General features: G+C 64.7%; 90 protein-coding genes and 1 pseudogene. 49 read left to right on the top strand and 42 right to left on the bottom strand.

The window, feature by feature from the left end:
- Positions 1-198: 198 nt before the first annotated feature.
- Positions 199-765, top strand: a complete 567-nt coding sequence (gene gmhB, locus FHR96_RS13080) for a D-glycero-beta-D-manno-heptose 1,7-bisphosphate 7-phosphatase (RefSeq protein WP_183388129.1) — start codon at positions 199-201, stop codon at positions 763-765.
- Positions 766-968: 203 nt separating this feature from the next.
- Here the strand turns inward: gmhB and gyrB are convergent, their stop codons facing one another.
- The 4 genes and pseudogenes from gyrB to dnaA form a co-directional block, all read right to left on the bottom strand.
- Entirely contained in the window at positions 969-3389 is a 2421-nt protein-coding gene (gene gyrB / locus FHR96_RS13075; RefSeq protein WP_183388128.1) for a DNA topoisomerase (ATP-hydrolyzing) subunit B, read from the bottom strand.
- Between the two features lie 11 nt (positions 3390-3400).
- Positions 3401-4465: pseudogene (recF, locus tag FHR96_RS13070) on the bottom strand (DNA replication/repair protein RecF); the annotation flags it as partial.
- A 69-nt stretch (positions 4466-4534) separates the two neighbouring features.
- Positions 4535-5638 (bottom strand): DNA polymerase III subunit beta, encoded by a 1104-nt coding sequence (gene dnaN, locus FHR96_RS13065; protein WP_183388126.1) that lies wholly within the window; start codon positions 5636-5638, stop codon positions 4535-4537.
- Positions 5639-5709: 71 nt separating this feature from the next.
- Positions 5710-7179 carry a chromosomal replication initiator protein DnaA gene (dnaA, locus tag FHR96_RS13060; protein WP_183388125.1) on the bottom strand — a complete coding sequence of 490 codons (1470 nt, stop codon included), beginning with the start codon at positions 7177-7179 and terminating at the stop codon, positions 5710-5712.
- Positions 7180-7695: 516 nt separating this feature from the next.
- Between dnaA and rpmH the strand changes: the two genes are divergently transcribed.
- The 4 genes from rpmH (at position 7696) to mnmE (ending at position 11605) form a co-directional block, all read left to right on the top strand.
- Positions 7696-7830, top strand: coding sequence for a 50S ribosomal protein L34 (gene rpmH / locus FHR96_RS13055; RefSeq protein WP_008959105.1), 135 nt, complete (start codon positions 7696-7698; stop codon positions 7828-7830).
- 11 nt (positions 7831-7841) lie between these two features.
- Positions 7842-8234, top strand: coding sequence for a ribonuclease P protein component (gene rnpA, locus FHR96_RS13050; RefSeq protein WP_183388124.1), 393 nt, complete (start codon positions 7842-7844; stop codon positions 8232-8234).
- 206 nt (positions 8235-8440) lie between these two features.
- Entirely contained in the window at positions 8441-10120 is a 1680-nt protein-coding gene (gene yidC, locus FHR96_RS13045) for a membrane protein insertase YidC (RefSeq protein ID WP_183388123.1), read from the top strand.
- A 114-nt stretch (positions 10121-10234) separates the two neighbouring features.
- Positions 10235-11605: a tRNA uridine-5-carboxymethylaminomethyl(34) synthesis GTPase MnmE gene (gene mnmE / locus FHR96_RS13040; RefSeq protein WP_183388121.1), complete on the top strand. Its 1371-nt coding sequence runs from the start codon at positions 10235-10237 to the stop codon at positions 11603-11605.
- A 136-nt stretch (positions 11606-11741) separates the two neighbouring features.
- On the opposite strand, the gene FHR96_RS13035 is transcribed toward mnmE, so the two are convergent.
- From FHR96_RS13035 to rdgB, 4 genes are all read right to left on the bottom strand, one after another.
- Positions 11742-12584 (bottom strand): 23S rRNA (adenine(2030)-N(6))-methyltransferase RlmJ, encoded by an 843-nt coding sequence (locus FHR96_RS13035; RefSeq protein WP_183388120.1) that lies wholly within the window; start codon positions 12582-12584, stop codon positions 11742-11744.
- A gap of 82 nt (positions 12585-12666) precedes the next feature.
- Positions 12667-13338 (bottom strand): YiaD family glycine zipper/OmpA-like lipoprotein, encoded by a 672-nt coding sequence (locus tag FHR96_RS13030; protein WP_183388119.1) that lies wholly within the window; start codon positions 13336-13338, stop codon positions 12667-12669.
- A 37-nt stretch (positions 13339-13375) separates the two neighbouring features.
- The gene (gene hemW / locus FHR96_RS13025; RefSeq protein ID WP_183388118.1) at positions 13376-14548 is read right to left on the bottom strand and encodes a radical SAM family heme chaperone HemW; all 1173 of its coding nucleotides are present in this window, start codon (positions 14546-14548) and stop codon (positions 13376-13378) included.
- A complete protein-coding gene (gene rdgB, locus FHR96_RS13020) occupies positions 14545-15153 on the bottom strand; it encodes an RdgB/HAM1 family non-canonical purine NTP pyrophosphatase (RefSeq protein WP_183388117.1) in 609 nt (202 codons plus the stop codon). Before rdgB ends, hemW begins: the two co-directional genes overlap by 4 nt.
- A 380-nt stretch (positions 15154-15533) precedes the next feature.
- Here rdgB and FHR96_RS13015 point away from each other — a divergent pair, with 380 nt between their 5' ends.
- The 3 genes from FHR96_RS13015 (at position 15534) to FHR96_RS13005 (ending at position 19135) form a co-directional block, all read left to right on the top strand.
- Positions 15534-16208 (top strand): LuxR C-terminal-related transcriptional regulator, encoded by a 675-nt coding sequence (locus tag FHR96_RS13015; RefSeq protein WP_183388116.1) that lies wholly within the window; start codon positions 15534-15536, stop codon positions 16206-16208.
- Between the two features lie 128 nt (positions 16209-16336).
- Positions 16337-17779 carry a sigma-54 dependent transcriptional regulator gene (locus FHR96_RS13010; RefSeq protein WP_221195812.1) on the top strand — a complete coding sequence of 481 codons (1443 nt, stop codon included), beginning with the start codon at positions 16337-16339 and terminating at the stop codon, positions 17777-17779.
- A gap of 279 nt (positions 17780-18058) precedes the next feature.
- A complete protein-coding gene (locus tag FHR96_RS13005; protein ID WP_183388115.1) occupies positions 18059-19135 on the top strand; it encodes a transporter in 1077 nt (358 codons plus the stop codon).
- 97 nt (positions 19136-19232) lie between these two features.
- Here FHR96_RS13005 and FHR96_RS13000 read toward each other — a convergent pair whose 3' ends face one another.
- From FHR96_RS13000 to FHR96_RS12960, 9 genes are all read right to left on the bottom strand, one after another.
- A complete protein-coding gene (locus FHR96_RS13000; RefSeq protein ID WP_183388114.1) occupies positions 19233-19979 on the bottom strand; it encodes a hypothetical protein in 747 nt (248 codons plus the stop codon).
- 23 nt (positions 19980-20002) lie between these two features.
- Positions 20003-20716, bottom strand: a complete 714-nt coding sequence (locus tag FHR96_RS12995; RefSeq protein WP_246392933.1) for a C39 family peptidase — start codon at positions 20714-20716, stop codon at positions 20003-20005.
- Positions 20717-20810: 94 nt separating this feature from the next.
- The gene (locus tag FHR96_RS12990) at positions 20811-21203 is read right to left on the bottom strand and encodes a hypothetical protein (RefSeq protein WP_183388112.1); all 393 of its coding nucleotides are present in this window, start codon (positions 21201-21203) and stop codon (positions 20811-20813) included.
- Between the two features lie 107 nt (positions 21204-21310).
- A complete protein-coding gene (locus FHR96_RS22605; RefSeq protein WP_183388111.1) occupies positions 21311-22528 on the bottom strand; it encodes a hypothetical protein in 1218 nt (405 codons plus the stop codon).
- Positions 22529-23067: 539 nt separating this feature from the next.
- On the bottom strand, positions 23068-24309 hold the full coding sequence (locus tag FHR96_RS12980) for a P-loop nucleotide/nucleoside kinase family protein (protein ID WP_183388110.1): 1242 nt from the start codon (positions 24307-24309) through the stop codon (positions 23068-23070).
- A gap of 36 nt (positions 24310-24345) precedes the next feature.
- Positions 24346-25635 (bottom strand): glutamate-1-semialdehyde 2,1-aminomutase, encoded by a 1290-nt coding sequence (hemL, locus tag FHR96_RS12975; RefSeq protein WP_183388109.1) that lies wholly within the window; start codon positions 25633-25635, stop codon positions 24346-24348.
- Positions 25636-25834: 199 nt separating this feature from the next.
- Positions 25835-26662, bottom strand: coding sequence for a bifunctional hydroxymethylpyrimidine kinase/phosphomethylpyrimidine kinase (gene thiD, locus FHR96_RS12970; protein ID WP_379685329.1), 828 nt, complete (start codon positions 26660-26662; stop codon positions 25835-25837).
- A gap of 11 nt (positions 26663-26673) precedes the next feature.
- The gene (gene hemJ / locus FHR96_RS12965) at positions 26674-27105 is read right to left on the bottom strand and encodes a protoporphyrinogen oxidase HemJ (RefSeq protein ID WP_183388107.1); all 432 of its coding nucleotides are present in this window, start codon (positions 27103-27105) and stop codon (positions 26674-26676) included.
- A 9-nt stretch (positions 27106-27114) separates the two neighbouring features.
- Positions 27115-28890: a chloride channel protein gene (locus tag FHR96_RS12960; protein WP_183388106.1), complete on the bottom strand. Its 1776-nt coding sequence runs from the start codon at positions 28888-28890 to the stop codon at positions 27115-27117.
- Positions 28891-28996: 106 nt separating this feature from the next.
- On the opposite strand from FHR96_RS12960, the gene argC reads away from it, so the two are divergent.
- From argC to FHR96_RS12835, 25 genes are all read left to right on the top strand, one after another.
- A complete protein-coding gene (argC, locus tag FHR96_RS12955) occupies positions 28997-30031 on the top strand; it encodes an N-acetyl-gamma-glutamyl-phosphate reductase (protein WP_183388105.1) in 1035 nt (344 codons plus the stop codon).
- Between the two features lie 147 nt (positions 30032-30178).
- Positions 30179-30532 carry an iron-sulfur cluster insertion protein ErpA gene (erpA, locus tag FHR96_RS12950; RefSeq protein ID WP_183388104.1) on the top strand — a complete coding sequence of 118 codons (354 nt, stop codon included), beginning with the start codon at positions 30179-30181 and terminating at the stop codon, positions 30530-30532.
- A 114-nt stretch (positions 30533-30646) separates the two neighbouring features.
- A complete protein-coding gene (locus FHR96_RS12945) occupies positions 30647-31408 on the top strand; it encodes a transporter substrate-binding domain-containing protein (RefSeq protein ID WP_183388103.1) in 762 nt (253 codons plus the stop codon).
- A gap of 144 nt (positions 31409-31552) precedes the next feature.
- The gene (locus FHR96_RS12940; RefSeq protein WP_183388102.1) at positions 31553-32224 is read left to right on the top strand and encodes an ABC transporter permease subunit; all 672 of its coding nucleotides are present in this window, start codon (positions 31553-31555) and stop codon (positions 32222-32224) included.
- Between the two features lie 12 nt (positions 32225-32236).
- A complete protein-coding gene (locus FHR96_RS12935) occupies positions 32237-33010 on the top strand; it encodes an amino acid ABC transporter ATP-binding protein (RefSeq protein WP_221195811.1) in 774 nt (257 codons plus the stop codon).
- A gap of 529 nt (positions 33011-33539) precedes the next feature.
- On the top strand, positions 33540-35435 hold the full coding sequence (mnmG, locus tag FHR96_RS12930; RefSeq protein WP_183388100.1) for a tRNA uridine-5-carboxymethylaminomethyl(34) synthesis enzyme MnmG: 1896 nt from the start codon (positions 33540-33542) through the stop codon (positions 35433-35435).
- Positions 35432-36076 carry a 16S rRNA (guanine(527)-N(7))-methyltransferase RsmG gene (gene rsmG / locus FHR96_RS12925; protein WP_183388099.1) on the top strand — a complete coding sequence of 215 codons (645 nt, stop codon included), beginning with the start codon at positions 35432-35434 and terminating at the stop codon, positions 36074-36076. Before mnmG ends, rsmG begins: the two co-directional genes overlap by 4 nt.
- A 56-nt stretch (positions 36077-36132) precedes the next feature.
- Positions 36133-36903, top strand: coding sequence for an AAA family ATPase (locus FHR96_RS12920; RefSeq protein ID WP_183388098.1), 771 nt, complete (start codon positions 36133-36135; stop codon positions 36901-36903).
- 37 nt (positions 36904-36940) lie between these two features.
- Positions 36941-37864: a ParB/RepB/Spo0J family partition protein gene (locus FHR96_RS12915; protein ID WP_183388097.1), complete on the top strand. Its 924-nt coding sequence runs from the start codon at positions 36941-36943 to the stop codon at positions 37862-37864.
- Between the two features lie 222 nt (positions 37865-38086).
- Positions 38087-38473 carry a F0F1 ATP synthase subunit I gene (locus FHR96_RS12910; protein ID WP_183388096.1) on the top strand — a complete coding sequence of 129 codons (387 nt, stop codon included), beginning with the start codon at positions 38087-38089 and terminating at the stop codon, positions 38471-38473.
- 14 nt (positions 38474-38487) lie between these two features.
- Positions 38488-39351, top strand: coding sequence for a F0F1 ATP synthase subunit A (atpB, locus tag FHR96_RS12905; protein ID WP_183388095.1), 864 nt, complete (start codon positions 38488-38490; stop codon positions 39349-39351).
- Positions 39352-39421: 70 nt separating this feature from the next.
- Positions 39422-39670 carry a F0F1 ATP synthase subunit C gene (gene atpE / locus FHR96_RS12900; protein WP_071943354.1) on the top strand — a complete coding sequence of 83 codons (249 nt, stop codon included), beginning with the start codon at positions 39422-39424 and terminating at the stop codon, positions 39668-39670.
- A 64-nt stretch (positions 39671-39734) separates the two neighbouring features.
- Positions 39735-40205, top strand: a complete 471-nt coding sequence (locus FHR96_RS12895) for a F0F1 ATP synthase subunit B (protein ID WP_183388094.1) — start codon at positions 39735-39737, stop codon at positions 40203-40205.
- 11 nt (positions 40206-40216) lie between these two features.
- Positions 40217-40756 (top strand): F0F1 ATP synthase subunit delta, encoded by a 540-nt coding sequence (locus tag FHR96_RS12890; RefSeq protein WP_183388093.1) that lies wholly within the window; start codon positions 40217-40219, stop codon positions 40754-40756.
- Between the two features lie 16 nt (positions 40757-40772).
- A complete protein-coding gene (atpA, locus tag FHR96_RS12885; RefSeq protein WP_183388092.1) occupies positions 40773-42317 on the top strand; it encodes a F0F1 ATP synthase subunit alpha in 1545 nt (514 codons plus the stop codon).
- Between the two features lie 71 nt (positions 42318-42388).
- Positions 42389-43270, top strand: coding sequence for a F0F1 ATP synthase subunit gamma (gene atpG / locus FHR96_RS12880; protein ID WP_183388091.1), 882 nt, complete (start codon positions 42389-42391; stop codon positions 43268-43270).
- A gap of 66 nt (positions 43271-43336) precedes the next feature.
- Entirely contained in the window at positions 43337-44713 is a 1377-nt protein-coding gene (gene atpD, locus FHR96_RS12875) for a F0F1 ATP synthase subunit beta (protein WP_183388090.1), read from the top strand.
- A gap of 24 nt (positions 44714-44737) precedes the next feature.
- The gene (locus tag FHR96_RS12870; RefSeq protein WP_183388089.1) at positions 44738-45166 is read left to right on the top strand and encodes a F0F1 ATP synthase subunit epsilon; all 429 of its coding nucleotides are present in this window, start codon (positions 44738-44740) and stop codon (positions 45164-45166) included.
- An 87-nt stretch (positions 45167-45253) separates the two neighbouring features.
- Complete coding sequence (mgtE, locus tag FHR96_RS12865) at positions 45254-46624, top strand: magnesium transporter (RefSeq protein WP_183388088.1); 1371 nt, start codon at positions 45254-45256, stop codon at positions 46622-46624.
- An 80-nt stretch (positions 46625-46704) separates the two neighbouring features.
- Positions 46705-47502 carry an undecaprenyl-diphosphate phosphatase gene (locus FHR96_RS12860; RefSeq protein WP_183388087.1) on the top strand — a complete coding sequence of 266 codons (798 nt, stop codon included), beginning with the start codon at positions 46705-46707 and terminating at the stop codon, positions 47500-47502.
- 110 nt (positions 47503-47612) lie between these two features.
- The gene (locus FHR96_RS12855; RefSeq protein ID WP_183388086.1) at positions 47613-48737 is read left to right on the top strand and encodes an FAD:protein FMN transferase; all 1125 of its coding nucleotides are present in this window, start codon (positions 47613-47615) and stop codon (positions 48735-48737) included.
- Between the two features lie 32 nt (positions 48738-48769).
- Complete coding sequence (gene glmU, locus FHR96_RS12850; RefSeq protein ID WP_183388085.1) at positions 48770-50137, top strand: bifunctional UDP-N-acetylglucosamine diphosphorylase/glucosamine-1-phosphate N-acetyltransferase GlmU; 1368 nt, start codon at positions 48770-48772, stop codon at positions 50135-50137.
- A gap of 10 nt (positions 50138-50147) precedes the next feature.
- The gene (glmS, locus tag FHR96_RS12845; protein WP_183388084.1) at positions 50148-51983 is read left to right on the top strand and encodes a glutamine--fructose-6-phosphate transaminase (isomerizing); all 1836 of its coding nucleotides are present in this window, start codon (positions 50148-50150) and stop codon (positions 51981-51983) included.
- A complete protein-coding gene (locus FHR96_RS12840; protein WP_183388083.1) occupies positions 51983-52870 on the top strand; it encodes a DUF72 domain-containing protein in 888 nt (295 codons plus the stop codon). Before glmS ends, FHR96_RS12840 begins: the two co-directional genes overlap by 1 nt.
- A gap of 323 nt (positions 52871-53193) precedes the next feature.
- On the top strand, positions 53194-54540 hold the full coding sequence (locus FHR96_RS12835) for a sodium-dependent transporter (RefSeq protein ID WP_183388082.1): 1347 nt from the start codon (positions 53194-53196) through the stop codon (positions 54538-54540).
- Between the two features lie 73 nt (positions 54541-54613).
- On the opposite strand, the gene FHR96_RS12830 is transcribed toward FHR96_RS12835, so the two are convergent.
- Positions 54614-54826 carry a PA3496 family putative envelope integrity protein gene (locus FHR96_RS12830; RefSeq protein ID WP_183388081.1) on the bottom strand — a complete coding sequence of 71 codons (213 nt, stop codon included), beginning with the start codon at positions 54824-54826 and terminating at the stop codon, positions 54614-54616.
- A 194-nt stretch (positions 54827-55020) separates the two neighbouring features.
- Here FHR96_RS12830 and hexR point away from each other — a divergent pair, with 194 nt between their 5' ends.
- The 3 genes from hexR (at position 55021) to FHR96_RS12815 (ending at position 59683) form a co-directional block, all read left to right on the top strand.
- The gene (hexR, locus tag FHR96_RS12825; protein WP_183388080.1) at positions 55021-55878 is read left to right on the top strand and encodes a transcriptional regulator HexR; all 858 of its coding nucleotides are present in this window, start codon (positions 55021-55023) and stop codon (positions 55876-55878) included.
- A 230-nt stretch (positions 55879-56108) separates the two neighbouring features.
- Positions 56109-58313: a DNA helicase II gene (uvrD, locus tag FHR96_RS12820; RefSeq protein WP_183388132.1), complete on the top strand. Its 2205-nt coding sequence runs from the start codon at positions 56109-56111 to the stop codon at positions 58311-58313.
- 272 nt (positions 58314-58585) lie between these two features.
- Complete coding sequence (locus FHR96_RS12815) at positions 58586-59683, top strand: TRAP transporter substrate-binding protein (protein ID WP_183388079.1); 1098 nt, start codon at positions 58586-58588, stop codon at positions 59681-59683.
- A gap of 46 nt (positions 59684-59729) precedes the next feature.
- On the opposite strand, the gene FHR96_RS12810 is transcribed toward FHR96_RS12815, so the two are convergent.
- Entirely contained in the window at positions 59730-60137 is a 408-nt protein-coding gene (locus FHR96_RS12810; protein ID WP_183388078.1) for an acyl-CoA thioesterase, read from the bottom strand.
- 152 nt (positions 60138-60289) lie between these two features.
- Here FHR96_RS12810 and FHR96_RS12805 point away from each other — a divergent pair, with 152 nt between their 5' ends.
- From FHR96_RS12805 to cysZ, 6 genes are all read left to right on the top strand, one after another.
- Positions 60290-61240 carry a phosphate ABC transporter substrate-binding protein gene (locus tag FHR96_RS12805; RefSeq protein ID WP_183388077.1) on the top strand — a complete coding sequence of 317 codons (951 nt, stop codon included), beginning with the start codon at positions 60290-60292 and terminating at the stop codon, positions 61238-61240.
- A 67-nt stretch (positions 61241-61307) separates the two neighbouring features.
- The gene (locus FHR96_RS12800) at positions 61308-62534 is read left to right on the top strand and encodes an ABC transporter permease subunit (protein ID WP_183388076.1); all 1227 of its coding nucleotides are present in this window, start codon (positions 61308-61310) and stop codon (positions 62532-62534) included.
- Positions 62531-64096 (top strand): phosphate ABC transporter permease PstA, encoded by a 1566-nt coding sequence (pstA, locus tag FHR96_RS12795; RefSeq protein WP_183388075.1) that lies wholly within the window; start codon positions 62531-62533, stop codon positions 64094-64096. The genes FHR96_RS12800 and pstA overlap by 4 nt, the downstream gene beginning before the upstream one ends.
- 29 nt (positions 64097-64125) lie before the next feature.
- Positions 64126-64938 carry a phosphate ABC transporter ATP-binding protein PstB gene (pstB, locus tag FHR96_RS12790; RefSeq protein ID WP_183388074.1) on the top strand — a complete coding sequence of 271 codons (813 nt, stop codon included), beginning with the start codon at positions 64126-64128 and terminating at the stop codon, positions 64936-64938.
- 24 nt (positions 64939-64962) lie between these two features.
- The gene (gene phoU / locus FHR96_RS12785) at positions 64963-65688 is read left to right on the top strand and encodes a phosphate signaling complex protein PhoU (protein ID WP_183388073.1); all 726 of its coding nucleotides are present in this window, start codon (positions 64963-64965) and stop codon (positions 65686-65688) included.
- Between the two features lie 84 nt (positions 65689-65772).
- Positions 65773-66522, top strand: a complete 750-nt coding sequence (gene cysZ, locus FHR96_RS12780) for a sulfate transporter CysZ (protein ID WP_183388072.1) — start codon at positions 65773-65775, stop codon at positions 66520-66522.
- 99 nt (positions 66523-66621) lie between these two features.
- Here cysZ and phoR read toward each other — a convergent pair whose 3' ends face one another.
- The 4 genes from phoR to FHR96_RS12760 form a co-directional block, all read right to left on the bottom strand.
- The gene (phoR, locus tag FHR96_RS12775) at positions 66622-67965 is read right to left on the bottom strand and encodes a phosphate regulon sensor histidine kinase PhoR (protein ID WP_183388071.1); all 1344 of its coding nucleotides are present in this window, start codon (positions 67963-67965) and stop codon (positions 66622-66624) included.
- Between the two features lies 1 nt (position 67966).
- Positions 67967-68656 (bottom strand): phosphate regulon transcriptional regulator PhoB, encoded by a 690-nt coding sequence (gene phoB, locus FHR96_RS12770; protein ID WP_183388070.1) that lies wholly within the window; start codon positions 68654-68656, stop codon positions 67967-67969.
- Positions 68657-68741: 85 nt separating this feature from the next.
- Positions 68742-69635, bottom strand: a complete 894-nt coding sequence (ubiA, locus tag FHR96_RS12765; RefSeq protein ID WP_183388069.1) for a 4-hydroxybenzoate octaprenyltransferase — start codon at positions 69633-69635, stop codon at positions 68742-68744.
- 218 nt (positions 69636-69853) lie between these two features.
- Entirely contained in the window at positions 69854-70330 is a 477-nt protein-coding gene (locus FHR96_RS12760; RefSeq protein WP_183388068.1) for a chorismate lyase, read from the bottom strand.
- A 147-nt stretch (positions 70331-70477) separates the two neighbouring features.
- Here FHR96_RS12760 and FHR96_RS12755 point away from each other — a divergent pair, with 147 nt between their 5' ends.
- The 3 genes from FHR96_RS12755 (at position 70478) to FHR96_RS12745 (ending at position 72536) form a co-directional block, all read left to right on the top strand.
- A complete protein-coding gene (locus FHR96_RS12755) occupies positions 70478-71638 on the top strand; it encodes an NAD(P)/FAD-dependent oxidoreductase (RefSeq protein WP_183388067.1) in 1161 nt (386 codons plus the stop codon).
- 197 nt (positions 71639-71835) lie between these two features.
- Positions 71836-72111, top strand: coding sequence for an HU family DNA-binding protein (locus FHR96_RS12750; protein ID WP_183388066.1), 276 nt, complete (start codon positions 71836-71838; stop codon positions 72109-72111).
- Between the two features lie 68 nt (positions 72112-72179).
- Positions 72180-72536 carry a hypothetical protein gene (locus FHR96_RS12745; RefSeq protein ID WP_183388065.1) on the top strand — a complete coding sequence of 119 codons (357 nt, stop codon included), beginning with the start codon at positions 72180-72182 and terminating at the stop codon, positions 72534-72536.
- Positions 72537-72752: 216 nt separating this feature from the next.
- Here the strand turns inward: FHR96_RS12745 and recG are convergent, their stop codons facing one another.
- Entirely contained in the window at positions 72753-74834 is a 2082-nt protein-coding gene (gene recG, locus FHR96_RS12740; RefSeq protein WP_183388064.1) for an ATP-dependent DNA helicase RecG, read from the bottom strand.
- On the bottom strand, positions 74831-75751 hold the full coding sequence (locus tag FHR96_RS12735) for a hydrogen peroxide-inducible genes activator (protein ID WP_183388063.1): 921 nt from the start codon (positions 75749-75751) through the stop codon (positions 74831-74833). Before FHR96_RS12735 ends, recG begins: the two co-directional genes overlap by 4 nt.
- A 100-nt stretch (positions 75752-75851) precedes the next feature.
- Here FHR96_RS12735 and FHR96_RS12730 point away from each other — a divergent pair, with 100 nt between their 5' ends.
- A complete protein-coding gene (locus tag FHR96_RS12730) occupies positions 75852-76724 on the top strand; it encodes an NAD-dependent epimerase/dehydratase family protein (RefSeq protein WP_183388062.1) in 873 nt (290 codons plus the stop codon).
- A gap of 19 nt (positions 76725-76743) precedes the next feature.
- On the opposite strand, the gene FHR96_RS12725 is transcribed toward FHR96_RS12730, so the two are convergent.
- From FHR96_RS12725 to FHR96_RS12675, 11 genes are all read right to left on the bottom strand, one after another.
- Entirely contained in the window at positions 76744-77244 is a 501-nt protein-coding gene (locus tag FHR96_RS12725) for an acyloxyacyl hydrolase (protein WP_183388061.1), read from the bottom strand.
- Positions 77211-77768, bottom strand: coding sequence for an RNA 2',3'-cyclic phosphodiesterase (gene thpR / locus FHR96_RS12720; protein WP_183388060.1), 558 nt, complete (start codon positions 77766-77768; stop codon positions 77211-77213). Before thpR ends, FHR96_RS12725 begins: the two co-directional genes overlap by 34 nt.
- A gap of 224 nt (positions 77769-77992) precedes the next feature.
- Entirely contained in the window at positions 77993-78382 is a 390-nt protein-coding gene (locus tag FHR96_RS12715) for a RidA family protein (protein ID WP_183388059.1), read from the bottom strand.
- 85 nt (positions 78383-78467) lie between these two features.
- The gene (locus FHR96_RS12710; RefSeq protein ID WP_183388058.1) at positions 78468-80600 is read right to left on the bottom strand and encodes a RelA/SpoT family protein; all 2133 of its coding nucleotides are present in this window, start codon (positions 80598-80600) and stop codon (positions 78468-78470) included.
- Positions 80601-80654: 54 nt separating this feature from the next.
- A complete protein-coding gene (gene rpoZ / locus FHR96_RS12705; protein WP_183388057.1) occupies positions 80655-80915 on the bottom strand; it encodes a DNA-directed RNA polymerase subunit omega in 261 nt (86 codons plus the stop codon).
- Between the two features lie 177 nt (positions 80916-81092).
- Positions 81093-81707, bottom strand: a complete 615-nt coding sequence (gene gmk, locus FHR96_RS12700; RefSeq protein WP_183388056.1) for a guanylate kinase — start codon at positions 81705-81707, stop codon at positions 81093-81095.
- A gap of 93 nt (positions 81708-81800) precedes the next feature.
- A complete protein-coding gene (locus FHR96_RS12695) occupies positions 81801-82997 on the bottom strand; it encodes an MFS transporter (RefSeq protein ID WP_183388055.1) in 1197 nt (398 codons plus the stop codon).
- A 126-nt stretch (positions 82998-83123) separates the two neighbouring features.
- Entirely contained in the window at positions 83124-84089 is a 966-nt protein-coding gene (glsB, locus tag FHR96_RS12690; RefSeq protein WP_343066368.1) for a glutaminase B, read from the bottom strand.
- Positions 84090-84183: 94 nt separating this feature from the next.
- Positions 84184-85650, bottom strand: coding sequence for an alanine/glycine:cation symporter family protein (locus tag FHR96_RS12685; protein ID WP_183388054.1), 1467 nt, complete (start codon positions 85648-85650; stop codon positions 84184-84186).
- 334 nt (positions 85651-85984) lie between these two features.
- The gene (locus tag FHR96_RS12680; protein WP_183388053.1) at positions 85985-87415 is read right to left on the bottom strand and encodes a sigma-54-dependent transcriptional regulator; all 1431 of its coding nucleotides are present in this window, start codon (positions 87413-87415) and stop codon (positions 85985-85987) included.
- A complete protein-coding gene (locus tag FHR96_RS12675) occupies positions 87412-89166 on the bottom strand; it encodes a transporter substrate-binding domain-containing protein (protein ID WP_183388052.1) in 1755 nt (584 codons plus the stop codon). Before FHR96_RS12675 ends, FHR96_RS12680 begins: the two co-directional genes overlap by 4 nt.
- A gap of 130 nt (positions 89167-89296) precedes the next feature.
- Here FHR96_RS12675 and FHR96_RS12670 point away from each other — a divergent pair, with 130 nt between their 5' ends.
- The 3 genes from FHR96_RS12670 (at position 89297) to FHR96_RS12660 (ending at position 92190) form a co-directional block, all read left to right on the top strand.
- Positions 89297-89533 (top strand): transposase domain-containing protein, encoded by a 237-nt coding sequence (locus tag FHR96_RS12670; RefSeq protein WP_183388051.1) that lies wholly within the window; start codon positions 89297-89299, stop codon positions 89531-89533.
- A gap of 523 nt (positions 89534-90056) precedes the next feature.
- On the top strand, positions 90057-90830 hold the full coding sequence (locus FHR96_RS12665) for a glutaredoxin (RefSeq protein WP_221195810.1): 774 nt from the start codon (positions 90057-90059) through the stop codon (positions 90828-90830).
- A 16-nt stretch (positions 90831-90846) separates the two neighbouring features.
- Positions 90847-92190, top strand: coding sequence for an APC family permease (locus FHR96_RS12660; RefSeq protein WP_183388050.1), 1344 nt, complete (start codon positions 90847-90849; stop codon positions 92188-92190).
- A gap of 160 nt (positions 92191-92350) precedes the next feature.
- Here the strand turns inward: FHR96_RS12660 and FHR96_RS12655 are convergent, their stop codons facing one another.
- The 6 genes from FHR96_RS12655 to FHR96_RS12630 form a co-directional block, all read right to left on the bottom strand.
- Positions 92351-92941, bottom strand: a complete 591-nt coding sequence (locus FHR96_RS12655) for a Spy/CpxP family protein refolding chaperone (RefSeq protein ID WP_035594407.1) — start codon at positions 92939-92941, stop codon at positions 92351-92353.
- A 56-nt stretch (positions 92942-92997) separates the two neighbouring features.
- Positions 92998-93456, bottom strand: coding sequence for a hypothetical protein (locus FHR96_RS12650; protein WP_035594404.1), 459 nt, complete (start codon positions 93454-93456; stop codon positions 92998-93000).
- 151 nt (positions 93457-93607) lie between these two features.
- On the bottom strand, positions 93608-93844 hold the full coding sequence (locus FHR96_RS12645; protein WP_052052406.1) for a DUF2933 domain-containing protein: 237 nt from the start codon (positions 93842-93844) through the stop codon (positions 93608-93610).
- A gap of 2 nt (positions 93845-93846) precedes the next feature.
- Positions 93847-96144 (bottom strand): copper-transporting P-type ATPase, encoded by a 2298-nt coding sequence (locus FHR96_RS12640; protein WP_081945799.1) that lies wholly within the window; start codon positions 96142-96144, stop codon positions 93847-93849.
- Positions 96145-96175: 31 nt separating this feature from the next.
- Entirely contained in the window at positions 96176-96430 is a 255-nt protein-coding gene (locus FHR96_RS12635) for an SHOCT domain-containing protein (RefSeq protein ID WP_200880071.1), read from the bottom strand.
- Positions 96431-96591: 161 nt separating this feature from the next.
- Positions 96592-97263 (bottom strand): methyltransferase family protein, encoded by a 672-nt coding sequence (locus FHR96_RS12630; RefSeq protein WP_035594402.1) that lies wholly within the window; start codon positions 97261-97263, stop codon positions 96592-96594.
- Between the last annotated feature and the right edge of the window lie 230 nt (positions 97264-97493).

The following is a 97493-nucleotide window of genomic DNA, read 5'->3' as shown; positions in this document are numbered from 1 at the left end:
TGCGGGCTGCGGGCTGCGGGCTGCGGGCTGCGGGCTGCGGGCTGCGGGCTGCGGGCTGCGGGCTGCGGGCTGCGGGCTGCGGGCTGCGGGCTGCGAAGATCTTCCAGCGACGGACGCAGTCCAGGCAAGCTTGGCATTGCCTGTTCCACGTGAAACACTTCCGACTCAGACTACCTAGCATCTTGCCTGGAGCGCGATATGCCGCTTGCCGAGAAACTCGTCATCCTCGATCGCGATGGCGTGATCAATCAGGATTCCGACGACTATGTGAAGTCCCTCGACGAGTTCCTGCCCTACCCACAGGCCATCACGGCCATTGCTCGGCTCTCCCAGGCGGGATGGACGGTGGTGGTGGCCACCAACCAGTCCGGGATCGCCCGCGGGTACTACGACGAAGCCACGCTGGCGGCAATGCACGAACGGCTGAACACCCTCGTCGCGGATGCCGGCGGCCAGATCGCCGCCATTGCCCACTGCCCACATGGCCCCAGCGATGGCTGCGAGTGCCGTAAGCCGCTGCCAGGTCTACTCAAGCGACTGGGCGCGGAGCTCGGTATCGAGGACCTGACGGGAGGCTGGATGGTCGGTGACAGCCTGCGCGACCTTGAGGCCGGCGAAGCGGTCGGCTGCCATCCGGTGCTGGTGCGCACCGGCAAGGGAGAGCGTACCCTTGCCAAGTATCCCGAGCTGACCAGCGATGGCCGGACATCGCTGTTCGACGACCTGGCCGCCTTCGTCGACTGGCTGCTCGAAAAGCAGCTGTAGGCTGCGGGCTGCGGGCTGCGGGCTGCGGGCTGCGGGCTGCGGGCTGCGGGCTGCGGGCTGCGGGCTGCGGGCTGCGAATCAGCAGCATGGATTCGACCTCCATAACAGAAAACCCCGAAGGCTGAACCTTCGGGGTTTTCTTGTCGCTCGACGCCTGCAGCCCTGTGCTAGTCGCGTTTCACGTGAAACATCGCCTCGCCCGGTTAGACGTCGAGGTTGGCGACCAGGGCGTTACGTTCGATGAAGTCGCGGCGCGGCTCAACCTCGTCGCCCATCAATGTGTTGAACATCATGTCGGCGGCCACGGCATCCTCGATGGACACTCGCAGCATGCGGCGCGTTTCCGGATCCATGGTCGTTTCCCAGAGCTGATCGGGGTTCATCTCACCCAGCCCCTTGTAGCGCTGAATCGAGAGGCCGCGTTGCGCCTCGCTCATCAGCCACTCCAGGGCATCGTAGAAACTGCCAATGGGGTGCTGACGCTCGCTACGGGCCACGAAGGCGCCCTCCTCGACCAGCCCGTCGAGGGTCTCCCCCAGACTGGCGATGGCACGATAATCGGCGCTGGTGAAGAAATCGACGCCCCAGACATAGTCGGTAGTCACGCCATGGGCGGTCAGGCTCACCGCAGGCAGATGGAAGCCACGCTCGCTGTCTTCCTCCAGACGGAAGGTATAGCGAGGGCCACCCTCGTAGGCCACCAGGGCATCCATTTCAGCCTGGAGATGTTCGATCCAGTTCTGCATGGTGACGCGATCGCGCAGGCTCTCCTCGCCGTCGAGGTGCGCCGCGTGAACGATCTTGCGCAGCACCACATCGGGGTAGACACGCGACAAGCGATCGATCCGGCGCATCACGTCACGATATTGGTCCACCAGCGCCTGTAGCTGCTCGCCGGCAATTCCCGGGGCATCGGCATTCACATGGAGGCGCGCGCCATCCATGGCGGTAGTGGTCAGATAGTCGGTAAGTGCTTGTTCGTCCTTGAGATAGCTCTCCTGCTTGCCACGCTTGATCTTGTAGAGCGGCGGCTGTGCGATGAACACATGACCGCGCTCGATCAGCTGGGACATCTGCCGGAAGAAGAAGGTCAGCAGCAGGGTGCGGATGTGCGAGCCGTCGACGTCCGCATCGGTCATGATGATGATGGAGTGATAGCGCAGCTTGTCGGGATTGAATTCCTCACGACCGATGCCGCAGCCGAGCGCGGTGATCAGCGTTCCCACCTCGGCCGACGACAGCATCTTGTCGAAGCGCGCCTTTTCGACATTGAGGATCTTGCCCTTGAGGGGAAGGATCGCCTGGGTCCGCCGATCGCGTCCCTGCTTGGCACTGCCGCCTGCCGAGTCACCCTCCACCAGGAACAGTTCCGACAGGCTAGGATCCTTCTCCTGACAGTCCGCCAGTTTGCCGGGCAGCCCGGCAATGTCCAGGGCTCCCTTGCGCCGGGTCATGTCACGCGCCTTGCGTGCCGCCTCACGGGCCCGAGCCGCATCCAGCATCTTGTTGACGATGGCCTTGGCTTCATTGGGCCGCTCGACCAGGTATTCCGAGAGCTGACGGCCCATCTCCTGCTCGACGGCGGTCTTCACCTCTGAGGAGACCAGCTTGTCCTTCGTCTGGGAGGAGAACTTGGGATCCGGCACCTTGACCGAGATGATCGCGGTCAGGCCTTCCCGGGCATCGTCGCCGGAAGTATTGACCTTGGCCTTCTTGAGCAGCCCCTCGGCATCGATGTAGTGATTCAGGCTTCGCGTCAGCGCGGCGCGGAAGCCGGCCAGGTGCGTACCACCGTCCCGTTGAGGGATGTTGTTGGTATAGCAGAAAATATTCTCTGCAAAGGTGTCGTTCCACTGCATCGCCACCTCGACGCCGACCCCGTCCTCGCGCTCCACATTGAAGTGAAACACGGGATTGAGCACCGTCTTGTTGGTGTTCAGGTGATCGACGAATGCCTTGAGACCGCCCTCATAGTGGAACAGCTCTTCCTTGCCGCTGCGCTCGTCCATCAGTCGGATGGCCACGCCGGAGTTGAGGAAGGAGAGTTCGCGCAGTCGCTTGGCCAGCACATCGTAGTGGAACTCGATGTTATGGAAAGTTTCGGGGGAAGGCTTGAAGTGCACCCGGCTGCCGGTTTGCTCGGTCTTGCCGACCACACCGAGAGGCGCCTGCGGCACGCCATGGCGATACACCTGCTCGTGCACCTGCCCGTTACGCCAGATGGTCAACTTGAGCTCTTCGGACAGGGCGTTGACCACCGAGACGCCGACGCCGTGCAGACCACCGGATACCTTGTAGGAGTTGTCATCGAACTTGCCGCCAGCATGCAGCACCGTCATGATCACCTCGGCCGCCGACACGCCCTCTTCCTCGTGCACGTCGGTAGGAATACCGCGACCGTTGTCGCTGACGGTGATCGACTCGTCGGGATGGATAACCACCCGGATCTCGCTACAGAATCCTGCCAGGGCCTCATCGATGGAGTTGTCCACCAGCTCGAACACCATGTGGTGCAGGCCTGTCCCATCGTCGGTATCGCCGATGTACATGCCGGGCCGCTTGCGTACCGCATCCAGCCCCTTGAGGACCTTGATGCTCGATGAGTCGTAAGCCTGTTCGCTCATTGACTACTCCGTCATGAAGTCTGTCTGTCCGTTGGCAGCAGCTGCCCCTGCCCCGAATCGGTGCGTTTCACGTGAAACATCGCCACCGGCGTCTGCGTGCTCCACGAGCCGGCCAGAGCCTCCGGGTCGACACTAGTGATGAATGCCTGACAGCGCATTTTCTCCAACCAGGCGCAGAAAACCCGGCGGTGCGCCTGGTCCAGTTCAGCGGGAAGATCATCGATCAGATAAATGCAGGACTGGCCAGTGGCCTGTTCCAGCAGCCGCCCCTGGGCCAGCTTGAGAGCACTCACCACCAGCTTCTGCTGGCCTCGCGACAGCACCTCGACGGCCGGCCGCTTTTCGAGGCGAATACCCAAGTCGGCCCGTTGGGGCCCCTGCTGAGTGAACCCCATTTGACGATCGGTCTCTCTTCCCTGATGCAGCACCTCCGCCAGGGGGCGCTTGCGGTCCCATCCTCGTGAGTAACGCAGGCTCAGGCCAGGAAGCTCGATCAGCCCGGCAAGGGTCTCGCTGAATACCGGTTGGAAATCCGCCATCCATTCACGTCGCAAGGCATCCATCCGTTCGCCCCACAGCACCAGCTCCTGCTCCCAGGCATCCAGTGAAGCATCGTGCATTCTACCATGCCTGAGCAGGGCATTCCGATGCTTGAGGGCTCGTCGATAGCGCCGCCATGCATCGAGAAAGTCGTGTTTCACGTGAAACACTCCCCAGTCGAGAAACTCGCGGCGGCCAGACGGAGATCCCTCGAGCAAGCGAAATGCATCCGGATTGATCAGCTGCAATGGCAATACCTCGACCAGCCCGGAAAGGCGTTCCAGCCGCTCACCGCCAAGGCGCAGCTCGAGTTCGTCGGCGTCTCGATGGCGGCGCACACCGATCGGCAAGGGAGGAGTGCCCATCAGGCGCCCATGGAGGGTCAGGCTCTCGGCTTCATGGGAGATGGCATGGCGCAGCCGCCTCGTGCGGAAGGAGCGCCCCATGCCCAACACGTGAATGCCTTCCAGCAGGCTGGTCTTGCCGCTGCCGTTGGCACCCACGAAGATATTGATCCCAGGCCCTGGGCTGAACTCCAGGGCCTGGAGGTTACGCAAACCCTGGAAGACGAGACGATCTAGGGGCATGCAGAATCGACGGTAGCGTCAGAGGCGCATCGGCATGACGACATAGAGCGCATCGCCACCACCCGGCTCTTCCATCACCGCACTGCTATTGGGGTCGGCCAAGGTCATCTGCACCCGATCCTCGTCAAGCACGTTGAGAACGTCCACCAGGTAGCCGACGTTGAAGCCGATCTCCATGGCCGGGCCAGCATACTCGATGCCCACGTTTTCCTCGGCCTCCTCCTGCTCGGGGTTATTGGCCATCACCCGCAGGTTGCCTTCCTCGAGATTGAGACGCACCCCACGATATTTCTCGTTGGAAAGGATGGCGGTACGCGACAGCACCTGGCGCAATTCGGCACGCTCGGCGATAAATACCTTGTCGCCGCCACGGGGCACCACCCGTTCGTAGTCGGGGAACTTGCCGTCGACCAGCTTGGACGTGAAGGTAAAGTCGCCGGTGTGGGCACGAATGTGGGTGGCACCGAGGGTCAGGCTGACCGGCTCTTCTCCGTCGTCCAGCAGTCGCACCAGCTCGAGCACCCCTTTACGCGGCACGATCAATTTCTGGGACGGCTCCACCTGAATATCGGCCGGCCGGGAACAGACGGCCAGGCGGTGGCCATCGGTCGCCACGGTACGCACCAGGTTACTGGCGAATTCCAGCAGCATGCCATTGAGATAGTAGCGTACATCCTGCTGCGCCATGGCGAAGGAGGTCGCGTCGATGAGATGCTTGAGAGTGCCACGTGGCAGGCTCAACTCGACGCTACTCTGGCCGTCTTCGATGCTGGGGAATTCAGCGACCGGCAGAGTCGACAGGGTGAAACGCGAGCGGCCGCTGCGCAGAACCGCCCTGCCCTCTTCCACGGACAGCTGAATCTCGGCCTGATCGGGCAATGACTTGCAGATGTCCATCAGCTTGCGGGCCGGCACGGTGATGCCGCCGGGCTGCTCCACTTGACTCGCCACGGTGCGCCCGATCAGCTCGACCTCGAGGTCGGTACCGGTCAACGAGACTTGATCCTGCTCGACCTGGATCAGCACGTTCGACAGCACCGGCAGGGTCTGGCGGCGCTCCACCACGCCGGCGACCAGCGCCAGGGGGCGCAGCAGCGCTTCACGGGAGATGGAAAATTTCATGTCGACTCCACTTCTCTTGTCCTGGAGGAATTGAGGCCGGCGACCCGACCGGTCGATCGCATATGAGAGAATCAGCTGGTCAATAGACGCAGTAGATTCTTGTAATCCTCGCGGATATCCGCGTTCTCTTCCTGAAGCGCCTGCACCTTGCGGCAGGCATGCAGCACGGTGGTGTGATCCCGACCGCCGAAGGCGTCACCGATTTCCGGCAGGCTATGATTGGTCAGTTCCTTGGCCAACGCCATGGCGACCTGCCGAGGCCGAGCCACAGAGCGCGAGCGGCGCTTGGAGAGCAGATCGGCAAGCTTGATCTTGTAGTACTCGGCCACGGTGCGCTGGATATTGTCGACGCCAACCTGCTTGTCCTGGAGGGCCAGCAGGTCCTTGAGCGATTCGCGGATGAAGTCCTGGGTGATCGGCTTGCCCATGAAGTGGGAGTCGGCGATGACCTTCTTGAGTGCGCCTTCCAGCTCGCGGACGTTGGAGCGGATCTTCTGGGCGATGAAGAAGGCCGCATCATGAGGCAGGTCGACCTTGGCCTGATCGGCCTTCTTCATCAGGATCGCCACCCGGGTCTCCAGCTCCGGCGGCTCGATGGCGACCGTGAGCCCCCAACCGAAGCGGGACTTGAGCCGCTCCTCGACCCCGCTGATCTCCTTGGGATAGCGGTCCGAGGTCAGGATCATCTGCTGCCCCCCCTCGAGCAAGGCGTTGAAGGTGTGGAAGAACTCCTCCTGCGAACGCTCCTTGCCGGCGAAGAACTGGATATCATCGATCAGCAGCGCATCGACACTGCGATAGAAGCGCTTGAAATCGTTGATGGCATTAAGCTGCAGCGCCTTGACCATGTCGGCGACGAATCGCTCCGAGTGCAGGTAGACGACCCGGGCATTCTCCCGCCGCCCTGCCAGGGCATTGCCAACCGCATGCATCAAGTGGGTCTTGCCGAGACCGACACCGCCATAGAGGAACAGCGGGTTGTAGGCGCCGCCGGGATTCTCCGACACCTGGCGCGAGGCGGCCCGAGCCAGCTGGTTGGACTTGCCCTCGACGAAGGTCTCGAAAGTGAAGTTGGGATTGAGGCCGCTATTGTGCTTGAGACTACCCTCGACCTGCACCTGGCGCTCACCACCAGGCCGTCGAGCGGGCTCCGCCCCTTCGTCACGAAGCCGTTCGATCTCACTCTCGTCGGCGACATCCCCGCGCGGAGGCGTACGCACCGCCGGAGCACGCGGCGCGGCGGACACCGGATCGCCCAGCTCGCGGGGCTGCGGGGCAGGCGCCGCAGCGGCTCGGCGACTCCCCACGGTCAACACCACCTTGGGGGGCTTGGCAGGGGCGAGCTCGCGCATGAGCTCGCTGATCCGCTTGGCATACTTGTCACTCACCCAATCGCGCACGAAACGGTTGGGAGCCAGCAGCCGCAGCTGGTTGGCTTCCCCTTCCTCCGCCTGCAGCGGACGGATCCAGGTATTGAACTGCTGGGAACTCAGTTCGTCCTGCAGGGTATCGAGACACTGTTGCCAGAGAGCGAGCGACACGCGACCTCACCATTGGGTTGAAGAACGACCGGGCATTGTATCGTGCGATTGCCAGGTTATCCACATGAACCCAAGATTCCACCACGCCTGTGGATAATATGGCCTGGAAGCGCGGGAGAGAATGCGTGACACCTGGGAACAACCTCCGGCCTGTGGATAATGTCCGCAGACGTACACCGCTCCTCCACGGGGCCTCCACCTTTTTCCAATAGCCTATCCACACCAGATTGAATCGCTTAATTATTTGTATTTTAATTGAAAATCATGCTTATCCACAAAATCCTTCCCCATTAATAATAACAGGGTTTAATAAAAAGACTTATTTAGTAACTGTAGTAGCCATATGGGCCGATCATGGCCGGTGCCGCCGCTGGCGTCGCCAAGGAAAAATTGCGCCGCGGGCACAAAATCACTACAATTTCCGGTCCTGAGCCGAATCTACCCGGATTCCCCACCGGAACCCGGGCGCCTCTGAATCGCCGATTTGTTCCAAAAACCACGTGGGAATAACGAGTTATGAAACGCACCTTTCAACCCAGCGTTCTCAAGCGCAAGCGCGCGCACGGCTTCCGTGCTCGTATGGCCACCAAGAACGGTCGTGCCGTCCTGGCACGTCGTCGTGCCAAGGGCCGCAAGCGCCTGAGCGCCTGAGCGCGGACCTCGTGTCCTGTCAGGGCTTTCCCCGGCGGCTGCGATTGCTGACCGCCGGGGACTATCGACGTGTCTTCGAGACGGCGGCCTTCAAGGTCCATGGCAAGGGATTAATGGCCCTGGCCTCGCCCAACCCCATGGGACATCCTCGCCTCGGGCTGATCTTCAGCAAGAAGAACGTGCGTCGAGCCGTCGACCGCAACCGTCTCAAGCGCCTGGCGCGCGAGTCCATCCGCCTGAGCCAGCATCGACTCCCTCCTGTGGATATCGTGCTGCTTGCCAGACGCGGCGTTCATGAACTCGATAACGCCACCGTCCATCGCCAGCTTCATGGCATGTGGCGACGGCTGGAACGCGAGGCTGCCAAGGCGGCGAAACATGATGCCCCTACGGCAAGTCAGTGATAATGCGCCTGCACACTGCTGTCGGCACCGCCAGGAGCCAACATGCGCATGATCATGCCAGACGCCCCCCTGCTTGACGCCGCCGCGCTTCCAAGGGACGCTCGGCGAGCCGACGATAGCCTGCCCTCGGCAGGCTTTTGCGTATGTCGGACCGTCGAGTGGCATCGTGCCATCGGATTGTTCACCACCCATCGAGCAGACCCCTCATGGATGTAAAACGACTCTTACTGCTGATTCCCCTGGCGGTCCTCGCCTACCTGATCGTCGTGCAGTGGAATCAGGATTACGGTCAGGTGGCTACCGCCCCCGAGGCCCCGGCCATTTCAAGCGCGGGCCAGGCGCCCTCGGCGTCTTCCGGCGATGATCTTTCGGTGCCTGCCAACCAGCAGGCGACGGCAGACATGGCCGGCAGCATTCCCGGCCAGGCCCCGGCCAGCAACAGTCGCGACCTGGTGGCCGTCGCCACCGACGTCCTGGACGTGCGCATCGATCCCCAGGGCGGCGACATCGTTTACGCCGCCCTCCCCCAGCATCAGTACGCCCTCGATTCCGGCCAGCCCTTCGTACTGCTCTCCGACAACCAGTCGCGCAGCTACGTGGCCCGCTCCGGCCTGCAGCTGGAAGGCCATCAGGGCCGCCTGACCTTTACCCCCGAACAGACCGAATACCGACTTGGAGATGGCGCGAACCAGTTGCAGGTTGACCTTACTGCCCAAGTCAACGGCGTCGACGTCATCAAGCGCTTCACCTTCGATCGCGACAGCTACGCGGTGAAGGTCGACTACCTCGTGGACAACCAGGGCGAGACCCCGGTCACGGCACGCTTCATCGGCCAACTGGTTCGCGACGACAGCAGCGACCCCTCGACCGGCCCGAAGATGGGCATGCGCTCCTATCTGGGCGCCGCCTACTCCACGCCCGAGGACAGCTACCTGAAGGTCGACTTCGAAGACATCAAGAACGGCAACTTCGAAAACCGCGACGTCGAAGGCGGCTGGGTCGCCATGATCCAGCACTACTTCACTTCGGCCTGGGCGCCGCCCCAGGACCAGAAGAACCTCTACTATGCGACCACCGACTCACAGGGACGCAACGTGGCGGCGTTCGCCGGAGCCTCGCAGAGCGTGGCCCCGGGCAGCGCCGCCGACCTGAGCGCCACCCTCTACATGGGTCCCAAGGTCCAGGATCGTCTCGAGGCGGTCGCTCCCCATCTGGAACTGACCGTCGACTTCGGCTGGCTGTGGTTCATCGCCAACCCGCTGTTCTGGCTGCTGGACCACATCCAGGACCTGATCGGCAACTGGGGCTGGTCGATCGTCATCCTGACCCTGCTGGTCAAGACCGCCCTGCTGCCGTTGTCCGCCAAGGCCTACAAGTCCATGGCACGGATGCGCAAGCTGGGTCCGGAGATGCAGCGCCTGAAGGAGCAGTACGGCGACGACCGCCAGAAGATGTCCCAGGAGATGATGAAGTTCTACCAGAAGGAGAAGATCAATCCTCTGGGCGGCTGTCTGCCGATCGTGGTGCAGATGCCGGTGTTCATCGCCCTGTACTGGATGCTGCTCGAGTCCGTGGAGCTGCGCCACGCACCCTTCATGTTCTGGATTCAGGACCTCTCGGTGAAGGATCCCTACTTCGTGCTGCCGATCCTGATGGGCGCCTCGATGTTCGTACAGCAGCTGCTGAACCCGACGCCGCCGGATCCGACCCAGGCGAAGATCATGAAGCTGCTGCCGGTGGTCTTCACATTCTTCTTCCTGTGGTTCCCGGCCGGTCTGGTGATCTACTGGGTGGTGAACAACATCACCTCCATTGCCCAGCAGTACTTCATCACGCGTCGGATCGAGGCCGATCCCAACGTCGGCAAGGGCATGAAGACGAAGTAACGGCAAGCCCCGTAGCGGCGTCTTCGCTCCTGCTCCAGACCCCCGCCTCGGCGGGGGTCTGGCGTTTGAGGGGCCGGATACGGACAATAGCGACGTCTCACCGAGGAGTCACCGATGGCCGAAAGCCTCTATCCACAGGACACCATTGCCGCCCTGGCTACGCCTCCCGGTCGTGGCGGCATAGGCATCATTCGCGTCTCAGGGCCCGCCTGCCGAGCGATCGCCGAGAGCCTGCTGGGACATTGCCCTGCACCGCGCTACGCCCTCTATGGCCCCTTCCGGGGCGAGCACGGCATGATCGACGAGGGGATCGCGCTGCTGTTCGAAGGGCCGAACTCATTCACCGGCGAGGACGTACTGGAGCTGCAAGGGCATGGCGGCCCGGTGCTCATGGATCTGCTGCTGGAGCACTGCGTGCGGCTGGGCGCTCGCCTCGCTCGTCCCGGCGAGTTCTCCGAGCGCGCCTTCCTCAACGACAAGCTGGACCTGGCCCAGGCCGAGGCGATCGCCGACCTGATCGAGGCCAGTTCGCGGGGCGCCGCCGAGAACGCCCTGCGCTCGCTGCAGGGTGAGTTCTCGCGGCGAGTCGAGACACTGGTCCAGCGTCTGATCGAGCTGCGCATGTACGTCGAGGCGGCCATCGACTTCCCCGAGGAGGAGATCGACTTCCTGGCCGATGGCCATGTGGCGGGCAAGCTGGCCGAGGTGCAGAACGAACTGGGCGAAGTGCGCGCTGCGGCAGCACAGGGGGCGCTGATGCGCGAGGGCATGAGCGTAGTGATTGCCGGTCGCCCCAACGCCGGCAAGTCCAGCCTGCTCAATGCACTCACCGCCCAGGAAACCGCCATCGTCACCGAGATCGAAGGCACCACCCGGGACGTGCTCCGCGAGCACATTCACCTGGACGGCATGCCGTTGCACGTCATCGACACCGCCGGCTTGCGCGATACCCCGGACGCCGTGGAACGCATCGGAGTCGCCCGAGCCTGGGAAGAAATCGCCAAGGCCGATCGAGTACTGCTGATGGTCGATGCCGCCACCACCGAGGCGCTCGATCCCATGGCCATCTGGCCAGAATTCGTCGAGCGCCTGGCGGACCCTTCTCGCCTGACCCTGGTTCGCAACAAGGTGGATACCAGCCACGAAACGCCCGGTCTCGACTTGTCCACAGCCACCCCGGTGGTGCGGCTGTCGGCGAAGACCGGCGAGGGTGTGGATAACCTGAAGGAGCATCTCAAGGCGATAATGGGATACTCGACGACCACCGAGGGACGCTTCTCGGCCCGGCGGCGTCATTTGGATGCCCTGGACCGCGCCGGACAGTCACTTTGTAACGGTGAGGCGCAGCTATCGGGTTACGGGGCCGGGGAGCTGCTCGCCGAAGACCTGCGCGACGCCCAGCAGGCGCTTGGGGAGATCACCGGCGAGTTCAGCGCCGACGACCTGCTGGGGGAGATCTTCGGCAGCTTCTGCATCGGCAAATAGGGCGCAGAAGTCGGGGCCTGACACCGGCTTTCCGCCCCCCCCGCCGGGCGAGATCCGCGGCAGCTCCTGCCTCGGCAAGCAAGCGAGTCGCTAGCGCCCGGCACACGCTCCGGCGTCGGGCATGCTCGCCACAATACTATTCTTCCACCCACCAGTCGCCGCGATGCCGGGCGGAGGGTCCCCACAGCGGCAGCAGCGCACCCATGGCCTCATTGATCCGCTCGCCGAGTCCCCAGGGCGGATTCACCACCAGCATGCCGCTGCCGTACATGCCGTGCCGCTCACCGGGATCGTCCAGCGTCAGTTCGCTGCGCCAGATCTTGCGCAGCCCGCCGTCGCGCAGGCTTTCCAACAGCACCTGATGGCGTCCGGCGGGCAACAGCGGGTACCAGATCATGACCACGGCATGGCGCACCTTGCGCATGGCCAAGAGCACGGTCTCGGCCACCTCTTCATACTCCGCCTTGCGCTCATAGCTGGGATCGATCAGCACGCAAAGCCGCGGCGTCTTGACGGGCAGTGCTGACAGCAGACCCGCCAGGCCATCCCCATGGACATACCTCACCCTGCTGGCAAAGGCCTGACCGGAAAGATGCTCGTGCTCTCCGGGATGCAGTTCGAACAAGCGCAGCTGGTCCTGTTCCCGAAGCCGATGCGATAACCACCAGGGAGAGCCAGGGTAGTGATCGAGCGAAGCACCGGATTGGGCTTCGGCCAGTGCGGCCAACCAAACATCCAGCAGAGGGGTGCCGGCAAGCCTCGAGCGGGCCTCCCATAGACGCGCGACACCGTCCTGGTACTCCTGTAGCCGTGCCGTCTCAGCTGCCGCCAGCGGATAGAGCCCGCGACCCGCATGAGTATCCATATACGTAATGGGTGTTTTTTTACGTAAAAGGTAATCGCCGACGGCATAAAGCGTCAGATGCTTGTGAACGTCGGCGAAGTTGCCGGCATGGTAGGCGTGCTGGTAGGAAAGCATGGCGGATATCGGGTATTCAGCAAGGAAAAGGCCCGCCCCCACGAGGGAGACGGGCCGGCGACGGGCGGCATGTGAGGCCTGATCAGCCCTGGTTGATGGGCGTCAGGGTGATCTCCACACGACGGTTCTGGGCCCGCCCGGATTCGGTCTCGTTGCTCGCTACCGGCTGGTTCTCGCCATAGCCGTTCATGTAGAGACGGTTGGATGCGACACCGGATTGCGAGAGGTAGCCGCCGACAGCCTGGGCACGGCGCTCAGAGAGACGCTGATTGTAGGCTGCATCGCCGGTGCTGTCGGTATGGCCGGCGATATTGACGCGCGTCTCCGGATATTGCGTCAGCACCGAGGACACGTCATTCAGGGCATTGCGCGCCTGCATGGTCAGCTCGCTGGAATCAAAGCCAAAGGTCACGCTGCTCGGCATGTTGAGGATGATGTCGTTGCCCTGTCGTTCGACACCGATACCGGTCCCTTCCATGCTTTGCCGCAGCTGCTCTTCCTGCTTGTCCATGTAGGCGCCGATACCGCCACCGGCGGCGGCCCCAACGGCGGCGCCGATCAGCGCGCGATCGCGTCGACTGGTGCTGCCGTCGCCACTGAGGGCCCCGGCGGCGGCACCGACCACGGCGCCGATGGCCGCTCCGGTACCGGTCTTGCTGCGCTGGGTCTGCCCGGAATAGGGGTCGGTGGTGGTACAGCCGACCAGCAGGACGGCGGCCGCCAGCGGCGCGATCATGCGAACGGTCTTGGTCATAATGTCGTCGACTCCATGTTGACGTATGGCAATGCGTCTAGCCCGTCTCATCGATCAGGGCCAGCAATTCATTCAAGAATAATAGACCCTGGGGTGAGGCTCGAAGCCTTTCCTCGTCTTCCACCAGAAGTCCTTTTTTGCTCGCCGCCTGGAGACAGGTCAGCAACCGATCGTCGGGGAGCCCCGTATGGGCCTTCCAGGTCGACAGAGGAACGCCCTCGACGAGTCTCAGCGCGTTCATCGCGAACTCCAGCGGCAGCTCTCGCGGCGCAATGGCTTCACGGCCAGCCAGGAAGCCGCGGGGATCATGCTGTCGGCGCAGATAGGAATTCGGCTGGCGGGTTTTCCAGCGCCGCTCTATGTCCAGGCCGGAATCGCTCCGACGGCTGAGCTTGCCATGAGCGCCGGCACCTATCCCGAGGTAGTCACCGAAGCACCAGTAGTTGAGATTATGCCGCGCCTGGCGGCCAGGCCGGGCGTAGGCGGAAATCTCATAGCGCTCGAGCCCTGCCGATTCCAATCTCTCGTGGCCAAGATCCTGGATGTCCCAGAGGATCTCTTCCTCGGGCAGCCGAGGTGGATGCGAATGAAATTCGGTATTCGGCTCCAGGGTCAGCTGATACCAGGACAGATGCTCGGGGGCCAGCGACAAGGCCGTCTCCAGGTCTGCGATGGCCAGCGCAGGCGTCTGACCCGGTAGGCCATGCATCAGGTCCAGGTTGAGGTTGTCGAACCCCGCCGCGCGCGCCTCACCAACCGCCGCAAGAGCGTCATCACCGCTATGGATGCGTCCAAGAGCGGTCAGTTGGGCGTGCTGAAAGCTCTGTACCCCGATCGAGAGGCGATTGATGCCTGCCTCGCGGTAGCCGGCAAAGCGACCGCGCTCCAGCGTCCCGGGATTGGCCTCCAGGGTGATCTCGATGTCCGCTGCCCAGGGCAGTCGCGCCGACACGGCTTCCAGCAATCGTCGATAGAAACCGTCCGACATCAGGCTGGGCGTACCGCCTCCGATGAAGATGCTGACCAGCTCTCGCCCCTCGGCCAGGGCGAGATCGGCCTCAAGATCGGCGATCAGCGCCGACAGATAGGCTTCTTCCGGCAGGCTCGCCGACGCACCCACGCCATGTGAATTGAAATCGCAGTAGGGGCATTTGCGCACGCACCAGGGAACGTGGACGTAGAGGGCGACAGGTGGCAACGGCATGCTCATGCTGACAGCGATCGAGCATCGAGCTGAGCGACCAGGGCACGCAAGGCTCGACCGCGATGGCTCAAACGATTCTTCTCTTCGGCAGAAAGCTCGGCGGCCGTCATGCCACGCTCAGGTATCCAGAACAGCGGATCGTAACCAAACCCACCATCACCACGCGCTTCAGTCAGAATGCTGCCATCCCAGCTCCGTTGAACGATCAGCGGGACGGGATCCTCCGCATGACGCAGCAGGACGAGGACACACCAATAGCGAGCGGTGCGCCTGTCGGCGGAGACTTCGCTCAGGGCCTCGAGCAGATGCGCGTTATTGCGCTCGTCATTTTTCGGCTCACCGGCGAAGCGTGCGGAATAGATTCCAGGACGCCCCTGCAGGGCATCCACGGCCAGCCCCGAATCGTCGGCCAGCGCCGGCAATCCACTGACACGGCTGGCTTCTCGAGCCTTGAGCAAGGCGTTCTCGACGAAGGTCAGCCCGGTTTCCTCGACGTCGGATACCGCGTAATCGGACTGGGGCCGGACCTCGAAGCCCAACGGTTCGAGCAAGCGCCCGAATTCGCGCAACTTGCCGACATTACCACTGGCTAGCACCAGGGGAGTATTCATTCGTGCACCTCGCCCATCATGTTCATGGGGACACATTCTAGGGGGAGGGGAGGAGGTAGAGGAAGGGAGTCAAGCCGGCACCGCTCGGATGTCTGGTGGATACAAAGGCAAGCGAGTCCAGACGGTGTGCAATTCGTCATATCCCCAGGATGAATAACTTCATACGCCACTAGGACAAATCGACTATAACACACTGATAATGCTGCGCTAGCTTATCAAAACTATCTCATGTAATAAAAAAAGATCTCTATATAGCTAAAAGTTAGTAACAAAAACTTACATTACGTCCGACACTTGAGATCGGAAGAAAATGAGCCATGACCGGGAATGCTCGTGAAAGAGCATGAGCTACCTCAAACTCAGCCCCTTGAGGTTACAAAATGGTACAAGATAAGCGCCTGATCTTGCTGGTGACAGAGTCCAATCCACAGTCACAGCTATTCGCCGACTATCTACGCCAGCAGCTCGGATGCTCGGTCAGCATCACTGCGCCGGGAACCGCCTGGAAACCACGGGATACCAACGATGTGCTGGTGCTCCTCGACGTTGACCACATGGCGGATACGACCATGCAGGCATGGCAGTCCCGTGCCGCAGAGCGGCCTCATACCTCACTTGCCGCGTTCAATCTTCGTGATGAAGACCATGGCGTTGAAACGCTCTCCTGCATGCATCTACAGGGCATTTTCTACCGTGACGACCCTCTGCCATTGATCTGCAAGGGGCTAAGCACCTTACTGGAAGGCCATCTGTGGATGTCACGCTCGCTCATGGGCCGCATGCTGGAATTCTATCGCCAGCACCAGATCAATGCCTACCGCCCGGCATGCGGACTCACCCAGCGAGAGCTGGAGATCATAGGACTACTCGGCTCAGGGGCCTCGAACATGGAGATTGCCGATCGTCTTTTCGTCAGCGAACATACGGTCAAATCCCATCTCTACAATATCTTCAAGAAAATCGATGTTCACAATCGATTACAAGCTGTCAATTGGGCCCGTCAGAACCTGGGTGCGCCGCCTCCGCTAACCACCAGGAGAGCCAACGGAGAATGAGAGAGCCCAATGAGAAAAACCATCTGATGACATTTCTCCAGCCATGCTAGGTTTTCAGGCTGGATGAAGAGCATTGTTAAATTTTCATCTTTTCTAATAAATCAAAAACCTCATTCCAAGGTCCTGCTATGAAAGCGACAAACGATTTGATCGTTGTTGGAAAAATGGATGGCCACCTTGATGAGATAATGTCCGGTCTCGAGGAAAGGGACTGGAATATCACTCACGTCGAAAGCCTGCAGAAAATCCAGCGCATTCTGCACAGCAGCAATGATTTTCTTGTTGGCATCATTTATTTGGATGCCTCATGTCTCGAGACATTATCCAGCATTGAGGGGGTTCTGAATGAGCTCTCTACTCGCTGGATTGCCGTCATTCCAGAAACGTTGATCAAGGATGCATCGTCCTGCAGAATGATAAGCCGACTATTCAGTGGCTATCACACCATCTCGACCGACCTGGAAAAGCTACATCAATCGCTATCCCATCAGCATTCGTTTGCCAGCCTGGTACTGTCACACCACGACGACGATCGACTCGAGGAATGCCAGGATTGCCATATGGTGGGTGCTAGTCCTTCCATGAAGGCACTGTATCGAACCATCCATAAGGTATCCACGGTCGATGCACCCGTTTTCATTCGGGGGGAATCTGGCACCGGCAAGGAGTTAACGGCACGCGCAATTCATGAAGAGTCCCTCAGAGCCAATGCTCCTTTCAATGCCATCAACTGCGGGGCCCTGCCGGCCAACCTGATACAGTCTGAGCTATTTGGCCATGAAAAGGGGGCCTTTACCGGTGCCAGCCAGCGCAAGATCGGGATCATAGAAGGGGCGGAAGGCGGCACCCTTTTTCTCGATGAGATCGGCGATCTTCCCTTGGATATGCAGGTCAATCTACTACGTTTCCTGGAGAACCGGACGATCCAGCGCGTCGGAGGATTAAAGGAAATTACCGTGGATGTTCGCGTGCTTGCTGCCACTCATGTGAACCTGGAAGAAGCGGTCGAGAAAGGCACCTTTCGCGAAGACCTTTTCCACAGGCTGAATGTGCTTCAGATCAAGGTTCCACCACTTCGCGAACGCGGGGACGACATCGAGATACTGGCGAGACATTTCTTCAACAAATTCGCCAGCGAAAAATCCATACAGGTACGGGGATTCACCAAGGAAAGCCTGGCTATCATGCGTCTTTATGAATGGCCGGGTAACATTCGTGAGCTCATCAACCGGATCCGACGGGCCATGGTGATGTGCGAGCACTCCCTGATCAGGCCGACCGACCTTGGACTCGAGCGCCGACAGTCAGCCTCACGGTATGCCGAAAGCCTCGAGGAAGCACGGGACATTGCCGAACGCAGCGTCGTGATGGCTGCATTGGCACGCAACTCGTTCAATATTCAGCATACCGCTCGTGAGCTTGGCATCTCTCGGGTTACCCTATATCGCCTGATGGATAAGCATGGTGTCAACCGAGGTAACGAGGCCGCTGGCGACAAGAGAGACTCTAGGGGAGGGGATAGCGCTTCTCCGAAAGTCTTGCACCTGTCCACCGTCAGCAAAGGGCGATAACGCCCCTTTCATCACAGCTTATATTTTTAAAATCAAGTACTTACTCTATAAACGGTATTCCTTCACCACGTCAACGGTACCATATGCCAGACTTCGTTCGAGGGGGTGCTCCAGGCTGTCACAGGGCATCGTATTCATGATCATACGATATAAATAAACTGCTAATAAGCAAGATTAATTTTTTGTTCTAATCTCTTACTGAGGGGGGATGGCTCCATGATCCAGTCGGAGCCATGAGCGCCACTCGGTCTCATACCAAAGGGATAGAGGGACAGCATAATGAAGGTTATCCACAGGGGTTTCGCTCTAGCATTCGGCCTGGTGCCATTCTCACTGGCGGGCCAAGCCTGGGCACAGACCAATGCCGACAATGACATCCAACCCGTAGGGCAGCGTCCACCGCCCACGGAAGAGGCACCGGAGATCCAGGCCATTCCGGACATCGGCGGTGTCCTGACCCCCAAGGGGCGCCTGGTCATAGAGCCAGAGTTTCAGTATTCCCATGCCAGCGTCAATCGACTGACGTTTCGCGGGGTTGAGATCCTGAGCACCCTGCAGATCGGTGTGCTGGCTGCCGAGGATATCGATCGCGACACCTTCACCGCCGCCGTCACAGGACGTCTGGGGGTGACGGATCGCCTGGAAATGGAGCTGCGACTGCCCTATCTGTACCGCGACGACACGGCCAACTTCAGTGTCAACGAAGCCAACGAACCTTTCGATCTCGAGAGGAGCCAGTCCGGCGATGGACTGGGGGATATCGAGCTGGCTGCGCATTATCAGATGAACAGCGGCCGTAACGGCGGCCCCTTCTTCGTGGGTAACCTGCGCTACAAGTCCACTACCGGTGAAGGCCCCTTCGACGTCGATCGAGATAGCAATGGCATAGAAAAGGAGTTGCCGACGGGTTCCGGCTTCCACTCCATCGAGCCTAGTGTGACCATGCTGCTGCCATCGGCCCCCGCGGTCTATTTCGCCAACCTGGGCTATCTCTTTAACCTCAAGGACGACATCAACGAGAACGTTGGTGATGTCCGGGTCAAGGAAGTCGATCCTGGCGATGCCGTACGCCTCAGCCTTGGTATGTCCTACTCGATCAATCCGAAGTCGTCATTCACCCTGGGCTACAAGAACGACTTCATTCAGGAAACGGACACCACCTTCGTCAATCCTGATACGGGGAATTCCATTACCCAGAGTAGCCGAAGCCTGAACGTCGGCTCCATGCTACTGGGGTGGTCCTATCAGATGTCCAATGATTCCGTGTTCAACCTGGGGCTCGAATTCGGGGTCACCGAGGATGCGCCGGATACGACTCTGACCCTGCGTACTCCCATCGGTCTCAATGTCTTCTAGGTCTAGGCATAGTACCTGAAAGACCGGATGTGTTGTAAAAGCGTATTGAAAAAGGCTGCCATTGGCAGCCTTTTTCATGTCTCCAGAAGTATTTCTTTCAGCGAGGTAATCCCTGAAGCGAGTTGAGAATCATGGCACGCTGTCGGGAAGCCTTGACTTCGCCAATGTTCATGACATGCACGCTCACGTCAACATCGTTGCTGATGGTCAGCCCGCTGGCAGTCGTCGATAGGCTGCTGACGATGGCGTTGCGGGTGATACGATGAAGCGCTGCCGTCATACCGCCATTGGAATCACTGAACAGCACGCCGGAAAAATCCGATAACCCCGCCAGGTTAAGCTGACCGCGAATATCGGCAGCGTTGACGCTATTGCCGACACCTGAACTGCTTCCCGCATTCCCTATGCCACCGACTCCTCCCCCAGTACCTTGTCCAGGAGCCCCACTTCCACCACTCGGTCCAATTTGTGTTACGGTTCCGGAACCTATCCCGGATTTCTCCAGCGTGCTGGACAGCACTCTTGTTCCGGCGTTATCGAAGGCCACCTGAGTGATGTAACGCACCTTGTCGTTGATCATGGTGGATAGCGTAGCGCCGAAGCTCATGTCCATCCCTGCCAGCTTGAACCCGCCACGCAGATCCGCCATGCCATCATTGGAAAGGACTTCTCCTCGATAATAAATATCGTGGGTCCCTGCCGACAGAATTCCCTGAGTATCCCCGGATGCGTTAGCCGCACCCGCTACGGACAACAAGGAACCTGACAGCAGAAATGCCATCCACCAGCGGCTTCTACCCCTTGCTTTCTCCGCTGATGAACCACCGTTCATGTACATGCTCATGGTCGGTAACTCCTGTGAGAATATTACCTACCCAACTCGTTGGCGCCTGGCAATGTCAGCAAGTATGACCCCACGCTGCTGCGCTGTAGCCCTGACTCGATGGGAGAAGGAGGGCGCACACGCCAGTCCTGCTCATTATTGAAATTCGCTCGAGCCAGTTCCACGTCATTGCGGACTCCGAGCACCTTGTTGCTCCACAGCCCCTCGAAGATACTCTTGGGCACCACGACCGTACCGGCTGCCGGGTCGCCCACCAGTACGTTATTGGCATCCATCCCCTTGACGACGACGAAATGCTTATAGCCACCTGTATTTATCAGCGTGATGGCGGGAACCCCGATATGGATGAAGTCATCCAGGGATATTTCGAATCCATCGGCGTTGAGCCCATGATTATCCAGGTAACGTTTCATGTCGAGCATGGAGAAACCAAACGTTTCGATCTGATCACGATCCCCGTTATGAATCATCGACTCGAAAACCTCGGTTTCGGTGGTAGGTCGATCATAGTGATAGGTCAGCAGGGTAGCGATGGCAGCTGACCCGCAGCTGAAATCGTACTGTTGACGAACCACTCGTTCCCAGCTGATTTCCGAGAGACTCTTGGCTTCTACTTCGAAGCTTCCGAAAGGATTGAAGATTCGAACCGTTCCCGCCTCAGCGGACATGACAAAGCCCTTTCCGCTCGCCAGAATCAAAGCGAACAACAGGAAAGAGCTTTTCAACATCTTGCGCATGATCACGGCCTCTGGGAAACGAGACATGCGGATGCCGACATCCGCTTCCCGTATTTAAGACTAGAGCATGATTATCGCTATCGGCGCTCCCATCTCATGGATTGGAAATGTAGACGCTGATGCCGATCGCGTTATTGATGGCGTTGGCATTACCCGTCACGCTATTGAAGATGCCGGTACCGTTATAATGCCCCATGGAGCCTCTCTCGAAGGTGATATTCCCGGTCGCCATGTCGCCATTGAGCACCTGGAAACTCGAACCGGCGGTAATGGCATCCATGTCCTGAACACTCTGTACGTTGACGCGCTCCAGGTGCAGATTGACACCATCACGTCCGCGGGTCTGTTCCATGGATTCCGTCGGCATGGCCTCCAGTGCGCCAAAGCCCTCGCCCGATGTTTCCTCGGCTTGCGCGGTCGACACCAGACTGGCGGAAAACACCATGATGCCGATGACGAGCCACTTGGTATGTTCTGAACGCTTCATCTCCCTGCCTCCACTGACTGAAACCTGGCAGTGAAGGAACCGGCGGAGGTCCTCTCCGCCAGTTCCCGGTTGGGACAAGCGGGCCTCTCGCGAGGCCCGAGCCATCATCAGTTGCCGATGCTCACGCCACTGTGGGCCGAGATGCTGGTACCGGACAGCTGGGAGTTGTAGAAGCCGGTGGAGTTGTTCATGTTGGCTACGCCACCATAGACGCCTCCGGCCGCCACGGAGATGCTGGCCGCACCGGTACGCAGCACCGCTGCAGCACCGTTGCCTCCGTTGCCACCGGCGCCACCATTGGCCCCCACTGCGTTGGCCGCACCGGCGACGCCTTGGCCGCCACCGCCGCCACCGCCATAGCCGGCAGCGCCGTTGCCTGCCACGGCACCGGCCCAACCGCTGCCGTTGCCTTCGGCCCCAGTGCCGGTGCCGCTGCCGTTGCCAGTTCCGGTGCCTGCGCCTCCGTTACCCGCAGCCGCCGCTGAGGTAGAGTCGGATTCAGACCCGGCATCCTGGGTGCCATCCACTCCGGCACCGATACCGGCCCCACTGCCTTCGCCAAGGCCTAGCAGGCCTCCAAGGCCAACCCCGGTGCCGGTGCCATCGCCGTCACCCGAGTTCTCCCCATGGTCAAGATTGCCGGCCTGGGAGCCTGAGGCACTGAGTGACGCGGCAGCGGAGCTGCCCCCTTTGCCTGCACCGAGACCGATACCGGCACCGGTGCCATCTCCGCCCTTGCCTGCGCCAAGGCCGAGTGCGCCGGCATCTCCACCGTCGCCGCCATCACCGAAGCCGCCATGGCCGCCGACACCGACGCCGACGCTGACTGCGACGTTGGTGCCGCCGTCACCGCCCCTGGCGCCATTGCCGCCATCGCCGCCGATGACCTTGATGCCCCCGCCGATGACGACGGAGCTCATCTTCTGCATCGACATGACCCGCACGTCGGTGTTGGTGGTGGTGTTGTAGGAGTTGCTCATGGCCCAGGCGTCACCGCCGCGGCCAGTAGCACCGCCATTCCCCCCGGCACCGAGCCCCAGACCGAGGCCGTCGCCACCGGTGGCATCGCCGCCGTCGCCGTCACCGGAACCACCGCCAAAGCCCCGGCGACCGTGGTCCTTGCTGCCGCTTCCGGCGTTGCCACCGTCGGCGTCACCGCCGATGCCGAAGCCGCTACCATAGCCATTGCCACCATCGGCACTGCCGCTGGAGCCGCCAATCGCCAGAACATTGTCATCGATACCGCCGCCGCCATAGGCCTGGGCGGTAGAAATCGCCATGACCAGCGCCAGCAGGGACGTACCCGCAATTGCATAAGCTTTCATGATCACACTCCCGTTCAGTTCGGCTGAATCCCTTTCGTCCTGCCGGACGATCCACAGATCGACACCGGCGTCGGTTCTCTCTGCCTGCTCAGCCGAAGATCTGTTACGAGCCCTCGAAGATCCCGCTGCAGGCATGTAACACAGAGCACGTGCCGTGCCAGTTTTTGTTAATCATCTGATAGCAGTGGGGAAATTATCGAAGGGAGTGGGAAAACGAGGAGTATGCGGCGGGGATAACGGCGATATGACCCAGGCGAGTGTTAGCCTGGTGAAACAGTCCGCGACCTTGCGGGGACAAATTCCGGATAAAATATCATTAAAAACAACACATTAACTTATTGATACAAACAGGACACAAAGTTGTTTCAGTCTTGACACTCTCGATGGCGTCTGCATTAATTTCTTTTTAATCAATAGGTTATTTCTAACCACTCGAAGCTGAAGTCAGGTCGGAAATGACAAGTGGATGGAACACCGAGGCCTACACGAATCGTCAGTCAAGGAGCGCGCGGCCGGTACGAAAGACCGGCCACGCGGCATCAGCTCCAGTGCATATGTTCCTGGATCAGCCCGGCCAACGTCTCGGCGGCATTGTCGGCGGTGGTGTCCAGACGGACGAGATGGAAGCGCTCCTCGTCCGAGAACGGCTCGAAGGCCGTCCGCTGGCGTGCCAGCACGGCCAAGCCGTCCTCGGCAACGGTTCCCTGTCGTCCGGCACGCTTGATGATGCGTCGTTCGAGAGTCGCCTCATCGGCCTCGAAGCTTACCAGCAGTACCGGCAATCCTCGGCTCTCGGCCTGGTGCCTCAACCAGTCACGCTGCGAGCGGGTCAGGCAGGTCGCATCCACACAGGCCGGCAGGCCGGCATCCAGCAGGCTCCCCGCACACTGCGCGAGTCGATGGTAAGTGCGTTCGGTCGCCACCTCCGTAAAGATATCCACAGCCACATCGCCGACTCGGGTCTGTGGATGAAGCCCGTGCTGGCGACGCCGTTCGACATCCGAGCCGACTCGCACGGCCCCCAGCCGGGTCACCAGATTACGGGTGAAACGGCTCTTTCCGCTACCGGAGACGCCGACCCCGATCACCAGCGGAGGAAAACGAAACTCGGCATGTCGTTCGGCCAGCTCCAGGTAGCGTCGACAGGCACTCATGGTTTCCGCCAGCAGGGCAGGCCGCTCATCGTCCCCGGCCGCCGCCTCGAGGCGACGCAGGGCACGACGCGCGCCGGCCAGGCACTCCACTACCCGGAAGGCAGACAGCAGCCGAGCGGCCTCATAGTCACCGCTGAAACGTAGATAGAGATCCAGGGCCTGCCGGGCAAGTCGCACTTCGTCACGCACTTCCAGTCCTATCAGCAACGAAGCGAGGTCCGCGGCGGGATCCTGAACGACCTCGGCACCGAATCCCTCGAGATCGCGGTCGATGGCATTGACCATCAGCACCCGCCCCTCGTCCAGCAGGCGGCTGTCACGATGATCACAGGCCCAGCTGTGCGACAGCCGCCGTTCCTCGCGCCCCTCCAGCACGGGCGCCAGCCGCTCGAGGTTCTCTTCCAGCCAGCGGGCCAGGACCCGCAGGCGATGACGATCCTCGTCACCGCCCATCAGCGACGCCAGGGCCTGCACCTCGTTGGTCACTCTGCGCTGCAGCGCTTCCCGAAGGGCGCCCGGTTCCGTCCGATCCGTTGCATGCTCGGTCTGCCAGGCACCTAACGCCTCGACCAGCGTCTCCAGGCCGAAATCGCGGCCCGCGCTTCCAGGGACGTGTCGCTGATTCATCGTTGGTCTCCTTTACGCAGCCATTGCGCCAGGCCCTCAGGCCTGTCGCATCGCGGCGAAGGCGGCCTCGGCCGCGTCCAGGGTCAGTTGAATGTCCTCGGGGGCGTGAGCGCTGGACATGAAGCCCGCCTCGAAGGCGGAGGGTGCCATGTAGACGCCATGCTCGAGCATCGTAGCGAAGAAGCGGCGGAAGGCGTCCCCATCGCAGGCGGTGGCCTGAGCGAAGTTGTCGACCCGACTCTGGCCGGTGAAGAAGATGCCGAACATGCCACCCGCCCGCTGGGTGATCATGTCGATTCCGGCGGCATCGGCCCGCTCCTGGAGACCGTGACACAGGGTCTCGACGCGCTGCGCGAGGGCGTCATGAAAGCCGGGCTCCTGCAGCTTGGTCAGCAGGGCGATGCCCGCTGCCATGGCCAGCGGATTCCCCGCCAGGGTACCGGCCTGATAGACGGGTCCCAGCGGCGAGATGTTCTCCATGATGCCACGGCGGCCGCCGAAGGCCCCTACCGGCATGCCACCGCCGACGATCTTGCCCAGGCAGGTGAGGTCCGGCTCGATGCCGTAATAGGCCTGGGCACCGCCCATGGCCACCCGGAAGCCGGTCATCACTTCGTCGAAGATCAGCACGCTTTCATGACGATCGCAGACGCGGCGCAGGGTCTCGAGGAAACCGGGCTGCGGGGGAATGCAGTTCATGTTGCCGGCCACCGGCTCGACGATGATGCAAGCCACCTGATCGCCGATCTCCTCGAAGCACTGCTCCACTGCGTCTGCATCGTTGTACGGCAGGGTCACGGTGTGCTCGGCCAGCGCGGCGGGAACGCCGGGAGAGCTGGGCTCGCCATGGGTCAAGGCACCGGAGCCGGCCTTGACCAGCAGCGAGTCGGAGTGGCCGTGATAGTTGCCCTCGAACTTGACGATCTTGTCGCGACCGGTATAGCCACGAGCCAGGCGGATTGCCGACATGGTGGCCTCGGTGCCGGAGTTGACCATGCGCACCATCTCGATGCTGGGGATCATCTCGCAGATCAGGTCGGCCATGGTGGTCTCGATGGCCGTGGGGGTGCCGAACGACAGCCCGTTATCGAGTCGTTCGCGGACCGCTGCCAGCACCTCGGGATCGGCATGGCCAGTGATCATCGGCCCCCAGGAACCGACATAATCCACATAGCGCTTGCCCTCCACATCGAACAGGTAAGCGCCCTGCGCCCGTTCCATGAAGACCGGCGGACGCTCCAGGCCCTTGAAGGCACGCACCGGCGAATTGACCCCGCCGGGAATATGTCGGCAGGCCCGTTCGAAGAGCTGAGCGGATGTGGTCATGTCAACCTCATTTGCTGTTGAAAGTAAGCGTCGTATCGTGCCGAAGTCCCGCCATGAGGGCATTCGGCCTGTGGATAAATCTTTGGATAATCTCTTGGCGAGCGGTGATTCCCCGGTGAATGTCGCCAAACGCCGCCGAAGGGCCGCCACTGATATTCCTCATTCTCGATGCTGAGCCCGAGGATGACCAGTCCATGGGCTAGGGCCGAACGGAACCACATGCGGTCGGCAACCGCCAAAGCCGTCGAGGCAACCGCTGCCCGGCACCGGGATGCCAGCCATGCGCCAGCGAATCCCAGGTGAAGGCCTGGGCCTGCTCGCAGGCCGCCACCAGGCTCTCGCCCAGGGCCAGACGTGCCGCCAGCGCCGACGCCAGGGTGCACCCTGAGCCATGGAAATCCCCGGACAGGCGCGTCCAGCTCCACTGGCGATCGCCATCCGGCACGTGCAGGGTATGCCTGACCCTGTCTTCCGGCACCGCCGTCTCCGGGTCATCCGTGGCGGTCACCAGCACCGCCTGGCACCCCAGGTGCATCAATTCGACGGCACGTTGGGTATCGTCCCGGCATGCCGGACCGGCCAGCCGGGCGAGCTCCCGGCGATTGGGCGTCAGGATATCCACAAGGGGAAGCAGCCGCTGGCGGAACGCGGATTCCAGAGCGGGTGTGGACAACTCCTTGCCGCCTCCCGCCTTGAGAACGGGATCGACCACCACCGGCACCCCAGGACGCCGTCGCAGGATCTCCTCGACCGCCTCCAGCGCCGCCTCGGACGCGATCAGGCCGATCTTGATGGCACCGATCTCGATCTCCTCCAGTGCCATGGCGGCTGACCGGATCAGCTCGGCATCCACCGGCTGCACCTCGCGGACGTCACGACAGTTCTGCACCGTCAGCGCCGTGGGAATCGTCAGTGCCCAGCCGCCGCAGGCGGCCACCGCCTCGCTGTCCGCTATCAGGCCGGCACCGCCGGTGGGATCGTGACCTGCCAGCACCAGCACCGCCGGCAGATGGGGTTGCGTCTCCACATCGGCCCCCATCAGAACGGCTTCAGCACGGCGAGGATGACGATCGCCAGCAGGGCGATCACGGGCAGTTCATTGAAGATCCGGAAGAAGCGGTGAGTGCGGGTGCAGCAACCGGCGGCGAACTGCTTCAGATAAATGAGGCAAACGTGGTGATAGGCCACCAGCGCCGCCACCAGTACCAGCTTGACGTGCATCCAGCCCTGGCCGAGCCAACCGGGATTCAATGCCAGCAGGCCACCTCCGAGAACCAGCACGGCGATCATCGAGGGCGTCATGATGCCGCGATACAGCTTGCGCTCCATGACGATGAAATAGTCGATCGCCTGGCGCTCGCCCCGATCCCGGGCCATTGCGTGATAGACGTAGAGCCTGGGCAAGTAGAAAAGAGCGGCAAACCAGGTCACCACGGCCACCAGGTGCAGGGCCTTGATCCAGAGGTACATATCGACTCCTCAGCCGGGGGGAACATCGCTATAGCGGTAATAACGCTCGATGGCGTCACGAGTGATGATACCGGAAATCCGCCGCTGCTTCGGGCGATGGCCGTGCTCCACGTACAAGGCATCGGCATGTTTGGTATTGAGCCGCTCGAAGGCCTCGGAGAGCGTCGCCTGCAAGTGGATCGGGGCCAGGTCGAGGCGTTGACCGGGGATCTCGAGCAGATCCAGTCGGCCTTCCTTGTCGATCAGTTTGTCGTTCTCGTCATGCTCGAGCAGCCAGCGGGCCAGATCCGCGGCCTTGAGGGCCAGGGTCGGCTTGGCGTCGCTGGAACGTTCGATCATGATCCACTCCGGCTTGGCCTCCAGCAGCGCCCCAGCCTGTTCGAGGGTCACCCGGCGGCGGGTACGCACCAGGGCACGCTCCATCACCGCCGGGACCGACACCCGGTTGAGCGCCTGCATCAGCGGCTGCTGCAGCGGATGCAGGCCATGGCGAGTCACGCTGATGAAAAAGCCGTCGCAGCCGCACAACTGGCGAGAGGTCAGCCCGGCCACGACCACCGCCAGCATGCCGGGCAGGATCAGGTTGGGATTGTGGGTCAGCTCCAGCAGGGCCATCAGCGCCGCCAGCGGCGCCTGCAGCACGGCCCCCATCATGGCCGCCATGCCCAGCATGGCGTAGACGGCAGGTCCCGCGGCAAGCTCGGGCATCAGCTGGGCCCCGAGCAGGCCGCATAGCGCCCCGGCTGCCCCACCGGCCACCAGTACCGGACCGATGATGCTCACCGGAATGCCGCACGCCACGGCAAAGGCGGTGATCAGCAGCTTGCCGATGCCCACTGCCAGCAGCACGTCGAGGCTCAACGAACCGCCGATGGTCAGTCCCAGGGTGTCATAGCCCATGCCCTGCACCTGGGGATACCACCAGGCCAGGGCACCCACCAGGCCGCCGGCCAGGGCGAAACGCGCCACGAAGGGGATCCGCTTGAGGTGCCCGCCAGCGCGCGCCACCCGCACGAAGCCGCCGGCCAGCAGGCCGATTCCCAGGGCACTGATGACGATCCAGGGCAGGTTGAGCAGCGATCCCAGGGCGATGCCCGTCTCTTCGAAGGGGCGCTCGAAGCCGAATACCGCTTGGGACACCACGGCCGCGACGGTCGAGGCCAGGATCACCGGCATGAAGCCGGTGATGGTGTACTCCATCATCACCACTTCCATGGCGAAGATGACGCCGGCGATAGGCGTATTGAAGGAAGCCGAGATTCCCGCCGCGGTGCCGCAAGCCACCAGCACGCGCAGGCTGTTGTGGGGCAGGCGCAGGCGCTGGCCAAGACCGCTGCAGGCGGCGGCGCCAAGGTGAATGGCCGGCCCTTCCCGGCCCGCGGAGAGGCCGCCAAGCACCGACACCAGGCCGACCCACCATTGGGTGAACCAGTTTCGCACGGGAAAGCGGCCCTGATGATAGGTCAACCGCTCGATGACGTGGGCGATGCCGATCTGGCGACCGGCGGGAGGCAGCCGCCATAGCCAGACACCGATCAACGCCACGGCCAGCAGCGGCAACAGCGCCCGCGTCACCGGCGCCAGGGCCTCGAAGGCCTCAGGGTTGTCACCCGGCATGAAGACCGAGGCACCGAGGATCAGCAGCGATCGGAATAGCACCATCAGCCCGCCGGTGATCAGCCCCGATACCACGCCCAGCACGCACAGCTGGGGCAGGGCATCCACGCTGGCCAGGCGGTGGCGGAAACGTTCCAGAGTGAAGCGGGATAGCGAGAGACGCGACAAGATGACCTTCCTGTTCGATCCGGCCCCCCTCCTAGGTGGGGACCCTCTCCCTTGTGTATCATATCCGTACACATAGGTCCCAGCGTCCACCAGTGAGGAGTCCATCGTGATCAAGGTCGGAATCGTCGGCGGCACCGGCTATACCGGGGTCGAACTGCTCAGGTTGCTGGCCCGTCACCCGGGGGTGAGCGTCGAGGTCATCACCTCGCGCAGCGAGGCCGGGCTAGGGGTCAGCGAACTCTACCCCAACCTGCGCGGCCACTACGACGAGCTGCGCTTCAGCGATCCTGACCCGGCGCGGCTAGCGGCCTGCGATGCGGTGTTCTTCGCCACGCCCCATGGCGTGGCCCACGCCCTGGCTGGCGAACTGCTCGAACGCGGCACTCGGGTGATCGACCTCTCGGCAGACTTCCGACTGCGCGACGCCGACGAGTGGGAACGCTGGTATGGTCAGCCGCACGGCGCCCCCGAACTGCTCGACGAAGCCGTCTACGGCCTGCCCGAGGTCAATCGCCAGCAGATTCGCCAGGCACGCCTGATCGCCGTGCCCGGCTGCTACCCGACCGCCGTCCAGCTCGGGCTGCTGCCGCTGCTGGAGGCCGGCCTGATCGATGCCGAGCACGTGATCGCCGACTGCAAGTCCGGCGTCACCGGGGCCGGCCGCGGCGCCAAGGTACCGTCGCTGCTGGCCGAGGCCAGCGAATCGATGAAGGCCTACGGTGCCTCCGGCCACCGCCATCTGCCCGAGATCCGCCAGGGCCTGGGCGACGCTGCGAACGGCCCGGTGGGACTGACCTTCGTGCCTCACCTGACGCCGATGATCCGCGGCATCCACGCCACCCTCTACGGCCGCCTGCAAGGTGAGCCGGGCGACCTGCAGGCGCTGTACGAGCAGCGCTTCGCCGACGAACCCTTCGTCGACGTCATGCCCGCGGGCAGCCATCCCGAGACGCGCAGCGTCAAGGGCGCCAACGTCTGCCGGATGGCCGTGCATCGCCCCGGCGACGGCGACACCGTGGTGGTGCTCTCGGTGATCGACAACCTGGTCAAGGGGGCCTCCGGCCAGGCCGTGCACAACCTCAACCTGATGTTCGGCCTCGACGAGTTCGCCGGCCTCGATGCCCCGGCGATGATGCCCTGACCTCCTCCTCACCCAGGGCAATCGCTGCCGGGCATGGCGAGGGGCGCCAGGGACAGGTCGCCCCCACACAATAGTTGACCCTTTTGCTAGGGGTTATGGATAATCGTCGTCCTGCACGACATTCACCGAATTCCGGGGAGGTCACCCATGAGCGGTGCCGCAACCTTCGTTCCCACTCCACTGCTGCTCTCCGACAGCGCCAAGGCTCGACTCCAGGCGCTGATCGAGGAAGAAGGCAAACCCGAGCTCAAGCTGCGCGTCTACGTGACCGGCGGCGGCTGCTCCGGCTTCCAGTATGGCTTCGACTTCGCCGAGGCAGCGGCCGAGGACGACACCCTGGTCGAGTTCGGCGAGGTCGCGCTGGTGGTCGACCCGCTGTCCTACCAGTACCTGGTGGGGTCCACCGTGGATTACGAGGAGGGGCTGGCCGGCGCCCGCTTCCTGATCCAGAACCCCAATGCCACCACCACCTGCGGCTGCGGCGCCTCCTTCATGGTCTGACGCCAAGCGTTGAGACACCCCGAAATAGCGTCATTTACCGAGACTTGACGCTCTCACGACAACTCGCCATGGTTGATTAGGTACTCCAAAACAAATCATGCCATGGAGAGTCACATGAAGCGTCAATTTCAGGCGGCATCGCTGGCGTCCTGCCTGGCCCTCGGCCTGAGCGCCACGGCCCAGGCCCAGGACACCACCCTGGACGTCGTCACCGACCCGAGTTTCGTTCCATTCGAGATGATGGATCAGGACTCCGGCGAGATGGTCGGCTTCGACATGGACATCATCGCCGAAGTCGCCGAGCGTGCCGGGTTCGACTACAACCTGCGCACCATGGACTTCAACGGCATCATCCCTGCCATCCAGACCGGCAACGTCGACATCGCCATTGCCGGCGTCACCATCACCGACGAACGTGCCGAAATCGTCGACTTCTCCGATCCCTACTACGACAGCGGCCTGCGTCTGCTGGTCAATGCCAACGACGACAGCATCCAGAGCGTCGAGGACCTGGAAGGCAAGAAGGTCGGCACCAAGATCGGTTCCACCAGCTACGACTTCCTCCAGGAAAACCTGGGCGACTCCGCCGACATCACCCCCTATCCGGGCTCCAGCGACATGTACATGGCGCTTCTCGGCGGCAGCGTGGATGCGGTCTTCTACGATGCGCCCAACGTCGGCTATTTCTCCCAGACCCAGGGCGAGGGTCGCACCAAGGTCGTCGGCCCGCTCTACGAAGGCCAGCAGTACGGCATCGTGCTGGTCAAGGGCAGCGATTGGGTCGAACCCGTCAACGAGGCCCTGGTTTCCATGAAAGAAGACGGCACCTACGACGAGATCCACAGCAAGTGGTTCGGCAGCCCCAGCGGCGAGTGAACCTCACGCGAGGCTGAACGGGGTCGGGTCACTGGACCCGGCCCCGTTGCATTAGGCAACGTCCGAAAAGCGCCTGCGCTCGTCTACTTTTCAGACCTTGCCTGGGCCCAGCGTCTCCCCTTTGTATCCTGACGGAGATCTTTCGTGGACGTCACCTTTCAATTCGACTGGCAGGCTGCCTTCGCCTCCATCCCCCACCTGCTGACGGGGATCCCCTATACCCTGCTGATCTCCTTCTCGGGCCTTGCCCTCGGTTTCATCATCGGCATCGTCTTCGGCCTGCTGCGCATCAGCCCAGCGAAATGGCTGAGATGGCCCGCCGTGGCCTACATCGAGATCTTTCGCGGCACCCCTGTGCTGGTGCAGGTGCTGTTCATCTTCTATGGCCTGCCGCAGCTGCTCGGCGGCCCCATCAACGCCCTGGTGGCCGGCATCGCGGCGATCGCCGTCAATTCCGGTGCCTACATCTCGGAGATCGTGCGCGGCGGCGTACAGTCCATCGAGCGCGGCCAGCGCGAAGCCGGACTATCCCTGGGCCTGTCCCGACGCCAGACCTTTCGTTACATCATCTGGCCCCAGGCCTTGCGGCGCATGATCCCGCCGCTGGGCAACCAGGGCATCATCAGCATCAAGGACACCTCGCTGTTCTCGGTGATCGGCGTAGGTGAGCTGGTGCGTCAGGGCCAGGTCTACATTGCCACCACCTTCAATGCCCTCGAGGTCTACCTGATGGTCGCCATGCTCTACCTGGTGGTCACCCTGACCCTGTCAGTGGCATTGCGCCTGCTGGAGCGCAAGGGCCTGGTCGGACAATAAGGAATGCACGAGATGAACCAACAGACGTCCCAATCCGGCGGCGAGCCCATCGTGCGCCTGAGCAAGCTCAACAAGTCCTTCGGCACCCTCCACGTGCTCAAGGACATCGACCTGTCGGTCACACCCGGCGAGGTGGTGGTGATCATCGGTGCCAGCGGCTCCGGAAAGTCGACCTTGATCCGCTGCATCAACGGCCTCGAGGAATTCCAGCAGGGTGAGCTGGAAGTCGACGGCAACCCACTGAAACCCCATGGCAAGGCCACCAAGGCGCTGCAGAAGATTCGCACCGAGGTCGGCATGGTGTTCCAGCAGTTCAACCTCTTTCCGCATCTCAGCGTGCTGGACAACGTCACCCTGGCCCCGATGAAGGTTCGCGGCTGGAGCCGTGAGGATGCCACCGAGACCGCCGAACGGCTGCTGGAGCGAGTGGGCATCAGCGACCAGGCCGCCAAGTTCCCTACTCAGCTCTCCGGCGGCCAGCAGCAGCGCGTGGCGCTGGCCCGGGCGCTGGCCATGGAACCCCGTTTGATGCTGTTCGACGAGCCGACATCGGCGCTGGACCCGGAGATGATCGGCGAGGTGCTGGATGCCATGCGCGAACTCGCCAACGAGGGCATGACCATGCTGATCGTCACCCATGAGATGGGCTTCGCCCGCGAAGTCGCCGATCGGGTGATCTTCATCCACAAGGGCGAGATCGCCGAGGAGGGGCCACCGGAAACGATCTTCGACTCGCCCCAGGCCGAACCCACCCGAAATTTCCTGTCGCGGGTGCTCAAGCACTGACAGCGTCGCGTCTTCTGCGTCCCTCACAGGGCCCTGTCGTTATCGACAGGGCCTTTTTTTGGCCTGTGGACAAGATTTTCCGGTAATGGCCGCTGAGCCCTGCCATCCCGGGGCACAGGAGGAAACAGCGAGGTTGTTCACAGGCGCGGTAACAAGCCCGGTAGAATCACGTGGACAAGCCGTGTTCGAGACGGGCTGTGGGTAAACCGCGCATTCCTCCACAGGGCCCGAACATCCCGTCCGCAGGTCACCCGCCGCTTTTCCGCGCAGTGGTCAACACTTCAACATGTTGATAAGTAAAGTATAAAATGGGTTATCCACGATAAATGTCCACACCAGTAGTCACTACCACAACAGAACTTCTCTTTATCTATTTGTTTATTGATTTAAGTGAGAGGAAGGACCGCGGGCGCGGCGCTTCCCGGGTGTGGAAAACCCTGACGATTACCCACAAGGGAGTTATACTGGCGGGCTGATTTCATACCCTGATCCGCAACATTCGGCGCGACGGCGCCGATCGAGGTGAACCTTGGAGTATCCCGACCGCTTCGACGTCATCGTCATCGGCGGTGGTCATGCCGGGACCGAAGCCGCCCTGGCCTCGGCTCGCATGGGCTGCCGGACCCTGCTGCTGACCCACAACATCGAGACCCTGGGCCAGATGTCCTGCAATCCCGCCATCGGCGGGATCGGCAAGAGCCATCTGGTCAAGGAGATCGATGCGCTCGGCGGTGCCATGGGGCTGGCCACCGACCTAGGCGGCATCCAGTTCCGGGTACTCAATGCCCGCAAGGGGCCGGCCGTGCGGGCGACCCGTGCCCAGGCCGATCGCGTGCGCTACAAGGCAGCGATTCGAGGTCTGCTGGAGAACCAGCCCAACCTTGAGATCTTCCAGCAGGCGGCCGGCGACCTGATCGTCGACGGTGACACCGTACGCGGGGTGGTCACCGAGACCGGCGTGCGCTTCATGAGCGATACCGTGGTGTTATGCACAGGCACCTTCCTCGGCGGCGTTATCCACATCGGGCTCGACAACAGCCGCGGCGGCCGGGCCGGCGATCCGCCTTCCAACGCCCTGGCCGAACGCCTGCGTGCGCTGCCGTTTCGCGTCGACCGCCTGAAGACCGGCACGCCACCCCGTATCGACGCCAAGAGCGTGGATTTCTCGGTACTCGAGGAGCAGCCGGGGGACGCCCCGACGCCGGTGATGTCCTACCTCGGTAGCCGTGACATGCATCCTCGCCAGGTCAGTTGCCATATCGCTCACACCAGCGAGCGCAGCCACGAGATCATCCGCGCCAACCTGGATCGTTCGCCGATGTTCTCCGGCACGATCGAGGGCGTGGGGCCGCGCTACTGCCCGTCCATCGAGGACAAGGTGCACCGCTTTGCCGACAAGGCGAGCCACCAGATCTTCATCGAACCCGAGGGGCTGGATACCCACGAGCTGTATCCCAACGGCATCTCCACCTCGCTGCCGTTCGACGTGCAGCTGCAGGTGGTGCGCTCGATCAAGGGGCTGGAGAACGCCCATATCACCCGCCCGGGCTATGCCATCGAGTACGATTTCTTCGATCCCCGCGATCTCAAGCACTCGCTGGAAACGAAATTCATCCACAACCTGTTTTTCGCCGGCCAGATCAACGGCACCACCGGCTACGAGGAAGCCGGCGCCCAGGGCCTGCTGGCCGGGCTCAACGCAGCCCGTCGCGCCCGTGAGCTAGAGGCCTGGTGGCCGCGCCGCGACGAGGCTTACCTCGGCGTGTTGGTGGATGATCTGATTACCCTGGGCACCAAGGAGCCCTATCGGATGTTCACCTCGCGGGCGGAATATCGCCTGCTGCTGCGCGAGGACAACGCCGATCTGCGCCTCACCGAGGCGGGGCGTGAGCTGGGGCTGATCGATGAGCGCCGCTGGGCCGCCTTCAGCGCCAAGCGCGAGGCCATCGAGGCAGAGACCGCTCGCCTTCGGACCAGCTGGGTCCAGCCCGGCAGCGAGGCTGCCTCGCGGGTGGCCGAGAAGACCGGCCAGCCGCTGTCCCGCGAGTACAACCTGATGGATCTTTTGAAGCGACCGGAGCTCGGTTACGACGATCTCGCCAGCCTGGTCGGCGAGGCGGTCGACGACGAACGTGTCGCCGAACAGGTGCAGATCCAGGCCAAGTACCAGGGCTACATCGACCGCCAGCAGGACGAGATCGACAAGCTCAAGCGCCACGAGGCCACCCGGCTTCCCGATGACCTGGACTATGCGCGGGTCGAGGGGCTCTCCAACGAGATCCGCCAGAAACTCGGCGAGGCTCGGCCGGAGACCCTGGCCCAGGCCTCGCGCATCTCCGGGGTCACGCCCGCGGCGGTCTCGATCCTGCTGATTCACCTCAAGAAGCGTCGACTGCTGGACGACAGCCGAGTGGCCAACGGATGATCCCGAACGAGACGACCCTCAGAGACCGCCTCGAGCGTGGCCTGGCCGAACTCGGTCTCGACGTGACCCCGGAGCGACGCGAACGCCTGTTGGCCCTGGTGGGCCTGTTGCACAAGTGGAACCGCGCCTATAACCTCACCGCGGTACGCGATCCCGAAGAGATGGTCGCTCGGCACCTGCTCGACAGCGCCGCCGTGCTGCCCTTCGTGAAGGGGCCAAGCCTGCTCGACGTCGGGGCCGGTCCCGGCCTGCCGGGGCTGGTGCTGGCGATTCTCGCGCCGGAGCTCGAGGTCACGCTGCTCGACAGCAATGGCAAGAAGGTGCGCTTCCAGCGCCAGGCGGTGATGGAGCTGGGCCTCGAGCGGGTCACCCCGGTCCAGGCCCGGGTGGAGGCCTTCGAGGCGCCCGCCGAGGGCTTCGACCAAGTGATCTCGCGGGCCTTCGCCAGTCTCGAGGACTTCATCGCCCTGAGCCAGAGGTTGCCGGGGGAGGGCGGACAATGGCTGGCCATGAAGGGGCCCGCCGTGGAGGACGAACTCGCCGGCCTGCCGGAGGGGGTCGCAGCGGTGGCTTGCCACTCGCTGAGAGTGCCGTTTTCGGCCGGCGACCGCCGCCTGGTGATCCTCGAGCGTGCGCGCTGAGGCGGGATGCGCCGGACGCTGCCGAGAACCCTGTCTCCCAACGCAAGGATGTCGCCGTGACCAAGATTATCGCCTTGACCAACCAGAAGGGTGGCGTGGGCAAGACCACCACTGCCGTCAACCTGGCCGCCAGCCTGGCCGCCCTGGATCGTCGCGTGCTGCTGGTCGACCTGGACCCCCAGGGCCATGCCACCATGGGCAGCGGCGTCGACAAGCACGAGCTCGACGGCAGCGTGCTTGACGTGGTGCTCGGGGAGCGCCGCCCCACCGAGGTGATCCTCGACTGTCCCGAGGCGGGATATGCCCTGCTGCCGGGCAACGGCGACCTGACCGCCGCCGAAGTCGAACTGCTCGACCGTGACGAGGGCCGCGAGCAGAGCCTGGTCAAGGCTCTCGGCGAGGTGGCCGGCGAGTACGACGTGGTGCTGATCGACTGTCCGCCGTCGCTCAACATGCTCACCGTCAATGGGCTGACCGCCGCCCACGGCGTGCTGATTCCGCTGCAGTGCGAATTCTACGCCCTGGAGGGGCTGTCGGCGTTGCTCGACACCGTCGAGCAGATCAAGGACAGTGTGAACCCGAGTCTCGAGGTCTTCGGCATCCTGCGCACCATGTTCGACTCGCGCAACAGCCTGACCCGAGACGTCAGCAAGCAGCTGCGCGACTACTTCGGCGACGCCCTGCTCAAGACCACCATCCCCCGCAACGTGCGGGTCGCCGAGGCCCCCAGCCATGGCCTGCCGGTCACCAAGTACGCGCGCTTCTCGCGGGGCAGCCAGGCCCACCGGGTGCTGGCCAAGGAACTGATCCGTCGCCTGTCGTTGTAGCCAACGCCGGCCTGCGCTTACAGATGAGGGAAAGCCGATGACGCGTAAACAACGCGCTCTGGGACGTGGCCTGGACGCCCTGATCGGTGCCGGCGCCCGCCGCCGCGAAAGTCTGGATCTGCCGGGAGGCGAGGCGCCGCCGGAGAGCGAGCTCAACGGTGCCGAGTCGCTGCCGCCTGCCGCCGACGAGCGGCTTGAACGCCTGCCGCTGGGCCAGCTGAGCCGGGGCCGCTACCAGCCGCGCCGCGACATCCAGCCCGAGGCCCTCGAGGAACTGGCCGACTCGATTCGCGCCCAGGGGGTCATGCAGCCGATCGTGGTGCGTCCGATCGGCGAGAAGCGCTACGAGATCATCGCCGGCGAGCGGCGCTGGCGGGCGGCACAGCTCGCCGAGCTGGACGTCATTCCGGCGGTGGTGCGCGAGGTCACCGACGAGGTGGCGCTGGCGCTGGCGCTGATCGAGAACATCCAGCGCGAGAACCTCAACCCCATCGAGGAGGCCATGGCGCTCAAGCGCCTGCTCGACGAGTTCGAGCTGACCCAGCAGCAGGCGGCCGATGCCGTGGGGCGCTCCCGGGCCCAGGTGGCCAACCTGCTGCGCCTGCTGGCGCTGGATCCCGAGGTGCAGACCCTGCTCGAGCGCGGCGATCTGGACATGGGCCACGCCCGAGCGCTGCTGGCGTTGTCCGGACCCAAGCAGCGCCAGGCCGCCCATGAGGTGGTCAACAAGGACCTCACGGTGCGTGCCACAGAAGCACTGGTGAAGCAGCTCGCCAAGGGCGAGCCGAAAAAGGCCGACAAGCCGACGCCGAGTCCCGATGTGGCACGCCTGGAGTCGCGCCTGGGCGACCTGCTGGGGGCTCCGGTCAAGATCCAGCACGGCCGCGGCGGCAAGGGGCGAGTGACCATTCGCTACTCGAGCCTCGATGAGCTGGACGGCATTCTGGGGCACATCAAATGAGTGGGATACGCTCACCGCTAATATTAGTCAGCTAAGCAAAGTGTCGCGGATTTCTCGACTTTTAGTCGTAAGCTGGGGGGATATCGCGCGAAATCGCTCCGTGATCGGTTGAAGCCATCGTGGGGCTTCCCTATAATCCCGCCGGGCCCGCCGTTGGGAAGTGTTCGCACGGCGGAGCGGAGGTAGCGGACGCCTGGCGTCGATATCGTGCACGGAGACCCCATGGCAGCCAGGATCAAGCGTCCCAGCGTTCGACGACTGCTGCTGGTGCAGTTCGGCATGGTTTGTCTGGCGAGCCTTCTCGGTGCCTGGTCGGAGGGTGGTCCCGGCGCGCTCTCGGCACTGCTTGGCGGCGCGGTGGCCTTCCTGCCCAATGCCTTTTTCACCTGGCGAGTCTTCCGCTATCAGGGGGCTCGACATACCAGGAACATCGTCAACGGCTTCTATCGCGCAGAAGCCGGGAAGTTCGGTTTGACGGCGGCTCTGTTCACCTTGGTGTTCATCGCAGTGCCCCCCTCAAACCCCGCTTTCTTCTTTGGCGCTTACGTGGTGACGCTGTTCGTCCATTGGCTGGGACCCTGGCTGCTGCGGCGACCGTCACACACCTGAAATCGAGGCAGATCATGGCAGGCAATACCCCGACAGCGACGTCGTACATCCAGCACCATCTGCAGAACCTGACCTTCGGGCACCATCCGGAGCACGGCTGGAGCATCGCGCAATCGGCCGAAGAGGCCTCCGAAATGGGCTTCTGGGCCCTCCATCTGGACACTCTGGGCTGGTCCATCGCCCTGGGCCTGGTGTTCGTGCTGCTGTTCCGCAAGGTGGCTTTGAAGGCCACCACCGGCGTGCCCTCCGGGCTGCAGAATTTCGTCGAGCTGATGGTCGAGTTTGTCGACAACTCCGTGAAGGATACGTTCCACGGCAAGAGCCAGCTGATCGCGCCGCTCTCGCTGACCATCTTCTGCTGGGTCTTCCTGATGAACCTCATGGACCTGGTGCCGGTGGACTTCCTGCCCATGCTGGCGCAGAAGGTCGGCGCCATGTTCGGTGCAGACCCGGCCCACGTCTACTTCAAGGTGGTGCCCACCACCGACGTCAACGCCACCCTCGGCATGGCGCTGTCGGTGTTCGCGCTGATCATCTTCTACACCATTCGCGAGAAGGGCTTCTCCGGCTTCATCGGCGAGTTGACCCTGCATCCGTTCAGCTCTCCCAACAAGCTGGTGCAGGCACTGTTCATCCCGGTCAACTTCCTGCTCGAGACCGTGACCCTGATCGCCAAGCCGATCTCGCTTGCACTGCGTCTGTTCGGCAACCTCTATGCCGGCGAGCTGATCTTCATCCTGATCGCCATGATCGGGCTGTGGCAGCTGCCCCTGCACTTCGCCTGGGCGACCTTCCACATCCTGGTCATCACGCTGCAGGCCTTCATCTTCATGATGCTGACCATCGTCTATCTGAGCATGGCGGTGGAGAAGCACTGACGTTTCACCCTTAACCCTTACCATCAACCCTTAACCACAAACCTCTATAACCTAACTGGAGAGAACCACCATGGAAGCACAAGTTCTGGGTCTGACCGCCATCGCCGTGTCCCTGCTGATCGGCCTGGGTGCCCTGGGTACCGCCATCGGCTTCGGTATCCTGGGTGGCAAGTTCCTGGAAGGCGCCGCGCGTCAGCCGGAAATGATCCCGATGCTGCAGGTCAAGATGTTCATCGTCGCCGGCCTGCTGGACGCCGTGACCATGATCGGTGTGGGTATCGCGCTGTTCTTCACCTTCGCCAACCCGTTTGTCGGTTAACTCGCCGCGGTCGCAAGACCCGACGAGCCCTTAACCCCAAACATGTGACGCGAGAGGTGCTGGCGTGAACCTGAACCTTACCCTGATCGGCCAGGCTATCGCCTTTGCGTTCTTCGTCTGGTTCTGCATGAGGTTTGTATGGCCGCCGGTCATGCAAGCCCTGCGGGACCGTCAGAAGAAGATCGCCGATGGCCTGGACGCTGCCAGCCGTGCTTCACGCGACCTCGAACTGGCCGAACAGCAGGCCAGTGAGACGCTGCGTGAAAGCAAGGAGCAGGCGGCAGAAATCCTGGAGCAGGCCCATAAGCGGTCCAGCCAGATGATCGACGAGGCGCGTGAGCAGGCCCGCCAGGAAGGCGAGCGCATGATCACTCAGGCCAAGTCCGAGATTGAGCAGGAAGTGAACCGCGCGAAGGATGAGCTGCGTAGCCAGGTGTCACGACTCGCCGTCGTGGCCGCGGAGCGGATCCTGGAGTCCTCCATCGACGAGAAGCGGCACGCAGAGCTCGTTGACAAACTCGCCGAAGAGCTTTGAGGAGGTGACCCATGGCGGAACTGTCTACCGTCGCTCGCCCCTACGCCAAGGCGGCTTTCGAACACGCCGTTGAACGCAAGGCGCTCGAGGACTGGTCCGGCATGCTCACCACCGTGGCGCGTGTCGTCGACAACGACGACATGCGCCGTCGAGTGCTGGGCAATCCGCGGCTTTCCAGTGAACAGAAGGTGGCGGCCCTGGTCGACGTCTGCGGCGATGCCGTAAACGACGAGGTCGCCAACTTCCTGCACCTGGTCAGCCACAAGGGCCGTCTGATGGCCCTGCCGGCCATCGCCGCGCAGTTCGAGCTGCTCAAGGCCCAGCAGGAGAAGCGCATGGACGTCGATATCGTCTCCGCTTTCCCGTTGGACGACGCGCAGCAGGACAAGCTCGCGAGTGCTCTGGCCAAGCGTCTGAACCGCGAAATCTCCATTACCACTCAGGTGGATGAGAGTCTCCTGGGGGGCGTGATCCTGCGCGCCGGCGATACCGTCATCGACGGTTCGGTGCGTGGTCGACTCAACCGCCTCCACGAGGCCCTTTCCGTCTGAGCCTGAGGGACATGGCATGCAGCAACTGAATCCTTCCGAGATCAGCGACATCATCAAGCAGCGTATCGAAAAGCTGGATGTCGCATCCGAAGCCCGCAACCAGGGCACCATCGTCAGCGTGTCTGACGGTATCGTGCAGATCCACGGTCTCACCGACGCGATGTTCGGTGAGATGATCGAGTTCCCGGGCGGCATCTTCGGCATGACGCTCAACCTCGAGCGCGACAACGTCGGCGCCGTGGTGCTGGGCGACTACCTGCAGCTCGAAGAGGGCATGACTGCCCAGTGCACCGGCCGCATCCTCGAGGTGCCGGTGGGTCCCGAGCTGCGCGGTCGCGTGGTCGACGCCCTGGGTAACCCGATCGACGGCAAGGGCGAGCTCGGCACCGAGCTCACCGACGCGGTGGAAAAGGTCGCCCCCGGCGTCATCACCCGTCAATCCGTCGACCAGCCGATCCAGACCGGCTTCAAGTCCATCGACGCCATGGTGCCGATCGGCCGCGGCCAGCGTGAGCTGATCATCGGCGACCGCCAGATCGGCAAGACCGCGATCGCCGTCGACGCGATCATCAACCAGAAGGGCACCGGTGTCACCTGCGTCTACGTGGCCATCGGCCAGAAGCAGTCGACCATCGCCAACGTGGTGCGCAAGCTGGAAGAGCACGGCGCCATGGAGCACACCATCGTGGTCGCCGCCGGCGCCGCCGATCCGGCCCCGATGCAGTTCCTGGCCGCCTACTCCGGCTGCACCATGGGCGAGTACTTCCGCGACCGCGGTGAAGACGCCATGATCGTCTATGACGATCTGTCCAAGCAGGCCGTGGCCTATCGTCAGGTCTCCCTGCTGCTGCGTCGTCCGCCGGGCCGTGAAGCCTTCCCGGGTGACGTCTTCTACCTCCACTCCCGTCTGCTCGAGCGCGCCGCGCGCGTCAATGCCGACTACGTCGAGAAGTTCACCAACGGCGAAGTGAAGGGCAAGACCGGCTCGCTGACCGCGCTGCCGATCATCGAGACCCAGGGCGGCGACGTCTCCGCGTTCGTTCCGACCAACGTGATCTCGATCACCGACGGCCAGATCTTCCTCGAGACCGATCTGTTCAACTCGGGCATCCGTCCGGCCATCAACGCCGGTCTCTCGGTGTCGCGTGTCGGTGGCTCCGCCCAGACCAAGATCATCAAGAAGCTCGGCGGCAGCGTGCGTCTGGCCCTGGCCCAGTACCGCGAGCTGGCGGCCTTCGCCCAGTTCGCCTCCGATCTGGACGAGGCCACCCGCAAGCAGCTGGAGCACGGTCAGCGCGTCACCGAGCTGATGAAGCAGAACCAGTACGCGCCGATGTCCGTGGCCCAGATGGCCATCTCCCTGTATGCCGCCAACGAGGGCTACCTGGAAGACGTCGAGGTCAGCAAGGTGCTGGATTTCGAGCGTGCCCTGCAGGACTACATGAAGTCGGAGCACGCCGAGCTGCTCGACAAGATCAATGAGTCCGGCGACTACAGCGACGAGATCAAGAGCGGCCTGAAGGCCGGTCTCGACAAGTTCAAGGCCACTCAGAGCTGGTGACCCCGCCGGCCCGCTCCCTTCGGGGAGCGGGCCCTGGAGCTTTCTGAGGGCCACGAACGGAGTAGATCGCTATGGCAGCTGCAAAAGAGATACGCACCAAGATCGGCAGCATCAAGAACACGCAGAAGATCACCAGTGCCATGGAGATGGTCGCTGCGTCGAAGATGCGCAAGGCGCAGGACCGGATGAAGGCCAGCCAGCCCTACGCCCAGCAGATCCGCAAGGTGGTCGGCCACGTCGCCGATGCCAACCCCGAGTACAAGCATCCGTGGATGCTCGAACGCGAGGTCAAGCGGGTCGGCTACATCGTGGTGTCCAGTGACCGCGGCCTGTGCGGTGGCTTGAACGTCAACATGTTCAAGGCCGTCGTCAAGGACGCCCAGGCCTGGCGCGACAACGGTGCCGAGCTGGATTTCTGCGCCCTGGGCAGCAAGGCCACCTCCTTCTTCCGCAAGTACGGCGGCAGCCTGGTGGCGGCCAAGAGCGGCCTGGGCGAGGCGCCGGAGGCCGACGACCTGGTCGGCAGCGTGAAGGTGATGCTGGATGCCTACGACGAGGGCAAGCTGGACCGCCTGTACGTGGTGTTCAACGAGTTCGTCAACACCATGACGCAGAAGCCGGTGGTTCGCCAACTGCTGCCCCTGTCTCCCGAGATGGGTGCCGAAGAGCAGAACGAAGAACACAAGCGTCCCGGAAGCTGGGACTACCTGTATGAGCCGGATGCCAAGGAGCTGTTGGATAGCCTGCTCGTGCGTTTCGTCGAGGCGCAGGTCTATCAGGCGGTGGTCGAGAACGTGGCCTGCGAGCAGGCTGCGCGGATGATCGCCATGAAGAGCGCCACCGACAATGCCGGCAATCTGATCGACGACCTGGAGTTGGTGTACAACAAGGCCCGTCAGGCGGCCATTACCCAGGAAATCTCCGAGATCGTCGGTGGCGCCGCCGCCGTATAACGCCGAGGAAGGGCCAGCTCCTTCCGGCAACCGGGTTTCATTTGCAGGTATTTGAGAGGAACCAAGATGAGCGGACGTATCGTACAAATCATCGGCGCGGTGATTGACGTAGAGTTTCCGCGGGACGATGTGCCCAAGGTCTACGACGCGCTGAAGGTCTCCGAGAAGGAGACCGTTCTCGAGGTCCAGCAGCAGCTGGGCGACGGTGTGGTGCGGACCATCGCCATGGGCTCCACCGAGGGCCTCAAGCGTGGCATGGACGTCGCCAACACCAACGCGGCCATCTCCGTGCCGGTCGGTGAAGCGACTCTGGGTCGCATCATGAACGTGCTCGGCGAGCCGATCGACGAGGCCGGCGAGATCGGTGAGCAGGAGCGCATGCCGATTCACCGCAAGGCCCCGGGCTATGCGGACCAGGCGGCGGCCGAAGAGCTGCTGGAAACCGGCATCAAGGTCATCGACCTGGTGTGCCCGTTCGCCAAGGGCGGCAAGGTCGGCCTGTTCGGCGGCGCCGGCGTCGGCAAGACCGTCAACATGATGGAGCTGATCCGCAACATCGCCACCGAGCACAGCGGTTACTCCGTGTTCGCCGGTGTCGGCGAGCGGACCCGCGAGGGCAACGACTTCTACCACGAGATGCAGGAGTCCAACGTTCTCGACAAGGTGTCGCTGGTCTATGGCCAGATGAACGAGCCGCCCGGCAACCGCCTGCGCGTGGCCCTGACCGGCCTGACCATCGCCGAGAAATTCCGCGATGAAGGCCGTGACGTGCTGCTGTTCGTCGACAACATCTACCGCTACACCCTGGCCGGTACCGAGGTGTCCGCACTGCTGGGCCGCATGCCCTCAGCGGTGGGTTACCAGCCGACCCTGGCCGAGGAGATGGGCGTCCTGCAGGAGCGCATCACCTCCACCAAGACCGGCTCCATCACCTCCGTGCAGGCGGTGTACGTGCCCGCGGATGACTTGACCGACCCGTCTCCGGCCACCACCTTCTCGCACCTCGACGCCACCGTGGTTCTGGCGCGTTCCATCGCCGAGCTGGGCATCTACCCGGCCATCGACCCGCTGGACTCCACCTCTCGTCAGCTGGATCCGCTGGTCGTCGGCGAGGAGCACTACAAGACCGCCCGCGGCGTGCAGGGCGTGCTGCAGCGCTACAAGGAACTCAAGGACATCATCGCCATCCTGGGCATGGACGAGCTGTCCGACGAGGACAAGCTGGCCGTGGCCCGCGCGCGTAAGATCCAGCGCTTCCTGTCGCAGCCGTTCTTCGTCGCCGAGGTCTTCACCGGCGCCCCCGGCAAGTACGTGTCGCTGAAGGAAACCATCCGTGGCTTCCAGGGCATCCTCGACGGCGAGTTCGACGAGCTGCCGGAGCAGGCCTTCTACATGGTCGGCACCATCGACGAGGCCGTCGAGAAAGCCAACCAGATGAAGTAATCCCTCCACCTGGGAGACGTCATCATGACGAAAACCTTCAAGTGCGAGATCGTCAGCGCCGAGGCGTCGATCTTCTCCGGCGAAGCCGAGCAGGTCGTGGCGGCCGGACGGGCGGGGGATCTCGGTGTGCTGGCGGGGCACACGCCGCTGCTCACCGAGCTGGCCCCCGGCCCGGTGCGGATCGTCCGTGGCGGAGGTGAAGAGGATCACTTCTATGTCTCGGGCGGCTTCCTCGAGGTGCAGCCCGAAGTGGTCACCGTGCTCGCCGATACCGCCGTGCGCGCCGACGACCTGGACGAGGCCGCCGCCGAGGAGGCTCGCCAGCAGGCCCTCAAGGCCATGCAGGACAAGTCCGCCGAGCTGGACTACACCCGCGCGACGGCCGAGCTGGCTGAAGCCGCGGCCCAGTTGCGGACTATCCAGCAGCTGCGGCGCAAGGCGGGCCGCAGCTGACGCTGCTCCCGCCCTGTGCGATGATGGCGCCCCCCGATTCCGTCGGGGGGCGCTTTCGTTTGCGTCGGCACCGCAAGGACTTGGCCCATGCCGCTCGAAGATAGCCTGAACCGTCACAAGGACTCTCTGCTCGCCGCCCTGGAGGTGGACGATCGCGCGCGGCTGGACGCCCAGCTGCCGGAGCTGCGCTCCGCCGACATCGCCGAGATCCTGCAGGATCTGCTCGAGGACGAGGATGCGCTACGCGCCCGGGCCCTGCTGGATTGCCTGCCGCTGGAGCGCCAGGCCAGCGTCATCGGCCATCTTCATGGTGAAGAGCAGCTGGCGTTCACGGCCGGCATGGGCGACGACCGCCTTCAGGCGATGCTCGAGGAGATGGGGGCCGACGAGCGGGCCGACCTGTTCAAGGTGCTCGATGACGACCGTCGTGAGGCGCTGCTGCGGCGCATGGCCCACCAGGAGCGCGAGGAACTCAAGCGCCTGGCGAGTTACGAGGAGGGCACGGCCGGAGCGTTGATGACCTCGGACTACGTGGCGATCCCCGCCGGCATGACGGTGTCACGGGCGATGATGCGGGTGCGTCAGACCGCGCCGGATGCCGAGACCGTCTATCAGTTGTACGTGATCGATCCCGAGGGGCGGCTGGCCGGTACCATGTCGCTGCGTCAGCTGATGGTGGCGCGGCCCGGGGCGCGGGTCGACGACCTGATGATTCACGACGTCATCCATACCACCGTGGACACCCCCCAGGAGGAGGTGGCCCGGGTCGTGGCTCGCTACGACCTGCTGGCGCTGCCGGTGGTGGACGAAGCGCGGCGTCTGGTGGGCATCGTCACCCACGACGACGCACTGGACGTGGTGGAGTCCGAGGCCACCGAAGATATCCACAAGGGGATGTCGATCGGTGCCCTGGAGGACGGCGTCAGCCGGGTGCCGCTGTGGAGCCTGTATCGCAAGCGCGTGACCTGGCTGGTGCTGCTGGTGTTCGGCAACCTGCTGTCGGGGGCCGGGATCGCCCATTACGAAGCGACCATCTCGGCCCAGGTAGCCCTGGTGTTCTTCCTGCCGCTGCTGATCGGCAGTGGCGGCAATGCCGGTGCCCAGGCCGCCACTCTGATGGTGCGCGGCATGGCCACTGGCGATGTCGGGGTGCGCGACTGGGGCAAGCTGCTCGGCCGCGAGCTGCTGGTAGCCGGTTCGCTGGGGCTGACCATGGCACTCGCCGTGGCCCCGATCGGCGTCTTTCGCGGTGGTGAGACGGTGGCGCTGGTGGTGGCGATCAGCATGATCGCCATCGTGCTGTTCGGCAGCCTGCTGGGCATGTGCCTGCCCTTCGTTCTCGATCGACTGGGATGGGATCCTGCCACCGCCTCGGCGCCGCTGGTCACCACCATGATCGATGCCTCCGGGGTGCTGATCTACTTCAGTATCGCCACCCTGTTGCTGTCCGGCGGCTGACGGGCGGACAGCGAGCGCCGGGACCTGTATGCTCTGGCCCTGCTTCGAACACTGTTTCCACTCACCGAGAATCGCCACCCATGGATTGGCTACAGATCGTCCTGCTTTCCCTCGTTCAGGGGCTGACCGAGTTCCTGCCGATCTCCAGTTCCGCCCATCTTATCCTGGTACCGGTGTTCACCGACTGGCCCGACCAGGGGCTGGCCTTCGACGTGGCCTTGCACTTGGGCAGCCTGGCGGCGGTGGTGATCTATTTCCGTCATGAACTCGTCGCCATGGTGACCAGCTGGTGCCGCAGCATCGCCGGCCACGGGACCGACGACGACGCTCGGCTGGCCTGGTGGGTGATCCTGGCGACCACCCCGGTGGGCCTGGCGGGGCTGGCGTTCAAGGACACCATCGAGGCGGTGATGCGTTCGCCGCTGGTGCTGGCCGGGGGACTGATCGTGTTCGGCGTGGTATTGGGCGTCGCCGACTGGCGCCATCGCGGCACGCGCAGCGAGTATCGAATGAGCTGGCGCGATGCCCTGTGGATCGGCCTGGCCCAGGCCCTGGCGCTGATCCCCGGTACCTCGCGCTCCGGCATCACCATGACCGCGGCGCTGATGCTGGGGCTGACCCGTGAGGCGGCGGCACGCTTCTCCTTCCTGCTGTCGATCCCGGTGATCATCCTGGCCGGCGGGCTTGAGACCCTGGACCTGCTCGAGACGCCGCTACCGGTGGCCTGGGGCGACCTGGCGGCGGGTACCCTGCTGTCGGGCATCAGCGCCTACCTGTGCATCCACTTCTTCCTGGCCTTCATCCGCCGAATCGGCATGCAGCCCTTCGTGGTCTACCGGCTGTTGCTGGGTGTAGCCCTGATCTGGCTGTTCGGCTGAGGAAACCCTGATTTATTGTTGCGCTCGACGACCCACATGGACGAGGGAAGTGCGTTGGTTCGTCGGGAACGAACCTAGCGATTCTGGTTTATTTCTTTGTTGGAGTCCCCATGACCCTTCCTACCCATCGCCTCGCCTTCCTGACGCTGCTGCTGGTCGCCCTGCTGGCCGGCTGCTCGGAGCGGACCCTGGACACCCCGGTCACGCTAGAGGGCGATATCTTCGGTACCTTCTATCAGGTGAGCATCGCCGACCCGATCACCGCCGAGCGCCGCGATGCGCTTGAAGACGGCATCCTCGACGAGCTCGAGAGCATCGATGCATCCATGTCCACCTATCGCGACGACGCCGAGCTGGTGGCCTTCAATCATGCGCCCCTGGGCGAGTGGCAGACGCTGTCGGCGCCGCTGATCAAGGTATTGTCGATCGCTCACCAGGTGGGCGAAGCCAGCGGCGGTGCCTTTGACGTCACCGTGGGAGGGCTGGTCAACCTGTGGAGCTTCGGGCCCGAGGCACGCCCCCGTGCCGTGCCGGAGGACGAACTGATCGAGCAGCGACTCGCCGAAGTGGGCATGGATACCCTGGAGCTCGATGTCGCGGCGAATCGCGCACGACGGCTGAAGGACGTGTTCGTCGACCTGTCCGGGGTGGCCAAGGGGTATGCCACCGACCGAGTCGCGGCCTATCTGGCCGATCAAGGCATCGACGACTACCTGGTCAACATCGGTGGCGAACTCGAGGTGGCCGGGCATCGCGACGGCGAAGCCGAGCCCTGGCGCATCGGCGTCGAGATTCCCCGCGATGGCCGTCCCCAAGCCAAGTTCGTGCTGCCGCTCGAGAACACCTCGGTGGCCACCTCCGGCGACTACCGCAACTACTTCGAGCAGGATGGACGCCGCTACTCGCACACCATCGATCCGCGTACCGGGCGGCCGATTCGCCATCGTCTGGCCTCGGTGACGGTGGTGGATGCCTCCAATGCCAGGGCCGACGCCTGGGCCACGGCCATGTCGGTGCTCGGCGAGGATGAGGGCATGACGCTGGCACGCCGTCATGATCTGGCCGTGCTGATGCTGGTACGCAACGATGCCGGCGATGGCTGGTGGAGCCAGGCCAGCCCGGCCTTCGCCGCTCGCTTCGGTCGCGACAGGCTCGAGGAAATGGGCATCCGGGTGGCCGATGGCTCGGGCGACGCCGCTGGCGTGGATGCCGAGGCCTCCGACGCACTAGAATGAACCGATTCAACGATGATGGACAAGGAGTCACGATGAGCCTCGACGTGGTGATACTGGCGGCCGGGCAGGGGACCCGGATGCGTTCGACCCTGCCCAAGGTGCTGCACCGCCTGGCCGGCAAGCCCCTGGTGCGTCACGTGATCGATACCGCCGCCGGGCTCGAGGCCGAGCGGACTCATGTGGTGGTCGGCCATGGCGCCGAGCATGTCCGCGAAGCGCTGGCCGACTGCCGGGTGCGTTTTGCCCGCCAGACCGAGCAGAAGGGCACCGGGCACGCCGTGGCCCAGGCCCTCGAGGGCCTGGGGGAAGGCAAGGTGCTGGTGCTCTACGGCGACGTGCCGCTGATCCGGCGCGAGACCCTGCGCGACCTGCTGGCACGCGTCGACGAGCAGCACCTGGGGCTGCTCACCGTGACGCTCGAGGATCCCAACGGCTATGGCCGCATCCTGCGCGATGAGGCCGGCGAGGCCGTGGCCATCGTCGAGCACAAGGACGCCTCCGAGGCCGAACGCGCGGTGCGCGAGTGCAATACCGGGATCATGGCCATGACCGCCGCCCAGCTGCGCCGCTGGCTGCCGAGGCTGTCTGCCGACAATGCCCAGGGCGAGTATTACCTGACCGACGTCATTGCCATGGCCGCCGCGGAGGGCGTGAAGATCGCCACCGCTCAGCCGGCGCGGGCACTGGAGGTCGAGGGGGTCAATGACCGCGCCCAGATGGCACGCCTGGAGCGGGCCTGCCAGCGCGATTCCGCCGAGGCGCTGATGGCCGCGGGTGTGGCCCTGGCCGATCCCGAGCGTCTCGACGTGCGCGGCACCCTGCGCTGCGGTCATGACGTGGAGATCGACGTGGGCTGCGTCTTCGAGGGCGACGTCGAGCTCGGCGAGGGCGTGCGCGTCGGCCCCTACTGCGTGATCCGCGACAGCCATGTCGGCGCCGAAACGGTCATCGAAGCTCACAGTGTCATCGAGGGCGCCGTGGCGGCCGGTCGCAACCGCATCGGTCCCTTCGCCCGGCTGCGCCCCGGTTCGCGCCTGGCAGTGGGCGCCAAGGTTGGCAACTTCGTCGAGACCAAGAACGCCGAGGTAGGCGAGGGCAGCAAGATCAACCACCTCAGCTATGTGGGCGACGCCCGTTTGGGGCGTGATGTCAACGTGGGCGCGGGAACCATCACCTGCAACTACGATGGAGCCAACAAGCATCGTACCGAGATCGGTGACGGCGCCTTCATCGGTTCCAACACCGCCCTGGTGGCGCCGATCAGCGTAGGCAAGGGCGCCACCGTGGGTGCCGGCTCCACGCTCAGCCGTGACGTGGCCGACAACACCCTGGCAGTGAGCCGGGGGCGCCTGATCAACAAGGAAGACTGGCAGCGGCCGGTCAAGAAAGACGATCTCTGAGGAGTGAACCATGTGTGGCATCGTCGGCGCCGTCGCCCAACGTAACGTTCAAGGCATCCTCCTGGAAGGGCTCAAGCGGTTGGAGTACCGCGGTTACGATTCCGCCGGCATGGCCGTCTCGGGCCATGACGGGCAGCTGGCGCGTCGCCGTGCCCTGGGCAAGGTGGCGGCCCTGGAGGAAAAGCTTGTCGCCGCGCCCCTGTCGGGCCATACCGGCATCGCCCACACCCGCTGGGCCACCCACGGCCGGCCCAGCGAGGAGAACGCCCACCCCCACCAGTCCGGCGAGCGCCTGGCACTGGTGCATAACGGCATCATCGAGAATCACGAGGCGCTGAGAGCTGAGCTCGAAGCCGATGGCTATGTCTTTACCTCCGAGACCGACACCGAGGTGATGGCCCACCTGATCTCCCGTGAGACGGGGCGCCAGGGCGACCTGCTGGGAGGCGTGCAGCGCGTGCTGGCGCGTCTCGACGGTGCCTACGCACTGGGCGTGGTCCACGCCGACGAGCCGGGGGTGGTGATCGGCGCCCGCCAGGGAAGCCCGCTGGTGGTCGGCGTCGGCATCGAGGAGGCCTTCCTGGCTTCGGACCCGCTGGCGCTGCTGCAGGTCACCGACCGCTTCATATACCTTGAAGAAGGTGACATGGTGCGGCTGTCGTCCGCTGGCAAGGTGGAGATCTTCGATGCCGACGGGACGCCGGTAACGCGGCAGGTACAGACTTTCGAATATGGCGACGGCGCCGCCAGCAAGGGCGGCTATCGACACTTCATGCTCAAGGAGATCCACGAGCAGCCGGCGGTGATCGCCGCGGCCCTGGAGGGGCGGCTGGGCGAGCGCAGCGCTCTGGTGGAGAGCTTCGGCCCCGAAGCGGAGACGCTGTTCGGCAAGGTGCGCCAGATCCATGTCGTGGCGTGCGGTACCAGCTACCATGCCGGCATGGTGGCGCGCTACTGGCTGGAGCGCTACGCGGGGGTGCCGGTGCAGGTCGAGGTGGCCTCGGAATATCGCTATCGCCGCGTAGTGGTGCCCGAGGGCACGCTGTTCGTGACCCTCTCGCAGTCCGGCGAGACCGCCGACACCCTGGCGGCGCTGCGTTTTGCCAAGCAGCTCGGCTACCTGGGCAGCCTGGCGATCTGCAACGTGCCGGGGAGTTCCCTGGTGCGCGAGTCGGACCTGACGCTGATGACCCAGGCGGGCCCCGAGATCGGCGTGGCTTCCACCAAGGCCTTCACCACCCAGCTCACCGCGCTGATGCTGCTGACGCTGGCGCTGGGGCGCGTGCGTGGACAGGACGCCGACGAGCAGGCGGCGCTGGTCGAGGCCTTGCGGGGCCTGCCGGCCCAGGTGGGGGAAGTGCTGGCCCTGGACCCGGCCGTCGAAGCGCTGTCTGCCGCCTTCGCCGAGAAGCATCATGCGCTTTTCCTCGGCCGCGGGGCCGAATTCCCGGTGGCCCTGGAGGGCGCACTGAAGCTCAAGGAGATCTCCTATATCCACGCCGAGGCCTATCCGGCCGGTGAGCTCAAGCACGGCCCCCTGGCGCTGGTCGACGGTGAGATGCCGGTGATTGCGGTGGCGCCCAACGATGCCCTGCTCGACAAGCTCAAGTCCAACCTCCAGGAGGTCAGGGCTCGGGGCGGCGAGCTGTTCGTGTTCGCCGACGAGGGCGTGGCGCTGGAGGACGGCGAAGGCATCCGCGTGCTGCGCCTGCCGCGGGTGAGCGATGCCCTGGCACCGATCCTCTATACGGTGCCCCTGCAGCTGCTGTCGTACCATGTCGCCGTGCTCAAGGGCACCGACGTCGACCAACCTCGCAACCTGGCCAAGTCCGTGACCGTCGAGTGATGGGCGCCGCTGAACCCGGTGATGATGTCGGGCCGCGCCTGCACCTGGGCCTGCCGATGTGGGCCAATCCCGACTGGCGCGGCGGCCTCTATCCGCCCCATGGGGGCAACGAACGCCTGTTGGACGACTATGCCCGCGTGTTTTCCGCCGTAGAGGGCAACACGACCTTCTACAGCGGTGTGCCCCGTGCCGAGACGGTTGCCGCCTGGGCACGCCAGGTGCCTTGCGGATTTCGCTTCTGTTTCAAGCTACCGGCCGAGCTGACCCACCAGCGACGCCTGGCCGACATCGAGGCTGCGTTCGACGACTTCCTGGAGGCCCTGGCGCCACTGCATGATCGACTGGGTCCGCTGCTGGTTCAGTTGCCCCGCGATTTCGGTGGCGAAGAGCTTCCGCGCCTGCAAGCCCTGCTGTCGCGGTGGCCGAGCTGGCTGCCCTGTGCGGTCGAAGTTCGCCACAGCGAATTTTTCCACAAGGGGGACGCCGAGACAGTTCTCAACAGGTTGTTGATAAGTCATGGGGCGAACCGGGTGATGCTCGATGTTCGCCCGCTGTTCTCCACTCCCGCCGGCGATCACCCGGGGCTGCAAAAGGCTCAGCATGAAAAGCCGAAACGCCCGTTACACGTGATTTCCACAGGGGATTTTCCGGTGGTGCGGTTCATCGGCCATGTTGACGAAGCCACCAACCTCGACTACTTCCAGCCCTGGATCGAACGTCTCGCGCTGTGGATAAAACAGGGGAAAACCCCTTTCCTCTTTGTGCACACTGCCGACAATCTCCGGGCGCCACAGCTAGCTCGCCGGCTCTTCGACAGCGTGGCGACACGGGCTGGCCTGCCGGCGCTGACGGCGTTCCCCGGCGAATGCCAGGCCTCTCTGTTCTGAGAGTCGTCAGTACGCCCCGGTTTTGCCCCACGACTGGCCACCAAGCGTATGATCGGATATTTTTACGCCTCGATCGTCACTTGCCATCGGATATTGTTGTCTTTCACGCCTATCCCGCGTGATTCATGACGATATCTCCACGAGGTTTTCGCCGTTCACCGACTCGGCGGAAGCGTTGCCTCGGCAGCGATCCTGCTTGGCATGCGTTATGCCCTTGAATGCGGTGCGCCGTGATCCGGCGTCCCGCGGACGTGGCGACTACAACCACAACGCCGTCATCGCATCCGATCGATCGATGACGACACGTACCTTCAGGGTGAATTATGTCCATCAAGCAACACCAACATGCCCACTGGTCATCCCGACTGGGCTTCATCCTCGCCGCTACCGGCTCCGCGGTCGGCCTGGGGAATATCTGGAAGTTTCCCTACATGGTGGGCGAGAGCGGGGGCGCCGCCTTCGTGCTGGTCTATCTGCTGTGCATCGCGCTGATCGGCCTGCCGATCCTGGTAACGGAATGGCTGATCGGTCGTCGCGGGCAGAACAATCCGGCCAACGCCATGGCCGACCTGGCCAAGGCCGCCGGCAGGCCCAGGGCCTGGATGCTGGTCGGCATCAGCGGCATCCTCGGCGCCTTCCTGATCCTTTCCTTCTACAGCGTGATCGGCGGCTGGTCGCTGTACTACACCCTCAACTCGGTCACCGGCGCGTTCAGCGGTCAGGACGCCGACGGTATCGGCGCGCTGTTCAATGCCATGCTGGGCAATCCCGGCCTGCTGCTGGCCGGTCACTCGGTGTTCATGCTGCTGGTCATCGGCATCGTGGCGCGTGGCGTGACCAAGGGTATCGAGAGCGCCGCGCGCCTGTTGATGCCGGCGCTGGGCGTGCTGCTGGTCGTGTTGGTCGGTTACGGCATGTCCACTGGCCACTTCGGCGAGGCCGTCTCCTACCTGTTCAACCCGGACTGGAGCAAGCTGAGCGGTGAGACCGTGCTGGCAGCCCTGGGCCATGCCTTCTTCACCCTGTCGCTGGGCATGGGGATCATGATGGCCTACGGCTCCTACCTGGGCGAAGAGGTCAACCTGCTAAAGACCGCACGCACCGTGGTGATCATGGACACCGTGATCGCCCTGGGCGCTGGCCTGGCCATCTTCCCGCTGGTGTTCGCCAACGACCTCGACCTGGCCTCGGGACCGGGCCTGATCTTCGTCACGCTGCCCCTGGCCTTCGGCCAGATGGGGGGGGGCATCGTCGTCGGGCTGATGTTCTTCCTGCTGCTGACCTTCGCCGCCCTGACCTCGGCCATCTCGCTGCTCGAGCCGGTGGTGGAATTCGTCGAGGAGCGCACGCCGCTGTCCCGCGTGGCTTCCACCCTGGTGTCCGGCGTCGGGGCCTGGGCGCTGGGTATCGCCGCGCTGCTGTCGTTCAACCTGTGGAGCGACCCGGTGCTGTTCGGCCTGAACGTCTTCGACCTGCTGGACAAGCTGACCAGCAAGTTCATGCTGCCGCTGACCGGCCTGGGCGCCATCGTCTTCACTTCCTGGTATCTCGACAAGGAAAGTGTGCGCCGCGAACTCGGGATGGATGTCTACGACTTCAGCCTGTGGAGCCTGATTACCCGCTTCATCGCGCCGATCGGCGTAGCAGTGGTGTTCTTCTCCAGCCTGTAAGCCGGCCGGAGTGAATGGGGCCGTGCCCCCTGTCCAAGAGCCCCGCCCCGTGCGGGGCTATTCGCATCCAGGCTCAGTGCATCTCGTCTTCGGTCTCGTCCTCGGGCATTTCGGCGATGTCCTGGCGGAGACGCTTGAATTCCTCGTGGAGCTCGATGCCCCGGCGAGCGCGCAGGTTGCGCTGGGCCGCGGTGCGTGAGCGTTGTTCGTGTTCGGCGACTTCCATGCTCATGAAGATGTCGAGAAGTTCGCTCTTTACGGAGGTTAACCGTTCGACATTGCGCATGATCGACTCTCCTGTCTGCAGTGAGGGTGCCGCATCGATGGCGCTGCGCGACACTGCAATTCTTACTATACCCCACTTGACAGAATGATGAATGTCGGGCCACCAACGCCCATGCGATGCCCTGGAGTGCCCATCTCGGGAGTGCTGGGGCATACTGTAGCGAGAATTCCCGATCCGACGACGAGGAGTGCCGTGTGAGCCTAGGCCTGTTCGATGAGATGAGACGCCGCATGGAGCACTTCCGCCGCTCTGAGCAGAAGGTGGCGCGTTTCGTGCTGCGCAACCCCGACGAAGTGATTCATATGCGCATCGTCGACCTGGCCACCGAGGCCAAGGTCAGCGAGCCGACGGTGGTGCGCTTCTGTCGGGCCCTGGGCTGCAACGGTTTCCAGGACTTCAAGCTCAAGCTGGCGCAGATGCTGGCGACCGGTAGCCAGTTTGCCCAGTTCTCGATGAACGACAGCGACTCGGTGGCCGAATTCTCGCAAAGCATCTTCGACTCTACCGTGGGCACCCTGCTCTCGGTGCGCGACCGGCTGGACAATGACGCCTTGAGCCGTGCGATCAATGCCCTGGGCATGGCCAATCGGGTGGAGTTCTACGGCTTCGGGGCTTCCGGTGCAGTGGCCTTCGATGCCCAGCACAAGTTCTTCCGCCTGCAGATTTCCACCGCCGCCTATACCGACCCGCACATGCAGAACATGTCGGCGGTGACCCTCCGGGAAGGCGACGTGGTGGTGGCCATTTCCCAGACCGGCCGTACTCGGGCGCTGGTCGCCAGCGTGCGCCTGGCCCGCGAGGCCGGCGCCACGGTGATCGGCTTGTGTCCCAGCGGCTCGCCGCTGGCCGAGGAGGTGACCCTGCCTTTGTATATCGACGTCCACGAAGACACCGAGATCTATACGCCGATGAGCTCCCGGATCGCCCATCTGGTGATGATCGACGTGCTAGCGGTCGGCGTGGCCAAGTCCCGCGGACCCAGGCTCGCCGAGCAGCTCAAGTCGGTGAAGAAGAGCCTCAACTCGCTGCGTTACCCGGAGCAGGAGCCGTAAGCTTTAAGAGCCGGGCTACGCCCGGAGCTGGAAGAACGCCCGCTTCGCGGGCTTAAGCTGGAAGCTTGAAGAAAACCCGGCCGGGCTTCGCCCGGAGCTTGAAGTCATAAGCTGGAAGCTGGAAGAAAACCCTTGACCCCATGATGGCGGGGTTCATGCTGGCTTCCAGCTTCCAGCTGGGCGGATATGGTAAGCTGTTCGGCCATTTCCCGAGCAGCGATGCCTTCCCCATGGACGACGTCACGGCGATTCTCGATCACATGAACCCGGCTCAGCGCGAGGCGGTCAGCGCTCCCCAGGGCAATATGCTGGTGCTGGCCGGAGCCGGCTCGGGCAAGACCCGGGTGCTGGTGCATCGTATCGCCTGGCTGATGCAGGCCGAGGGGCTCTCGCCCTACGCCGTGCTGGCGGTGACCTTCACCAACAAGGCGGCCCGCGAGATGCGCACCCGCCTGGAGGCCCTGCTCGGCATCTCGCTGCGCCACGTGTGGGTCGGCACCTTCCACTCCATCGCTCATCGCCTGCTGCGCACCCACTGGCAGGACGCACGACTGCCCCAGCACTTCCAGATCATCGACAGCGACGACCAGCTGCGCCTGATCAAGCGGCTGCTCAAGGACCACCGCATCGATGACGAGCGCTACCCGCCGCGCCAGGTGCAGTCCTTCATCTCGGGCTGCAAGGAGGAGGGCCTGCGCCCGCACCAGGTGGACGCCCACGGCGACGCCTACATGACCCAGATGGTCGAGCTCTACGAGCGCTACCAACTGACCTGCGAGCGCGGCGGCCTGGTCGACTTCGGTGAACTTCTGCTGAGAAGCCTCGAGCTCTTGCGCGACAATCCCGCCCTGCTGGCCCACTACCAGGAGCGCTTCGCCCACGTGCTGGTCGACGAGTTCCAGGACACCAACACCCTGCAGTACGCCTGGCTGAAGCTGCTCACCGGCATGACCACGCCGATGACCGTGGTCGGCGACGACGACCAGTCGATCTACGGTTGGCGCGGCGCGCGGATCGAGAACATCCGCCGCTTCGAGGACGAGTTCCCGGCCACCAGGACGGTGCGCCTGGAGCAGAACTATCGCTCGACCAGCGCCATTCTCGACGCCGCCAACGCCCTGATTCGCCACAACTCGGAGCGCATGGGCAAGGAGCTGTGGACCGCCGGCGACCGCGGCGAGCCGATCTCGCTCTACGGCGGCTTCAACGACCTGGACGAGGCGCGCTTCATCGTCGACACCATCCGCGAGAAGGTCGAGGAGGGCATGACGCGCCGCGAGATCGCCATTCTCTATCGCTCCAACGCCCAGTCGCGAGTGATCGAGGAGACGCTGATTCGCCAGGGCGTGCCCTATCGCATCTACGGCGGCCAGCGTTTCTACGAGCGCCTGGAGATCAAGAATGCCCTGGCCTACCTGCGGCTGCTGCTCAACCGCGACGACGACGCCTCGCTGGAGCGGGTCATCAACGTGCCGGCGCGCGGCATCGGCACCCGCACCGTGGAGGTGTTGCGCGAGCGCGCGCGCCAGACGGGCATCTCGCTGTGGCAGGCGCTTCACGACGCCCAGTTGGACGGCTCGCTCAAGGGGCGTGCGGTGTCCTCGCTGACGGCCTTCGCCGACCTGATCGAGCGACTCGACGACGAGACCTCCGGCATGGCGCTCCACGAGATCATCGACCACGTCAACGAGCGCACCGGGCTGGTCGAGCACCACCGCAACGAGAAGGGCGAGAAGGGCCAGGCGCGGGTCGAGAATCTCGAGGAGCTGGTCACCGCCGCCAAGGCCTTCACCCAGGGCGAGACCCTGGACACCGTGGAGGCCGGCGAGGGCATGGCCGCCCTGGAGGCGTTCCTCGCCGAGGCGGCGCTCAACGCCGGCGAGCACGAGGCCGACGAGTTCGAGGACTGCGTGCAGCTGATGACCCTGCACTCGGCCAAGGGCCTGGAGTTCCCGGTGGTCTTCGTCGCCGGCGTGGAAGAAGGGCTGTTTCCCCACAAGATGTCGCTGGAGGAGCCCGGCCGCCTCGAGGAAGAGCGCCGGCTGTGCTACGTGGGCCTGACCCGAGCGATGAAGAAGCTCTACCTGACCCACGCCGAGCTGCGCCGGCTGCATGGCAAGGAGACCTTCCAGCGGCCGTCGCGCTTCCTGCGCGAACTTCCCGAGGAGTTCCTCGAGGAGGTGCGCCTGCGCGGCCAGGTCTCGCGCCCCGTCACCGCCTCGCGCCCCGCGCCGGGGCTGCGCCAGACCGGCGTCGACGGCGGCGCCGACCTGCCGTCGCTGTCGCTGGGCCAGCGGGTCAGCCACCCGGTGTTCGGCGAGGGAGTGATCCTCAACGCCGAGGGCGAGGGTGAGCGCGCCAGGGTGCAGGTCAGCTTCGAGGGCGAGGGTGACAAGTGGCTGGTGTTGGGATTCGCCAAGCTCACCCCTCTCTAGGAAGACACTGGATAGGCGCCTGCGGGGGCGAATCGCTGCGCTATAGCCGCCATCCCTGGCGGCTACCCTGCGGGCCCGTCCAAAGACGCTGCAACGTCTCTCCTGTTACTCCGCTCGCCGATATATCCAGCGCTTCCCATACTTATCGTTTGGCAGGGTGAAGTGAGTCGGTCGTTCGCTTGCTGATGAATTCGGCTTTCACGCATACTGCCGAACGGACACGCGTGCCGCCGGCACGCGGCATAAAAGAACATCAAGGAGCCACCCTCGCCATGGAGCGTCGCAACTTTCTCAAGACCAGCCTCAAGACCCTGGGCGCCGGCACCGCCGGCGTCGTCGCCGCCCCCTTCGTCAACACGGCCAGCGCACAGGAGACCATCACCTGGAACATGGTGACCTCCTGGCCCAAGAACTTCCCGGCGCTGGGCACCGGCGCCAATGACCTCGCCGAGCGCATCGAACGCATGTCCGGCGGCCGCATGCGGGTGCGCGTCCACGGCGCCGGCGAGATGGTGCCGGCGCTGGAGGTGTTCGATGCGGTGTCCGCCGGCACCGCCGAGATGGGCCACTCCGCTTCCTATTACTGGCGCGGCAAGGTCGCGGCCGCCCAGTTCTTCACCGCGGTGCCCTTCGGCATGACCACCACCGAAACCAACGCCTGGCTCTACTACGGCGGCGGTCAGGCGCTGTGGGACGAACTCTACGCCGAGCACAACCTCAAACCCTTCGCGGTGGGGAATACCGGCACCCAGATGGCCGGCTGGTTCAAGAAGGAAATCAACTCGCTGGACGACATGCAGGGGCTCAAGCTGCGCCTGCCCGGGCTTGCCGGCGAGGCCATGAGCGGCATCGGCGTGACCACCATGACGATTCCCGGCAGCGAGATCTTCACCTCCATGGAAACCGGGGTGCTGGACGCCGCCGACTGGGTCGGCCCTTACAACGACCTGGCCTTCGGCCTGCACCAGGTGGCCGATTACTACTACACCTCGGCCTGGAACGAGCCCAGTGCGATCCTCGAGGGCACCGTCAATCTGGAGGCCTGGAATGCGCTGCCGGACGACCTCAAGGCGGTGGTCACCGAGGCGGCCCGCGCCTCCAACCTGGCGATGATCAGCGAGTTCGCCTTCCGCAACGCCGAGGCGCTGCGTTCGCTGGTCGACGAGCACGGCGTCAAGCTGCGCAGCTTCCCCGACGACGTCATGGCCGCGCTGCACGAGTCGTCCAAGCAGGTCATTCAGCGACAGGTGGAAAGCGACGAGGCATCAAAGCGGATTCACGATGCGTACCGCGACTTCCAGCAGAAGGTGAGCCCCTTCACCGACGTGGGCGAGTTTGCCTACCTGAAGGCGCGGGAACGCCTGGTCTGAGACGAGGCGCCGGCCGCTCGCTGCGTGACAATATGCGGCGGGTGGCTCAGCCGCCTTGACGCACCGCTCGGATGCGCCCGTTGTCGTCCAGGGCAACCGTCACGAAACGGGCCTCGGTGACCTTGTGCAGTTCATCGGGGTCGCGCTCCTGGGGAGAGCGGCTCCACACCTCGACGTCGATCTTGATCGAACTGTGGCCGATCTCGCGGACTTCGGTGAAGATGTTGACCATCGAACCCACTCGCACCGGGCACAGGAAGTCCATGGCCTCGATGGCCACCGTGGCGGTGCGTCCCCTGGCTTCGCGGCCGGCGGCCAGCTCGGCGGCCTGGTCCATGTGGCCGACCAGCCAGCCGGCGGAGATATCGCCGTGGAAGTTGGTGTCCTGGCGGCTGGCGACCAGCTTGAGGGTCAGTCGGCCGCGCGGGGCCGGGATGTCGTCGAGTTCGCTCATGGCATTGGCTCGCCTGGCTTGTTGTTGTGGAGGATCGTCACGGAGCCATCACCGGCCCGGATAGGTGAGCCATGATAAACGCCAAGGGAGCGGCCGCTCCACCCTTGTGAAGCCCGTCACCGCGCGATTCGCTGCTGCTGGAGGAAAGTCTCATGCTGCCTGCCCTTCGTCGATCCTTGCTGGCCTGGCTGCTGGTCCTGGCAGGGGCCTGGGCCATTCCCGTGGCGGCGGATGCCCCGCCGGTCGGCACCCTGGACACCGTGGGTTCCGACACCATGGCAGGCCTGATGCTGCGCTGGGGAGAGCTTCTCGGACGACGCTATCCGGGGCTCAGGGTGCAGCTCCAGGCCAGCGGCTCGGCCAGCGCGCCACCGGCCCTGACCGCCGGCACGACCCTGGTGGGCCCCATGTCGCGCCCGATGACCGAGCCCGAACGCGAGGCGTTCGTCGACCGCTTCGGCTACCCGCCGCGAGCAGTGGTGGTGGCCCAGGATGCGTTGGTGGTGGTGGTACACCGACACAATCCCCTGGCGAGCCTTTCGCGGCGCCAGGTCGATGCCATTTTCTCGGAGACCCGGCGCTGTGGAGCCGCGAAGGGGATTCGACGCTGGCAGGCCCTGGGGCTCTCGCAGCCGAAAGGACGCATCGTGTTGCATGGTCGCAACGCCGTGTCCGGCACACATGGGCTGTTCCGGCGTGAGGCGCTGTGCGGCGGCAGTTTCCGTCCCGAGGTCAACGAGCATCCGGGCTCGGCCGCCGTGGTGGCTGCCGTGGCCGATGATCCCCTGGCCATCGGCTATGCCGGCCTCAATCACTTGACGCCCAGCGTGCGCGCGGTGCCCCTGCGCGATGCGGCGGGGCGGCTGCATGCTCCCGATCCCCAAGCGGTGCGCCGCGGCGCGTACCCCCTGGCGCGGGATCTGCGCCTCTACGTCAATCAGCCCCCGGGAGAACCGCTGCCGCCTGCCGAACGGGCCTTTCTCGCGCTGGTACTTTCCGACGAGGGGCAGGCCGTGGTCGATGAGCTGGGCTTCGCGTCGTTATCGGCCTCGACCCTGGCACGCCAGCGGCGAGAGCTCGGGTTAGTGGATGACGGGGCGTGACAGTGTCACCCGATTGTCATGACAATGTCGTATCGTTCCGCTACCCCCTCGAGTGCCGCCGCCCATCATGCCCAAATCGTCCTCCTCACCGCTGCTGCGACGCCGCCTGCGACAGGGCCGTGACCGCCTGGCCACGGCGCTGATCACCGCCGGCGGCATCGGCGTCATCGCCGCGGTGATGGCGATCGGCGTCTTTCTGGTGGTGGAGGTCCTGCCGCTGTTCTGGTCGGGCTCGCCCGAGGCGCCGCAGGTCGACCTGGACGCGCTTTGGCAGCCCCAGACCTATCCTGGCCTGGAGGCGCCCGTCCATCGCTGGCAGCCCGCACTGCCGGACAGCGATCCGGGGCCGCGCTTCGGCATGGCGCCGCTGGCCTGGGGCACCCTGGAAGCGGCGGCCTGGTCGCTGGTGATCGCGGTACCCCTGGCGCTGGGCGCGGCCGCCCACTCGGCGCTGTTCATGTCGCGTCGCCTGCGGGCCCATCTCAAGCCGACCCTGGAGCTGATGGAAGCCTTGCCCGGCGTGGTCATCGGTTTCCTCGCCGGGCTGGTGCTGGCGCCCTGGCTGGAGCGCCACCTGGGGCTGGGCCTGACCCTGCTGCTGCTGCTGCCACCCGGACTGGTCGTGGGCGGTGCCCTGTGGAGCCGCTTGCCCGCGCGGATTCGGCGCTGGCTGCCGCTGGGCTGGTCGGCGCTGTGGCTGGTGCCCTGGCTGCTGCTGCTGTGGGCGCTGGCCCGTTGGCTGGCACCCGGTGTCGAAGGCTGGTGGTTCGGCGGCGACCTGCGCGGCTGGCTCGCCGCTACCCTGGGGCTCGACTACACCAACCGCAATGCCATCATCGTCGGCATGGCCATGGGTTTCGCGGTGATGCCGAGTATCTACGCCCTCGCCGAGGATGCCCTCTCCGGAGTGCCGTCGAGCCTGTCCGAAGGTGCCCAGGCACTGGGCGCGACGCGCTGGCAGACCCTGTGGCGGGTGGTACTGCCCGCGGCCGGTCCCGGCGTGTTCTCGGCGGTGATGATCGGCGCCGGGCGGGCCGTTGGCGAGACCATGATCGTGCTGATGGCCAGCGGCAACACCGCGCTGATGACCGCCAGTCCCTTCGACGGGCTGCGCTCGATGGCGGCCAGCATCGCCATCGAGCTGCCCGAAGCCGCACCGGGCGGGACCCACTATCGTCTGCTGCTGCTGGCCGCACTCCTGCTGTTCATCTTCACCTTCCTGGTCAATACCTTGGCGGAGGTGGTGCGCACGCGCCTGCGGCGTCGCTACCGGCGTCTGGGAGTGTCGTCATGAAGGTCGTGGCCTGGCATCGATCGGGACGCGTCCGGCTGCCCCGTGGCGAGGGCCCCTGGGCCTGGCTGGCCGCCGGCAGCGTGTCGCTGTCGCTGTTGCTGCTGGCCTTGCTGCTGATGCTGCTGGCGACCCGGGGGCTGGGCCACTTCTGGCCGAGTGACGTGGACCAGGTGACGCTCGCGGACGGTCGGGTCCTGGCCGGTCGCGCGGTGAAGGAAGCGCCGCTGCCTGACGATCAGGGGATGGAGCGACTGTATCGCACCGATAACCGCGACCTGGACGGTGACATCTGGGAGTGGGTGCCGGTGCCCGATATAGAGACACTGTCCCAGCCCCGTGACCTGGTGGTGCTGGAGCGCCGCCGCTGGGGCGCCTTCATCGGTCGGCTGGTCGCCTGGTTGCCCGCCCAGGGCGAACGCCGCGAGGGGGCGGCGGCCTGGGACGCCTTGCAGGCGCGACTCGCGGCCCTGGATCGCCAGCGCGACGCGATCGCCCGGCTGCGCGAGGAATCGCTTCTGCCGTTGGCCCGCCGGCTCGAAGCCGAGGGCGAGCACCCCCGGACGGTACGCGCCCTGACCGAGGTGCAGGCGCGAATTCGCGCCCTGCACGAGGCCATGGCCGGGGACGTCCTGATACTGGAGAGCGTCGACGGCCGCCGTCTTCGCCAGCCGGTCGAGGAGGTGCTTGGTGCCATGCGCCCCAATGCGATGGGGCCGGGCGCCAAGCTGGTGGCCTGGGGAGACGGCGTGTGGCGTTTCTTGTCCGAGGGGCCCCGGGCGGCCAATGCCGAAGGCGGGGTCTGGCCGGCGATCTTCGGCACCATCCTGCTGGTGATGCTGATGTCGCTGGTGGTGACGCCTTTCGGGGTGCTGGCGGCGGTCTATCTCAACGAGGTGGCGCACCAGGGGCGCCTGACCCGACTGGTGCGCATCGGCGTGCGCAACCTGGCGGGGGTACCTTCCATCGTCTATGGCGTGTTCGGTCTGGGGGTGTTCGTCTACGGCCTGGGGGGGCGCCTGGACCAATGGTTCTTCGAGGACTCGCTGCCCTCGCCGACCTTCGGCACCGGTGGCCTGCTGTGGGCGTCACTGACGCTGGCGCTGCTGACCCTGCCGGTGGTGATCGTGGCCACCGAGGAGGGCCTGGCGCGGATCCCCGACCGCCAGCGTGAGGGGGCCCTGGCGCTGGGGGCGACCCGGCTGGAGATGCTGAGCCGCGTGGTGCTGCCCATGGCCACTCCGGCGATGCTGACCGGCATGATCCTGGCGGTGGCCAGGGCCGCAGGCGAAGTGGCGCCGCTGATGCTGGTAGGGGTGGCCAAGCTGGCGCCCCAGGTGCCGGTGGACGGCGACTTTCCCTTCCTGCATCTTGAGAGGAAGTTCATGCATCTGGGCTATCACATCTTCGATGCCGCCTTCCACGGCAACGATGTGCAGGCGGCGATGCCGCTGGTCTATGCCACGGCGTTGCTGCTGGTGCTGGTGATTCTGGTGCTTAACCTGACTGCAATATTTCTGCGCCATCATCTGAGATCACGCCACGGCAGCCTCTCGCGATACTGAGACGTCGTCGTGGCAGCAAGGGGTATGCGATGCCGGTCAAGCAGGACACGGCTCCGCGGCGCGGGGCCTTCGTCGATTTCACGCCCGAGACCTCCTGCCTGGAGATCTCGGGGCTTGACTTGCGCTATGGCGACAAGCCGGCCCTGCGCGACCTGACCCTGCGAGTGCCGCGTCATCGGGTCACCGCCTTCATCGGCCCCTCGGGGTGTGGCAAGTCGACGTTGTTGAGGGCCCTCAACCGCCTGCACGACCTCAACGAGGACGTGCAGATGGAGGGTGAGATTCGTCTCGAGGGGCAGGACATCCATGCTCCCGAGGTGGCGGTGGCCGAGCTGCGCCGGCGAGTGGGCATGGTGTTCCAGGCACCCAACCCTTTCCCGATGTCGATCTACGACAACGTGGCCTTCGGGCTGCGGCTGCAGGGCGGGCTGCGCAAGCGACGCATCGACGACATCGTCGAGTGGGCGCTGCGCTCGGCAGCCCTGTGGGAAGAGGTGGAGGATCGGCTCCAGGCCTCGGCCTGGTCGCTGTCCGGCGGCCAGCAACAGCGTCTGGTGATCGCCCGGACCCTGGCGGTAGGCCCCGAGGTCTTGCTGCTCGACGAGCCGGCCTCGGCCCTGGACCCGATCTCGACGCTCAAGGTGGAAGAGCTGATCCGCAACCTGAAGTCGAGCCTGACCCTGGTGCTGGTCACCCACAACATGCAGCAGGCGGCGCGGGTCTCGGACTACACCGCCTTCCTGCAGGACGGCGAGCTGGTGGAGTACGCCCCCACCGATACCCTGTTCACCAACCCGCGCCTCGCGCGTACCGAGAATTACATCACTGGACGCATGGCCTGACGCCGGCGCCCTCAGGAGAGTCTCATGGACATCACCAGCGATATCCACAGCCAGCATATCTCGCGGCAGTTCAATCATGAGCTCGAGGAGCTCAAGACCCACCTGATGGCCATGGGCGGCCTGGTCGAGAAACAGGTGCAGGACGCCGTCCGCTCACTGCTCGACGGCGATTCCGCCCTGGCCGAACGGGTGGTCGACAATGATCGTGCCGTCAACGACATGCAGATCAAGATCGACGACGAGTGCACCCGGGTGCTGGCGCGTCGACAGCCCGCCGCCTCCGATCTGCGCCTGGTCTTGGCGGTGATCCGTGCCGCCTCCGACCTGGAGCGGATCGGCGACGAGGCCAGCAAGGTGGCCCGCAATGCCCTGGAGCTGGTGGAAAACCACGACGGCAGCCGCGGTTTCGTCGAGGTGCGTATCATCAGCGAACACGTGCGCAAGATGGTGCGCGACTCCCTGACCGCCTTTGCCCGCTTCGACACCGAGCTGGCGCTGCAGGTGGTTCAGGAGGACGATCAGGTCGACAGTGAGTATCAGTCCGCGATGCGCTCGCTGATGACCTTCATGATGGAAGACGCTCGCGCGATCTCGCCGGTGCTCGGCATCATGTGGATCCTGCGCGCGCTGGAGCGCGTCGGCGATCACGCCAACAATCTGGCCGAATACGTGATCTATCTGGTCAAGGGACTCGACATCCGCCACACGGACCCGGATGATCTCGGCGACGAGGTGCGCGGCGACCGCTGAACCCCGGTCGACCGGCGCTGTCCATGAGTCGGCCGTCGCCCCTGGCGACGGCCGACGTCGTCGTGTATGGAGGAAATGACACCGATGCTGGATGCCTTCACGGCGCTGTCCCGGGGGACGCGCCTGGTCTATACCCCTGGCCTGCGCCGCTACGTGTTCCTGCCGATCCTGGCCAACCTGGTGGTCTACGCCGCCATGCTGAGCTATGTGCTGACCCACTTCGGCGGCTGGCTGGAGAGCTGGATGGCCATGGTGCCGAGCTGGCTCGACTGGCTGTCGTGGCTGATCTGGCCGCTGTTCGTGCTCAGCCTGGGATTGATCGTGTTCTTCAGTTTTACCCTGGTAACCCAGCTGATTGCCGCGCCCTTCTATGGCCTGCTGGCCGAAAGGGTCGAGCGCGAGGTCACCGGGCGCCCGCCGCTGGACGATCGCGGCCTGATGCGCACCGGCGTCGATGCCCTGGGTCGCGAGCTGGTCAAGCTGGGCTATATCCTGCCGCGTATGCTGGCGCTGTTCGTGATCGGCTGGATTCCGCTGCTCAACCTGGTCGCCCCGCTGCTGTGGCTGCTGTTCTCGGCCTGGATGATGGCGGTCACCTATCTCGACTATCCCATGGACAACAACAAGGTGACCTTTGCCGACATGCGCCGCCGGCTCGCCGCGCGCCGCTGGCCGACGCTCACCTATGGCGGCTGGGTGATGCTGATCACCTGGCTGCCGCTGGCCAATCTGTTCCTGCTGCCCGGCGCGGTGGCCGGAGCGGTGTTGATGTGGGACGGCCATTATCGTGCGCTGGCGCCGAAGGCGGGCCGGGCCACGCCCCCGGTGCGCTGATGAGGCGAACTCTCGCCTGAGACGCCCGCTTATCCACAGGGAGAAAGAGCGCTCAGGGTGTGGATAAGCGGCCCTTGTCGCTCGAGAGCGCCGCGGTGCTCAGGCGCTGCCGCTCTGTCGGGCGGCATTCGATGTCGATGCGATCTCGTCGTTCGTCGCGATCAGCCGCTCTACCGGGAACAGGCAGCGAAAGGTCGCGCCCTCGCCGAGACGCGAGTCGATCTCCAGGCGGGCGTCGTGTCGCAGCAGCACGTGCTTGACGATCGCCAGCCCCAGGCCGGTGCCGCCGGTGGCGGTGCTGCGGCCCTTGTCGACGCGGTAGAAACGTTCGGTCAGCCGCGGAATGTGCAAGGGATCGATGCCCTCTCCGTCGTCTTCCACCTCCAGGCAGGCGCCGCCCTTCCAGGGACGCCAGCGCAGTACGATGTGGCTGCCCTCGCCGGCGTAGCGTACGGCGTTGAAGGCCAGGTTGGAGACGGCGCTGTGCAGTTCCTTCTCCGAGCCTCGCAGTCCGCGGGGCTCCGCGATCTCGACCTCGATATGATGCTGCCCTGCGGACAGCGCCTCGGCGTCGCGGCGCACGGCCTCAAGCAGGCTGGCGGGATCGAGGCGCACGTCGTCCAGGCCGCCGCGATCATTCTCCAGGCGCGACAGCAGCAGCAGGTCGTTGACCAGGTTCTGCATGCGTCGCGTCTGGCTCTGCATCTGTCCGATGCCTCGGCTGAGCCGGTCGGGCAGCAGCTCGGCCATGTCGCCGTAGGTCTCGAGATAGCCCGTCAGCACGGTAAGTGGGGTGCGCAGCTCATGGGAGACGTTGGCCACGAAATCGCGCCGCATCTGCTCGAGGCGGTGCAGACGGGTGATGTCGCGGGCCATCAGCAGGCGTTCGTCGTCGCCGTAGAGGGTGATCTGGAACTGCAGGATCATGTTGTCGTCGATCGGTGACGACAGGGTCAGCGGCTCGCTGTAGGCGCGGGCATGGAAGTAGTCGACGAAGCGCGGATCGCGCAGCAGGTTGGTGATGTGCTGGCCGCGATCGTGGGCTGGCTGCAGTCCCAGCATGCGCTCGGCGGCGCTGTTCCACCACTCCATGTCGCCGTGGCGGTCGAGCATCACCACGCTGTCGCGCATGGCCTCGGAAGACTCCTGGATGCGGCGCAGGGTGTCCCGCAGCCGCCGCTGGGTGATGCGCTGGCCCTTCTGGTAGCGGTACAGCCTGTCGAACAATTCGCCCCATAGTCCCGAGGCCGCAGGGGGCTCGTCATGGGGATGGTGGGTCAGCCATTCCTGCAGGGCGTGCAGCTGGCGCAGCTGATAGAAGAGATACAGGCCCAGCCCCACGGCGACGCCGGTGCCGATCAGCGCGAAGGGCCAACCCACCAGGGCGCCGACGGCCACCAGGGCCGCCAGTCGCCACAGTTCGCGTCGCCACAGCCGGCTCACGTCAGCCCTTGGTGGAGAAGCGGTAGCCGGTGCCGCGCACGGTCTGGATCAGCTGCTGGTGCGGTTCGCCCAGCGCCTTGCGCAGGCGGCGAATATGCACGTCCACCGTGCGTTCCTCGACATAGACGTTGCCGCCCCATACCTGGTCGAGCAGCTGGCCGCGGGTGTAGGCGCGTTCCTGATGGGTCATGAAGAACTGCAGCAGCCGATACTCGGTGGGGCCGATCTCCAGCGACTGGCCGTCGATGCTGACGCGGTGGCTCACCGGGTCGAGCATCAGCCCCTCGACTTCCACCGGCTCCTCGACGCCGCGCGGCGTGGCCCGGCGCAGCACCGCCTTGAGGCGAGCCACTAGCTCCCGCGGGGAAAAGGGCTTGGTGATGTAGTCGTCGGCGCCCGATTCCAGCCCCTGGATCTTGTTGTCTTCCTCGCCCTTGGCGGTGAGCATGATGATCGGCAGTTCGGCGGTGCTCTCCTCGCGCTTGAGCCGGCGGGCGAGCTCGATGCCGCTGGTGCCGGGCATCATCCAGTCCAGCAGCACCAGGTCGGGCTGGTGGTCGACGACGATGGCATGGGCGGTCTGGGCATTGTCCGCCTCGAGGACGCGATAGTCGGCCATCTCCAGCGCCACGGCGATCATTTCGCGGATCGGCGCCTCATCATCGACGATCAGTACGGTCTTGGCGGTCATCCCGGGGCCTCATGGTCAAGGTCAATGACAGGTTGGTGACGATGACAGCATGTCCTTGTGACAATACCGTGACAGCCGCCGTCTGTCAGGCGCTCATGCCGGGCCATAGCGACAGCGCGATGCCGGCGAATACCAGCAGCCCCGACCAGTGGTTGTTGAGGAAGGCCTGGAAGCAGCGCTCGCGCTCCCGGTGGCGGATCAGCCGCTGCTGGTGGACGAAGGTGGCCGCCATGGCGGCAAGCCCCAGCCAGAAGAAACCGCCCAGCTCGAGCCGCTGACCGGCCCAGGCCAGCAGGGCGAGGGTCGCCAGCTGCAGCAGGCCGATGATCAGCTTGTCGGCGCGGCCGAACAGCACCGCGGTGGACTTGATGCCGATGCGCAAGTCGTCGTCGCGGTCGACCATGGCGTACTCGGTGTCATAGGCCACGGTCCACAGCACGTTGGCGGCGAACAGCAGCCACGCCTCGAGAGGCAGATGGCCGAGCACCGCGCCGAAGGCCATGGGGATCGCCCAGGAGAAGGCCGCTCCCAGTACCACCTGGGGCAGGTGGGTATAGCGCTTCATGAAGGGGTAGACGAAGGCCAGGATGACGCCACCCACCGAGAGCATCACGGTGAAGGGATTGGTGAACCACACCAGCGTGAAGGCCGCCAGCACCAGGGCCACGAACAGCGACTTGGCTTCGCCCTCGCTGATGCGCCCGGTGGCCAGGGGACGGTCCTTGGTGCGCTTCACATGGCCGTCGAAGTGGCGGTCGGCGTAGTCGTTGACCACGCAGCCTGCGGCGCGCATCAGATAGACGCCGGCGACGAAGATCAGCAGCAGCCGTCGCTCGGGAATTCCCTCGGCGGCCGCCCATAGCGCCCATAGCGTCGGCCACATCAACAGCCAGGTGCCGATGGGGCGGTCGAGGCGGGTCAGGTGCAGGAAATCGGGCAGCCGGGCCAGCCCCCTGGGGCGCATCAGCGAACGTTCCATTCGGGTCTCTCGGTTGGATCAGGCAACACGGGTTTCGGGCGATGTCTAGGTGCCTGTCGGATTTGACCGATCGTCGCGAGAATCACGCATTTCGCGACAAGTTTATCGATCTGATGAGCCGAATAGCCCGCTATTCAACGAATCAGATCGAATGAAAATGGCCGAAAGCCCGGGCTTCGTAGCAGATCAGCGTGAAGTCCGACAGGCTCCTGAGCAGCCTACCGTGCCGGAAGCGCCAGGTCATCCGCCATGTCGTCGAGGAAGAACTCCTGGACCAGCACCGCGAAGCGGCCGTGACGCAGCACCGAGCGGCGGCCCCAGGGTCCCGGCGCCGCTCGAAAGGGGGCCGGATCGGCGCTGACCTCGATGGGGCCTCGCTCCAGGCCCGGCTGGCGGAACAGCCAGTGCCCCAGCGAACGCTCGCCCAGGCGTTCGAGCCGCTGGCCCCGCAGGCTGCGCAGCGGGGCCACCGAGCGGGCGACCACCCAGGGGCGGTCGTCGAGACACAGTGCCACCTCGCGTAGCCAGACTTGCCGGCTGGGCGATATCTGCAGTGCCCGGGCTTCGTCGCGTCGCGGCCGCCCCAGGCGCTGGTCGAGCAGGCGGACCCGGAAGCGGCGCGGGGTGCCGGCGTCGATCAGTCGCTGGGTCAGCGAGTCGCGAGAGGCCACCCAGTGCCACCAGGCCGTGCTCATTGCCGGTCGGGCCGCCGCCAGGGGGCGCCATCGGGGGGCGAGGGCAGGGCCGTGCTCCACGTCGTGCTCCGCATCCAATCCAAAGGGCGGCTAGTGTACCATGGCGCGCCGACCGGCCACTCCAAGCGCTCTCGCAGCGAGGACTCCATGACTGCACCCCTGACCATCATCGGCTCCGGCATGGCCGGGCTGGGCCTGGCGCGCCAGGTTCGGGCCCGGCAGCCCGAGCGTGCCATCACCCTGATCACCGCTGACGGCGGCGACGACTACTCCAAGCCGCTGCTCTCCACCGGCTTCGCCAAGCGTCTGCCTCCCGAGCGCCTGGCGGCCCGCAGCGCCCTGGAGGCGGCCGAGTCACTGAACGTGGTGATGCGCACCCATACCCGGGTCGAGGGCATCGATCCGGCCGCGCGCACCCTGACCCTCGGCGCCGAGCGGCTGCCCTACGGTGAGCTGGTGCTGGCGACCGGTGCCGTGCCCGAGCCACCCTTCGCGATTCCGGAAACGCTGGCCGGCCGGGTCCATACCATCAACGATCTCGACGACTACCGCGCCTTCCACACTGCCCTGGCGGCGCTGGGGCGGCCCGCCCGGGTGGCCATCGTCGGCATCGGCCTGGTGGGCTGCGAGTTCGCCAACGACCTGGCCGCCGGCGGCCACCGGGTCGAGCTGATTGCCCCGGAGGCGGCGCCGCTGCCGAGGCTGCTGCCCGAGCCGCTGGGCCATGCCCTTGGCGAGGCGTTCATCGAGGCCGGCATCGAGTTGCATACCGGACGCCTGGTCGAGACGCTGGAGGAAGGCGGCAGTCGAGTGGGACTGGGGCTGAATGACGGCACGACGCTGGAGGCCGACCTGGTGTTGGTGGCCACCGGCCTGCGCCCGCGCACGCAACTGGCCGAGGCGGCCGGGCTCGAGGTGGGGCCGGCAGGCATCCTCACGGACCGCTATCTGGCGACCTCGGCACCGAACATCCATGCCCTGGGTGACGTGGCCTGTGTGGACGGGATCAATGCCATGTACGTCCAGCCGCTGCAGGCCGGGGCCAAGGCGTTGGCCGCCACGCTCGCCGGCTCGCCCACCGCGGTGCGCTATGGGCCCTGGCCGGTGCTGGTCAAGACGCCGCTGCTGCCGGTGGTTTCGCTGCCGCCCACCGGGGTGCCCGCTCGCTGGCGGGTCGAGGGCGAAGGCCGGGATCTGAGTGCCCTGGCCGAGGATGAAGACGGACGTTTGATCGGATTTGCGTTGACAGGGGCCCGTGTACGTCGGAAAGTCGAACTGGCGCGGGCTGCACCGCCATTGCTAGGCTAGTGACGTCAACGACGGAGCCCCCGATTTCCCGGCGAGGCACAACGTTGCATCACGGCGTCATTCGCATGCCGCTCCATCGAGCGGGCCGGAAGCCATGCTCGACCGGGCCGCATGCGAGTGGGGCAACACCCAGAATCACTGCGTACAACAATGTGGCCGATGGGATCATCGGCAGGATGTCAAACCAGGAGGGCTGTATGCGCAAACCTGAACTCGCCGCGGCGATCGCCGAGCGTGCCGATCTTTCCAAGGACAAGGCCAGCCAGGTGCTGAACGTCATTCTCGATGAGATTACCGGCAGCGTGTCTGGCGGCAAGGACGTCTCGCTGATCGGCTTTGGCACTTTCACCGTGCGCGAGCGTGCCGCCCGTACCGGCAAGAATCCCCAGACCGGTGAATCGCTCACCATCCCGGCCAGCAAGACCGTGGCCTTCAAGCCGGGCAAGGGGCTCAAGGACGCCGTCTCCAAGTGAGACCCGACGCGGCCCGCCTGGCGGGCCGCGGTTCCCTTCCTCACCTCATCCTCATGGACGGAGCCGTCATGAAGCTACGCCTGATGCTCTGGGTACTGGGCGTCATGCTCAAGCGTGCCTTGAAGCGCAAGGCCGCGTTTCGCGAGCGTCTGGCCGAACTGCGAGGCCTCGATTGGGGCATCGGCACCGAGGATCTTCGCATCGCTCGTTACTATCGGATGTCTCCCCGCGGCATCGAGACCGGGGCCGGGCTACCGGTGGATCTCGACCTGGAGCTGCGTTTCGATGACGTGGACAGCGCGGTTCGGGTGCTCAGGAAACCCACCCAGAAGGCCTTCCTCGACGGCATGATGGCCGGCCACGTGCGGCTGGTCGGCGATGCCAAGGATCTCGAACGGCTGCAGGGGTTGCTCAAGCACTTGTAAAGCTTGAAGAGCGACGCTTCGCGCCTGGAAGGGCCGGGCTTCGCCCCGAGCTTGAAGTCATAAGCTTGAAGCTGGAAGAAAACCCTTGACCCGATGATGGCGGGGTTCATGCTGTTTTCCAGCTTCCAGCTTCCAGCTTCCAGCTTCCAGCTTCCAGCTTCCAGCTTCCAGCTTCCAGCTTCCAGCTTCCAGCTTCCAGCTTCCAGCTTCCAGCTTTCAGACCTGCCCATAACGCCCGGCTTCCTCGCCCAGCCAGCGGCGAATCAGCGGCCGGCTGGCCTCGGGGTGCTCGGCCAGCAGCGACTCGGCCAGCGGCGAGACGCGTGGCAGCAGGTCGGCGTCGCGCTCCAGGTCGGCGATCTTCATCTGTGCCAGGCCCGTCTGGCGAGTGCCCAGCACCTCGCCGGGACCGCGGATTTCCAGGTCCTGCTCGGCGATGCGAAAGCCGTCGGTGGTCTCGCGCATGACCGTCAGTCGCTTGCGGGAGTGATCGGACAGCGGCGGGTGATAGAGCAGCACGCAGAAGCTCGCGGTGGCACCACGGCCGACCCGGCCGCGCAGCTGGTGGAGCTGGGATAGCCCCAGCCGTTCGGGGTTCTCGATGATCATCAGGCTGGCGTTGGGCACGTCGACGCCGACCTCGATCACCGTAGTGGCCACCAGCAGGTCCAGCTCTCCGGCCTTGAAATCGGCCATGACCTCGGCCTTCTCGGCGGCCTTCATGCGGCCGTGGACCAGGCCGATGGCCAGCTCCGGCAGCGCCTCCACCAGCTCGTCTCGCGTGGCTTCGGCGGCCTGGCACTGCAGCGCTTCCGACTCCTCGATCAAGGTACACACCCAGTAGGCCTGTCGGCCCTCGGCGCAGGCATGACGAATCCGTGCCACCACCTCGGGGCGGCGCTCGTCGGGCACGACCACGGTCTTCACCGGGGTGCGCCCGGGGGGCAGCTCGTCGATCACCGAGACGTCCAGGTCGGCGTAGGCGCTCATCGCCAGGGTGCGCGGGATGGGCGTAGCGGTCATCACCAGCTGGTGGGGCGTCAGGCCGCCGGCCTCGCCCTTCTCGCGCAGCGCCAGGCGCTGATGGACGCCGAAGCGATGCTGCTCGTCGATGATCGCCAGGCCCAGGCGCTGGAAGTGCACGTCGCCCTGGAACAGGGCATGGGTGCCGATCACCATCTGCGCTCGGCCGTCGAGGATCGCTGCCTTGGCATCGAGCCGCGCCTTGCCCTTGAGCTTGCCGGCCAGCCAGGCCACCTCGATGCCGAGCGGCTCGAACCAGGCCTTGAAGGCGCGATAGTGCTGCTCGGCGAGGATCTCGGTGGGGGCCATCATCGCCGCCTGGCAGCCGCCGGCGATGGCCGATAGCGCTGCCATGGCGGCGACCACCGTCTTGCCGGAGCCCACGTCGCCCTGCACCAGGCGCAGCATGGGACGCTCCTCGGCCAGGTCGGCGCGAATCTCGTCAAGCACGCGGCGCTGGGCGGCGGTCAGCGAGAACGGCAGCTGGGTGAGGAAGCGAGCCTGCAGGCCGCGACCATCGGGCAGCGAGGGGGCGCCGTCTTCCTGGATCCGCAGGCGTACCTCGCGCAGGCTCAACTGATGGGCCAGCAGCTCCTCCATGGCCAGGCGTCGCACGGCGGGATGTTGCCCCGCGCCCAGGGCCTCGGGATCGGCGTCGGGCGCCGGGTGGTGCAGTGCGCGCAGGCAGCCGTGGAGCTCGGGCAGCTCGAAGCGACGCCGCAGCGGCTCGGGGATCCATTCCGGCAGCGCCTCGGGGGTGGCGTCCAGCCGCGCCAGGGCCTGATCGATCAGCGCCCGCAGGCGCGTCTGGTGTAGCCCTTCGGTGGTCGGGTAGATCGGCGTCAGGTGGTCTTCTACTGGCGGGGCGCCCTCGCCCAGCAGGCGATATTCCGGATGGTAGAGCTCGAGCCCGGTGGCGCCGGCCCTGGCCTCGCCGAAGGCGCGCACCCGGGTTCCCGGACGGAACTGCTGCTGCTGGGCCGGCGAGAAATGAAAGAAGCGCAGGCTGAGAATGCCGGAGCCGTCGCGCAGGCGGATCAGCAGGCTGCGGCGCCGACCGCGCACCACGTCGGCGGCCATCACCTCGCCTTCCACCACCGCCTCGTCGCCGGAGCGCAGGGTGGCGATGGGTGTGATGCGGGTGCGGTCCTGATAGCGCAGCGGCAGATGGAACAGCAGGTCGGCGACGACGTCGATGCGCAGCCGGGCCAGCTTCTGGGCCAGTGCCTCACCGACGCCCTTGAGCTCCGTGACGGGGGCGTCGAGGCCGCTCATGCCGGCTCGGGCGCGGCCGCGCGACAGTGGGCGATGGCATCGGTGATCGCATCGATGGCCTGGGGACGCGGAAAGCTGGCGCGCCAGGCGATGGCCACGGTGCGTCCCGGCCCCGGAGGCGTGAAGGGCCGGCTGGTCAACAGGCCGCTCTCATAGTGCCCGGTGCCGATCGCCGAGCGCGGTAGTACGGTGACGCCCAACCGCGAGGCCACCATATGGCGAATCGTTTCCAGCGAGCCGCCCTCGGCGGTCAGGGTGTTGTTGGGGCTATTGAGCTTCTGACTGATGGCCGGGCAGGCCTCGAGGATCTGGTCGCGGAAGCAGTGGCCCTCGCCGAGCAGCAGCAGCCGTTCTTCGAGCAGGGCCTCCTTGTCGATGGTCTGGCGTTCGGCCCACGGATGGTCGGCCGGCATCAGCACCTCGAAGGCTTCCTCGTAGAGCGGCTTGGTCACCACATCGGTCTCGGTGAACGGCAGCGCGACGATGATGGCATCCAGCTCGCCGCTGCGCAGCTTGCGGCGCAGATCGCCGGTGAAGCCTTCCTCGATGTAGAGCGGCATCTGCGGTGCGCGCCGGGTCAGCTCCGGGACCAGATGCGGAAACAGGTAGGGGCCGATGGTGTAGATCGCGCCGATGCGCAGCGGGCTCGCCAACTGGTCGCGTCCGGCGGTGGCCAGCTCCTTGATCACGCTGCTCTGTTCCAGCACGCGCTGGGCCTGCTCGACGATCTTCTCGCCCAGCGGCGTCACCTGCACGGTGGACTTGGAACGCTCGAACAGCGCCACGCCCAGCTCTTCCTCGAGCTTCTTGACGGCCACCGAGAGGGTAGGCTGGGACACGAAACAGCGCTCGGCAGCGCGACCGAAGTGGCGCTCCTGGGCCAGGGTTACGATGTAACGGAGTTCTGTTAGAGTCATTTCGGTGCCGGGGCTTCCTCGATAGTGCTGTGTGTCGCGGGCCCCATCCCAGGGCACCCCATCGGGTCATAGGGACTTTTTATCAGGGGGCGAAGGAAAGGTGAAGACAACGACGCTGATTCTGGGCTGTGGAGACATTGGAACGACGCTGGGAGGCGAACTCAAGGCGTCCGGGCAGCGAGTGATCGGGGTGCGCCGCGATGCTGCCAGGTTGGCCGAAAGCGGCCTGGAGGGCGTATCGGCGGACCTGAATGACGCGACGGCCCTGACCGAGCTGCCGGACGCCGACATCCTGGTCTATGTGGTTAGCGCCGACCGCTTCGAGGAAGCGGCCTATCGGGCCGCCTACCCGGACGGTCTCAAGGCGGTGCTGGACGAGTTCGGTGGTCGCCAGCGTCCGCCGCGGCATGTCTTCTTCGTCTCTTCCACCAGCGTCTATGCCCAGCAGGAGGGCGAGGTGGTCGACGAGGACAGCGCCACCGTGCCCACCGGCTTCTCCGGGCTGCTGATGCGCGAGGCCGAGCAGACGCTGATCGACCACGCACTACCCGGTACCGCGGTACGTTTCTCCGGCATCTATGGGCCGGGTCGTGATCGCCTGATTCGCCAGGTCGGCGAGGGTCGCATCGCCGCAGCGACCCCGACGATGTACTCCAACCGCATTCACCGCGACGACTGTGCCGGCGTATTGGCCCATCTCATCGCCCGTGCGCTCGACGGGGAGGCCCTGCATGAGCTGTACCTGGCCAGCGACTGCGAGCCTGCGCCCCTCCACGAGGTGATGGCATGGCTGGCCAAGCAGCTCAAGGTCGAGGCCACCGAGACCATTCAGTCGCCGCTGCGCCGCCGTGCCAGCAAGCGTTGCGACAACGCTCGTTTGCTCGAGAGCGGCTATCGCTTCCGCTATCCGAGCTTCCGAGAGGGCTATGCCCAGGTGCTTCGTGAGGGCGGCTATCTTCAGCCGACGACCTGAGCGGTTCCGTCGCCCCGATTCATAGGGCCAGGCGATAGCTCAGCGAATAGACCTCGAAGCCGTCATTGGGCAGGTCGAGGCCGGCATTGGAGTAATGGCTGGCGCTGATTCCCAGCTCGCTCTCCCGGCCGAGTCGGATGCCGGCCGCCAGGCGATCCTCGAACTGGAAAGCGGTGGACAGGTCCCGCTCCTCGAGGCGCGTCTCGACGAACAGCGCGCCTCCCACGCCGGCCTCGACATAGGCTCGGCCGTCGGCAAAGCCGTAGCGCAGGGCCGGCGTCAGTCGCCAGGCGAGATTGTCCTGATAATGGTCACCGGGTAGCCACAGCAGGCCGGTGGCGAGACGCAGGTCGATGGCGGGATAGCGCGGGAACAGACCGAGGAGAGTGTCGAACGTGACGCTTAGCGCGGGTGTACTCTCGCTGGTGATGCCGAGCTCGATGTTGGGGGCGGCGCTGGCCTGGGCGGTGGCCAGTGCGCCGAGTATCAGGATGGTCCGGGGGACGACTCTGGGCGACATGGCGACTCCTCGAGGTGAGCCGTTCGCGCGAGGCGGCGATAGTGGCTGCCTTCATGCGTGATCGTCGACTGTATTAGCTCAACCTGAGTGTAGTCCCAAGTCAGCGAAACGGCCGGGAGTTCCGGTGACGGGGGGCGTTGGGCATGTCGCAGCAGGGTGACATGGGGCACGAAGCGGCCGGGCCGCGTGCCGGCGCCGAGGCGCTCCAGGCCGTCCCACAGCTGGCATTGCAGGCTCGCCAGCGCCGGATCGACGTGGGTGGCCCCGACCCAGACGATACCGGGCCGACGGAACTGGCCCCAGCGGTCGAGCTGCCAGCGGCCGGGTAGCAGGGTCATGCTCGCCAGCCAGTCGGCGATGGCCGTGGCCCGCGCCGGTGGCTGCTCGCCGAGGAAGGCGAGCGTGAGATGGACGCTGTCGTCCGGCATGCGTCGGCCGCCGCAGCGGGCCTGGGCGGCATCGGCCAGGACGCCGAGCCGCCGGCGCAGGGGCGGCGGCGGAACCAGGGCCAGAAACAGGCGCATGGCAGATTTACACCCGGAGGCGTGGAGGAAAGAGCGGATTCATGTCGCGAGCGATGAGAGGCGGGGACGCCTAGTCTGGTCGCCGCCGGAGCCTACATGAGGATAGCGACGGTCCGACGCTTCGGCACCGCCGGCGGCCAGGATCGCTAGGTTCGTTCCCTACGAACCTGCGCACTTCCCACATCCATGTGGGTCGTCGAGCGCAGCCATGAATCGGCCTTTCCTCAGTCGCCGATGACCAGCACGGCCTCGGCCTCGACCTGGCTGCCCTTGGGCAGCGCCTTGACGCCGACCGCGGCGCGAGCCGGGTAGGGGGCGTCGAAGAACTCTTCCATGATGCCGTTGACGATGGCGAAGTTGTCCAGGTCCACCAGGTAGAGGTTGAGCTTGACCACGTCCTTGAGGCCGCCGGCGGCCTCGTCGGCGACGGCCTTCAGGTTGGTGAAGACCTGGCGTGCCTGGGCCTCGAAGTCGTCGGAGACGATCTCCATGGTGGCCGGGTCCAGCGGGATCTGGCCGGAGAGATAGACGGTGTTGCCGGCCTTGATGGCCTGGGAGTAGGGGCCGATGGCGGCGGGCGCCTGGTCGGTGTTGATGACGGCCTTGTTGCTCATGGTGTGCTCCGTATTGTTGGCGATGAGGGAATGACCAATGAAGCCCCTCGCCCGCCGCGACCGCGACGGGCGGGAGTGGCATCTTTCAGTTGCCCAGGCGGGTGATCTTGCCGACGTGGGACAGGTTGCGCAGGCGCTTGATGATCCGCGCCAGGTGCACGCGATTGCGTACGGACAGGGTGAGGTTGACGATCGACAGTCGGGCGTCGCGCTCCTCGATGCCGATGCGCTCGATGTTGGCGTCGGCATCGGTGACCAGGCTGGCCAGCTCGGCCACCAGGCCCCGACGGCTCTCGATCTCCAGGCGCAGCGGCACCGGGAAGTCCTCGTCGGACTGCTCCGACCACTCGAGGGCGAACAGCTTGTCCGGGTCGCTCCTCAGCTCGGCCAGGTTGCGGCACTCGGCGCGGTGGACGACGATGCCCTTGCCCACCGAGAGGTGGCCGATCACCGGGTCGCCGGGCAGCGGATGACAGCAGCGGGCGAACTTGATCACCATGCCCTCGGCGCCGCTGATCACGATCGGACCCTGATGGTGCCCTGCGTCCTGGATCGGCGCCTGGTCGCCGTGCTGGAGGTCCGCCAGGCGGCGAGCCACCACGTGGGCGACGCGGGTGCCCAGGCCGATGGATTCCAGCAGCGTGTCCTCGCTCTTGAGTTCGAGCTCGGCCAGCAGGCTTTCCAGCGGCTTGGCCGGCAGCTCCTCGAGGCTGGTCTCGAACTCCGCCAGTGCCTTGTTGAGCAGCCGGCGCCCCAGTTGGACGGCTTCGGTGTGCTGCTGGTGCTTGAGCGCGTGGCGGATCGCCGAGCGTGCCTTGGCGGTGACCACTACGTTGAGCCAGGCCAGGTTGGGCCGGGCCCCGGGCGCGGTGATGATCTCCAGCGTCTGGCCGCTCTGCAGGCGGGTGGAGAGCGGCGCCAGGTGGCGGTCGATGCGGCAGGCGATGCAGCTGTTGCCGATGTCGGTATGCACGCTGTAGGCGAAGTCGATCACCGTGGCGCCCTGAGGCAGCTCCATGATGTCGCCCTTGGGCGTGAACACGTAGATATCATCGGGGAACAGGTCGTTCTTGACGTGTTCGATGAACTCCAGCGAATCCCCGGCATGGCGCTGCATCTCGAGCAGGCCCTTGACCCAGGCCCGGGCCCGGGCGTGGCTGCCCTCGGCGATCGGATGCTCGGTCTGGCCGGCCTTGTACAGCCAGTGGGCGGCGATGCCGTTGTTGGCCATGGCCTCCATCTCGCGGGTGCGGATCTGCACCTCGATGGGCATGCCGCCGCTGCCGAACAGCGTGGTGTGCAGGCTCTGGTAGCCGTTGGCCTTGGGGATGGCGATGTAATCCTTGAACCTGCCGGGCACCGGCTTGTAGAGGTTGTGGACCACGCCAAGGATGCGATAGCAGCTGTCGACGTCATCGGTGATGATGCGGAAGCCGAACACGTCCATGATCTCGGCGAACGACTTGCGCTGGTCGCGCATCTTTCGGTAGATCGACAGCAGGTGCTTCTGACGACCCACCACCGAGCCGGTCAGCCCCTCGTCGTCGAGGCTGTTCTGCAGGCTGTTCTGGACCTGACGAATCGCCGAGCGACGATGGCCGCGGGCGCTGGCCACGGCGCGCTTGATGCGCTCGGCGCGCATCGGGTGCAAGGCCTGGAAGGACAGGTCCTCGAGCTCCACTCGGATGGTGTTGATGCCCAGCCGGTTGGCGATCCGCGAGTAGATCTCCAGCGTTTCGCGGGCGATGCGGCGCTTCTTCTCCGGGCGAAGTGCGCCCAGGGTGCGCATGTTATGCAGCCGGTCGGCCAGCTTGACGATGATCACCCGGATGTCCCGGGACATCGCCAGCACCATCTTCTGGAAGTTCTCGGCCTGGGCGACCGCCTTGTCCTCGAAGGTGATCTGGGTCAGCTTCGAGACCCCGTCGACCAGCTCGGCCACCGGCTCGCCGAACTGCTCGCCGAGGGCCGTCTTGGAGACGCCGGTGTCCTCGATGACGTCATGCAGCATGGCGGCCATCAGGCTCTGATGGTCCATGTGCATGTTGGCCAGGATATTGGCCACCGCCAGCGGGTGGGTTACATAGGGCTCGCCGGAGCGCCGACGCTGGCCGTCGTGGGCCTGCTCGGCATAGTAGAAGGCACGCTTGACCTGCTGAATCTCGTCCGGGGGTAGGTAGCCGCCGAGGCGGTCGGCCAGGTCATCGATGGTGAACATGCGGCGCGCCCTGAAGGTTGCATGATGGCCGTGCGGATGGCGACGACGGCGGCATCACTCCTCGGCGGGGATGCCCGGCTCGCCTTCGGGGCGAGGGCGCACGGGGGCCTCGATGGGCTCGTCCAGCACGCTGGAGTCGACCAGGCCTTCGGCGATCTCACGCAGCGCCATCACGGTGGGCTTGTCGTTCTCCCAGGGCAGCAGGGCATCGCGGGAGCCGCGGGCCAGCTGTCGCGCACGCTGGGTGGAGATCATCACCAGCTTGAAGCGGTTTTCGACGTTTTCCAGACAATCTTCGACTGTGACTCGCGCCATGAATGCCTTCCTGAATGCTGACGGGCGAAACCCCGGCTGGCGTCGCTGCGCCCCGGGGATTCACCGATGAATAGATCGAATAGATTACTCGACGCCCGGTTCCCTTGACAAGCGCTGCGGTCGGCTCAGGACCAGCGCCTGCGGCTGAGCGTCATGACAAGCGCCCGCGGCGGAGGGTCATGACAACAGCGCCGCCAGCAGCGGGGCATGGCGCTCGTGCATGCGCTCGGCGGTCAGTCGCCGGGCGATGACCAGCGACTGCAGCTCGCGCTGGGCGGTGGTGAAGTCGTCATTGATCACCAGGTAGTCGTATTCGTCGAAGTGCGACATCTCGCTGACGGCCTCGCGCATGCGCGAGGCGACGACCGCATGCTCGTCGGTGCCGCGGCTCGACAGGCGGCGCTCCAGTTCCTCGCGGGATGGCGGCAGGATGAAGATCGACACCGCCGCGGGTACCTGCTCGCGCACCTGGCGGGCGCCCTGCCAGTCGATCTCGAGGATCACGTCCTGGCCGGCGGCCAGCAGGTTCTCCACGGCGCGCCGCGACGTGCCGTAGTAGTTGTCGAACACCCGGGCGTGCTCGAAGAAGTCGCCTTCGGCGATCATCTTCTCGAACTCGGCTTGATCGACGAAGTGGTAGTTCACGCCGTCGACCTCGCCCTCGCGGCGCGGCCGGGTGGTGTGGGACACCGAGACCTGGATGCCGTCGAGGCTTTCGATCAGTTCGCGCACCAGGCTGGTCTTGCCGGCGCCGGAGGGGGCGGAAACGATGAAGAGCGTACCTTGGGGCATGACGAATCCTGCGATATCGACGGCTGCGGAGGAGGGCGCGAAGTATCGCATACTTGGCGCCCATCCCCTATCCCCCATCCCCAGCCTGCGGAGTCATGCTGCGGCGGCTTTGGCCTCGCGACGTTCCAGGTGGCGTCCCACGACGAACACCGCCAGCCCGCCGAGCGCCAGCACGGCGCCGACCAGGCCGCTGGCCGACCAGGGCGCTCCGCCCTTGATCACTACCGCCGCCAGCCAGGCACCGAGGGCGTTGGCGCAGTTGAAGGCGGCATGGTTCATCGAGGCGGCCATGGTCTGGGCATCGCCGGCGACATCCATCAGCCGGGTCTGCAGCGCCGGCCCCAAGGCCATGCTGGTGCCCACCAGGCCGACGAACAGCAGGCCGGCGATCAGGTGATTGGCGGCGAAGAAGAAGCCGCCTTGGACCAGCAGGCACCACACCAGGATGCGGGGGATCGCCTTGAGAAGATTCTTGTCGGCCAGCCGCGCGCCGATCAGGTTGCCGAGGATGGTGCCGATGCCGAAGATTGCCAGCACCCAGGGGCCCACCGCCTCGCTCATGCCGGCCTGGCTCGAGAGCGTCGGCACTACATAGCTGAACACCGCGAACATGCCGCCGAAGCCGATGCTTGCGACGCCCAGGGTGAACAACACCCGCCGCTTGACCAGTGCGGAGAGCTCCCGCCTGGGGCTGGCATTCGGGTTATGGGGCTGGCGAGGGACCCACAGGCGGATCAGCACGGCGGTGGTCAGGGCGATCACGCCGACGCCGAGGAAGGCGCTTTGCCAGCCCAGCCACTGGCCGGCCCAGGTGGCCAGCGGCGCACCGATCACGATGGCGCTGGTCAGGCCCAGCATCACCCGGCTGATCGCCTGGGCGCGCTGCTCGACCGGCACCGCGGCAGCGGCGACCAGGGCGGCCACGCCGAAGTAGGCGCCGTGGGGCAGGCCGGCCAGGAAGCGCAGCCCGACGAAGGGCCAGAAGGACGTGGCCATGGCGCTGGCGATGTTGCCCACGGCGAACACCAGCATCAGCACGATGAGCAGGGTGCGGCGCGGCACCCGGGCGGCCAGCGCCGAGATCAGCGGTGCGCCGACCACCACGCCTAGCGCATAGCTGGAGATGGCGTAGCCGACGTCGGCGGCGGCGACCTGGAGGTCGCCGGCCACGCGCTCCAGCAGGCCCATGATCACGAACTCGCTGGTGCCGATCCCGAAGCCGCCGAGGGCGAGCGCCAGCTCAGCCAGGCGTGGGTGGCGCGCGGTGGCGCCGGACGGGGTGGTCGACATGGCGAACCTCCTGGGCAGCGCCCGATCTAGTACGAGTGAAGCCAGGAATCTTACTCTTCATTTGCGACCAAAGTCTAAATATCGGCGCCAATTGAGCGGATTTTTGTCTTTATGAAAGTAATAAAACTACATGATGGGCGTCATCCTGCCCCCCGAAGGCAAGCCGGCGGGAACGATACCGGACCAGCGGCCCAGATCGTCGGCGAGCAGTTCTAGGGCGTACTGGGCGGCCACCGAGTTGCCGCGTTCATCCAGCGCCGGCGACCAGGCGCAGACCGAGAAGCGGCCGGGCACGATGGCGACGATGCCGCCGCCGACGCCGCTCTTGGCCGGCAAACCGGCCCGGTAGGCGAAGTCGCCCGCCGCATCGTACATACCGCAGGTGAACAGCAGCGAGTTGATCCGCCGCGCCAGGTCGGGGGCGATGAAGCGTTCGCCCAGGGACAGGGCATGGCCCTCGGCGGCCAGGAAGTTGAAGGCGCGGGCGAGGTCGACGCAGCTCATGGACAGCGCGCAGCAGGCGAAGTAGGCCGTCAGGACCTCGTCCACCTCGTTGTCGAGGTGGCAGAAGGCCTTCATGAGGTAGGCCATGGCCGCGTTGCGGGCCCGATGTCGCCACTCGGAAGCCTGCACGGCATCGTCGATGTGAATCGCCGGGTTGCCGGACAGGCGGCGGGCGACGTCGCGCAGGTGCTTCGAGGGCGTGGCGAAGGCGCCGACCAGGCGGTCGGTCACCGCGATGGCACCGGCGTTGATGAAGGGGTTGCGGGGCTTGCCGCCTTCCGCCTCCAGTTGGGTCAGGGAATTGAAGGGCATGCCCGAGGGATTGCGGCCCACGCGCGTCCACAGCGCATCACCTTGGACGCGCAGGGCCAGGGTCAGCAGCAGCACCTTGGCGATGCTCTGGATCGAGAAGGGCACCTGGGCCTCGCCGGCGTGGTAGATCTTGCCCTGATTGGTGCAGATCGCGATGCCGAACCGGTTGGCGTCCTGCTCCGCCAGCGCCGGAATATAGTCGGCGACGCGGCCGATGCCCAGGCGGGACCTGGCGCGGCGTTCCAGGCTTTCCACCCATTGCTGCATGGCTTCCATGAAGTCTCTCCGATGGGCTCGTATCGAGAGGGATCAGGACGCGACGGCCCAGCCACGGAGTCATCCGTGGCTGGGCCGTCGCGCTCGGGGGGCGCTAGGACACGGCGGTTGACGTTGTCCGCGAGCGGCGGAGGCGTTCGCGATCCTCGGGTTCGATCTCCCAGGCCGTCGGATCGACGTTCAGGTCGCCGAAGCGCTCGGCGTCGAAGATCGGCTGTGTCACGCCCGACCGGATCTGGCCATCGAAGTCGCGCAGGATGCGAAGTCCCGGCTTGAACAGCAGGATCAAGGCGATGAGGTTGGCAAGCGCCAGGAAGCCCATGGTGGTGTCGGCGAAGGCGAAGACGGTGCCCAGGTCGGTCATCGCTCCCCAGGTGCACAGGCCGATGATGGCGAGTCGGAAGGCGTTGAACAGGGTACGATTGCCGCGGCTGAAGAAGTCGAGGCTGTTTTCGCCGAGGTAGTAGTTGTAGAGGATGGTGCTGAAGCCGAACAGCAGCAACGCGATGCTGACAAAGCTGCGGCCCCATTCGCCGACGTGGTCGGCCAGCGAGGCCTGGGTCAGGGCGATGCCGTCGATGCCGGCGCCGGCTGCCGGATCATAGGCCCCGCCGAGCAGGATGATGAAGGCGGTAGCCGAGCAGATGATCATGGTGTCGATGAACACCGAGAAGGCCTGGACGATGCCCTGATTGACCGGGTGCGGCACGTAGGCCACTGCTGCCACGTTGGGCGCGCTGCCCAGCCCGGCCTCGTTGGAGAACAGGCCGCGCTTGACGCCCATCATGATCGCCGCGCCGATGCCGCCGCCGATGGCCGGTTCGAGGCCGAAGGCGCTCTTGACGATCAGCCCGATGACGTCGGGCAACTGCGTCACGTTCAGCGCCAGGACCGCCAGGGCGATCAGCAGGTAGCCTCCTGCCATCACCGGGACCAGGAACTCGGTGACCCGGGCGATGCGCTTGACCCCGCCGAAGACGATCAGGCCGACCAGCAGGGCCAGGCCGAGCCCGGTGTAGCGGGCCGGGATGCCGAAGGCATCGTCGAAGGAGGTGGCTACGGCATAGGACTGCAGGGCGGTGAAGGCGAAGCCGAAGGTGGCCAGCAGCAGCACCGAGTAGAGGCCGGCCAGCCAGCGCCAGCGATGCCCCAGGCCGCGAGCGATGTAGCGAGCCGGGCCGCCGCGGTAGGTGCCGTCGGGTTCGGCGGTCTTGTAGGTCTGGGCCAGGGTGCACTCGAGGAAGCTGGTGGCCATGCCCATCAGGCCGACCACCCACATCCAGAACACGGCGCCCGGTCCACCGAGGGTGATGGCCACGGAGACGCCGGCGATGTTGCCGCCGCCGACCCGGCCGGCCACCGACAGCAGCAGCGCCTGGAAGGAGCTCAGGTGGCCGTGCTTGTCGCGCTTGAAGGCCTGGCTGGCGCCGAGAATGCGGAACATGCGGCCGAAGTAGCGGAACTGCACGCAGCGCGAGGCGAGGGTGAAGCCGACCCCGACGGCGATCAGCAGGGCGATCAGCACCTTGCCCCACAGCAGGTCGTTGATCAGCGCGAGCATGCGGCACCTCCCACGTTGGCGATGATCAAGGCGGGGGAGGCGGTCGCGGCCGGTGTGGCCGCCTTCGTTGTTGTTGGCATTGGTCGTCGAACCTCTTGCTCTTGGAATGTGGTGGCTCCCGTCGCGGAGCCACTTCCCATGGAGCAAGGCGCGTGCCAGATGGTGGAGTTTCCGTTAGCTCATTGTTTTGTATGGTTTAAAGAGTGGTTCTTTGGGCAAGGCACGATGGTGAAGGGGTATAACTTCGCGACACGCCGTGGCGCTATTATTGATACAAATAATTGAAAATAAAGAAGTTTATGGCGATATAACCAAGGTTATTCGGGCGTACGGGTTATAGGGGTTCCGAGCCGGCCTCGCGCAATTTCTTCAGCCGCTTGCTGAGCGCCGGCTGGGAGATGCCCAGCAGCCGCGAGGCGATCGACTGGTTGCCCTCGGCGCGGTGCATGGCCTCGCGGACCAGCAGGTCGGCGACCTCGTGCAGCGTCGGCAGGGGCTCGTCGGGGGCAAAGACGTGGCGTTCATCGCAGGTATCCGGCGGCTCGGGGGCCGGGTGTCCCGGCTCGATGGCGCGACGGAACACCTCCATGGACAGCGTCCGCGAGCGGTGGACGCTCATGGCGTCATAGGCCATGGCGCGCAGTTCACGCACGTTACCCGGGAAGGGGTGGTTGGCCAGCAGCACCGGCAGCTCCGGGGGATAGGTCGGCCGCGGCTTGCCGAGCTCGTCGGCGGCCTCGGCGAGGAAGTGGTCCAGCAGCAGCGGGATGTCGCCGCGGCGCCGTCGCAGCGGGGGAATCCACACCTGGTGGGTGCGCAGCCGGTAGTAGAGGTCCTTGCGGAAGTCGCCTGCCCGCTGGCGTGCCTCGAGGTCGTGATGCGTCGCCACCACGATGCGCGCCCGCGCCCGCTTGGGGCGGTCGCTGCCCAGCGGGTAATACTCTCCCTCCTGCAGCAGGCGCAGCAGCTTGACCTGGGAGGCCGGGTTCAGATCGCCGATCTCGTCGAGGAACAGGGTGCCCTCGGCGGCCTGCTCGACCATCCCGGCGCGGGGGCGGTCGGCCCCGGTGAAGGCGCCCTTCTCGTGACCGAACAGGGTGTCGGCGAAGACGCCATCGTCGAGCCCCGCCGCATTGACGCAGACCAGCGGCCCGGGCCGACCGCTCAGGGCATGGGCCGCCCGGGCGATCAGTTCCTTGCCGACGCCGCTCTCCCCGCCGATCAGCAGCGGCTGGCCGCTCGGGGCCACCGACTCGAGGTACTGGAAGACCGAGCGCATGCCCTTGTCGTCGGTGACGATGTCGGCGAACGCCTCGGGATGTTCCAGGGTGTCGTTGAGGAAGCGCCGCCGCAGCTCCTGGTTCTCCTGACGCAGCTCCTGCAGGCGGATGGCCCGCTTGATGCCCTCGATCAGCCGGCTCTGCTCGTCGGTCTTGACGAAGTAGTCGAAGGCCCCGTGCTTGATGCAGTCGACGGCGGTTTCCACCTGGTTCAGGCCGCTGATCACGATCACGCCGACGTCGGGATGCTCCTCGACGATCCGGCGCAGCAGTGCCTCGCCTGACAGATGGGGCATGGTGAGGTCCAGCGTCACCAGGCCGATGTTCTCCCGTGCCAGGATGTCCATCACCTGGCGGCTGTCCTCGCAGCGATGGAGGTGATTGATGCCGCCGCTGCGCTCCAGGGCGATGCTCAGGCTGCGCAGGAAGGAGGGCTCGTCGTCGACCAGCAGCAGGCCGAAGGCGGGATAGAGGTTCATGCTCATCGCTCGTTCCGATGGGGGACAGCGTCGTCGGGCGGGGCCACGGGCAACGTCAAGGTGACGTTGGTGCCCTCGCCTGGGCGCGAGGCGAAGGCCAGGTCGCCGTCATGCTCGCGGACGATGCCGGCGGAGACCGACAGCCCCAGGCCGGTGCCGCCGGACTCCCGCCGAGTGGTGAAGAAGGGGTCGGTCAGCCTGGACAGCGCCGCCGGATCGATGCCCCGTCCCTCGTCGTGCACTTCCAGGGTCACGGTCCCGTCGCCAGGGAGAAAACGGGTCGTCAGGCGTATGCCCCGATCGCGATCCTCGAGCGCCTGGCAGGCGTTCAGCACCAGGTTGATCACCACCTGTTCGATGCGCTGGGCATTGCCCCACACCGCGGGCAGATCGCCCGCGTAGTGCGCCTCGAAGCGGTCGGTGGCCTGGCGGATCGAGTTATCGACCAGCCGCACCGCGGTCCTGGTTACCTCGTCGAGATCGAGGCGCTCGCCGAGATCGTGGCTGCCCTGGCGGGCGAAGTCCTTGAGATCGCCGACGATGCGCTTGATGCGCTGGGTGCCTTCCAGCATCTCGTCGAGCATCGAGGGCACCTCGTCACGCATGCGCGAGTAGGGCAGACCGCCGAACGGGAAGTCGCCGTGCTCGCGATAGTGGGCCTCGAGAATGGGCCGGGCGTCGTCGTGGGCATCCCGCAGCACCGGCAGGTTCAGCAGCAGCAGACCGCTGGGATTGTTGATCTCATGGGCGACGCCGGAGACCAGCACGCCCAGCGAGGACATCTTGTCGGCCTGGATCAGCTGCTGCTGCTGGCGGTGCAGCTCCGCCGTGCGGCTTGCCACCTCGCGCTTGAGCAGGCGATTCCAGATCACGATGCCGCCCAGGATCAACAGCAGCAGCGCCGAGGCGATGGCTCCGATCATGCCAAGCCGCTTCCACGGCAGCCCCTCCCCCTGCTCCAGCGGGCCCAGCCACTTGTCGTAGATGGCCTGGTGGCGACCGGTGTTCTTGAGGATCGCCAGCCCCTCGCTGAACTGGGCGAGCACGTCGGCGTTGCCCTCCTTCACGGCATAGCCGTAGCGCAGCGAGAAGGGACGGGCGACCGGCACCAGGTTGGTCAGCCCCAGCTCGCGGCTCAGGTACAGCGCCGGAAGATTGGCCACCAGGGCGTAGTCGTGCTGACCGGCGGCGAGGGCGCGCAGCGCGTCGGCATGGGTGTCGGTGGTGAACAGCTCGGCCCCCACGTCCTGCTCGATCAGCAGGTCCTGCATGATGTCGCCGCGCTGGACGATGACCTCCTTGCCGCGCAGCTCCTCCAGGCGTTCCACGGGCGGCGTGCCGCGGCGGGCGAAGATCGACTGGTGGACGATGGCGTGGGGCGGGGCGAAGTCGAAGCTGGCGTCGCGAGCCTCGGAGTAGGACATGCCCTCCAGGACGTCGATCTCGCCGGTTTCCAGCTTGTGGCGCATCTCGCTCCAGGGGCCCAGCTCGATGCGTACCTCGATGCCCATCACCTCGGCGATGGCCCGAGTCAGCTCGACGTCGTAGCCGGTGGGCCGACCGTCCTCGTCGAGGAACTCGTAGGGTGGATGGTAGTGGTCGCCGCCGACCACGATCACATCATCGCTGCCGCGCGGGTCACCTGCCGTGCCCGGCGTGGTCTGGCCGGCGGCCGGCCAGGCGACGAGGCATAGCGAGACCAGCAAGGCCAATCCGAGGCCCGTCGACAGGGGGGAGGCGCTCGATAGCACGGGCATCGCGAAGCTACTCGATGTTCTGGATCTTAAGGTTGATTTTCTTAAAAAATATATTATTAATCAATTGCTTGAAGAATGTGAGTGGTGAGTTTTTCATGAGGGACTACCCGGTATACTACCCGGTTGGCTGATGACTCCCAATCGCCATCCCTTCGTGGTGGGTCGAGAGTACTGGCTGTTCAACCTCACTCAGAGCGATGCGCGGTCCAGCGCGGCTCTCTACAACCTGGTCGAGACGGCCGAGACCAGTGGCCTCTTGCCCTACGAGTACCTGCAGTTCGTGTTCGAGACGCTGCCGACCTTCGGCGAGGAAGATGGACTCAGCTCCCTGCTGTCCTGGCACTGGAAGGAGATCCTACCGGCTTGAGAAGGGCTGATACAGATGAAGTTACTGGATCGCATAGGAGCGGGCGGCCTGACGGTAAACCAGGCTGTACCACTCTCGCCGAGCCAGTCCGCGGCATATTCAAGGCGATCTACTACCGCATGTCGCTGGTGCTGGACACCGAGAACCTCTCGCCCTGACTCGGTTCCACGCTCCACCACGTCGCTCATTACCTGCCCGCCGAGCGGATCATCCACTGGCCGGTGAGAATGAGGGTAAATCGACCTATTAGGACGATGCGGAACTATCGAGTCCGTCGACTATGCGCCCTAAATATTCGTCAGGCTCTATATATAACGCCGTTAGCCTTCTATGGGTGACAACTCATCACTCGTACCGGTCACCGCAACCGTTCGACTGCGCAACCTTGTCAAAGCAGGCAGCTTGACCTTTGGGTTGCACAATGGTTCTAGCCTATTGATTTTATCAGGGTCATGGCCGAAGTGCTTGGCTGTGAATGCCACATTCGCGAATGCCTTTCAGGCACTGAAGGAGGTGAAAGCCTATGAGTAGCGTTGCGTCGGCGTCTGCTGCACCGCACAAGACGGCCCGTGTCTACCGTATGAAGACGGAAGAGCACCTCTGCCCGTTTGGCCTGAAGACCGTGGATCTTCTCAAGCGCAAGGGCTATCGAGTCGATGATCACACCCTCACCTCGCGGGAGGCGATCGAGGCGTTCAAGGAGCAGGCCGGTGTCGATACCACGCCTCAGGTCTACATCGGCGAGGAGCGCGTGGGGGGCTATGAGGAGGTTCGCGCCCACCTGGGCATGAGCGTGCCCGGCGAGAAGGAGACCACCTATCAGCCGGTCATCGCCATCTTCGCGACATCCTTGCTGATCGGCCTGGCGGTGAGCTGGACGGCCAGCGGCACCCTCGTGTCATTGCGCATGCCGGAATATGCGATTGCCACCGCCATGACCCTGCTGGGGCTGCAGAAGATGCAGGATGTCGAAAGCTTCAGCACCATGTTTCTCAACTATGACCTGCTCGCCCAGAGGCATGTGCCTTACAGCTACGTCTATCCCTTCGCCGAGACCCTGGCCGGTATCCTGATGCTGACGGGGGCCCTGATCTGGCTTGCAGCACCCCTGGCGCTGTTTATCGGCACGGTGGGGGCCGTTTCGGTATTCAAGGCTGTCTATATCGACAAGCGCGAGCTGAAGTGCGCCTGCGTGGGCGGCAACAGCAACGTGCCCTTGGGCTTCGTCTCCTTAACCGAGAACCTGATCATGATGGCCATGGGGCTCTGGATGCCGCTGAAACAACTCATTCTTTGAGGAAATGGAGGCAGGGATGAACGACTCCTCGGATCGTGCACCCGAATACGAGGAGGGTAGCCTGACCCTGGCGGGCGCGGTTGCCCTAGGCACGGGGGTCATGATCGGGGCCGGTATCTTCGCCCTGACCGGCCAGATGGCACAGATGACGGGGTGGCTGTTCCCCCTGGCTTTTCTGTCGGCGGCCGTGATCGTCTCCTTCAGTGCCTACTCCTATGTCCGAATGTCCAGCACCTATCCCTCCGCCGGGGGGATCGGCATGTATCTGCAGAAGGCCTATGGCTCGACATTGCCGACCGCCTTTCATGCCTTGCTGATGTACTGTTCCATGGTGATCGCCCAGAGCTTTCTGGCCAGAACCTTCGGGTCCTATACCCTGCAGCTGTTCGACGTCGAGAACCGCTCCCTGCTGGTGCCGTTACTGGGGGTAGGGCTGCTGTTGGCGGCCTTCCTGATCAACCTGTCGGCCAATCGGCTGATCGAGGGAGTCGCCTCCGTGCTGGGTGTCATCAAGATCGTGGGGATCGTCGTGTTCGGCGTGGTCGGGGTCTTCGTCGCCGACTCGCTGAAGACGGACGTGTCATCATCAACAGCGCCCCAGGCTTCCCTGTCAGGTTTTCTGGGGGCCACGGCCCTGGGTATCCTGGCCTTCAAGGGGTTCACCACCATTACCAACAGTGGGTCGGAGCTCAAGGACCCCCACCGCAATGTGGGCAGGGCGATCATGATCTCGATCGCCTTGTGCGTGGTGATCTACGCGCTGGTGGGCTTCGCCGTCGCCAGCAACCTGTCGCTTCAGGAGATCATCAAGACCCAAGATTATTCCCTGGCGGCTGCCGCCAGGCCGGTACTGGGCGAGGCCGCGGTTTGGTTCACGGTTATCCTGGCGATGCTGGCCACGGCGGGTGGCATCATCGCCAGTGTCTTTGCGGTCTCCCGCATGCTGGCCATGCTGACCGAAATGCGGCTGGTGCCTCACCGCCATTTTCATATGCCCGGCAGCATCCAGAAGCACACCCTGGTCTACACGATCGTGCTGGGCTTGCTGCTGACTGCGTTCTTCGACCTCAGCCGCATTGCGGCTCTGGGCATCATCTTCTACCTGATCATGGATATCGCGATTCACTGGGGGGTATTTCGCCACCTCAGGCAGGAGGTCAGCGCCAAGCCTGCGATCCCGATCATTGCCATTGTGCTGGATATCATCGTCTTGGGTGGTTTCGTCTGGGTGAAGGCCACCTCCGACCCGCTGGTATTGATCGTCGCCGCCGTGGTGATGGCACTTATCCTGATCGGTGAGGGGCTGTTCCTGTCAAAACGTGAATCGCCGGCCGGCGATGACCACTCGCACACTCATTGACTTTGATCGGACATGGCCTTTCGTGGCTGGCGCTGAAAGCTTGGCACTGCGTTACAGCAGGGCCTCCAGCACGCTATACGGTATGGCCCCGGACAGCTGACCAGGATGCTACCGTCCTGGCCAGTTATGGGGGCATCCCCGGGCGTCGGGGATAGCCGTGTCAGTGATGCGAGTCGTGCTCCTCGGGGGCGACGTTATCGGAAGAGGGAGCCTTGCTGAGCCGTTGGCGCTGCTCAGCGGTCAGCAGATCCTGCATGGCGTTGTGCAGTCGGACCTTCTCGGCCATCATTTCACCGTGCAGCTCGGCCATACGTCCATGCAGGGTCTTGACCTCTTCCGGGTCGGGGCGCTCGCCGTGTAGCTCGGCCATCAGGTCATCACGCAGGTTCATCAGCCGACCCAAGCGCTCGAACTGGGCGGGGCGATGCTCCTGCATCAGCGCACGCATCTCGTCGCGCTGTTCGGGATCGAGCATCTGCTGCATGCCCATGCCTTTTCCGTCCATCATCGGGCAGGGCATCATGCCGGAGCTAATGCCGCCCATCATCATGCCGGGCCCCATGCCGCCCTGACCGCCCATCATCATGCCCGGGCCCATGCCGCCCTGGCCGCCCATCATCATGCCAGCGCCTTGGCCTGGCTGTCCCTCCTCCATTATGCCGCGGGGCATCTCCTGAGCAAGGACGAAGTCAGCACTGCTGCTGAGCGCCAAAGCCAAGCCGAGGGCGAGAGTGTGCATGCGAATGTTCATGTGTTATCTCCTTCTTAGCAGGCACGCTGCTGACATCAGGGTTATCTATCGCTCGACTACAGGTCTCGAGCCCGGTTGGCTTGCTGGGCCAGGCGCATCGCCTCGTGCTCCTCGAGCTTGAGGAGCTCGTCGACCAAGTCGCGAGCCTCGGGGATCTCAGCCCGACCCGCCAGATAGCGGTACAGCTCGGTGGCCTGGTCATGAAGCGAGAAGACTTCCTGACAGATTTCGTCGAAGCTCATCTCAGCGTAAGGGGCGCTGCATGCCTGGTGGGGGGCGATGGGGTTATGGGACAGATAGTCGTAGACCCAGGTGTGCAGGGCCTTGGGGTCGGCCTGCTGCTCGAAGCGGGCCACGGTGTGCTCCAGCCTCGCCTCGTGATCGGCGAGATACTCTAGCAGCCACTTGGCTCGGGCTTCCTCCTGCTGGGTGGCACAATGCCTGAAGCACTCTGCCAGATGGACATGCAGCTGGCGGGTCCAGTCGATCAGGTCCTGAAAGGTTTCGATCTTCATTACGGCTCTCCTTTGAGAGGCGGCACTACCAGTTTTGGTGTTAGTTTGCGTCGGCCTGTGCTCGGCTTGCCGTTCTCACCTGACCCGCCCAGCCGTAGAGGCTGTGAATGGCGATTTCGCACAGGCTGTCGCGGGTCGCCACGACCTGATGTCACTCGTCAGGAGGCTTCTCTTGGGGATCATGCTCGCGGTGTCTGTCATGTCTTCTGTGCATGAACAGGTGCATCAGCGGGCAGGCGAGCAAGATCAGCCAGGGCAGGGCACCGAGCAGGTGGACCTTGTGCTCCTCCCAGAGCAGGAAGCCCATCACCGCCAGGGCGATCGCCACCATCAGCCAGAAGGTGCCCTTGCTCGGTCTGCGGTCCAGCCAGTTTTTCTCGTCATGCATGGTCAGATCCTCACTCGGCGCAGGCGCAGTGAATTCATCACCACCGACAGCGATGAGGCGCTCATCGCAAAGGCGGCGAACATTGGCCCGATCAAAAGGCCGAGGAACGGATAGAGGAGCCCGGCCGCGATCGGCACGCCGGCCCCGTTGTAGACCAGGGCGAAGAACAGGTTCTGCTTGATGTTGCGCATGGTGGCCAGCGACAGCTTGCGGGCACGGACGATGCCGTCGAGGTTGCCCTTGACCAGGGTGAAACCGGCGCTTTCGATCGCCACGTCGGCGCCGGTGCCCATGGCGATGCCCACATCGGCCTGGGCCAGGGCAGGAGCGTCATTTACCCCGTCGCCCGCCATGGCCACCTTGCGGCCTTGTTCCTGCAATTCACGGATGATGCGCGCCTTGTCCTCGGGCAGCACGTCGGCGCGGATCTCATCGATGCCCAGCCGGCCGGCCACCGCCTTGGCCGTGCGCTCGTTGTCGCCGGTGGCCATGATGATGCGAAAGCCGAGTCGGTGCAGCGCCTTCAGGGCATCGGGCGTGGTCTCCTTCACCGGGTCGGCCACGCTGACCAGGCCGGCGATGGCACCGTCGAGCACGACGAACATCACCGTTTCGCCCTGATCGCGGCGGGCGTTCGCGGTCTCGGCGATCCGGCCGCCGTCGAGGCCCAGTTCGGCCATCAGCTTGGCGTTGCCTAGTGCTACCGAGTGGCCGTCCACGACCCCTGTGACGCCCTTGCCGGTCACCGCCTCGAAATCGCTGGCCGCGGCGAGGGAGACGCTGCGCTCCTCGGCGCCGGCGACGATGGCCTCGGCCAGCGGGTGCTCGGAGCCCTTCTCGAGGCTGGCCGCCAGGCGCAACACTTCGGCCTCGTCATGCCCCTCCTCCGGCAGCACCGCCACCAGCTTCGGCTTGCCTTCGGTCAGGGTGCCGGTCTTGTCGACCATCAGGGTGTCGACCTTGGCGAAACGCTCCAGCGCCTCGGCATTCTTGATCAGTACGCCGGCCTGGGCGCCGCGCCCGGTGGCCGTCATGATCGACATCGGGGTGGCCAGGCCCAGGGCACAGGGGCAGGCGATGATCAGCACCGCGACCGCTGAGACCAGCGCATAGGACAGCGCCGGCGCCGGGCCCCAGATCGCCCAGGCGATGAAGGCGACGATGGCGACACCGATCACCGCGGGGACGAAGGTGCCCGCCACCTTGTCGGCGAACTTCTGGATCGGCGCCTGAGATCGCTGTGCCGCAGCGACCATCTCGACGATCTGGCTGAGCATGGTGTCGGCACCGACCCGCGTGGCCTCCATGATCAGGCTGCCCGTGCCGTTGATCGTGGCCCCGGTGACCTTGTCGCCTGCGACCTTCTCCACCGGCACCGGCTCGCCCGAGATCATCGACTCGTCGACCGAGGAGCGGCCCTCGACCACCACGCCGTCCACCGGGACCTTGTCACCGGGCCGTACCCTCAGTTGATCGCCCACCTGCACCTCTTCCAGCGGCACCTCCTCCTCGCTGCCGTCGGGTCGGATCACCCGCGCGGTCTTGGCGGCCATGTCGAGCAGCGCACGGATCGCCTTGCCGGTGCCTTCCCGGGCGCGCAGCTCCATCACCTGCCCCAGCAGCACCAGGGTCACGATCACCGCCGCGGCCTCGAAATAGACACCCACGGTACCGTCTTCCCGGCGGAAGCCGTCGGGGAAGATGTCGGGGACCAGCAGCGCGACGATCGAGAACAGATAGGCGGCACCAACCCCCATGCTGATCAGGCTGAACATGTTGAGGTTCCAGGTGCGGAAGGAGTTGATGCCGCGCACGAAGAATGGCCAGCCAGCCCACAGGATGACTGGTGTGCTCAGCACCAGCTCGATCCACATCGCTGTGCGTTCGCCGAAAAACTCGCGGATCGCCGTGAGGCCAAGAAAGGGGCTCATCGTCAGAACCAGCACCGGCAGCGTGAGCACGGCCGCGACCCAGAAACGGCGGGTGAAGTCGATCAACTCGGGATTCGGCCCTTCATCGCCGACCGTCGCCGATTCGAGCTCCAGCCCCATGCCGCACAGCGGGCAGGCGCCGGGTTGGGTCTGGCGCACTTCCGGGTGCATGGGGCAGGTGTAGACGGCGCCGGCATGCCCGGCCGGCACCTTGTCGTACTGGCCGCCGCGAATCGGCGCAGCGGCCTCATGGCCGGCGTGATGGCCATGCCCGTGACACTCGCCATGGCCAGGGTCGCCATGAGCGCTGTCTCCCCCCGTATCGTGATGCGAGTGCTCTTGCTGATGTAAGTTCTGGTGCTGAGTCATGGAATCGTCTCCATCGCTTTCGCGCCTCGATTCAAGACGCAAGGTCGCGCTTGCGTTGCTCGTACTCCTCGCGGTCGATCTCGCCCCGGGCGTAGCGTTCCTGCAGAAGGTTCAGTGCCGTTGGCCGCTGGTGAGAAATGGCCTCGCCCCGGCTCCGGGTCAGGCCACGCACCAGGAGAACGGCCAGGGCAATGACGGCGCCCCAGAACAACACCATCATGAGCCCGCCGAAGAGCATATGCCCCCAGCCGTAACTCCCCATATACGCCATCATGTCGCCCCACATGGTCGGGTCTCCTTTACATGTCGAATCGCCTTGCCCTGATGTCAGGCTAAAACCTACGGGTAGCCCAAGGGTCAAGATAGGGATGAGGGAAAAGCATGCGGTTCTTGATTCCGGTCAGCTTTCGGCATCTTCGGTGGAATGGAATCTGTGAATTCAGGATGTTATTTCCCCCTCTGTGCATCGTGAGTATTGCGTGAACTCTCCGCCAGCTCCCGCCACTGTCCCCAGCGAGGAATGAACATCGGTACCCGCCGCTGATAGGCGCGATAGGCATCTCCGAACCGGCCCAGCATCTGCCGTTCCTCCCGGTGGGCCAGCCAGGTATAGGCCAGCACGATCACCGGAAACAGGCCGACCGAGAATAGCGTCGGCCAATGCACCACGCCTTCGCCGAACAAGGCGATGAACAAGCCGGTGTATTGGGGATGCCGTACCAGGGCATAGAGTCCGCCGGTCACCAGGCGGTCCTCGCGCCGTGCCTTGTAGACGTGCCGCCAGCCCTGGATGAAGATCCCGATGCCGGTAAAGGCGAGCCCGTAGCCGAGCAGCATGGAGACAAGCATGCCGGTTTCTCCCAGCCCCACCAGCGTCGACCAGAGACTGGCGCTGACATACTCGCCATCCAGACCGAAGAAACGCACCAGCAGATAGATGGTGAGTGGGAAGCCATACATCTCGGCGTAGAGCGCGATGATAAAGGCCTGCACCGCGCCGGCACCGGCCCATTCGTGCCAGTTCTTCGGTGCGAAATGGCGATAGAAGAACCAGGAGACCAGGACGATGACGATCAGCGCGAGGCCCCAGGCTCCGGTATGATCGATGGATGCATTCATGGCCTAGGCCCCACTGTGCCGGTTGAGGCGTGTGGCAAAGAAGTTGTAGAGCGGGCCGAAGACCAGGGCCATGTACCAGCCGTAGCCGAAGCTTTCAGCCAGGCCTAGGAAAAAATGGGTATACGGATTTAATGATTGATGGGGCACCTTCACCCCATCAATCTGATACCACCCTCAGATGGTTGATAGATCGACTCCGTAGTTGAGTTCCTCTGCGAAGTCCGGCAGTC

The sequence above is a fragment of the Halomonas organivorans genome (assembly GCF_014192055.1).
GTDB lineage: Bacteria > Pseudomonadota > Gammaproteobacteria > Pseudomonadales > Halomonadaceae > Halomonas > Halomonas organivorans.
Note: the sequence above shows the minus strand (reverse complement) of the source record. Positions and strands in the feature narration are given on the sequence as shown.

Excerpts from the sequence above, each read along its gene's own strand:
- gmhB (WP_183388129.1), top strand. The coding sequence starts at position 199 with ATGCCGCTTGCCGAGAAACTCGTCATCCTCGATCGCGATGGCGTGATC.
- gyrB (WP_183388128.1), bottom strand. The coding sequence starts at position 3,389 with ATGAGCGAACAGGCTTACGACTCATCGAGCATCAAGGTCCTCAAGGGG.
- dnaN (WP_183388126.1), bottom strand. The coding sequence starts at position 5,638 with ATGAAATTTTCCATCTCCCGTGAAGCGCTGCTGCGCCCCCTGGCGCTG.
- rpmH (WP_008959105.1), top strand. The coding sequence starts at position 7,696 with ATGAAACGCACCTTTCAACCCAGCGTTCTCAAGCGCAAGCGCGCGCAC.
- yidC (WP_183388123.1), top strand. The coding sequence starts at position 8,441 with ATGGATGTAAAACGACTCTTACTGCTGATTCCCCTGGCGGTCCTCGCC.
- mnmE (WP_183388121.1), top strand. The coding sequence starts at position 10,235 with ATGGCCGAAAGCCTCTATCCACAGGACACCATTGCCGCCCTGGCTACG.
- FHR96_RS13035 (WP_183388120.1), bottom strand. The coding sequence starts at position 12,584 with ATGCTTTCCTACCAGCACGCCTACCATGCCGGCAACTTCGCCGACGTT.
- FHR96_RS13030 (WP_183388119.1), bottom strand. The coding sequence starts at position 13,338 with ATGACCAAGACCGTTCGCATGATCGCGCCGCTGGCGGCCGCCGTCCTG.
- hemW (WP_183388118.1), bottom strand. The coding sequence starts at position 14,548 with ATGAGCATGCCGTTGCCACCTGTCGCCCTCTACGTCCACGTTCCCTGG.
- rdgB (WP_183388117.1), bottom strand. The coding sequence starts at position 15,153 with ATGAATACTCCCCTGGTGCTAGCCAGTGGTAATGTCGGCAAGTTGCGC.
- FHR96_RS13015 (WP_183388116.1), top strand. The coding sequence starts at position 15,534 with ATGGTACAAGATAAGCGCCTGATCTTGCTGGTGACAGAGTCCAATCCA.
- FHR96_RS13010 (WP_221195812.1), top strand. The coding sequence starts at position 16,337 with ATGAAAGCGACAAACGATTTGATCGTTGTTGGAAAAATGGATGGCCAC.
- FHR96_RS13005 (WP_183388115.1), top strand. The coding sequence starts at position 18,059 with ATGAAGGTTATCCACAGGGGTTTCGCTCTAGCATTCGGCCTGGTGCCA.
- FHR96_RS13000 (WP_183388114.1), bottom strand. The coding sequence starts at position 19,979 with ATGAGCATGTACATGAACGGTGGTTCATCAGCGGAGAAAGCAAGGGGT.
- FHR96_RS12995 (WP_246392933.1), bottom strand. The coding sequence starts at position 20,716 with ATGCGCAAGATGTTGAAAAGCTCTTTCCTGTTGTTCGCTTTGATTCTG.
- FHR96_RS12990 (WP_183388112.1), bottom strand. The coding sequence starts at position 21,203 with ATGAAGCGTTCAGAACATACCAAGTGGCTCGTCATCGGCATCATGGTG.
- FHR96_RS22605 (WP_183388111.1), bottom strand. The coding sequence starts at position 22,528 with ATGAAAGCTTATGCAATTGCGGGTACGTCCCTGCTGGCGCTGGTCATG.
- FHR96_RS12980 (WP_183388110.1), bottom strand. The coding sequence starts at position 24,309 with ATGAATCAGCGACACGTCCCTGGAAGCGCGGGCCGCGATTTCGGCCTG.
- hemL (WP_183388109.1), bottom strand. The coding sequence starts at position 25,635 with ATGACCACATCCGCTCAGCTCTTCGAACGGGCCTGCCGACATATTCCC.
- hemJ (WP_183388107.1), bottom strand. The coding sequence starts at position 27,105 with ATGTACCTCTGGATCAAGGCCCTGCACCTGGTGGCCGTGGTGACCTGG.
- erpA (WP_183388104.1), top strand. The coding sequence starts at position 30,179 with ATGAGCGGTGCCGCAACCTTCGTTCCCACTCCACTGCTGCTCTCCGAC.
- FHR96_RS12945 (WP_183388103.1), top strand. The coding sequence starts at position 30,647 with ATGAAGCGTCAATTTCAGGCGGCATCGCTGGCGTCCTGCCTGGCCCTC.
- FHR96_RS12935 (WP_221195811.1), top strand. The coding sequence starts at position 32,237 with ATGAACCAACAGACGTCCCAATCCGGCGGCGAGCCCATCGTGCGCCTG.
- rsmG (WP_183388099.1), top strand. The coding sequence starts at position 35,432 with ATGATCCCGAACGAGACGACCCTCAGAGACCGCCTCGAGCGTGGCCTG.
- FHR96_RS12915 (WP_183388097.1), top strand. The coding sequence starts at position 36,941 with ATGACGCGTAAACAACGCGCTCTGGGACGTGGCCTGGACGCCCTGATC.
- FHR96_RS12910 (WP_183388096.1), top strand. The coding sequence starts at position 38,087 with ATGGCAGCCAGGATCAAGCGTCCCAGCGTTCGACGACTGCTGCTGGTG.
- atpB (WP_183388095.1), top strand. The coding sequence starts at position 38,488 with ATGGCAGGCAATACCCCGACAGCGACGTCGTACATCCAGCACCATCTG.
- atpE (WP_071943354.1), top strand. The coding sequence starts at position 39,422 with ATGGAAGCACAAGTTCTGGGTCTGACCGCCATCGCCGTGTCCCTGCTG.
- FHR96_RS12890 (WP_183388093.1), top strand. The coding sequence starts at position 40,217 with ATGGCGGAACTGTCTACCGTCGCTCGCCCCTACGCCAAGGCGGCTTTC.
- atpA (WP_183388092.1), top strand. The coding sequence starts at position 40,773 with ATGCAGCAACTGAATCCTTCCGAGATCAGCGACATCATCAAGCAGCGT.
- atpG (WP_183388091.1), top strand. The coding sequence starts at position 42,389 with ATGGCAGCTGCAAAAGAGATACGCACCAAGATCGGCAGCATCAAGAAC.
- atpD (WP_183388090.1), top strand. The coding sequence starts at position 43,337 with ATGAGCGGACGTATCGTACAAATCATCGGCGCGGTGATTGACGTAGAG.
- FHR96_RS12870 (WP_183388089.1), top strand. The coding sequence starts at position 44,738 with ATGACGAAAACCTTCAAGTGCGAGATCGTCAGCGCCGAGGCGTCGATC.
- mgtE (WP_183388088.1), top strand. The coding sequence starts at position 45,254 with ATGCCGCTCGAAGATAGCCTGAACCGTCACAAGGACTCTCTGCTCGCC.
- FHR96_RS12860 (WP_183388087.1), top strand. The coding sequence starts at position 46,705 with ATGGATTGGCTACAGATCGTCCTGCTTTCCCTCGTTCAGGGGCTGACC.
- FHR96_RS12855 (WP_183388086.1), top strand. The coding sequence starts at position 47,613 with ATGACCCTTCCTACCCATCGCCTCGCCTTCCTGACGCTGCTGCTGGTC.
- glmU (WP_183388085.1), top strand. The coding sequence starts at position 48,770 with ATGAGCCTCGACGTGGTGATACTGGCGGCCGGGCAGGGGACCCGGATG.
- glmS (WP_183388084.1), top strand. The coding sequence starts at position 50,148 with ATGTGTGGCATCGTCGGCGCCGTCGCCCAACGTAACGTTCAAGGCATC.
- FHR96_RS12840 (WP_183388083.1), top strand. The coding sequence starts at position 51,983 with ATGGGCGCCGCTGAACCCGGTGATGATGTCGGGCCGCGCCTGCACCTG.
- FHR96_RS12835 (WP_183388082.1), top strand. The coding sequence starts at position 53,194 with ATGTCCATCAAGCAACACCAACATGCCCACTGGTCATCCCGACTGGGC.
- FHR96_RS12830 (WP_183388081.1), bottom strand. The coding sequence starts at position 54,826 with ATGCGCAATGTCGAACGGTTAACCTCCGTAAAGAGCGAACTTCTCGAC.
- uvrD (WP_183388132.1), top strand. The coding sequence starts at position 56,109 with ATGGACGACGTCACGGCGATTCTCGATCACATGAACCCGGCTCAGCGC.
- FHR96_RS12815 (WP_183388079.1), top strand. The coding sequence starts at position 58,586 with ATGGAGCGTCGCAACTTTCTCAAGACCAGCCTCAAGACCCTGGGCGCC.
- FHR96_RS12810 (WP_183388078.1), bottom strand. The coding sequence starts at position 60,137 with ATGAGCGAACTCGACGACATCCCGGCCCCGCGCGGCCGACTGACCCTC.
- FHR96_RS12805 (WP_183388077.1), top strand. The coding sequence starts at position 60,290 with ATGCTGCCTGCCCTTCGTCGATCCTTGCTGGCCTGGCTGCTGGTCCTG.
- FHR96_RS12800 (WP_183388076.1), top strand. The coding sequence starts at position 61,308 with ATGCCCAAATCGTCCTCCTCACCGCTGCTGCGACGCCGCCTGCGACAG.
- pstA (WP_183388075.1), top strand. The coding sequence starts at position 62,531 with ATGAAGGTCGTGGCCTGGCATCGATCGGGACGCGTCCGGCTGCCCCGT.
- pstB (WP_183388074.1), top strand. The coding sequence starts at position 64,126 with ATGCCGGTCAAGCAGGACACGGCTCCGCGGCGCGGGGCCTTCGTCGAT.
- phoU (WP_183388073.1), top strand. The coding sequence starts at position 64,963 with ATGGACATCACCAGCGATATCCACAGCCAGCATATCTCGCGGCAGTTC.
- cysZ (WP_183388072.1), top strand. The coding sequence starts at position 65,773 with ATGCTGGATGCCTTCACGGCGCTGTCCCGGGGGACGCGCCTGGTCTAT.
- phoB (WP_183388070.1), bottom strand. The coding sequence starts at position 68,656 with ATGACCGCCAAGACCGTACTGATCGTCGATGATGAGGCGCCGATCCGC.
- ubiA (WP_183388069.1), bottom strand. The coding sequence starts at position 69,635 with ATGGAACGTTCGCTGATGCGCCCCAGGGGGCTGGCCCGGCTGCCCGAT.
- FHR96_RS12760 (WP_183388068.1), bottom strand. The coding sequence starts at position 70,330 with ATGAGCACGGCCTGGTGGCACTGGGTGGCCTCTCGCGACTCGCTGACC.
- FHR96_RS12755 (WP_183388067.1), top strand. The coding sequence starts at position 70,478 with ATGACTGCACCCCTGACCATCATCGGCTCCGGCATGGCCGGGCTGGGC.
- FHR96_RS12750 (WP_183388066.1), top strand. The coding sequence starts at position 71,836 with ATGCGCAAACCTGAACTCGCCGCGGCGATCGCCGAGCGTGCCGATCTT.
- FHR96_RS12745 (WP_183388065.1), top strand. The coding sequence starts at position 72,180 with ATGAAGCTACGCCTGATGCTCTGGGTACTGGGCGTCATGCTCAAGCGT.
- recG (WP_183388064.1), bottom strand. The coding sequence starts at position 74,834 with ATGAGCGGCCTCGACGCCCCCGTCACGGAGCTCAAGGGCGTCGGTGAG.
- FHR96_RS12735 (WP_183388063.1), bottom strand. The coding sequence starts at position 75,751 with ATGACTCTAACAGAACTCCGTTACATCGTAACCCTGGCCCAGGAGCGC.
- FHR96_RS12725 (WP_183388061.1), bottom strand. The coding sequence starts at position 77,244 with ATGTCGCCCAGAGTCGTCCCCCGGACCATCCTGATACTCGGCGCACTG.
- thpR (WP_183388060.1), bottom strand. The coding sequence starts at position 77,768 with ATGCGCCTGTTTCTGGCCCTGGTTCCGCCGCCGCCCCTGCGCCGGCGG.
- FHR96_RS12715 (WP_183388059.1), bottom strand. The coding sequence starts at position 78,382 with ATGAGCAACAAGGCCGTCATCAACACCGACCAGGCGCCCGCCGCCATC.
- FHR96_RS12710 (WP_183388058.1), bottom strand. The coding sequence starts at position 80,600 with ATGTTCACCATCGATGACCTGGCCGACCGCCTCGGCGGCTACCTACCC.
- rpoZ (WP_183388057.1), bottom strand. The coding sequence starts at position 80,915 with ATGGCGCGAGTCACAGTCGAAGATTGTCTGGAAAACGTCGAAAACCGC.
- gmk (WP_183388056.1), bottom strand. The coding sequence starts at position 81,707 with ATGCCCCAAGGTACGCTCTTCATCGTTTCCGCCCCCTCCGGCGCCGGC.
- FHR96_RS12695 (WP_183388055.1), bottom strand. The coding sequence starts at position 82,997 with ATGTCGACCACCCCGTCCGGCGCCACCGCGCGCCACCCACGCCTGGCT.
- glsB (WP_343066368.1), bottom strand. The coding sequence starts at position 84,089 with ATGGAAGCCATGCAGCAATGGGTGGAAAGCCTGGAACGCCGCGCCAGG.
- FHR96_RS12685 (WP_183388054.1), bottom strand. The coding sequence starts at position 85,650 with ATGCTCGCGCTGATCAACGACCTGCTGTGGGGCAAGGTGCTGATCGCC.
- FHR96_RS12680 (WP_183388053.1), bottom strand. The coding sequence starts at position 87,415 with ATGAGCATGAACCTCTATCCCGCCTTCGGCCTGCTGCTGGTCGACGAC.
- FHR96_RS12675 (WP_183388052.1), bottom strand. The coding sequence starts at position 89,166 with ATGCCCGTGCTATCGAGCGCCTCCCCCCTGTCGACGGGCCTCGGATTG.
- FHR96_RS12670 (WP_183388051.1), top strand. The coding sequence starts at position 89,297 with ATGACTCCCAATCGCCATCCCTTCGTGGTGGGTCGAGAGTACTGGCTG.
- FHR96_RS12665 (WP_221195810.1), top strand. The coding sequence starts at position 90,057 with ATGAGTAGCGTTGCGTCGGCGTCTGCTGCACCGCACAAGACGGCCCGT.
- FHR96_RS12660 (WP_183388050.1), top strand. The coding sequence starts at position 90,847 with ATGAACGACTCCTCGGATCGTGCACCCGAATACGAGGAGGGTAGCCTG.
- FHR96_RS12655 (WP_035594407.1), bottom strand. The coding sequence starts at position 92,941 with ATGAACATTCGCATGCACACTCTCGCCCTCGGCTTGGCTTTGGCGCTC.
- FHR96_RS12650 (WP_035594404.1), bottom strand. The coding sequence starts at position 93,456 with ATGAAGATCGAAACCTTTCAGGACCTGATCGACTGGACCCGCCAGCTG.
- FHR96_RS12645 (WP_052052406.1), bottom strand. The coding sequence starts at position 93,844 with ATGCATGACGAGAAAAACTGGCTGGACCGCAGACCGAGCAAGGGCACC.
- FHR96_RS12640 (WP_081945799.1), bottom strand. The coding sequence starts at position 96,144 with ATGACTCAGCACCAGAACTTACATCAGCAAGAGCACTCGCATCACGAT.
- FHR96_RS12635 (WP_200880071.1), bottom strand. The coding sequence starts at position 96,430 with ATGTGGGGCGACATGATGGCGTATATGGGGAGTTACGGCTGGGGGCAT.
- FHR96_RS12630 (WP_035594402.1), bottom strand. The coding sequence starts at position 97,263 with ATGAATGCATCCATCGATCATACCGGAGCCTGGGGCCTCGCGCTGATC.